This is a genomic window from Paenibacillus sp. HGF5, from assembly GCF_000204455.1.
In the GTDB taxonomy this organism is placed as follows: Bacteria; Bacillota; Bacilli; order Paenibacillales; family Paenibacillaceae; genus Paenibacillus_AQ; species Paenibacillus_AQ lautus_A.
In genome coordinates, this window is the sequence record NZ_AEXS01000110.1 from 1 (window position 1) to 81786 (window position 81786).

Consider the following 81786-nt stretch of genomic DNA (forward strand, 5'->3'; position numbering starts at 1 on the left):
TCGTTCTGCACCAGGATTTCTCTTAATATCAGCTGCAGCGGGAATTTCTCCCGGTCCGTCAAATAAATCATAGCGTCAAAATACGAGTTCCAGTGACCCACTCCATAGAACAGGATCATCACGGCGATGATCGGCATGGACAATGGCAGCACGATTCGAAACAACATATGGAAGTCGTTGCAGCCGTCGACGTAGGCGCTCTCTTCCAGCTCCACCGGAATCCGGGTCTGAAAATAGGTTCTCATAATAATCATATTGTAGGCGCTGATCGCACCGGGCAGCACCAATGCCCACATCGTATTCAGTAATCCAAGCTCCTTGTTCACCAAGTACAGCGGGATCAGCCCGCCGCTGAAAAACATCGTAAAAGCAAACAGCAGCGTGAATAGTCCCTTGCCATAAAAGCGCTTTCTGGATAGCGGGTACGCACCGAATACCGTCATCATGATATTGATCGCGGTACCCACGAGAGCGTAAAGCAGCGTATTGGCATACCCGCTCCATATTTCGCTGTTCTCGAATACTTTGGCATAGCTGTCCAGGTTGAAGCCTGCCGGAAAGAGCAGCAGCGGCTTGTCCCATATTTGGCGCGGATCGGAGAATGACGCAAACAAAACAAAAATGAGCGGGTACAAAATGACGATGGTCACGAGAATCGACAGCACTAGTATTATGATATCGGCCAGTTTTTCTCCCGGCGTTCGTTTAATGTTCAGCAGCACTTCTTAGGTTCCCTCCCTATTCCTGCATCGACGGCCTTTACCACAAGCTGGTCTCCCCCGCCTTGCGCGCAACCGCGTTAACGATGATCAGGATGATAAAATTGATCACATTGTTGAACAGGCCGACTGCCGCCGAAAAGCTGTACTGGGTGTTAAGCAGTCCGCTCTTGTACATGTAAGTGGAGATCACCTCGGAGGTTTCCAGGTTCATCGCGTTTTGCATCAACAGGATTTTCTCGAAGCCGACACTCATGATGCCGCCGGCACTCAAGATAGACAGGATTACGATCGTCGGGACAATACCGGGAATCGTAATATGCCATATTCGGCGAAATTTGCTGGCCCCGTCCATATATGCAGCCTCGTACAGGTCCGGCGAGATGCCCGAGATGGCTGCGCTGTAGATGAGCGAAGACCAGCCGACTCCCTGCCAGACGCCCGACCAGACATAGAGATGCCAGAATTTAGACGGCTCTGCCAAATAATCGACCGGTTCCTTCCCCAAGGAAACAAGGATGGAGTTAAAGACGCCATTCGTAGGCGAGATGAAAAAAACAGGATACCGACTGCAACGACGACCGAAATAAAGTGAGGTGCATAGGATATGCTTTGAGCGAATGAGCGGAATTTGCGATTCCGAATCTCGTTGAACAAAAGCGCCAGCAGGATCGGTGCGGGAATGCCGACCAGCAGTCCGTATAAACTGATCCCGATCGTATTTTTCAGAATCGTCCAAAAATAATAGGCGTCAAACAGCCTCTCGAAATGTTCGAACCCGACCCAAGGACTGTTCCAGATGCCGAGTCCGGGCATGAAATCCTTGAAAGCGATTTGTACGCCGTACATCGGCCAATAATGCCAGATCAAAAAGTAAAGCACTGCCGGGGAAATGATGATATACAGCCCGATATTTCGCTTTAGCTGCCTCTTAACATGCGTCCACCGGGTGGGTTTGGGAGCGGGCTGTGGGGATGCCGAGTTTAATCGGGCGTCCATGCTTAATCATGACCTCCTTTATCTAATCGAATAGCGTGTAGCAGAAGTCTGAGCTGTGCGAGATCATCAGCAAGATCTGCTTGGTACAGTAATATGACACCTCCCTTCTATACACTTGTACTAACATTTGTTATGTAATTCATAATTTGTTATAACACATTTTAGTAAGGTTTTATTTTCCAGTCAATATGACATCGAATAATTGCTACTTTAGTTGTATAAACGCGGATTTGTTATGACAAATTTCGACGGTTATAGACTTATTAACATCGTCCTGCGTGCCGTAGGTTGTCGAACGATCCTCACAAGGGAGCGCCGGTATCATTCCGAGCAAAAGAAACAGCCGCGTGGTTTACGCGGCTGTTTCTTTTAAATATACGAGCGTTTAGAAACGCATGGTCGATGTTCATTACCTTGCTCTAAGACTGCTTATAGATATGCTGCCAGCTTTGCCAGCACATTCGCCTGTTCAGCCGTCAATTTATTGCCGGATTGCGCCCTGACCTGATTGTTAAAAGCGTTCAGCTTGCCTTGCTTAGCGGAGTCGTTGCCTCGATCCTCCGCCTCTTTGGCGCCTTGCAGCTTGCTTGTCAACGATTGAGCCAGGCCCGGATCGGCAGCGGCAAACCGCGCTGCAAGCTCGGACAAGCTGTCATAGGTCACGGCTACCTCAAAACGAAAGACGGATTCCGTTTTATTTCCGGCCAGATCGACTGCCGTTACGGATATTTCATGGGAGCCTGGTTCGAAGGAATAGGCAGGACGTTCGAGCAGCGGAAGAGAACAAGGATTGTCAGCTAACCCTGACAGACTGTCGACGGCACTGCACGAAACGTATACGGAGTCGGTTACCGTGTACGTACGCTCACCGGTGAATTCAACGACGGGAGCCGTCTTGTCGATCTGCACGTTCAGCGTTCCAGGTGCCTCAGATACGCCTGAGAAGTTGGTGGCGGAATAGGTCACCGTCGTGACGCCTTCCTCAGTGATTTGAAGCTGAGCCGTACTCCCTTTTACCGTGGTCTTCTCTATCGGCTGCGCCCCTTCCGCAGCATATGCAATAGAGTACGCGCGGTCGGAAGAGATGGACAAGGACACATCGGCATTCACCCAGCCGTTCTCGTTGGGAGAAGGCGATAGGCTAACCGTCGAGACGGGCGGAACGCTGTCTTTTACGGTTACGAAGAAATCGTCATAATAGGCCGTTGCCACATTGTATCTGGAAGTTACCGCAATCAGTTTCGCATAAGCTGCATTAGCCGGAGCCTTCCCTCTGAGCGTCACTTTCTGCCATTGGGCCAATCGCGATTCATCCAAATGGGTTTCCAGTGTTGAAATCGTGGCGTTATTGCTGTCAAAGAATCGGAACATAAAGCCGGGCTGGCCCGATTCAATATAGAGATTCATGCCTGCCGTATATTCCTCTCCCGGGATGACGGGAATCGCATCACTTTGTACGGCAACGGATGCCGTTCTCAGCGTGTCCGTAATCTTCAGACTGTGCGTTCCCGTGAAACTGCGTTCCGTGCTGAGATCATAACGATAACCGTTGCCTGGAGCGAATAATTGACTCCATCCCTTCATTTCCTCTTCAAAACCAGGATTGGTGACGGGAACAGCCGTATGCGGCGGTTCTTCCACGACCTCTCCGTCAACTTCCATCCGATACAGAATCGTATTGGTCTGCATGTCTGTGAAATAGAGATTTCCGTCCACATGTAAATCGAATCTGGAGGTGTCGGCCAATGTCCGATGCTCCAGCGTTTCAGGGTCAATGACCGTCAGTTTGTTGTTGAACAGCACGTAAAGCAGACCATCCTCCGACCAGCGGAGCGGGTGATGCGCCCATTGGCTGAAATTCAAGCTTGGATACACTTTTTTGCTCTTCACGACTTCATACGTATCGGGGTCGATCGCAAAAATATACTCATAAGATGCTCCCCAGATCAAACCGTCCGGGCCGGCCGAAAGATCTCCGATGAATATCGGTTTATCCAGTCCCGGAACGCGGAGCGGAAACTCGGTGATTTTTTGCTGCGTCTCTTCATCCCAAACAAAAATCTTCGCTTCCGCTTCCGTCGGCTCGGAGCCCAGTCCGCCCCGAATCGTGGTGGAACCGAACACCTTGCCGTCATGAACCGTCGTGCTGAGCACGCTCTGATTCTGGACGACGTTGCGATGAACGTTGATTTCTCCGGTGGCGGTATCATAAACTGTCAACGAGCCGCCCAAAGTGCCGTAACCGGAAATCGTCGAAATGTAGAGCTTGCCTTTGGAACTGGAGATATCAACCAGCCTCTCCTGATCGTTGCCTAAGACGGCCAGTCTCTTCGGATTGTTCATTCCAGGCTCCGTCGATAAATCGAACTCGTACAGTCCGCCTTCAGGGTACACGCCCATATAGACTTTATTGCCTACGGCATGAACGCTATCCGCTTGGCCGATGCTGAACGGCGTTGCGGTGTTATTGGTCAGATCGACGAGCGAGGAACGGGCCTGCGAGCCGGTGGTGATCAAATGAGTGTCCGATACGCTTTTCAACCGGTTGACAACGCCGGGCAGACCCGGGATGACCGGCGGCATCAGGTGCACCTGCTTGGTTTCGATGTTCATGATCGTAACCCCGCCGTCATATCGGACGGTCACCAGATTTTTGCCCGGGTATTCCGGATTATTGGGAAATTCCACCCAATCTACTCCCCGAAATCCGCTGTTGTACTCCATGCCGGTCAACTCGACCTCATGCGTGTCAAGATTAAACGTTTTCAACTTCTTGTCGGACATATAATACAGTTTTCCGTTAAGCGAGTCCGTCGCGTGCAGCCCCGTTACGTTCTCCAGCACAACATCCAGCCAGCTTTCCGTCTGTGTATCGTAGATAAACGCCTCTCCAGGAATGCCGCTTCCGTCCGTATATCGGGCAAACAAATAACGGTTATCTATCGTGCTCAGGTCATACACGGTGTCTTCTTTAACCGGCAGGGAAGCCGCGATATTTGTTTTCTCACCGGTCGCTAAATTCACGCGCACGATCTGCTTATGCGCGGTGCCGGCATAAATATTGCCGCCCTGGTAAGCAATGGAGCGCACATATTCCTGGTCAAGCACGCCGATGACGCGGCCGTAATCTTTGGTTTGCTTCGTAGCCGGGTCGTATTGATACACTTTGCCGCCTGGATAGGTTCCGACATAAACGCGGCCTTGTTCATCCGTGGTAATGCTGTTCGGCACCGACTGCCCGTCGAATTGGGCAACCTGCTCTGGCACGTGAGTTACGGGAGAGTAGCTCCACAGCCTGGCTCCGCCGCCGTCGGCCGCAAGGAACAAGGTCCCGTCCGGTGCCGTGGTATGTGCCCAGGAGCTTTCAGAGGGGCCGATCGGAATGCTGCGAAGCAGTTTATAATCCTCCAGATCGATCACGTTCAGATGCCCCGGCTTTCCTTTACTGGTCGCATAAAGAACGTTGCGGCCTTCTTCCTTCCCTGCCGTACCGTTGAATACGGCAACCGTATAGTTGTTGGGAACGAGAATTTCCTCCGGTGTTCCGTATGTTTTCTGAGCAAGCCTGCTCTCCCCGGAAGCAGCGGCGAGACCGCCGCCCGAACAAACCAATAACAGACACAATGCCAGCATAAAGACCTGGTACTTGCCGCTTTTTGCGAATCTCATAAATGACCTCCTTAGAATTCGGTGTTGACTATCCCGATAGACCGCTCCTATAGCTGTGAACGAATCCGGCAGGCATTCAGCCTCTTTTTTTTAGTAATCTGAACCTCCTTTGGTCAAGATTAGACGCAACCGCTCTGGTGGAATATGGAAGACTAGCGGAACCGTCTGGCCGTATATTAGGCAAATACCGGGATGGTGTCAATCCATAACGATCATGCTATATTCCTCTTGTCCCTTTATTCGACAATGTGGATATTTCAAAAGAAGCAGAAGCATCACAGCATTAAAGTTGTTATTTCTAGCGGTTAACCAAGCTCGATTCTGTCACAAAGTTAAGGTTAAACGACAAAAAAGCCGCATTATAAGCGGCCCCGCTTAAACAGCAAGGTACCGTCAAACGGATGGTATCTTGCTCAATTTTATCAAGCTCTTTATGAAATTCTACAATTGGGATCATAGCGAAATGGCTGAGAAACCGATGATATCTCAGATGCGGGAATAGAAAAATAAAAGACTGCCCTTCAGCAGTCCTTCCTGTTCTTTCGTATGTTACTCTGATATGTCTGCACCGTCTTCATTCAGGCATCGAATGTAAACCCGGCACATTCATGGATGCCTGCATGCCTGGCGGTACTGCCTCGGCGAAACCCCGAACTGCTTGCGAAACTGATCGGCAAAATGATTGTAACTGTTAAACCCTACGTCATGAGCAGCTTCATTCGCCGTACGGCCCGAATGGCTCATCAATAAAGCGGCATGGCGAACCCTCATCTGGTTCAGATGCTCCAAAATGGTGGATCCCGTTTGCTGTTTGAACAAGTGCGCCAGCCTGGATCCCGAAATTCCGATCTCTCGGGATAAGGCATCAATTTTGACGTCTTCTTTTAACGAACGGGATAACAACCCAAGCGTTTGCTCGACTCTGGGATCTAGCCTCTTGTTCGTCCGCTGTGCAAGCAGAAGCAAAATCTCACGCAGGGCGTTCTCGCACAGAGCTTCCCACAGTTCTAACCGGTCCAGCGAATCTTGCAGCACATTACGAAAGGCCAGCTCGACACGGCCTCGGACACGTTCATCGGGCAAGGTTTCGACCAGAAACTCCTCGTTCGGCAGCATCCCGTTCTCCGGAAGCCCGGGATAATGGATCCAAAGAAAGTTCCAATGCGTCCCCTGCACGGTCCCGTATTCATGGGCGATGTTGGCGCGCAGCAGGCCGAGCTGCCCGGATCCGCAGCATTTCTCCCCGGCAGGCGTGCGGAAATAGCCCTCACCCTGCAGCGTGTAAACAAGCAGCCAGTCTTGCATTCCGTTAGGACGACGCAGGCGATAAGAATCGTCTTGCTCGAAATGATCGCCGAATATGGTTCCGGTGCTTTCTAACGATATGGCATGCCTATCAGCCGGCGTTCTCAAGCGACCTCTCCTCCTCTGTACCCCGAATAGCAGAATTCCGGTAATATTAAGCAGAAATCATACTTCCTCTCAAGTTAAGCAGACCTTATTCTATTGTCAACAGGAAAACCATTAATTTGCGGGAGGAACTGCTATGAGAGAGAAGTTACACGTATTGACGGAAGAACAGCTGCACAATTTCGAAACGGAGGGATTTTTAATTGTAAAAGGTCTCTTCCGCGAGGAGGAGCTGTCGGAGATCGAAGCAACGTTTGAGGAGATCAGCCACACGACCGTGCCCGGCCACTTTGAACCTGTGCTGGACGATGAATCCGTTGAACCGCTCAAACGTTATCCCCGCGTTATGCATCCGCACCGCTTCCATGCAACCGCGAAGAAATACATGCTGCATAAACCGGTCATGCAGGTATTGGCCGATTTGTACGGGGAACCGGCGCTCGCCGCCCAAAGCATGTTCTATTACAAACCTCCAGGCTCCCGCGGCCAAGCGCTGCATCAGGACAACTTCTACCTGCAGGTGGAGCCGGGCAATTGCATTGCCGCATGGACCGCAATCGACGCGGCCGATGAAGAGAACGGCGGTTTGCTCGTCGTTCCGAAAACAAGTGATTATGACCTGGTATGCCCGGAGGAAGCCGATTCGAACGAGTCGTTTACCACTCATTTCGTGAAGCCGCCCAAGGATAGAAAGGTCCTCCCCGCGATCATGGACAAAGGGGACGTCCTGTTCTTTAACGGCAACCTGATCCACGGCTCCTACCGCAACAAATCCAACCGGTTCCGCCGCGCCTTCATCTGCCATTACGCCAACGCGTCGGCCACCAAAATCGGTGCATTTTATCGGCCATTGTTCCGGGAAGACGGCACGGAGATCAACCTTGACGTCAATCCGAATGGCGGTCCGTGCGGCATCGAATTCGATACGGCTTATCCCCATTGAATGAGTGCCGGCCAGCCCGGCACAATCGAAAAAATAAATAAAAGTGATTTTATCTGTTGGCAATCAACAGAAGACAGCCAGCCCTAACGGGCTGGCTGTCTTCTGTTTCAGTATTTTTTTGGAACCCGATGCATGGATCTCCTCCCCTCACGGTAGGTCTATTTGTTTCCTTTCGGAACCCTGAATTTCAATTGATCCACAATCATCCAATTTCCGGACCGTTTCACTCCTTTGATCGTATGTTCGCTATTTTGAAGACCGTTCAGGCGGTAGACGCTCTGGAGGGTCTGCCGGCTGTCATGATAAGCATTGATCGTTTTCATGAATTTGCCGTCCACATACAGATCGATTTTTCCTTGGCCGGGTCCTTTCGGCGTCAGCAGCTCAACGCCAGTACCCTGGAAGGTATATTCAAAATAATCGCCGTTCGACGGCGTAGCATGCACGTCATTCAGGTAGTCTCCGCGGAACTGGAACTCGAACACATTCGTTCCGACCGGTGCTTTGGCCAGATACGATTTCTTGATTTTCACCTTATCCCTGGATACGCTATAATCCTTGCCTTCCTTTAGAAGGCCGGCGCCGTGCTTGATTGCCGTCAGCGTAGTTTCGTCAACTCGAAGTTCGACCTCGACATCCTTCGGATTCCGGCCGTTTTTGTTAAACGCAGCAGCACCCGGCTCGATCAGATCGGTTACCCGATATTTCAAATGATCTAGCAGCATGTAATAGCCCGACTTTTTCACGACTTTCACCGTATGCTCTTCATCTGTCAATCCATCCACATGATATACGCTTTGCTGAACCTGTTTCTCTGGTGCATAGGTGCTTATCGTCTGCAGGAAATCACCGTCTACATAGATATCCATATCGCCTTGGGCATTATCCTTCTCCGTAATCAACTCAATGCCAGTTCCCTTAAAACGGAATTCATAATAATCACCGTTCTTTTCCGTAAAATGCACGTCGTCCTTGTAATCGCCCAGTCCCCGGTTCCTGCTGTGCTGCCATGCTCCTATATACCTCAGGGACGCATCATCGTCGTTGACGGTCACATAACGCCCTCTGGACGTGTCGATGATCACCACGGCAAGGTCCTGCGGCCTGCCCGAGCTGAACGCAAGTTCAAGCTTCGCCGTACCCAGCGGCAATTGCTTGAGAAAGGTCGACAGAATGGTAATCTGATTACCGGAAACGATGTAATCCGTGCCTTCCTGGAGAACCGAATCCCCATAGCGAATACCGGTCAATTGATTGCCATTGAGCTCCATCGTGGCCGTAACGGCTTTCTGTACCTCGGCATTTTTATCAAAGCCTGCCACACTCGGTACAATGGTGCTATTCGGCGGTGTTGTATCCCCTACATCGACAGCCAGGATTTGCGGAGCACCTCCGCTGAAAGAAAAATGCAGAAGTGCCCGGCCAACCGGCAGGGTTGCCAGATAGCTTTTGCTCAGCACGATTCGATTGCCGTTCACCGAATAATCCGTGCCCGGTTTCAGATCGCTGCCGCGATGAGATATTCCCGCAAGCGAGTTTCCATTCCAGGCCACACCTACCGTAATATCCTGCTGCACAGCCTCGTTCTTATCAAACGACTCTTTAGTCGTCTCGAGCAGACTATGTTCGGCTGCGCTATCCTCCACGGTCAACACAAGCGTCTGCGATGCTCCTCCGCTGAATGAGAACAAAAGCTGTGTCAAGCCGTTCGGTTGAGCAGCCAGATAAGACTTCTTCAGCATCACTTGCTGATCCGCCAGCGCATAGTCCTGCTCTTTTACAAGCTCGATTTCGCCATTCTTAATGCTGTCCAGCGTATATCCGTACGTTGCACCCGTGACGGTTACCTCGGTCTCGGCCGAATCCGCTTTATCGTAACGAACGGCAGACGGCGTAATCAGATCGGGCATAAGAACCCGGATTTGGTCCAGCAGCATGAAAATGCCGGATTTTTTCACGGCTTTCACCGTATGCGAGCCATACTCCAAGCCGGACATATGGAATACCGTTTGCTGGGCTAACCTGCCCGCATTCGAAGTATCCACCGTTTGGACGTAAACGTCGTCCACATAGATATCCATTTCTCCTTGCGAAGGATCGAGTTCCGTTACAAGCTCAATACCTGTCCCTGTGAATGTGTACTCGAAATACTCCCCATCCTTCTCGGCAAAGTGGACGTCGTCGCCGAAATCACCCAACCCCCGGTTATAGCTTCGGTTCCAGGCTCCGGTATAATGAATGTCGGGGTGGTCATCGTTCAGCGAAATAACGCCGCCGGCGGCTGTATCTATGACAACGACGACTGCACGTTGCGGCTGTCCGTTGGTAAAGGTAAATATAAGCTCGGTCATGCCCACCGGCAGTGAACTCAGAAATTCCCTCTTCAGCTGCATCTGAGCAGCTGAAACCGTATAGTCGATTCCGGCTGCGAGAGTTGTGCTGCCGGTTGCGACGGCAGTGAGCGCGTTCCCGTTCAATGCAAGCGTCAGATTAACATCGGACGGATCCGAAGCCAGCCGTTCATTGCGATCATAACTGATCACCGGCGGATATACCCTGCTATCCTGCACGGTCGTATCCTGTATCGTCAGCACAAGCTGTTGGTGCAAACCTGCCGGGAACGTAAACGTTAACTGTGCCGTGCCGTTTGGTAGATCAGCCAGATATGATTTGTGGATGCGGATGATATTCCCGTTCACGGTATAATCCGTAAGCGGCACCAAATCATGCCCTCCGTTGGATATGCGGCTGACCTCCTTGTTATCGTTCCACTGAACGGTTAACTCGATATCCTGCTGCTTGGAAGCCTCCTTATCGAAATTCGCCGCTGACGGACTAACCGTACTTCCGTTTACCGTCTCGTCGATGACGTCAATCACGAGATTCTGGGTATCGGACGGCAGCTCCATTCCGCCGTTACGCTTCCAGCTTCCTTCATACCTCATGCCGGTATCATCATCATTTACGGCAACCCAGCCGTCTTGCGCCGTTACTCGCAACAAGCGGGAGCCATGCGCAGGCAATTCAGCGCGATAACCATCCTTGTATATCCCAAGATCGCTCCGGCTCCATAAATCGCGGACGGCTGCGGGAGCCTCCAAGCCTATGCTCTGCCAGTCAACGACCATTTCGGCACTCTTCTCCCCAAGATTGAAGAGTCCCACCGTATAACTGCCGTCGCCGTTATTTGCATACCATACCTGCTGTTCGGTATCCGTGGATACCGGATGCGCCGGACGGCCCGCTTGATTGACCGCGATCACTTCTTCGTTGGTCAACAGCTCGATCCCATAATCGTCCAGCTTGGTCATGTCATCTCCAATGTAGAGCGGAACGGCGGATATCGCCCAAAAGGTCATCGCCGATTGGCGCTCATCCTTCGTCAGCCCATCCATTTCGCCATTGCCTACATTCAAGGAATCGAAATCGTTCCAACCCTCCGGCCCGGCATGCCGCCACCATTGCTCCGCTTTGGGGAACAATCGGGCGATGCTCGGCCAAGTCGTAAGCGCCTCCGAACCGCAATAGCATTCGATATCCCAATCGATGCGCCAGCCGTCGGCATGCTCTTTCCAGTAATCCACGTAACGGATATCCAGCGCCCAGGATAATTCGAGCCAAATATCGTGCCGCTTGAGCGCTTGGGACCAGGCCTTCACGTCATCTCGGGCATCCATCGACAGGTCGGATATGCCCGAGCCCGGCGTGACACTATCGAACTTAATGAAGTCGACTCCCCATTCGCCAAGTTGATCCGCGATCGAATCGATGTATTTTTGCGCGCAGGGATTCGAGAAATCGATCTTGTATCCGAGCCCCCAATAATCCGATTTTTGCAGCGGCTGAGCCGCAATCTCCTGCATCCTGCAGCTGGTGCCGTAAATCTGCAGATTGTCTTCATAGGCTTGCGGGGATAATCCCGGAATCAGGTACAGCCCGAATTTTTGGCCGTTGGCGTGCACGTGATCAATCACGTCCTGAAGCCCGTCCGGGTACAGCGTCGTACTGGGAACGGGTCTACCGTACTCGTCCATACTGCCGTTCCAGCCCGCGTCTACATTGATGTATTCATATCCGTATGGCTGCAGCTTCTCATGCATCGCGTCCGATTGCGCTTTAATATGATCCGCCGTGATCCAGCTGCCGGTATGGTACACCTGGAGGCTGTAGCTGCTCCAGCCCATATACGGCTTGCTTGCAAAATCCTCCTCGGCCGCTGCTTGCGCTTCGGTCGGAACCGCAGGGAACATGAAAGCGATCTGTGCCGCGGCTAACAACATGGCCAGCAATAACCGAGCCGAGCTCTTTTTCTTCTTCATTACATCTTCTCCTCTTCGATATTAGGCTTATATTTGCCGAATGCAGTAACGGCTTCCACCAAGCGTTCGGACGAGTGGTTGCGCATGAATGCGGGACTTCACCTCCTGATTTCTTTTGCAGTCAATACATGATAGCGCTTTCTATTTTTGATCATAGAAGATGGAAGGATTTTCAGATAGGGTCAATTCATGCGATACCATCCCGTTTTCCTTCCTGTGGACGGTACATTATTCCGCTGTACCGTACTTTTTTCCGTTCGAATCCGTTACCGGCACGCTTACGAGCCTGCGCCCAAAGGAATGCAACATCCGTAACTTATATAAAATGTTGTCCGAACAAACAAAAGGGTGACATCCACGAAGTTTATTAAGACCTCCGGAGTCACCCTTTGCTACACCGGCCGAACGATTATTTCATCATGCGTTTCAGCTCTTTATACAGCTTACGGTCCAAGTATCGAATCAGTTTGGTCAGCCCATACAATATGGCGATAATCAAGATGGTGATGACGCTCATGAAAATAATCCAACGAATGGATAACGTTCCTCTGGACCATCCAATCATCAGGAGTAAGAGATACGTCACAATGACAATCCAAATGCTGATTGTGAACAAACGTTTCATTACCATCACTCCCCTTCATGTTATCGTATGGACCGCGGGACGATGGGACTGAGTTATCAATGTGAGACGGTTCCCCCATCCGATCATGTGTCCCTAAATTATACCAGATCAAGCAGATCATAAGAGGCTCGGCGAATGATAAAAAAAGAAGATAACCCTGCAAATTCAGGATTATCTTCTCAGCTTCATAATGCCTTGCTATGGTTATGGTGAGAAATTCTTGTTCTCCATCACGATAACGGACTCCGAGCCGGACCTCGATGCCGCCGTTTGTTTTGTATATAAGACCAGCTCGCGGATCGTGCTGCAGCACTGCTTGGCCCCTGTCACCAATAACGGACCGCCGATGAAACTCAGTTTAAGCCTCTTGGACAAAAATCCACCGATCGTCATGATGATGGGCACGGTAGGCGATGTGTTGGAGAATACGATCGGTTCGTCATTCTGGTATTTGTCTTGAAGAATCAAGCACACATTTTCCAACGCGGGGACAACGACTTTGGATGAACCCCGTCCAATCGTGTACACGGGGTTCCCGTTCTCGTCCAGACCGTGAAAGATAAGTTTACCCATATCGGACGTATTCAGTTTATCGAAATAGTCTACCGCCAGAATCTCCTCTTTCGTAAGCTGGCGATTGGTCGGCAATTTATTCAAATGATAAGCTGCAGCCAGAGATGTTGTATGCGTTCCGCCATAATCATTATAAATAAATATCATGTCCATGACCCTGCCTTCCGATTTAATGAGCTTATTATTACCCATTATGCAAATCTCATTCGCCCGCGATTCATGGATTGCTAGACTTGATACTTTCGCAACTAAAAGAAGCCCTGATGATCAGGGCTTCCTCGGGATGAATCCGATTTAAGATGGGCTTAGTCCAGATAAACGGCCTTGCCGATTTTTGCGGATTCGTATAGAGCTTCCAAGATTCGAGATACAACATAAGCTTGTTCTGGGGTTACCACAGGATCTTTATCCTGGTCGATAGCCTCGATCCATCTTCTCATCTCAACATCCGGAGCTTGCTCCTTCTTGCCGTCATAGAACGCAACCCCGCCGGAGTTCAATTCGATTTCGTTTGTATACAGGCGGCTGAATTTCTCGCCGTTGATGCGAAGACCGTTCTTCATATCGGCTCCGCCTTCCGAACCGCTCAGCGAGCATTTGGCTTCATCGACTTCAAGCGTATTGAGCGCCCAGCTGGATTCCAGCATAATGGTTGCGCCGTTCTCCATCACAATCATGCCGAAGGCGGAATCTTCCACCGTGAATTTTTCGGGATCCCAAGGTCCCCAAGCATTGGCCGCATTCTCCTTGCGGGACAGTTCATGGTATGTGGTACCGAGTACAATCTTCGGCTTGTAATTATCCATCATCCAGAGCGTCAGATCGAGCGCGTGCGTGCCGATGTCGATAAGCGGCCCGCCGCCTTGTTTTTCCTCATCCAAAAAGACGCCCCAAGTCGGAACCGCTCTTCTTCGTACGGCATGCGCTTTGGCAAAATAAATATTTCCGAGTTCACCGGCTTCGCATACCTGTTTCAGATAAAGGCTATCTTCGCGGAAACGGTTATTGTATCCGATCGTCAATTTCTTGCCTGTACGTTTCGCTGTTTCCATCATAAGCTTGGCATCGGCGGCCGTTTTGGCCATCGGCTTCTCGCACATAACATGTTTTCCCGCTTCAAGCGAAGCAATGGAAATCTCGGCATGAGAATCATTAGGGGTCAAGACATGTATAATATCGATGCTTTGATCCTGCAGCAGCTCTTTATAATCGCTGTACACTTTAGCTTCCTGGATGCCGTATTTGTCGGCTGCTTCTTCTGCCCGCTCAAGGACAATATCACAGAATGCCACGAGCTCCACGTTTTTTAAACGGCTTAAGCTGGGAAGATGCTTCCCGTTTGCGATTCCGCCGCAGCCGATAATTCCAATACGATAAACTTTAGACATGGATCATCACCATCACTTTTCGTCATTTTTTAAAATTTCATAATTTCTGCTTATTCGAAACTCCTTATAAAACAAGCAGATCGTTGTATGTAATTCTGTCACAACACCTCAACGAATCTCTGAAAGGCACATCACGCTCAACAAAGAGCGGCCGCCAGTCGGCATGTGGAAAACCTTCATCCATCCGAAGGGTTGGTGTACACGCCACGTTTAGGGAAGTGGCCCTATGACTGCTCTATCCCTATGGCGTCTTAGAAAAAAAGTAACAATGAGGGAAATCACTCCTTCCGGCAGCCCGTCATTTATTTTCCGAACATCCACATATAAGGTATCACATCTTACACATTTTTTTAGTCCAACTATGCGACAAAACATATATAAAATTACGACATCATCGCCATGTCTTCAAACAAGGGGCTGCCCGTTCCGAAGCACCATGGTTTACATAATATCCGTTATGAAAATATTATAAATTTTACCAGGAAGCAAGAACCTCCATGCTCCAATGCATGTCCTCATCATTTAAATGCTGACCCCTCACAAAGACGGAGCCGAACCGCCGTCGATATTGATGGCAGTACCCGTTATGTAGGAGGCGGCATCGGACGCCAAAAATACGATGACTTTTGCCGCTTCCTCCGTATCGCCGATACGCCCGAGCGGGATGTTATGGCGCGGATCCCTGGCGTACTGGTCCCAGGTGAGTTCAGGTGATTCACGTTTCCAACGCGCCTCAAGCTGTGCACTCCGTATCGTTCCGATACATACGGTGTTTACCCGGATATGGTCTTTCGCCAAATCGTGACTCATCGCTTTGGTCATGGCTTGTCCTGCCGCTCGGCTGACGCTGCTTGGCATGGATGAAGCCGGCGGCGTTTTGGCCCAGGATGTCGTGATATTAATAATCGCACCGCCGCCGGAATTCCGCAGATGAGGGACGGCCGCACGCGAAAAACGAATCGCGCCGAACAGCTTGAGATCCAGATCGGATGCCCATGACTCGTCGTCGATCTGCTCAAACGGCTTAGCTGCGGCGGTTCCGGCATTGTTCACTAGGATATCGAGCCGTCCGTAGCTTCTTAGCGTTTCGGTTACGGCTCGCATGCAATCCTCAGGTTTCGTAACATCCGCTGCGATGGTTAACGCTTCGGATTTCGATAGATGCCTGATATGATCCGCGGCAGCCCTTAACTGCTCCTCATCTCTTGCACATATGGCAACTTTAGCCCCTTCCATTGCAAACGTAACGGCGGTTTCAAGGCCAATCCCCCTGCTCCCCCCGGTAATCAACGCAACCTTTCCATGGAGTCCCAAATCCATGATCCATCAGCTCCTTTATCTGGATTGCTTGAATCTTTGCCACTAAATACAGCTTCAACATCAACCAGGCGTTTTCCTCTTTGTTCCATCTATTACGCTGCTGATCTGTATGGCCTTTGCGAATGAGCGACATGGGAGTCCAATAAAAAAACCGCGATAAAATCGCGGCTAACTTCACTTCTATTTGTCTCCAAAATCATGATTGGATTCCCTTCTTGCAAAATCCACAAACTGAAATTTATCCAATCGATGTCTGGATTCCGTGTACTGGAAAAGCGTGGTATCTTCCAAGTGGACGTAACCTCGGACCACGACGACATGGGTATCGCTTCCAAGATCCATATAGGACTGGTCCATCGTCGTAGCTCGTTCCACGGAAATGATTTTTTTCGAGTAACTGATCTTTAAATGGAGCTCCTGCTCCAAGTATTGATAGATGGAATCGCCCGTAATTTCTCTCGTTAAACCCGTCACGATGTCGGCAAGCAAATAATCCACATCGAGGATGATGCGCTCCCCTTCGATTTCCCTGGATCGGATCACCTTCCACACGAGCCGGTCCGGGCGGGTTTGCAGCTCTTTCGCGATGGCGTCCCCGGCCGGAACGCATTCCGTTTCATACACAATCGTACGGCTCTTCCGGCCAATCCGTTCCGCCATTTCCTTATAACTGACAAGCCCCGTAACCGGGAAATTCATTCGCCCGGTGTCGAGCACAAACGAACCTTTGCCCTTAACCTTATGAATATAACCGTTCTGGGCGAGTAAATTCAGTCCCTTGCGGACCGTTTCCCTTGTAATTTGATAGGTTGCCGCAAGCTCGTTCTCCGAGGGCAGCTTGCTGCCGGGCTGCAAAGCGCCGGTTTCGATTTGGTCGGCATAGTCTTTATACAGCGTCCAATAAATGTTGTTCGTCATCCTTTATCACCATCAGCTATTGTACCATTTTCGGAGCAGTGATTACATGTTGCAAAGGAACCCGTCAGTGTCCATTACCGAGAGTCACCTGAAGCACTCGCGTTTCGCCAGGAAGCGCCTCGCCTTCAAACTCCGTCACGTTCTGAATGTGATCTTGCCCATCCGGAATAATGACGGGCGTAATGACCGGCAATCCGGCTTGCTGAATGCGATCGATATCGAATTCAAGCAGCAGCTGCCCTTTCCTTATCTCCGCACCCGTTTCCACATGTGCCGTGAATCCTTCGCCTTTTAACGAAACGGTGTTGATACCGACGTGAATCAGGATCTGGATTCCGTTCGCATCCGTCAAAATAATCGCATGTTTGCTCTTCTTGATGAGATGGGCGACTTGGCCGTCAAACGGAGCATACACTTTGCCTTCGGACGGGATGAACGCGATGCCTTGGCCCATTTGTTTATCGGCGAAGGCAGGATCCGGTACCTCTGATAGGGGAACCACTTTCCCTTTGATCGGAGCCATGATATCTAATGCGGCTTGTTTCGCCGCTTCCATCGTTGGACGATTCGTTATTTCCGACGACGCGAACGATCCGGATGGAAGACTGTCGTTCGTTTCCGTATTAACAGCTTGTGCTTTTCCATCTATTCCAGCAGCATTCCCTTCCGTTGCCTGTCGAGACTGCCTGGACAACTGGTAACGCCCGAACAGTAAAGTCCCCGTGAACGGAATGATCATTACAATCGCCATGCCAATGAAGAAGACGCCCCACTGGTTAGGGAAGATGGACAGGAAGCCCGGAATCCCGCCCACGCCAATCGATGATGCCAGGACGTTGTTCACGGCCAGCAGCACGCCCGCAATCCCCGATCCGATCATACCGAAAATAAACGGATATTTATGACGAACGTTGACCCCGAAGATGGCGGGCTCCGTTACCCCCAAGAAAGCCGAGATGGAAGATGTAACGGCGAGTCCTTTCGCCTTCTGTTCCTTCATAATAAACATCATGGCAAGCGCCGCGGCACCTTGAGCAATATTGGACAGCGCCAGCATCGGCCACAAGAACGTTCCGCCTTCGCTGCCGATGAGCTGTATGTCCACCGCAAGGAAGGTATGATGCATCCCCGTAATAACAAGGAGTGCATACAGTCCGCCATAAATCAGGCCGCCCAGAGCGGCAAAGGAGTCAAAAAATGCTGACGAGGCCTGAAGTAAGGACGTTGCCGATGGCAAACGTGATCGGCCCTACCAGAACGAACGCGAGGAACCCGGTCACCAACAGGGCAACGGGAGCCACGACAAGCAGCTTGATGGAATCGTGGACGCGTTTGTTCAGGAACTTCTCGATTTTGGCCAAAATATAAGCCGAGACAAGGACCGGCAGCACCTGGCCTTGATAACCGATTTTCTCCACTTCAAAGCCAAACAGGTTCCAAACCGGAACCGTGCCTTCAAGTTTGGCATCCGCATACTGGTAGGCACTGAGCAGATCCGGGTTTACCAGGATCAGGCCCAGCACGATTCCAAGCAGCGGATTGCCTCCGAACTGACGTACCGCCGACCAGCCGATCAGGACAGGCAGGAAGGTAAAGGCGGTGCTTGCAATTAGATTGATGATCGAGGCTACATCCGCCCATTCGGGATGGACCTGAATCAACGACTGTCCTTCATAGAATATGCCCGGTCCCGTAAGCAGATTGTTAATCCCTAACAATAAACCTGCCATGACGATCGCCGGCAGAATCGGTATGAAAATATCCGCAAGCGTTTTAATGGCACGCTGAAGCGGATTTTGCTTCTTGCTCGCAATGTTCTTCACTTCATCCTTCGATACTCTCGCACCGCCGGTGATATCCATCATTTCGTTGTAAACCTGGTCTACAAGACCCGGTCCGATCACGACCTGAAATTGTCCCTGGGAAGAGAACTGCCCCTTCACCAAATCGTTCGCTTCAAGGGCTTGGGAATCCACCTTGCTGTCGTCCACAAGGGCGAATCTTAATCGGGTTACGCAATGCGTAGCGGCTTCGATATTGTCTTTTCCGCCGACTGCTTCGACAATGCGTTCCACGTTTTTGCGATCAATGGCCATAGCTCTACGCTCCTGACATTATGAATTTAGTTGTTGTGAATAAGCCACATATAGGAAGCATACGGTCGTAGTGCAACTGTTGGCGTAAGCTTGGGTTCTTCCGTTGTGTTGCCGATTAACAGTTGAACCGATCGACTTTCGGTTAGATGATCATGCATCTCCTCGGGAAGCTCGAACGATACGCCGCGGTCGCTGAAATTGGAAATGACAACAAGCGTCTGCTCCTTGTTCGTTCTCGCATATGCATAAATTTCGGGATGGCCTTCATCCAGGCGAACATATTCACCGTCCGTCATCACCGGAAGGTTCTTTCGCATTTCAATCAGTTTCCGGTAATGATGATAGATCGATTGCGGATCTTCCACTTCGGCTTGCGCATTGATCAGCGGATACCGTTCATCGATCTTGATCCAAGGCGTCCCTGTCGTAAATCCCGCCTGATCGCCGTCATTCCAGAGCATGGGTAATCTGGAGTTGTCTCGCGAGCGCACCCTGACGATATGGGCAGCCTCCTCCGGCGTTTTTCCTTGCTCTTGGAGGATGGTATACATGTTTAGAGATTCAACATCCCTAAACTCGGATATGTCATTCCATTTCGGATCGGGCATGCCGATCTCTTCGCCCTGATACACATATGGCGTGCCCTGCAATCCGTGAAGCGTCGTGGCCAGCATTTTTGCGCTTTCCGAGCGGTATTCGCCGTCATTGGTGAACCGGGTCAGCGCACGCGGCTGATCATGGTTATTCCAGAAGAGGGCATTCCAGCCCCCGCCCTTCTGCATGCCGATTTGCCAATCGGAAAGCACCCGCTTCAATTCTTCGAAATCGTAAGGCTTGAGCTCCCACTTTTGCCCGTTCGGGTAGTCCACCTTCAAGTGGTGGAAGTTGAACGTCATGGAGAATTCGTTCTCCTTCGGGTTCGAGTAACGAATGCAATGCTCCAAGGTTGTGGAGGACATTTCTCCTACCGTGACGAGATTGTAAGGCTTGAACACTTTTTCGTTCAATTCCTTAATGTATTCATGCACGCGGGGGCCGTCCGTATAAAACCTGCGTCCGTCGCCCGGCGCCACGGAACCGTCATCGTCTGGATAAGCGGGATCCTTCGATATGAGATTGATGACATCCATCCGGAATCCGCTGACGCCCTTGTCCGCCCAGAACGTGAGAATGTCCACGACCTCCGCCCGGACCTTCTCGTTCTCCCAATTCAGATCGGCCTGCGTCTTGTCAAACAATGTCAAGTAATATTGCCTTGTCCCCTCGTCATACTGCCACGCCGGACCTCCAAACTTGGATTGCCAGTTATTCGGCGGGCCGCCGTCTTCCGCGGGATCCCGCCAGATATAATAGTCGCGATACGGGTTATCGCGTGAGGAAATGGCTTCTTTAAACCATCGATGCCCGGTCGAAGAATGATTCACGACGATGTCGATCATCAAATGCATGTCTCTCTTTTTCAATTCGGCAACAAGTTCATCGAAATCGTCCATCGTCCCGTATGCAGGATCGATGCTGCAATAATCGGCGACGTCGTAACCGTTATCATTTTGCGGAGACACATACACCGGCTGGAGCCACACAATGTCGATGCCAAGTCCCTTTATATAATCAAGCTTTTCCATAAGCCCGCGTATATCGCCGGTTCCCCGGCCGGTTGTATCGTTGAAGCTCTTCGGGTATACCTGATAAACCGTCGAAGTTCTCCACCAATCTTGAGATTGGGTTCTTGGGTTCTGCATGTAACTGGGTCCTCCTCGTCATCTTGTATATACAGGTTGCATATAGGAAAATCATATACATGTATATACAGGTTGTCAACCGTTTAACAATTAATACCCACTTCCAGGACGTTTCGACTACAAAAATAACAATTTAATTGGAATTTTCTTCTGATTTCACGTAAAAAAGACTCCTTGAAGGAGTCTTTTTTTAACATAGTATTGTAGGATACCATCGTAAAGGTACTCTTTATGTCGTTCAAGCCCGGGGGGCCCCTGCCGGATCCGTGACCAGTCGATAGGTTAAGCCCTGTTCTGTTTCAAATGAAAATACGCCTTTGGCGGAGACCTGTACGGGAATGCTGGTATCGCCTTGGTAAACCGCAATCCCATTTCCATGTCCATTGCCTATGCTTACGCTGCATACATTCCCCAAACGAGACATGATCTGTGCCTCCGTCAGTCTTCCATTCTTCCAGCGAATACCGACTTCAAAGCCGCCTCGTGCCCGCAATCCACGCACCTCGCCTTCCGGCCATGCATCCGGCAGAGCTGGCAGCAGCATGAGTAAGGGGCGATGCGACTGCAGCAGCATTTCCGCAATTCCCGCTGCAGCTGCGAAGTTGCCGTCGATCTGAAAAGGAGGATGCGCTCCTAATAAACTCGCATACACACCTCCGTGGTCGTAACGCTCCGAGTCCCCGTCCCGCACCAATCTCAGCATATTGGTTAACAGCCGGAGCGCGCGGTTGCCGTCACCGAACCGGCCCCAAAGCGCCACCCTCCAGCCCAGGCTCCAGCCCGTGCTTTCCTCCCCGCGACGCTCCAAAGAAGTTTGGGCAGCTGCAAACAGATCGGGATTTTCTTCCGCAGATAGCTGCCGTCCAGGATAAACCCCGACCAGGTGGGACGTGTGCCGATGATATACGTCCTCATCCTCGGAGTCATGGGACCATTCCTGCAGCTGGCCGTATCGGCCGACCTGCAGAGGCAGCAAACGTTCCCGTTTGCTGCTCCATTCCTCCCGGAATTCCTCATCCACGCCGAGAATGACGGCGGCTTCCATGCAATTGGTGAACAGCTCCCATATGAGTGAAATATCCATGGTCGCCCCTTCGCTGACGGCCGCCAGCCCTTCAGACGTGCGGAATTTATGCTCAGGCGAGGTCGACGGCGAGGTCAAGAGATGGCCTGCGTCGTTTTCTATTAGCCAGTCCATAGCAAATAAAGAAGCTTCCTTCATAAGGGGATAAGCGAACGATCGTAAATAAGCTTCATCGCCGCTGTATGCGTAATGCTCCCATAAGTGCTGCGTTAACCAGATTCCACCCATTTGCCAAAGCGCCCAGGAAGGATCGCCGTCCCCGTAATTGCCGACCGGTGCGGTATGGGCCCAGATATCCGTATTGTGATGAACGGTCCAGCCCCGGGTGCCGTAATGGACGGCGGCGGTTTCCGCACCGTTTACCGACAGGCTTCTGATCAGCTCCAGCAGAGGCTGATGGCATTCCGCCAAATTACATACCTCCGCGGGCCAATAATTCATTTGCGCATTGATGTTTAAAGTCCAATTGCTGCTCCACGGCGGCCGGGTTGAGGCATTCCATATCCCCTGAAGATTGGCGGCTTGCGTTCCGGGCCTGGAGCTTGAAATCAGGAGGTAGCGGCCATAGTGGAACAGCAGCTCGACCAGGCCTGGATCCCGGGCACCGAATCGTTCGATTCTCTCCTCCGTGTCCATATCTCCGACTGCCAGCGTCTCGCCTAATCGAAGGCTGACGCGGTCAAACAGGCTGCGATAATCGTTGACGTGCCGATCGCGCAGCTCTGTCCAAGACTGGCTGCATGCGGCTTTCATGGTACCCGCAGCTATAGCCGCGGCGGCAGCCGCCGGATGGTCTCCGCCATCGCGGTGACCGGGAATTTGGTCAAATCCGTTGAAGCTGGTGGCCGCAGTGAAGTAAATGACCGCTTCGCTCGCTTCCAGTACATGAATGCCAGCTGCGTCCATGGTCACGCGGCCATCCGTTTCGGCCACCGCCAGCCGACCGTCGAAAGCCATGGCAGCGGTATGTTCAGGATCGCCGTAACGGATAGGACGATCAGAGGAAACATAGCTGGGCTCGACGCGTTCCGGTGCAAATCCCGACATGGCGTACATATCTTCTTCGGTCTTTACGGTATAACGCAGCGGGCTTTCCAGATAGGCATGAAAGTTCAGGGAGCAAGCAGCACTCGAGGTTAACCGCAAGGCAATCATCTGGTCCGGGCTGGATGCGAAGCATTCCCTCGTGTAGGTCACCTCGCCGATGCGGTATTCCGTTCGTTGAACGGCATTGGCGATATCCAGCGTTCTTCGGTAAGAATGAAACACGCCTCCATGATCAAACCTGAGGCATAAGTCTCCTAACGGCAGGTAAGATTGCGTATAGGGCCCCATCATCTTGCGCCCTAGCTGATCGGCCTCCATATAACGTCCCTGGCTTGCCAGCTCCCGGATCTCCGGCAGCGCTTCCCGTGCAGACGGGTTGTTCCAATCCCTGGGATAACCGGACCAGAGCGTATCCTCGTTCAAGCTGATCGTTTCACGCTCCACGCCGCCGTAGACCATGCCTCCAAGACGTCCGTTGCCGATCGGCAGCGCCTCCGTCCAGACCGTGGCTGGTTTCACGTACTGCAATTTCATGTTTGCTCCCACTCGCCTTGCCTCCTTTATTTCAATTCGTCATACTCCACGTCATTGCACGAAATATCCGTTCCCATGCAGGCTTCCAAATGGACGCGTTCGTCCGTACGGATATTCCCTTCAAGACCGTGCTTTTCCTGCATCCGAATCACGTTATTTTGGAATATCAGTCCCTCCGTGCTTCTTGCCGTTAACCAATCTTCTCCGGTTGTTTCAAAGCAGTTGCACGCGATCCGAATGTTACGGTGAACCGCTGCAAGATGATGTTTATTCTCAGGCGCAATCCGTATCACGGCATGTCCGGGACCGCCGCAATTCACAAACCGGTTATCCGCAATGCTCATATCCGTTACGGCGCCGGATTCGTACCAGGATGATGCATCCGCTGCGACCAGTATCGCGCTCATTTGCATGTTCACAAAAGTGTTATCCCGAATCACGATCCGCCGCGGCGTCGTGGCCAGAATTCCGCGCGTGGGAATCCGGGCGAATGTATTGCCGACAATTTCGACCTCCGGCGTCCACGTCATATTTTCAAGCACGTCCCGTTCTCCGATGTCCGCGGGAAGCGCGTTTTCCAATGTGATCAGCATTTCGCGGGGCGATTTCATGCCGACAGCGGCGATTCTTCCGAAAGCGTAGGGGTTCAGCGTATCCGCATTCACGAACGCGATCTCATCTTCCGGCAGAAAAGCCAAAAATCCGTAAGTCTGCGGATGCATAAACCTGACAAGCAATTGATCGGAGGCTGGTCTACCAACGATCCGGAGATAAGTGCCGTGGACATTGATCGCATCATCATGGGCCCCTGCAAACCGACTCTTCCGAATCGAGACCTTCCCCCTGCAGCCTGACAGGTGAATGAAATCCGCAAACCCCGCCACCGTGCGGCCGGTCTCCGGACGCGGCGTCAGATCCAAGCGTTCAAAGGTCAGATTGGCACTGAACTGTCCAACCACGCCCAGTCCATGCATGGAATGCAGGCCCACGTCGCTGAACGTCACCCCGGAGCTTCGGGTGATCAACATGCCAACCTGGTCCCGAATGCCGTCGCGCATTTGCACGATTGTACCGGGTGCCATGTGCGGAGGGCCTTGGTTTCCAAAATGAAACCGAAGCCGTCGCGGCGACAGCTCCTCGGTAAACACCACCCGCTCCAGCCAATTATCTACGCGCCATACAGCACCGAAATCCGCACTGCATAACTGCATCGGTCCTTCGCGAAAACGCCAGCCTTCGCCCACCCATTCGAAATTGCCGTCAGCGCAATCATAGCGTGAATCCGGATGAACGGTTGCCTCAAGGTAAGCTTCGCCGCACCGATCCACCGTCATTTCGGTCACGGTCGGGGCGGCGTAATCCCAGTGCAGATTACGAATTTCAATATCCGTGCAGCCATCGAGCACAAGCATCGTCTGCTTTCCGTGGAAAACAAACAAAGCGCCGTTCCCCTCAAGCGTCACATGGTGCAGATCCTTAAGCCAAATCCCGATCGTTTTGGTCACATCCGGATTCTCTTCCTCGCTGGTTGTATTCGAGATATAATAGGCTTCCCGATCGGCCGATTGAGGATAAAAATGATAGCAGCCCGGCGGTATGTCCAGAATGACCGAGCCTTCCATTGACCTGGCGGCTTCTATCGCGCGTTTCATGGCAGGTTGCGCATCCGGGTTATTCGGTTCCTCGTAATCCCGCAAGGAAAGGGTGATCGGAGCTGTAGTATTTTGATTTCCAGGCATATGCAGTGGCAACACCTCCCATTACTAGTAACAGCCCTTTGCAGGCTTGGTGTAACCCATCGCGGAAATCCGCGATTTTCGCCTAATTCGCTAGCAGCTTCAGTACGCGCATGCCCGTACCCTGGCTTCGCTTATCCTTGAGTCCTGTATTGCGAACCATGATCGAAATCGGCCCGCGCGCTTGAAGTCTAGGAAAGTGTACGCTGACTGGCCGATAAGCGTTCAAGCACCACTCGTCGAAGGGATTGACCCGTACGATGGACCCGCCGTTGATTGAGTATTCAAAGGTTCCGGTGTCGGGTCCGCATAACAGCAGCAGTCCGCCGCTTTGTCCTTCCACGGTGAACGTAAACGAAGCGTTCGGATGATCAGAGTACCTGTGATCTGTTGCATAACGCCAATTCATGAGTTTTGAACCTGACGGCAGCTCCCGGATTTGAAAATCCCCGGTATAATCGGCTAGCTCATATGGGAGCATTTCGGCATATTCGTAGTTCCCCGCCAGCAGCGGTTCTGTGGGCAAATGTCCGCAAAGATTGAGCATCAAGGAGTCACCCTCTGTCGACAGCAGCTCCTTCAAATATCCCTGCAAAAAACCGGCGTATATCTCATGCCCCTCATCATTCGGATGGTATCCATCAGGTGCAAGCGATGACCAAGCGACCTCACCGTTAGTCAGCATGCCATAAATGCCGGCGGCAAAATCGACGGAAGGAATGCCGTAATGCTCGGCCACTTCTTCGTGAACGGCAATGGGATACGGCCGGATACGGGCCAGGTTTCGCTCCGACCCGGTATAAATGAAACATAGATCCGTTCCGGGTGACAGACGACGGCATTGGCGTACAATTCCCTCCATTCCTCTGATGGATTCTTCCCGATCGCTCCCGTCATTCACGCTGAATTCCACGAATAGCAAATCGATGTTCCCGACGCTCAGCACGTGCTCTCGAAGACGGTGAGCTCCCAGCGAAGAATCCGTCCCCCCGACACCTGCGTTAATGGAGCGAATCCTCGAACTTCCGAAACGTTCTCTTAAATAATGAGCCGTTAAAGCACGCCAGCTGGTCTTCTCGGGCGCTGAGGCGCCGGCTCCCTCCGTGATGGATCCGCCCAGAAAGGCAACCGTCACCTGTTCTTCCCCTGCAAGTTTGGCTTTAACATGAGGCAGCCCTCCGCGATTTACGATGAATGCGGTACGGTCCCTGCCTTTGTTATAATCCGACACATGATCACCCTCCCTCGTTCTCCATAGATCCCCGTGAAACAGAGAAAATGCGGAGTGGCCGATCGGCTAGACCGGCATCCGCATATGGATGTTGGAATGATTTCCTGACAGCCGCAGCTGCTTAGCTGTCCTTCGATTATTTGGCGGATTGATCGTAAGCCGTCTGCAAAATTTCGAGATAACGATCCAGTTTCAGATCCTTCAATCCTTTGACGTAAGCGTCCCAATCCTTGTTCAGATCCTTGTTGCCCGTAATGAACTGCAGCTGGTTCTGCTCAATATAGTTTTTAAGGTTGGTTTGAAGCATGCTGGCTTCATCGATGACGCTCGGATCGATCCAGATCGACCAGATCGGAAAGATCTCCTTCGGCTCATGTCCTTGGTACAGCAGCGAAGCATTATACAATCTGCGCTCATAGCCGTCGGATGCATAAATATCGGTTCCCTGCACCCACGTATCGCGATACTCCTTCGGCATATAGAAATGGCCCATTCCGCTCCAACCCGCATTATGCGGCGCTTCGCCTTCCTTCGTCGGAATGGTCTTGACCATCGGCGTCACGCCCTCGCCGAGCGCTTGATCGCCGGGCTCGGGGTCTGTCCAATCGATCCCTTTCATGCCGGTTGCCGCATTGGTTTGGCCTTCCGGCGTAAACATGTAGTCCACCATCTTGATCAATGCTACCCGGGCTTCTTCACTGGCTTTGTTCGTGATCACGAATTTTGCGCCCGGTGATACGCCGCCCGCATCATGGGTTGCGTATGAAATTCCGTTCGGTCCGCTTAGCGGCGGAAGCGGATTGTAATGCGCCGAACGGGTGTTGCCCGGATCGATGTTCACGAAGATGGCCGGGTGCATGCCGGCACCGGCGCCGAGAATTTCAGCGTCCGCATTCTCGCCGATTTTCTTGAACGCCTCCGCATTTTGGGTGAATGCGCCCGGATCGATCAATCCCTCGTCATACAACGATTTGATATAGGTGAGCCCTTCCTTCCATTCCGGCGTGATCGCCGCGGACTCAACCTTGCCGCCATTCATCGTCAAGTAGTTCCGGTCGTCGTCGTAAACGAAGCTGTTCATCAAATAAGGGATAATCCGGACGCCGAAATCCTCCGTTGAACCGCTAAGGGGCACTTCATCCGCTTTCCCGTTGCCGTTCGGATCCTGCGTTTTGAATGCCTGCAGCATGCTTCTGAATTCCTCGGTCGTTGTCGGTTCCTCGAGATTCAGCTTCTTCAGCCATTCGGTATTGATCCACATTTTATTGGGATAGGAGCAGTGGAAGCATTCCGTGTATGCGCCTAGTCCGTAGATATTCCCATCCGGGGCCGTAACAAGCGCCTTCATTTCCGGCGTGGCCTCCATGGCCGCTTTAATGTTCGGCCCGTGCTGTTCAATCAGATCGTTCAGGGGAACGAGCACTCCCTGTTGACCGTATTTGAGCACATCCGCTTGAGAGAATTCATCGATATAGTGCGTCAGCAGATAGGCATCCGGATAATCGCCGCTGGCCAGGGAAATTTGGCGTTTCTCCTTGGCGCCGTCGGAGGGATTGATCTGCCAATTAAATTTAATGTTAAACTGTTCCTCGATATGCTTGGTGAATTTGTTCACCGGAATATCGATGCCTGATTCCTGTACGGCAAAAACGCTGATTTCCACGGGTTTTGAGCTGTCCGAACTGCCGGACGCGCTTCCGCCCTGAGGGCTGCTCGAGCTTTCTGTATTTTTGCCTGAGCACCCTGCCATCACGATGCTGCTCACCAATAACAGCATGAGCAAACTGAATAGGCCTTTTTTCAAATGGAATCGCTCCCTTTTTCATTAGAGTCAACACGCAAACGACTAGCTTTACACTTAACGGAGCATCACCTCCCTTCCAACATAAGCAAGCTCAGGTTCCCTTGGCCTGGTCTGATTCGGCCCTCCCAGCTTAAATAGCGATCAGCCTTTCACGGAACCTACGAGCATCCCCTGCACAAAATAGCGCTGCACAAACGGATAAATGACCAGCACAGGCAGCGTGGCAACCACAATCAGCGCATATTTCAGGAGCTCGGCAAGCTGCTGCCTCTCAACCATGGCTAAAGCATCCATCGTTCCCGAACTGTTATTCTGAATGATAATGCTTCGAAGAATCAGCTGCAGCGGAAACAGGTCAGCGCTTTTCAAGTAAATCAACGCATCGAAATACGCATTCCACTGGCCGACCGCATACATGAGCACGAGCACGGCCATAATCGGCTTCGACAACGGGAGGACGATGCTCCAGATAAAACGGATGTCGCTGCAGCCGTCCATCTCGCTGGCCTCCTGCAATTCGTCCGGAATGGAAGACTGAAAAAAAGATCGGGCGATAATCACCTGCCACACCCAAATGGCATTGGGAATGAGCAGCGCCCAGCGGGTATCGATCAGATGAAGCTCCCGTACGACCATATAAGTCGGAATCAGCCCTCCGCTGAATATCATCGTAAACGTAATGATCATCATCAACGCGTTGCGTCCAAAAAACGATCTGCGCGAAAGCGGGTAGGCAATCATGATGGTCAACACGACACTGATGATCGTACCGGCCGTCGTGTAGAAAATGGAATTTGCGTATCCGGTCATAATCTCGGGCGTTTTAAAGAGGACCCGAAAGCCCTCGAACGAAATATCGACCGGCCACAACCATACCCTGCCCGAAGTAACGGCAGCCGGGCTGCTGATGGAGCTGCTGATGATATAAATCAGCGGATACAAAACCGCAATAACGACCAGAAAGAGAACGATGTATACCGTTGTCAGGAAGATGCGGTCGCCAGCGGACTCCTTGATTTTTCTTGTGCCTGCTTGTTGAACTGCCATGCCATAGCTCCTTCCTTACCAAATGCTGTTATGGGTCATTCGTTTAGCCAATCCGTTCACGGTCAGCAGCAGAATGAGGTTGATCACGGAATTGAAGAGTCCGACTGCGGTTGCAAAGCTGTAGTTGGCATTCAGCAGCCCAATCCGATAGACATACGTTGCAATGATTTCAGAGTTCACCTGATTCAGCGGATTTTGGAGCAGATAGACCTTCTCGAATCCAAGCGCCATCACATTGCCGACATTCAGTATCAAAATGATGACGATGGTCGGCACAATGCCCGGCAGATCCACATGACGGATCTTTTGGAAGCGCGAGGCGCCGTCCACCTTCGCCGCTTCATACAGGGTCGGGTCAATGCCGGCCAATGCCGCCAAATAGATCACTGCGCTATAACCTGCCGTCTGCCAAATATCGGACCATACGTAGATGGAACGAAACATCCCGGGATCGCCGAGAAAGTTCACGGACTCCAGACCAAAAAAATTCAAAGCCACGTTGGCAAAGCCCAGCCGCGGGGCCAGAAACAGCATGATGATCGACACCATGACCACCGTGGAAATAAAATACGGCGCAAAGGAAACCAGCTGGACGAACTTTTTGAATCGACCGCCCCGGATCTCGTTAATCATTAACGCCAGCACGATCGGAATCGGAAACCCGGCTAAGATGAGATAACCGCTGAGAATGATCGTGTTTTTGACGAGCGTCCAGAATAACGGATTCTCGAAGAACAGCTCGAAGTGCTTGAAGCCTACCCAGGGACTGCCCCATATTCCCTTGATGACGTTGTAGTCCTTGAAGGCAAGAACGGCATTCAGCATCGGATAGTACTTAAATATCAGGAAAAACAGCAGCGGCGGAATCACGAGCAGGTACATCTGCCAATGCTTCCTCAAACTCTTTCGTGCAACATGCCAATAGCCGGTGCTGGTGTTGGTATGGATAATAGGCTCCGACTCGATTGCCAATGGCTTCTCCAGAATAATCCCCCCTAGTGTAATGACAGATGATGTGTCGGCATTGATATGATAGCGTTTTCTTTATGTGTCGATCATAGGCGAGAAATCCGGTCCTTGAACAGGTACACTTCGGTCGTTTGGCGTACAAATAACCGCTTTTCCGCAGGGCATCCTGTCTCGTCAGGGGCCAAATCCCGCGTATTGGCGTTTCTTTAGCCCAAACAGCCGCATCGTCCTAAGCGACAATGCGGCTTGCGAGGATCAACCCTTTATCCGACCTCATGAGACTGACGGTAAGCGCTCGGGGAAATGCCGATGAGGCGCTTGAATGCCCTGCGAAACGAATGGGAGCTGTTGTAGCCCACCTGAGCCGCTATTTCATCGACCGTGAGGTTCGTCTCGGCAAGCAGAATGGCCGCCCGATCCATCCGCAACTTGATCAGATGATCGGAATAATTGACCCCGGTTACTTCCTTGAACAATTGGGAGATGTATTTCTCCGGCCGCTCCACATGCTCGGCCACGCGGTATAAGGTGAGATCCGGATGTGCGTACATCGCTTCGGTATATTCATAAATCTGCCTGATCAGTTTGGCATGGGAGTCCTTCTTTTTATTGGCAATATATCTGCACAGCTCTCCCATGATCGCGCGGATTTCGTTATGAATCGACTCCAGCGGCTCGGTAAAGCCGATATCGATGATGCGCCTTTTTATGTTTTCAAACCATTCCGATTCCGCAAAAATTTTCTGATCCATTAACTTAAGGAACGTTCCTTTGATTTCGCCTACCAGCTGATGCTTCATCTCGACCGATAACTCCCGCTGATGGAGATTTTGATCCATGATCAGATTGACGATCTTCTCGGCTTCTTCCAGCTCCCCTGCCCGTATCGTGCTGATCAAGCGCTGCTCGGTGTCCAGCGGGTAGTAATACGTTGTGTTGACGATTCGGGCTTCGCGGTACCACACCGTCTCTTTTTGATTCATGTAAACGGCGTATTCAAGAGCCTGCTTGGCCTGGTCAAATGACTGCCCCGCCTCTGAGACCGAATCGAACGGATCGCCGAAACCGGCTTGGAGGAACATTTTATATTCATGCAGCACCTGCTTCGTCAGCGTATCGATCAACCCCGTAATTCGAAGCTCTTCATCCAGCCCGGGCTCTATATCTTCGTCGGTAAAGAACAAAACCACCATTTTGTCCGAGCCCAGATCCGTCATGGGCAGCGTCCCGGCGATTTCGGAAAAGGCCTGCTTCATGAGAAGCCGGGCGGCGTTAAGCTCGTTAAGGATCTCCACGCTGTCCATGCCGGCATATCCTTTGATCTGCAGGATACCGACATAGCCCTTTCCGTTATGCAAGGCAATATCAGCCTGCTGGGCAGCGGAAGCAATTTCGTCCCTCGATTCAAACTCGCCGGCAATCAGACGTCTCAGGAAAGCATCCCGGACAAACGGCAGCTGACGCGTCAGCTCGTTTTCCAGCTGTTTGTTTTTGCTGATCATATTGGCAATATTCCCGCTCAAAAAGTCGAATTCATTGCGCTCCGTCAGCTCATCCCTGCCGAACTGCTCTTTCATGATGCTAATCATTCGATGGATCGGCACGCTGTTCCGATGAGCCAAATACAACCCGAACAGCAGCCCGACGATCATGGCGCCCCCGGTAATGAACCAGGACGCTTGTTTAATTTGATCGGCATTCTCCATTAAGGCGCTGCGGGGGATGCCGGCCTGATAGACCCAACCGCTCTTATCGGAGCGCGTTGTGATCACAAGGTCATTCTTGTAGAACTGGCTCGTTTTGTTCTGATCGAATGCTGGATCGTTCATGATTCGGCTCACATCGGATTCCATGTTTCCTTGAAGGGCAAGCGTATTCCCTTTCCCGTCGTGGATGTGGACCCACCCGTCGTAGTTGTCGGTTAACCCCGAGAATAATCCGGCAATCGTCCGTGCATCAATCACGACCACGACGTTGGCCGGGGACGAATCGTTGAAGCTGTCCAGCGGGAGCGACTGCATGTACGTGATGACGGAAGTTTCGTTGTCCCTTTCGGAAAAGGAAGAGAGCGGTTTGATTTCACTGCGATGGGCTTTCTCCAGGATCTGTTGTTTCCACTCCTCAAAACTGAGGTCGCCATAATGAAAAAACTCGTAGTAATGCTCCGGCCGATAAGAGGAGCCCGACGTTACAATCAAGTCGTAATTCGCCAAATAGATGTAGTAATGCTGAAGAAAATCGTTGGTTTGACCGAAAGTCAACACATTGCGCATCGTTCTCCATATGCCGTAAACATCCCTTTGGGCAAGATGATCGTTGAGCAGCACGTTAAGGTCTTGATTGATCGCCAGCTGCCGCGTCATCCCTTCCACTTCCGCCATCCTGTGCTCCAGCAGCTCCTGGCTTTTCTCGAGCTGAACGATGCTGTTCTCAATCGAAATGGATTGCGTTACGGAGATGGAGGTTAAGTAGGATATGTATCCTCCGATGGTGGGAATGAGCAGAATGGCAATATAGGAGATGAGAAAGCTGCGAAATACCTTCGAATGCTTAAGAATAAATATCCCCCCTTATTTGACAGCGTTTTCAAAAAATAACGACTCAAGTTCTCCCGCCAACTAATAAATTTGATCATAATGGATGTTTGCGGCGCATGGGTAGGTACTTCTGCGTATGGAAGGGTACATTTTTCCATATCGGGCCTGCACGCGGCTAAATGACGGAAAGTAACTCCATATTAGGGGAATCGGCAAGCTTGGTAAATATCCGATTGTTAAGGTTCATGATGCTTTATGACAATAACGGAAAATCACCATGCCTTTGGATATTTTGACCATTGTCCACATAAAAAAAGCCGCGTTTTCACGCGGCAGCTGACGTTTAATCCCACCAAAAATACCAGATATCGTGCTTCATTAGATAGTCCGCATAATGTCCAAGCGTCGGAAACCCGTCCATGACATATTGGCAGAAAATAAAATGCTCCTTGGCGAGCCGTAATGCTTCATCAAACGTTTGGGGTCGTTTTCCGGCCTGAAGAATCCAAGTATCTTCCGAGACGGCCACAATTTTAATCTGATGCTTCTGCTGAAAATGCTTAAAAAACACCGACTGATGCTCGGGCAACGGACATTCGTTATAACCTCCCATCGGAACCCACAGCGGCGCTTCATATCCGGCTTCGGCCGGCAGCGTCAGCAGGATCACCTGCTCGTCCTCTTCCACCTTTCCCTGTACCCATGACGTATTCCAGTCAAAGGGCTCGGCATCCGATTCGCCAAACTCTTCGTTAAGCATTTCGCTGCCTTCCCATAATAATGAATAAGAACGATATAATTCCTCAAAGCTCTTGCCTTCTAATTCTTCCGGTTCCAGCGCAATATCCGTATAGGATAATCGCGAAGCCACGATTTTTCCCAATACATCTTTCATGCTTAACCGCTGAACCTGCTCCAGCTCCTTGTTCACGTATTCAGAAAGGGTTTCTTCTTCGCAGATTTCCTCCATCATTTCCACCAGATTGCAGCCGGGAGCGATGAGAATCTTGTGCTCCCCTTCCTTTGGGACAGGGAGCGTTAAGCCATCCAAATCCAAAACTTCAATATCACATTCGCTTAAATAATGAGCAAGCTCTTCGACCATATGTACACCTCGAATATAGCAGATTTTGAAACCAGCATAAGTGCTTACCCTTAATTTTACAAATGATAGAACCATTTGGATAGTCACTTATAAACAAGTTCAAGAGGACGAGCTTTACGCTCGTCCTCTTAGGTATGGACAGACAGCCATGTCCATGCTGTAATGGATTAATTGACGGTCAGGGACGCATCGGTTTCTCCTGCCCACTCGCCTACCGGTTTGATGGTATACGTCGATCCCGGCGTCAATTTACTTTCCTGCGTCAGATCGAATATGCCTACGGCTCCTTTTCGGCTTGAATATTTATAGGTCGCAATGCGTTGATCGCCGTCAGCGTCGGTCAATTCCACGCTCCGGCCGGAGAACAGCTCATCCCCCGGATCCTTGGACAAGGTGATGGCAATGGAACTGTCGCTGACTGCCTCGGCTCCGATGATTTCCAGCGGAGCAACCGATCCTGCAACGAATGACGGGTTGGCGATCTGTGCCCAGTCCGAAGTAACGGTGTAGGTAACGCCCGGCGTCAACGTCTGGCCTTCCGGCAATCGGAATTTCGGCTCTTGCTTGCCGTCGGTGGATTGGGTGAAGGGTACGTATTTGGCCACGATAGGTTGTCCGCCTGCAGGCGTAATCGTAACATCCCTGGCTTGACCAGAAGATATGATCTGATAGACCTTGCCATCGGCGCTGTTGTTCTCATCCAATACGAAGGCATTGGTTCCGCGGCCTCCGCTATAAGCGGAAATAACATAACCGTAGTCAACGACGCCATTCTCCTTGAGCGCCTCCAATTCAAATGTATCCTGGGTGACCTGTCTAGCCTCGGTCATGTCCAGCTTCGTGCTGTTTCCTGTAAATGTACCTGCTGTTTTCCCTTTATAGGTCAGCGTATACGATGTATCCGGTTTTTGAACAGAGGTTGGGACGATATAGGTGGAAATAGAACCCGTCTTCAGACGCGGCATATTCGTTAGCGCAAGACCGTCGTTAAATTGAAAATCTTCTTTGGCTTTGGCAAACGCCTCATCGTCCGATGTCAATGGAGCATCAAAGGTGACAATCAAGGTGATGGCATTCAGTGCGCGGACGCTCGTGATTTTTGCTTTTTCCGATGGAATTGCGTCATGTGCAATGCTTATCAAATAGGCAGCTTGACCTCGAGTGGTATGGCCCTCCTCGGAATAAAAACGCTCCGCCCAGTAATCCACGGACTTCGCATCTCGTTTCAGAGCCTTAGACACCATCTGTACCAGTTCGGCATGGGTAACGCTTCCCCTTGGATCAAAACGTCCGTCCGGTGCCTGCATAATATCTAGTGCTACCAGCTCAGTTGCGTACCGCTCATACCACGCGTTTGATTTCACATCCGTGAAGCTTGGCTCTGTCTCCCCTTTGCCTTCAAGTCCAAACGCAAGCACCAGCATTTTCGCCAGCTCTGCCCGTGTGATCGGGCTTGTTATCCCCATCGTGCCGTCTTGGTAACCCTGCATCACGCGCAGCTGGGACAGCCCCTGAACGGCTTGCTCTATATCTTGGGCAGCGAGCGGCGCTTGTGCAGCGTCGGCCTGCAGAACATGAAACGGAAGCGTCGCCGTTCCCAGTGCGGCGGCCAGCATCATGGCCGCCAGTTTATTCGAATACTTCTTCATTCGTAAGTCCTCCCTATCTTCGATGAATATGAACGATAATCGTCATATCTCCATGATAGATGAGAGTCCTAAACTCCCAAGAAATCCGGGATTAAACGTTTCGAAAATATTTATTAACAATTTCTAAACTCATTCAGACCGAAAAACGATAGCCCGCTCCCCATACCGTTTCAATGTACTGCGGATTGGATGGATCCAGCTCCATCTTTTCGCGCAGCTTTCGGACGTGAACGGTGACGGTAGCGATATCCCCGCTGGAATCCATGCCCCAAATCCGTTCGAACAATTCATGTTTGTTGAACACCCGGTTCGGATGGCTCGCAAGAAATTCAAGCAAATTAAATTCCCGGGTCGTAAACGCGACTTCCTGATTGCGTACGAACACCCTTCGCGCCGTTTTGTCGATGACCAGACCCCGGATATGAATTTCCGAGCTTGGACTCGGACTTTGCTTGCCCAGAAGCCTGACATATCTCATCAAATGGGCTTTGGCTCTTGCGACTAATTCGCTCGGGCTAAAAGGCTTGGTAATGTAATCGTCGGCACCGAGATTAAATGCACGGATTTTATCGATCTCCTCATTCTTGGCGGATACGATCAGAATCGGGACCTCCTTGTTCTTCCTGATATGGCTGCACAACTCGTAGCCATTCATGCCGGGAAGCTGAAGGTCCACAATGATGAGACTGTAGTCCTCGTTAAGGGCAAGCTTCAAGCCCTCGTCACCCGTATGGCATAAATCGACGGCAAAACCGTTCAGCTCAAAATAATCCCGCTCCAACTGGGCGATGGTCGTTTCGTCTTCAATGATGAGAATGCGTGTGGCCATGGGTTACCGCGCCTCCTTCCTGTTCGCTCGTTTCAGGGTAAAGTACAGGCTTGTTCCGACGCCAAGCTCGCTTTCAGCCCAGATTTGACCCCCGTGTCCTTCAATGATCTGGCTCGCAATCGCAAGACCCAGACCGCTGCCGCCCGTTGAAGAGTTGCGGGATGGCTCGGCCCGATAAAACCTTTCGAATATATAAGGGATCGCTTCTGGCGCGATGCCTGTGCCGTTATCCCGGATTTCAACCGTTACCCATTCCGGAGACAGCCGGATCGAGACGCCGATGTTTTTTTGCCCCTTGTCCATGAAATTCTGGGCATTTCCAATGATGTTGAGCACGGTTCGCTTTAATTTCTCAAGGTCGGCAATGACTTCGACAGGATCACCGGGGCGTTCCTTCCACTCCAGCAGAATGTCCTTCTCCTCCAGAACATAGCGCTGCTCATCGATGCAGTCGTCAATGAAACCGATGATATCAACATGCTCGAACATAAACGGCACCTGCTTCAAATCCAGCTTGGAATACAGAAACAGCTCATCCACGAGTTTATCCAGATCGATGGTTTTGGTGTAAATGATATTCACGTATTTATCCATCTTCTCAGGCGTATCCGCGACGCCGTCTCGAATGCCCTCGACATAACCCTTTATATTCGTTATCGGTGTGCGCAGATCATGTGAGATATTGGAGATCAGCTCTTTTCGGTTCTCTTCGTCCCGGAGCCGGAGCTGAATCGATTCGTGCAGCCGCTTTCGCATATTCTCAAACGTTTCGTTTAGCAGGCCGATTTCGTCCTTCGAATGCATATCCAGGGAAAACTGAAGATTCCCCTCCTTGATGTGTTCGGCCGAATTTCGGAGCAAGTCAAGCGGTTTGACCACGCTGCGCGTAATCCAGCGGTATAACATCACGTTCGCAACCACAATGATGCCAACGAGACTCAATACAAGGATGGGCAACAGCTTGCGTGTTACCTCGCCGAAAGGACTTCGCTCTCGGATCACGTATACGCTTCCCTTCGTCTCGTCCGAGAACCGGAAGTCGAATTTGGCATAAGCATAAAAGCGTTCCCCGATGCTCAGCGTATTGCGGATTTGATTGTTGTTCAGGTCGAATGGAGGGAGATTCGCTTCCAGCTCAGGCTGGTTTATCGTATTGGACTCGTAAACCTGAAGGCTTTCCTTACGGACGTACAGGCCTGCCCGCACGGTTCTCAGCTTAAAATCATATTCCTTCAGCAGCTCTTGATCCAGCAGACCGTCCGGTTCGTTCTTGGCAAGATATTTTAATTCAAGGAATATAGACTCCTCTTGCTCGGTCAGCGGGTTAACCTGGTAGTGAACTTTATAAAAATCCCGAACCCCGCGAATGTCGCCGGTAGCCGCGACGGTAAACAAACTGGCAGTCAAGACGAAAACCAACAAGCTGATGACCAGCATGCCGGTAAAGGACAGCAGCAACTTGATCCTGATCGACATGCGTCGCCTAAAGCGAACCGGAAACGATGCTGCCCTTAAACATCGTCGCCACGCGCTTCGATCTTCTGGCAATGGCTTCGGCGGAACAAGAAGCTTCGACAAACACGATGCTGGCGGCGTCCCCGGCCTGCGGCCATATCTGCTCGCCATCCGGACCAAGCGGCGTCATGCCGCCGGTGATATATTGAAGCGTCCGTGCCAAAGAGCGTTCATCCACCCATCGGGACACCTCAGCCAGCCGGCCCGCTCGTTCCAGCACGTCCCCGTTTCCGAAAGGCGACCACACGTCAAAAATGTTATCGCAACCGACGGCTACCTCTACGCCGCACTCGTGCAGCAAACCGACCGGCGGCATGCTGCGACCGATCGGCACGCTCGAAATAATGGCAACCCCTGCATCAGCCAGCATTTCCCCCATTTCGATGGCTTGCGGCGTCGGGATATCGCCGAGTCCGAATGCATGGCTGATCGCCACCTTGCCCTGCAGGCCCGCCTCGATGGTCAGCTGTGCCAACCGCTTCATGGTGAAGGTTCCCAGATGATGGGCATCGTGCAAATGCAGGTCAATTCCCGCATTCGCCTCCACGGCGAGCTCCACCATTTCCTGCAGGGAGGCTTCGATATCACCATCCACCGTCGCCGGGTCAACCCCTCCTACCAAGCCTGCTCCGCTGCGAAGTGCTTGTCTCACCCATTCCTTTGACTTCGAGCGCAGCAAACCATGCTGTGGAAAAGCTACGATCTCGTAGGATAACTTTCCTTCAAATGCGTGCAATGCTTGTTGAACCGCTTCGAAGTTAGCCAAACCCACTTCCGGATAAATATCGACATGCGTTCGTACGTGCGTCACCCCGGACTCCAGGTACATGTGAAGCAGGCGTTCCGCACGGTCCTGCGTCCGGGTATCCAGGGCCGGAAGCGTTGCTTTCTCGATATCCAAACGCTCGAAAATGCTGGAGACCGGCGTTACGGATCGCCACCGGTCACCGAGCAGCGTTTTATCCAGATGGCAGTGCTTTTCGGTAAAGGACGGCAAAAGCAGCAATCCCTTCACGTCGTGTCGCGGCCATGAATCCGTGATGGTCTTGTCGGATGGCACGATCTTCGCGATGTTCCCGTCCTCTATGAATACGTGGCAAATCTCCGTTTTTGTTCCCGTAATAACGCCTTCTTGAACTTCATAGCCGCTCTCTATACGAGCATTCGTTAACCAAAATGCGGTACTCATATCCATCGTTCCTTCCCTTGCCAGATATACGATTATGCTATCATAGGAACATCTATATGGATAATATTTAAAATATAGGATTCACTTAAGTTTTACATATACATAAAAAAGAAAAGCCACCCGTTAGGATGACTCTTCTGGTGAAGAATTGGAAGTAGGTATGAGGTTAAAGCTTTATGGCTCTTGTCGCAATAAAACTGTTTGCATAACGGTCCAACAATTTCTCGCCTCCGAAGGAATCCTCGTATAACCCGGCAATCATAAATCCGGATTGAATCTGACCTCCCATTTGCTGTTCCAGCGTATGTCCGAATTCCAATGCTGCCCCGCTTCGCACGATTTCTTCTTCCGTCGCATAATCCAGTTCCGAATAGGGAAGGGTGTGCTTCACCCGAAGCGTGCCCTGTTCTTCCAGTTCCCAGTCGAATAAATAAAAGACCGGGTTCATAAAGCCGCTAATCAACATGCCGCCAGGCTTTAACACGCGATATGCCTCCTGCCAGACCGGCTGAATATCAGGCACATAAAGGTTAGATACCGGATGAACCAACAAATCAAAGCTCTCCGATTCAAACATTCTTAAATCCGTCATCGAACCGAGAACCGTCCGAATAGACAATCCGTCCCGTTCAGCAACAAAGCGATCCTGGTCCAATTGAGATTCGGAGAAATCCAGCACGGTTACATTCGCTCCCGCAGCGGCCAGAACGGGTCCCTGCTGCCCTCCTCCAGAAGCTAGGCAGAGCACATTCTTTCCGTTTAGTTCCGGAAACCATTCTTTGGGCACAGGCTTGGTTGAAGTGACGATAATAGACCAATCGCCCGTTCTGGCTTTCTGGATTTCTTCGCTGCTTACAGGAACCGTCCACTGATTATTCTGTTTGACTTTAAGCTCCCAATGGTCTTGGTTATGCTTGATAATCTCCATATGCAGATCTCCTATTCTTGAATCATGGGCTTTCATCTTTATTCACGGACCTTTGGCCCAGCCAGGCTTGAAACTGTTCCGGCGTGTTTATGTTTTCTTTGAGAACCGCTGTATAAATATCGAAGCTTCGCACACTTTTGCCATATTCAGCTCGGCTTGCCCAACGATTTTTTGATTCTCAAAATAGCTTCCCGGCGTTCCTGAGTCAGCCGTTCAGGCATCGTTATGATATGTTTCAAGTCAGGTTGTTTCTCCGGTTCATCCACGAACCAAATGTCCAGGGCCCACTCCTTCCCACGCTCAGATATATACTTAAGGCCGATGTACAATCCATCGGGATAAAGGGGATCCGTATTATAAACTCCGGTATCGTTGATGAACTTCAGCTCCCGTACACCTGCGTGCAGCATGAGCTCCGATGCGATTTGTGCAGTTAATGGTTGATTCAGCCGAGAACATTTTACCGTCATGTCCAGGTCTCTCCATACCATCAATCCGAGGGCTGAACTGCCGACACGCACCGGTTCGCCTGCTTGACTTAATAACTCGTAAAGTCGAAGTTCATCTGCTACCTCAGAAGCTTCCTCCTGGAGAGCCTCTTGTTGCAGCAGAAGTTCGCTTTTCGCCATACGGTGTTCACCTCTAATCATATCGTTGATATCTCATATGGTATCACCCGATCAGCCTGCTGACCAAGGGATTGAATGCTTATAATTAACTTTCACGGACATCGTGTGATTCGACATCGAACTATACGGAATAAAATATGCGTGCACCCGACAAATAAGGCGTGCAGAAATCGGCGCACAGCTTCGGCATTCGTTCACGCATCCATGCATATACGGATTCATTCTCCATCTGAAAGACATAGTAGCCGATAATGGCCAGCAGCATGAAGCCTTCTAATAAAACAAGCTTATGTTGTCCCGTATGATCATTGCCATAATACCCTTTCAGGTATGTATCCCGAAGCTGTGAAGGAACCATCATGGCACCCATGGCAACATCCGTATAATGGTACCCTGGTCCGAAAAAACCAAAATCGATAAAACTCAGTTCTCCATCTGAGGTCATGATGATATTCCCCAAGCTTAAATCACCGTGGATAAGCCCCCAGGCCTCAACGTTACCACTGTCCACAAGGCGCGCGTTAACCAACGATATCGTTTCTTCAATTATGGAAACGTCGGAGGAAGTAAACAAATCTTTCGCCAATCCTTGCTTTATAACTTCAATCATATATAGATTGTAGGCTAACCCCTGACTCGGACGCTTGTCCAAGCCCTCCTGCTCGTATGAGCCATAAAATTTGTGCAGCTCAGCAATGCAAGCCCCCAGCTTCTCGACCAATACCGGGTCGCTTACGTCATCCTTCTGCAAGTCTCTTCCTTCCAGCCAGGTAAGCACGGAGCTGTTCCAACGCTTCCCCTCGTGTTCGATGATCGTGATCATTTCACCTTTCCGATTACGCATAGGCCTTTGGACAAGCAGATGATCCCATCCTGACAAGTGCTCCAGCATTTGCAGTTCGCCCAGCAAACCGTCGTAGGTATGCTGCTGACCAGCCATGCCTTCTTTTAGCGGTTGATGAATGCGCATCAGATATGCGCTTCCGTCATGGCCTACTACCTTATACGTTCGATTTTCATTATGCCGAATAAAGGTAATTTCCGGTTCCCGGATGTCGTATTCATTCATAATTTCCTGCAGCTGTTCATTTCGCATTTGATACTTCTCCTTATATTTCTGAAATGGATCCCGTCAGCCCTCCAGGAACGTATCGTCAAAATACGCTTTGAAATCCGGGTACAAAAATACTAGCGACTCTTTAAGCTCGTCCCGATCCGTTCGATCTTCATCCAGGTCAAACAAAATTTCATGTTCGATCTCATAGATGGCCTCGATCCCCTCACCGGCGTCTCCACATACATCGATACACCAGATCTTCCCGTATTCGGAATCCCAAGTGAAAGGGAGATATCCCAGCCGGCACAACAAGGGATTGTACATATTCCTGACGTTCTCCAGCGGCTCGTCTACTGCCTGTTCAGGTATGACGTCAAAGTAATGATGGTACGTGGAGATGAATGCTTTATACCACTCGGGAAAATTCAATCCATACTCTGCTTCCATGGCCCTAATCTGCTCTTCGCTCACAATGGAAGGGACCAATTTCCATATGGACCATTCCTCGTCTGTATCAACGGTCTTCATCTCTGCGGGAACGTCCGGCCGCATCCACCTGCAGAACCCATCCTCCGAAATTTCGCTGTATTTTGCGTAATAGGCCTCAAACCCTCGTTTGATATAATCGCGTATTTCCATGTATAAAGTCTCCTTATGTAGAAAATCGTCCCTTTTTCATATATTACTATAATCTATTTTTGGGTTATGATTAGATTCAATCTATTCTATTTTGTTTACAATTCAGAAACAATCCGGAGATTCTATCGATATAACTCTCTTATATACTCAATAGACAGCTAACGAGGAGGGACTACACATGCGCAATACATTTATCAAAACAATCCTGCCATCCGTCATCATCGGTTCAGTCGTAACAAGTTTGGCTTTATCCGGGTTCCCGAATGGTTCCGGCTTGGATAAGGCGGAAGCTGCCGCAGCATCTTCAGCCAGCCTATCATTTTCGAAGTTTTTGGATAACAACGCCCCTAAACGGACGCTGAGGTCGGTAAACGGGATAAATACGGTCACCAATCTGTCCAGCACGGTTGTGCTCGTCAACAAACAAAGAAATCTACCATCGAATTATGTACCGCAAGATTTGGTCGTACCCCAAATTCCGTTCAGCTTCTCGGGACCAAGCCCCAAAAAGCAGATGAAAAAAATAGCGGCGTCTGCGCTCGAAAAGCTGTTCGCTGCTGCCAAACGGGACGGGATCGACCTCAAAGCCGTATCGGGTTATCGTTCCTATGCAACCCAAAAAGCCATATTCGAGCGTAACGCCAGTATCAAGGGCGAGGCTGTCGCTAACAAAACAAGCGCACGCCCGGGGCAAAGTGAGCATCAGACCGGGCTTAGCATGGATATATCCAGTGCTTCCGTAGGCTATGCCCTGGAGCAGAGCTTCGGGAATACGAAGGAAGGCAAATGGCTGAAGGCCAATGCACCGAAGTACGGATTTATCATTCGTTATGGAAAAGGTCAGGAGAAATTAACCGGATACTCTTACGAGCCTTGGCATGTACGCTATGTGGGCGTCTACATTGCCGGAGAAATTACGAGACAACAGCTGACGCTGGAGCAGTATCTGGGTCAAGCCCGGTAATCGCAAATCTTATAAAAACGGGCCCATACGGGCCCGTTTTTTTCGTATGAAGTCTTCTTCTGGTCGCACCTTCTGAGGTACATCCGCATATTTTGCAGCGTTTCCTGCGGACAATGTACTCCGCTTGGACTAAGCACGTACATTAACAGCAGTAGACAGGTTGGTTAGAGCTTACGATTTTCGCAAACGGGGTGAACAATGTGCCTATCAAATCAGGGAAGCAGTACATCGAACGGATCGATCGGCAAAACATCAACCTTCGGTATAAAGGGGAGCTTATCCAGGGACCTTTATCCAAGCACCCTGCATTCCAGGGTATCATTCAGACCCAAGCGGAGCTTTACGATATGCAAGGCAAAGCGTGTCATATCGAGCAGATGACGTACCCATCGCCCGATACAGGAGAACGAGTGGGCCTGTCTTTTCTCCCGCCGAGGAATGCCGAGGATTTGCAGAAACGCAGATTGATGATGGAACTTTGGGCCAAGAGGCACAACGGTTTTTTAGGCCGCTCTCCCGATTATATGAACACGGCGATCATGTCGCTGTACACGGCTGCCGATATACTGGAGGAACACAATCCGAAGTATGCTGAAAACCTCAGGGCCTATTACCGGTACTGTCGAGATCATGATATTACGTTATCCCATGCCTTCATTCAGCCCTATGCTTGTAAAATGTCCGGACAGCAAGATGCTGCAGATGACACGATTGCCGCCAAGGTGGTTGAGATCAACGATCAAGGCATGATCATTACCGGAGCTTTCATGATGGCAACGCAGGGAGCCACGTGCGAGGAAATGCTGGTATTCCCGTCGCCTTCGCCCACGTTGTTCCATGATGTCAATCCAACCGCATTCGCCTTTGCGGTACCGAACGATTTGCCTGGAATGACGTTTATATGCCGTGAGAGCTATGGTGCCACTTCTTCCTATGATTATCCCTTGAGCGCCAGATACGAAGAGATGGACGTTCTCGTCATCTTTGACCACGTATTGGTCCCGCATGACCGGATCTTTTACTATGGGGACGAGGCCTATGCCGGACGTTTATTCGGCGAGAGTCGCTTTCACACCCATATTGCCCATCAAATGGCCACCCGTTATATCGCCAAAACCGAATTTATGCTTGGTTTGCTGGAGAGCTTGGCAGACGAGCAGAACGTTGGGCTCGAGCGCCATATGATCGCGAACGTTTCAAAAATCATTGCATATCTGGAGACCTTCAAAGCCCTGAGGCTGGCTTCCGAACTGGGCGCCAGCCGGGATAAATTCGGTTATTTCGTTCCTTCGGCGGGCCCGCTTACCGCATCCAGCATGTTATTCCCCCAATTTTATCCCGAGATGGTGGAGATGATACAGCTGCTGGGTTCCAGCGGCCTGATTATGATCCCTTCCGAAATGGACTTCCAGTCGGATTCAGGTCCTTACCTGAACCAATATTTAAAAGGCTCCACCACGGAGGCGTGGGATCGAATCGCCTTGTTCCGCCTTGCCTGGGAGCTTGGCGCAGGCTCTTTCGGGGGCCGTCAAACCCAGTTTGAACGCTTCTTCTTCGGAAATGCGCAGACGGTAGCCTATCGCATGTATAACCATTTTGAACAGCATGATCAGCTGCGGAACAGGATTCAGGATTTTATCGCCAAGAACAATACTTCATCATAATTTGACGGTTTGGATGATTAGGCATGAAAAAAAGATGCGAGCCCATAACTCACATCTTTCCGTTTCATTACAAACACAATGAGCTTACGAATGGGAATGCAGGCTCAAGCGGAACCGATACCTCATGTCGTCTTCGAACCACATCATAAAGTTTGTCCCCCATACGTTGTTGTGCAGATTGAAATGAAATCCGCCGGTCAACGGAGCATAGGAGTTGTCGAATTGCAGCAGCCTTGGTTCCCCCGGGCACACAAGCGGCGCGTCCAAGGATTCAATGACCGCCGTTCCGTCCGCCCCCTCATAATATAAGCCCGAATTGACGCCATGCATGTTCCGGTTGCCGTCCTTGACGACGGATAACGGAGATATCCGCATTCCCAGCTTATCCATCGACCAGGCGTTAGGATTATCCACAAGCGGCACAAACGATAACCAGCTTGCTTCCGGAAGACGGCATGCCGGTTTGCCCATCCAGCTTATGCATACCTCAATGACGGGCTCATTCGCATGGAACGAATAGAGTACGTTGATTTGTCGTGGAGCCCCGTACTGATTACTGAGAACCTCCGGCAGCTTCATTTCTGCGGTCACGATATCATAATCGGCATGCCTCTCCAGGTGCAGTGTTCGCAAGGACGCGGTATACCGCCGATGCTCCGGCCTCGGTTTGACATACTCGATTCCCGGCTTGCCGAAATCGTTATCCGCCCAGCCATGATGTATATCCAGATTCGTCATGTATTCTTTGAAAAAACGGTTGTAGTTTTCTTGGCCGAAGGTTTCATACATATAAGTGCCAAGTCTCTGATGCTCTCCCGCCCATGCCTTTCCGGATCGATCCATCAATCGGTTAATCGAACCGTCGGCAGCGAAGCTCACCTGAAACTGGCCTAATTCGTAAAGCTCGTTCGTTTCGATCGGCTGTTTATGCTGCACCGGCTCCGAGTTAAGGACGGTATGCTGCGGATTCATCCGATCCAGCTCGGTTCTCGCTTCAGCCGCTAGCGTCGTGGGCAGCGATTGAAGGGCTTCTTCAAGATAATCCCGCTGCTCCTGCCAGGAACTCTCGTAATGGCTGTACGATCTGGTGCCGTTTGCCTGCTGGCATAGGTAATCGAATTTCTTCCGTGTATTGTTTTCAACAATATCCCGTGCTCTTGCTGCGGCTAGGTCAGCCGAGGAATAATTCACGAAATCGACGAGATACACGGAATTGTTCAGCCCCCAAGTATGCTCGGGAATCAACATCAGACGGTTGCAAAATCGAGCGTACGCCTCACTGTCCCTATCCAATCGACCAGCCTCGATCCAGCGATCCCGAAGCCTTAACAATTCGCGGTAGCGGGCGATTTTCCAAGGATCCGAGGCAATCCCGTGTATCCACGAGTCCCCGATCTCTTCGCTGACGACAGGCAATCGGTCTTTCACGGCTTGAAGCCGCGCGGCAAAAGCATCCAATGTCGAGGCCATGATGTCCGCCCCTGGATATTCCCGTCGCAGCTGTTCGAATAATGCCCGGATCTCTTCCATCGTGGATGGACCATGATTATCGTGGGTATGGGCAAAATACAAGGCATCCTCCAGCCCTTCCATCCGATAGGGCTTACCATAACTATCTGCATAATGTACGATAATCTCCGAACCGTCGGAAGCACGCCATACAAACATCTCCGGCACCTTGGGATTTTTGGAGACCATGTTAACGCCCAAATGTAAATATTGTATGCCGTGTTTTGCCAGCAGGGGCACCATGGCAAGGGTATGGCCCGGAACGTCCGTCATTTTTGCGGCAATCGTGGTTTTTCCGTACTTTCGGTCCAAATCGTCCGAAATGGACAACCCGAATTCGAATAAACTGGCATCCATGATCTCGGTATGCGTTGTAAACGGCAGCCCGTGCCAAACCATGCGTCCATCCCCAATGGCTTTTTCCATGCGCGCCCGCATGTCAGGAGAAGCCGTTTGCAGAAATTCATGGATTAACCATGAGCCGGTCGTCCATACGAATTTTACGTCCCCCTCTTCATTCGCCAGCTGTTCGGACAGCTCCAAGGCCTGGGGTATGAAATGTTCCATATATCGCTCGATTACGTTCTTTCCCAAATCGGTAAACCCGATGTCCAGATGGGTCTTGAATACGACATGAACTCTTTTGATTGATGCTGACATACATGACCGCCTCCTTCAACAATAATCGGCTAATGCCGAACTTTGAGCCCCATTTTACTAGAGCGCTTCGAGCAAGTCTTTGCATGAAAGGGTCATGCTTTTGCAAAAAAAGGACACCTGCCGCGAATCATGCCAGAACTCGGGCATGCCGAAAAAGCCCTCTCATTTCGACTTGGAATGAGAAGGGCTTGAAACGAAAATACGGATATCAGAACGTGCTTGCCTTCGTTGTGTCCGGACACCATCTGGCCGGTCGGTAATATCGGATCAGGACATCCATCGCCTCGGGTGTCCGCAGATGGGTAAGCGTTTCGAAGGCATACGCCCTTACGTAACGATCCTTGCTGAGAAGCGCTTGCTCAAGCGAATGGATGACGATGGGAACATCCTCTGGCGAGGCCGTTCGAAGCAATGACAAGGCTGCGGTATATCCGAGCTTGTTCAGGATATAACTTTGCTGCGTGATGTCGTTATACCGGGTTTCCGCTGTTCCGCCCCCCTCTTGCAATATCGACTCTTCCAATATGCTGGCCAAGGCCTGGCACACTTCGCCCGCCTCACTCCCCATCATGCCCAGCGCTTCGATTGCGTTTCGACGAACCCAATCGCTCGGGTCCTGTAAGCATGCGATCAATGCAGACGCAACCTCACGCGTCGAAGGCACAATCGCCCCTAACGCGAAAGCAGCAAGCGCTCTGCGCTTCTCGTCCGTATGTTCGAGAAGTGTCAGCAGTCCTGGAACGGCTCCAGCGCCGGCACTCTGAAGTCCGTAAGCCGCTCTTTCCGCGATTTGCCTTGTACCTTCGGACATAAGGCGCAGCAATTCATCGGTTCCTGCGGATCCCAGCCGACCAAGCGCATAACCGGCATTCAAAGCTACCGGCTCCTTGTCATTCAACATTCGGCCCAGTTCTGGAGCTAAGGAAGCGGCCTTCTCTCCTAACATTCCAACTTGATCCGCCGCCCTGGCGCGAATGACCTCGTCCTCGGATTTTAATTCTTCGGCCAATGGCCCGATTGGGACTTCGTCTTCCGTTGCCGAGAGGTTCTCCTGACCCGGTTCGCCGCGCATCCAGTTCCATACATCCCTCCAAAGATTCCAGTGCACGTAAGGGGTTCCCCCCGTTAGGTTCATTTCGGTCCCTAGATGATTCCAGCTCGGCGATTCCGGCGCACGCAATCGAACGAATTGAAACTTTAGCATGTATCGATCCATGCCTGACACATTAAGCGAAGCTTTGTGCCACAAATCAAAATGCACCAAAACCATCGTTCCCGCTTTGCCGGTCGGGAGTATCGTCTCGCCTTGATCGCCTACGAACTTATCGTAGTATGCGGTACCGGGCATGATGGTGGTAGGTCCCATTTCCTCGGTGATATCCTGCATGTAATAAAAAATCATCGCCCACCAAGGTCGGTGGCTGCGCATGCTGGACCAGTAACCGTCTTTATGCCACTGTCCGCCCCCGGGCAGCGGATCGCCCGGCTGATTGTAATGGCAATGCCGATGCGGATGCATGTAGTAGTCCGGTCCGAGCACGCTCGTCAAAGCCCCTTGCACGACCGGCGTTTCGAAGAACTGCTGAATCTCGGGTACACGGGGCAGGATGTTATTGCCGGGATTTCCTTCCTCGTGCAGTACGGCGTTGATTTTGTCCCTGACTTCAGCATGCAGCTGATCCGGCAATTCGTTATGAAGCACCACATACCCCTTCATGATAAACTGGCAGATTTGTTCATCCGTCAACAGCCATTGACTGTCCAGCATCTCAATTCCCTCCTCAAGCATGAAATGAATTAGTGTTAGTATAGCAATGGCCGCCATCCCTGTATTTACATAAACGTCAGGCTTTTGTACAATCGTCATGCGAATATTGATAGAATCTTTTCTTGAAGGATGTGGAAATGAATACGTGGATTTTGCCGTCTTCCATCCCTATGTGCTGTATGCCACCAGATACCCCTTTTCCAAAGGTCAAAGCAATAACAACCGCCACTGTTATTCGTCATCCCTTTATCTCATTACCGAGGGACGGGGCATTGTTCGTACCTGTGGGCGAACGCACATCACCGACCCAGGTTCCCTTGTGTACATACCGGCAGGTCAGCCGCATGATTGGATAGCGGACAGACGGGATCCCATGGTCCATGTGTGCTGTTATTTCGACTGGGCCCATGTGGACCGCAGGAATTTGGCCGATCACCCCAGCGTAATCTGTTATGACATGACCCAACTGAATCCTTCCTATGTAGGTCCAGCTTTTCCTTACGCCATACCCGAGTTCATGAGAGTAGAGAAAGTCAGCCTATGGAGCGATTGGTTTGAAAAATTCTATACCGGAAACCAGTATGAGAATGAGCATACCTATATGCGCAGCATGAAGACGCAGAGCCAATTCCTGCAATTCATCGAATACTTCCTTGCCTTCGCCCTGCAGGACGAGACGATACCCGATCACAGAATGAACAAGCTGCTGCAGCGATTGGATCAGGATATCCTTCACGGCAATCTGCGGCCGTTGGAAGCATATTATGAGGAGCTCCGGATCAGCAGAGGTTATTTCTTCGAATTGTTCAAGCGATCGACGGGGCTGCCGCCGACGCAATATATTAACCAGTTTCGCATCCATCGGGCTAAGGAGGATCTGCGCAATACAGACATCAGCATCACCGAGATCGCCGAGAAGTTCGGCTTCTCATCCATCCATTATTTTTCGAAGCTGTTCCGTCAGCTTAACGGACTGTCGCCGCTGGAGTATCGGAAACATCAGATGGAAGCCGACTGACTAAGGGAACTTCGCTCCGATCCGATATATACCTCGATGCGTATCATCGCTTATAATGTACGATAATCAGGAATAGCACACGCTCAGAATTAGGCGAAGGACCCAAAAAGGAGAGGCTGGAATCGAATGCGCTTTTTATCAAACCTTGGCTCCTTTATCAACGCATGGCGGGATTACCCGGCTGAAGAGAATACAGTGCTGGGGAGTCGCTACACCGTCCAAGAAATGATTGGCGAAGGAAGTTACGGCATCATCTATCAATGTCGGGATCAACAGAGCGGACATGTAGTCGCCGTCAAACAGTCACGGCCGAGCAAAGGCGATTACGCCAAAGAATTGCTGAATCGGGAAGCCGCGATATTAAGCTCCCTTCAGCATCCGCAAATTCCGGCATATCGGGATTTTTTCACGGACAGCCGCCATTCGTATCTGGTCATGTCTTATATGGATGGGGATACGCTAGAGGATTTAATATTCGAACATGGCATGAAATACGGGGAAGCCGAATGTCTCCATATCGTCCTGCAGCTTCTAGAGCTGGTCCGTTACCTGCACGAACAAGGCTATGTTCATCTCGACCTGCGGATTCCCAATGTGCTGTTTAAGGATGGCCGTATCCATCTCATCGATTTTGGGCTGGCACGAAGGATTGGTGAACCCCCTCCTCTCCGACAGCCTGCCCGAAAGAAGTTCCGGCGCGGCGGCACGAGCTCCTCTGTTCAATATAAAGAGTCAAAAGAAATCGAGGATCTCCGCGACATCGGTCACTTTATGTTGTTCATGCTCTATTCTGCCTATGATCCGGACGACGACCCGAGCGCAATCGGGGAACGAAGCTGGCAGGAAGAACTGCAGCTCTCGGATGAACTCCAGGATATGATCAAACGCTTGCTGCAGTTGAGCAGACCTTACTCCGGTTCCTTGCAATTCATGAACGAGCTCCAGACGCTCGCGAATGCAAAAAAACCGCCCCTCTGATAAGATGGGCAGCGTTTTATTTGATTCCGGGGTTTCATTTATGTTACGATCCGATTAAATGATATGGAATGATTCCGAACAAGAAAGGAGGAAATTCCACATGTTAAGAAAAATCATGAACAAATTTCTCCACTCGACGTCCCACAGTCACGGCCGCAAGCGTTACAGCAGTTCCGCGAAGAATTACGGAAGAAAATACAGCAGCAGCCACGGTTATTCTCGCCGCAAAGGATCGTCATCCGATTACAAACGCAGGCACGGCAACCAAGGTCATGGCTATTATAAAAACAGAAGAGGCAGCTCAAGCTAATCATTCAACATCATATAGCACACTACCTCCTTCAACGTGTTGCCTGTTGAGGGATTTTTTTTATCCTTTCACCGAATCGTGAAGTTGACGCCGTAATAGGACAATGCCAATTTACCGGCCACTCTCTGGGAAGAAGCATTATCCCATGAGGTACTGTACAACGGTAAAACTCCCATCTTTCGCACCTCGATTGCCCAACCGGCAGCAACGGCGGCCGCACAACCTCTCCCTCGAAATTCGGCTAACGTCTCCACCCCGGCTTCGTGCGCTTCCATAGAAACGCGAACACTCCGGCAGACCGACACCACCCTATGATCTTGAATGATCGCGACACAAGGCTGGGCGTAATCGATTTCCGCGTTCAGCCATTCCAAACCGGCAAGCGAATACTCGGTTATATTGTCTCCGGTGATCGATACCGCCTGCATGGTCGGCGATGACGTTGTGATGTCAGGAATCCGATAACAAGGTCCGCTCGTATATTGATCAGCAGCCAGCAGATTCATGTAGTCATCGAAGTGCTTGGGTCTCGTTTGAAAATCTTCGTTAAGAGACGGTTCATTTTCAACCAGCGCCGTCAGTTGCTCAGCAAGTTTGTCCGGAATATCATAACGAAGCCTGCATACGGCTGAACCGTCGATCGTTCGACCCAAGAATAAACGGGGAGCCGGCTCCTCTCCCGGCCAAGGCTCGTTGATGGTTCGTATCCGACTATTCAGGTCATGCGTAAACATAACCTGTGCGTGCATCTCCATCAAATCCTTAGCGGTTGGCTCATTTCCTATCCACTGGTTCATGCTTTCACCCCCATAACAATTTCAACCATAGTTACGCCTCATCATTCTCCATCGTAGCAGATTTTTCGAGCAACGGGTTGGGCACAAATGAATATAAACGATAAATAAAATGACCCTGTCTCCCTTTAAATCAGGGAAACAAGGCCAACATGGGATCGTGCCTATCTAGGGTCATATTTTCCTGCCAAGCGAGTTCCGCTGCAATCGCGGTATCCAAGCGTATGCAAACGTAAAGAGCGGGCTTAGCCACAAGAAAGTTGCATAAGGTGCGTATTCGATGACCGGTACTCCAAGGGTTGATGCAAAGAAAGCACCGCTAACCCCCCATGGGATTAAAGGGTTAACCAGCGTTCCACAATCCTCCAATGTGCGTGACAGCGTCTTGGCCGGTATGTTTCGGCGAGTATATTCCTCCTTGAACATTTGACCGGGCAAAAGGATCGATAAATACTGCTCGCCCGTCATGCCGTTAACCGCGATGGAAGATGCACCCGTCATCACAACCACGCTGCTGTTGCGCTTCAGCGGCTGCATGACTTTACGGAAGAAGGCTTCGATGACGCCGCAATGCTGAAGCAGCCCTCCCAAGGATAATGCAATCAAGATCAGCGATACGGACCACATCATGGATTGCAATCCGCCGCGGTTGACAATGGAAGCAACGGTTTCGTTGGCAACCGTGCTCTTGTAGCCGCTCTGCATTACGCTGAACCAAACATCGACGGCTGTCTGCTGCTGAACGAAGGCCGTCACGATCAGTCCGGTTACAATGCCTACGATGAGTGTCGGCAGGATCGGCATACGTTTGACGGAACAGGCGATAACGACAAGCGGCGACATCAATGTCAGCCAATGAATATGGAATCCGTCATGAAGCGCCGCCTTGATTAGATTTATCGAGGACAAATCCAGCGCGTTGCTTGTGGGCGCAAGCAGGAAAAAGACCGTTGTCACCACAAGGGCCGGCACTGTCGTGTAGATCATATTGCCGATATGGGTGAATAAGGATATGCCGGCGACCGCGGGAGCAAAGTTCGTGGTGTCGGAGAGCGGCGACATTTTATCACCGAAGCAAGCGCCGCAAATCACCGCTCCGGCTGCCAGCGTCGGAGAAATTCCTGTCGTTACCGCAATTCCCATAAAGGCAACGCCAACCGTACTGACTGTCGTGAAGGAGCTTCCGGTGAACATCGAGACCACGATGGTCACATATAATGCGCTCACGGCAAAATAATGCGGTTCGATATAATCCATGCCATAGTATAAAATGGTCGGTACCGTGCCGCTCATCATCCATACCGCAATCAAAATGCCGATGAGCGAAAGAATGAGAATCGGCATAATCGCCGTTTGAATTCCTTGAATGATGGCCGATTCGAGCTGCTTCCAGGAAAACCCGACAAACGCAGCAAGGCCGCCGTACCAACGGTGGTTGCCAAGAGCGGAAGATGCGGCTCTGCTTTCAGCAAAAAGATGGAGACAAACAGCAGGGCCAGAATAAACGCAATAAGAATGATGCTTTTTGAGAAACTGAGATGTCGTTCCATGATGCTAAGACTCCTTATCCATTGTCGTGGCGGGAGAAACGTCCCGTCCATTGATGATGAATGTTTAACTTTTTCACTTTTATGCTTTTCGGCTTTTTCGCTTCTTTGCATTGAAGCACAGAGTAACACTATAAACGATAAGGACGGACGCCGTCAATGTAGGAATCATGAACAATCACCAAAAAAAGACGACTGCTTGCTGCAGTCGTCTTTATCATATATAGGATGTATCGTTATTTAGCTTGAATGTAACCTTCCGCTTTCAACAGTTCCGCAATCAGAACGGCTCCGCCGGCTGCACCGCGCAGCGTATTATGCGAGAGGCCCACGAATTTATAATCGTAGAGGGAATCCTCGCGCAATCTGCCAACCGAAACGCCCATTCCGCGCTCAATGTCGCGATCCAGCTTGGTCTGCGGCCGGTTCTCTTCTTCGAAATACGTAATGAATTGCTTAGGCGCACTAGGGAGTTCCAGCTCTTGCGGTCTGCCTTTAAACTGCTGCCAGCGTTCCAGGATTTCCTCCTTCGACGGCTTGTTCTCGAACGACGCAAATACGGTAGCTAAATGGCCATCGGTTACGGGAACGCGAATGCATTGCGTCGTAATCAATGGGGATTCAGCTTTCACGATCTCCCCGTTCACAACGCTTCCCCAGATGCGAAGCGGCTCCTGCTCGCTCTTCTCTTCCTCGCCGCCGATATACGGAATCACGTTGTCCAGCATATCCGGCCAATCGGTGAAGTTCTTGCCGGCCCCGGAAATCGCCTGATAAGTGGAAGCAACGACATTCGTAGGTTTGAAATCAAGCAAAGCGTGCAGCGCCGGCACGTAACTTTGAATGGAGCAATTCGGCTTCACCGCAATGAACCCGGTTGCTGTTCCCAGACGTTTGCGCTGTGCGGCAATCACGTCGATATGACCCGGATTGATTTCCGGAATGACCATCGGAACGTCAGGCGTCCAGCGATGGGCGGAGTTGTTGGAGATGACGGGCGTGCCCGTTTTGGCATAGGCCTCTTCCAATGCCTGAATCTCGTTCTTCTTCATGTCGACCGCGCAGAATACGAAGTCAACCTCTGCGGCAACCTGTTCCACCTGCGATGCATCCTGCACGACAATGCCTTTCACCTGCTCAGGGATCGGCGTAGCCAGCTTCCAGCGGCCCTGCACGGATTCTTCATACGTTTTGCCGGCCGAATTGCGGCTGGCTGCAATGGTGGTCACTTCGAACCATGGATGCCCATCCAGCAATTGCATAAAACGTTGACCCACCATTCCTGTTCCACCGACAATACCCACTCTAAGTTTTTGTGACATTCGCTACTCATTCCTTTCAATAATGTCGTCATGTTTCCCATACATCGATGTACCGTACGGACAAAAGCATGCAATAAATAAGCTTCTACTAGATAATTATTCAAACCGGCAAGATCCGTGTAGGTTTCCCGCCTTAACCTTCGTATTTCTTTAGATATAAGAAAAAGTTTGCTTTCTCAGAAGACGGACTGCTTATATCAGAACGTTACTTGCGATATACGAACGGCAAGCCACTGATGTCTAACCTTTTGGATCATGTAACAAAAAAATCCCACCCCCAAGACCGTAAGTCTCAGGGACGAGATTGTTATACTCGCGGTACCACCCCAAATTTGCCAATATGTCACCATATTCGCCTCATCGAGTACGGCATTACACGGGAATGCAGATACTCTAGCTCTGTAACAGGAGCTCCTGGCACACCATCCCCCTCCGTTGAGAGTTCCTTGTGCTGCTCAGAGTCTTTTTTCGATAAAGAACGCTTCGCCCCTTTTCAGCTGCCGGAGCTCTCTGTACAAGAATTCGTTTATTTACTCGTCTCGTCATCGCATTTGTTATGATTATTATATATAAAACCATTTCGTCGGTAAACCATATTTATAAAATTTTCACGAGAATGATCAAGCTGGTCATGATCATTACTATCGTGACACCTACTCGGCATAACCGATTTCCCCGTTAATCACCGTCATTCTGACCTTCGTCTCCAGCAGCTCGTCCGGATCTATCCCATTATGCAAGCAGCGATCCACCACCGTAAAATCGGCATATTTGCCCAATTCCAGTGTTCCCCGTTGATCCGCTTCTCCCGCTGCCCCCGCACTGCCGAGCGTAAACAGCCCGATCGCTTCAGTCAGGCTGAGCTTCTCCTCCGGCAAATACCCTGCGTGCTCCTCCCCCGGCTTGCGTCTGGTGATGGCAGCATGAATCCCGAGCAGCGGATTCAGCGGCTCTATGGGAGCGTCGCTGCCGCCGGAACAAGGCAGCCCCGTGCGCAGCCACTTCTTCCATGCATACAAGCAGCTTGTCCGATCGGGACCTACTCGCTCCAGCACCCATGGAAAATCGCTGGCCACAAACCGGGGCTGCAGGTCCACGGCCAGCATCAGCTTGCTCATTCGCTTAACCGTATCGGGATGTACAATTTGGGCATGGATGAAGCGGTCGGGAAGCTTCGCGGCTCTGCTTAGCGGATGGATTTCAAGCACATCCGTCATCATCTCTGCCGCGCCGTCACCGATCGCATGAAAAGCAACGGGATAACCCAGCCTGCGCGCCCTGCCAACAATCTCCCTTAGCTCCTCCGGCGTATGCATGGCCAGTCCGCGGGTATGCGGCGCATCATGGTAAGGCTCCTTGAGCAGCGCCGTTCTTCCTCCAACCGCCCCGTCCGCGAACAATTTAACCGCTCCGATGCGATTCCATTCGTTCCCGCTGCCTGCCTTGACGCCGAGCTCCTCCATTTCATCAAGAAAGCCATGGAACATCAGCTGATGGGTACGGAAGCGCAGTCCCTCCTCGTGCAGTTCCCGGTGGATCCGCTGCATCGCTTCCACACTCCCCAGCAGGCGGAGGTCCTCCGTATGCGCTGCCGTCAGGCCGAGCCGAAGGGCATCACGGCATGCCTGAAGCATCGCAGCTTTCAGCCTGGACGGGTCAGGCTCCGGCTGGACCATGGTAAAAGGCATCGAAGCATTCTCGTAGATGCAGCCGTTCAACCGGCCAGCGGCATCCCGGCCGAAAGCGCCGGACTCCGGATCGGGCGTGTCCGCAGTGATTCCCGCTCTTCGAAACGCTTCCGAATTACCGAGGAAAGCATGGAAACAGGTTCTCGTCAGATATACAGGATGCTCCGTTGTGATGTCGTCAAGCTCCATCATATTCGGGATCACCGGGTCCGGAAAATGGTTCTCGTTCCAGTTCAGCCCCATAATCCACTCCCCAGGCGGCGTTACCGCAGCCCGAGCTCGCAGCATAGCCAGCATCTCGTCTTTCGAAGCCGCCTCGGTGAAATCCAGCATGCCCAGCTTGAGTCCGTGCATGCCGAGATGCATATGGGCATCCACCAGGCCTGGCAGCACGAAAGCACCCTCCCAATCCACCGTTTGATAATCCCGTCCCGATAACTGCAAGCGCAGCTCGGCCGCACTTCCCATGGCACGAATGATGCCATCTTCTACATATATCGAATCCGCAGTCGTTGCAGCGTGCGGTGAATAAAGAACGCCGTTTGTAAAAAGGACAGGTTGCATGTGTCTGATTCCTCCGGATTTTTCCCATCATTATACCAAACATGCCTTCAGTTCGTCAGCCGGCGCCGCCCCAAGGCAACCCTCCCCAAAATTAAACAGGCGGCCCCACTCGGGACTGCCTGTCCAAGATTAATTGATTTTGGTGAAAGCCCACTTCTGCGCATCCGTGCCATTGTCCGTCCATTGCTGGACAGCAGCCCCGTCCGCGGTGGAGGCGCTGGCTACATCGACTACAAGCCCGCTCGCTTTGGACACAAGTTTATAATAACCGCCGCCAACATCAATGATCCTCCATCGCTGTGCATCCGTACCATTATCATTCCATTGCTGCAGCTGAACGCCAGTCGAAGTGGATGAATTCGGCACGTCGAGTACTTTGCCGCTGTGCACGGCCGTGAGTTTGTAGAATCCGTCTCCCGTGCTTTCCACCCGGAACCTTTGGTTATTGGCGACGTAGTTGGTCCACTGCTGGATTTTGGCGCCGCTGGCCGTGGACACATCCACGACATCCATCACTTTGCCGCTCGCCTTGGAAGCGATGGTGTAAATCCCGTCGCTGATGACATTCGATGCACCCGTGTCCTGATACACGCGCACGTAATCCACCAGCATCTGCGAAGGGAACGGCGTGGAATTGTTTGGACTGCCCGGCCAATTTCCGCCAACCGCCAAGTTCAGCAATAAGAAGAACGGACGCTGGAATTCCTCGGTATTGCCCGTTCCGTTCTCAATATAAAATTCATTGAACTGCTGACCGTCCACAAACCAGCGGATGTATTTAGAATCCCACTCAATGCTGTAGACATGGAACTGGGAAAAATCCAGATTGCCGGATACACGACCGAATTCGGCGTGACCTCCTGCATCCCAGTGAACGGTACCATTTACGTATGGATTCAGGTTTACCCGTTCCATAATGTCGATCTCTCCGCTCTTCGGCCAGCCGACCGTGCTGATGTTGCTTCCGAGCATCCAAAACGCCGGCCACAAGCCTTGGCCCGACGGCAGCTTGATTCGTGCCTCCACTTTTCCGTAAGTAAAGCTCTTCAAATCCTGGGTTTTGATCCGGGCAGAGGTGTAATTCATCCCGCCATAGGATTCCTTCTGAGCCGTAATGACAAGATTACCGCCGGTGACCTGCACGTTCTGCGCGCGATCGGTATAATACTGCAGCTCATTGTTTCCCCATCCCCCGCTGCCGGTACCGATTTCCGGCGTCCAATTGGATCTGTTGAGCGAGGTCCCGTTAAATTCGTCACTCCATACCAAATTCCAGCTCGGCGCCGCATTGGTTTTGTTCACAGGCAAAAGAACGACCAGAAGACTAAACAGCAGAACTACACATATTCCTTTTCTTAGCATCATGTTCCCTCCTATTTTCATCGGATTCAGGTTTCATGGATACCTAGTGTGTCAGCATCGTGCGGACCGTCTACTGAAGCTTCGTATCACCTCTCTTTCTCGTTCTCTCGTCTTGCCTTAAACCAATCTATGATGGAAGATTCACTTGTTGTTCTCCTCTAAAACACATTAGGATAATACGCTTACATTTCCATTATATTCCTGTTGTATTCCACTATCAACCTAAATTTATATTATTTTACATTCATAGTTTGATTTCTTTCATTAAAGTCCTTACGCTTCTCTCCAAATCAAAAAGCCGGCTGCTAGAGCCGGCTTCTGTTACGTTCTCTATCTTCTCATATTCTGACTTATTCACGACAAATCATGAGTTTGTTCCCATCGGGATCCTTCACGACGAACCAATGATTGTGCTCGATTTCCGTCACGAGTTCCACGCCGAGCTTTTTCATATATTCCAAAGAACCTTCCAGGTCCTCTGTCATTAGCATAAAGGCGGGAGTATCGATAGACGGCGCTCCCTCGGGCTGGTCTCCTCCCCACTTCGGCATCGTATCCAGAATCACGCCCGTTCCCTCCATGGGCAATGGGCATAAATGGCCATTCATAATCTGGCAATCGGGCTCTGGTATGCCCAGAACGCGGCAGTACCAGCTGCGCGACGCTTCGATATTCCGGACCGGAATGAAGATGCTGCCCACCTTGTTCTTAATCGGGCTTGCCTGTGTATGGTTGTCCGTATTCTGTATGGATTCGTTCATGGTTTTGCCTCCTTGGATCATCTTAAGTACGCGTGGTGCCTTAAACGGTCGATACCCTTCCGGCAGCTCTTTTCCGACAGGCCATCTGCTCATGAGCTCCCTCCATTCTTATGTCTGCTGCTTGATTTTTACCGGAACATAACACTTCGCTTGGATCATTCCATCATCTGACGCTCCCTCCAGGTCGTAACTGGCATACCACCGGCGTTCTGGATCCGGCGTAAACTCGCTTGAAGCATCGAGCCATCGGTAAATTCGATGAAGTACGCCTGTCATCGTGCCATAGGCACCTGATTCCAGGCAGGCATAGGGACCGCCTTCCAACTCAACCTGCACGTCCTTATCTTCAAGGGATGGGAGGAACTCCTCCGGCGGAACTATATAAATCTCGTAGGCGGAGCTTTGCTTCAGCAGAGCGTCGTCACAGCGCATGAATACGCGAATACGCGAGTCACCCCTAAACCCCTTACGAGATAACCAGGCAATCGAAGCTTCATCCGCTTGTTCCACGCAGTCCGGCCCCTTTCTGCGAAAGGCTATCGCCTTAAGCGTGGATAACTCCACAATTTCGATCTTTCCCATCATTTTGCTTCGTTCCACGGGAAGGAAAAGCTTCATCCGAACGATTTGATTCTTGTTCAGTACATATTCTTCCATGAAACCATGCTTTCCTTGCTCAAACACACTGCGGGGCAGCCATTCGGAGAACAAACGATCCCATGTGTTCTGAATGCAGTCTTCCGCCACCGATGGCGTTCGGACCACGGCATACAGCCCGCCATCAAGAACGATGGCTTTCAATTCTGGATGCTTCATCATCCAGGCCCGCTCCTTCACGTCAACAGCGAACAATTGATATCCGAACGGCTTGCTTTCATCCTCCAGATCCACGTTCCAACCGAAGAGCCTCAGCTCATTGATATCGATATGGTGAGAAGACATAAGCGTCCGGAAATGATCGATCGCAGCGGCTTCTATCCCTTTCTCATGCTCGGCAGCAAACAGACAACCAATCCCTTTGCCGGGAAGCAAACGGGTAACCCTTACTTCAGGAAAGCGTTCAGAAGCATCCCGCTCTCCCACGAATGTTGTCCGTTCATTCAAGTTCATCCGTTCAAAACTGTAGATCAGCCGAGATTTCCGGTATGCTCCTGGAGTTAGTCCTGTGCACCTTTTAAAGGATTTCATGAATGCCGGGTAGGACTCAAATCCACAGCGGTACCCGATATCGAGGGTCGGCAGATCGGTATTGCGCAAACAGCTGGCGGCTTCGCTGATCCTGCGTTTTCGTATGTACTCCTTGACGGGGTGTCCCGTTATACTGTGAAACAATCGGTAGAGATTCGGCAATGACATGGCTGCCACGCCGGCAATTTCCTCGAGTGCCAGCGGTTCCGTGAGATGATCTTCGACAAAATCAATGGCGCGTTGAACGATTTCACCGGTCTGCATTTCTTGTCCTTTCTCTCACTTATGATTGTAGCTTCCTTTGATGACATCATACCAAATTTCAGCGAAGGCGAACTGTACTTTTTTATCAAAAAATCAATCTCGTTACGGCAAAATCAAAAAAGCAGCCTCTTCATCTGACAGCAAGAGAACTGCTTTCCATTCAATTAGTAAACTTGGCAGGCTTGCATGGAAATGCTGCATCCCTAGATCGCCATAAGTGCGCCTGCGCCTTCCAATGAATGCTTAGCCCAAGAGAAGAAAGTAAAGATTGCTTTTTTAAACTCGAGCACTAGCCCATCCTTCATCCATCAACCAGTGACTCTCGGCTTCGTCGGATCGCAGTTCGGGCTCTGTATTTCGCCCAGAGCAGCCAGCTTGGACAGATAATAGCATTCTTCCCGATACATATGATCCGGCATCAGCGGATTGATCCGGTCCAGCACTTCCCCGCGCAGCTCAAGCTCCTCGAGTTCCGACAGAAAGTGCATGAACACTCTCATTTCCAGGTTTATATCGGCATGAAATTTGCGGAGGGCGGGAAAATCCTTCAAGCGGGTCCGCAGATACCCTGTCATTTCAACAGCCTTTAGATAAAACCCTTCAAAATCCTTTTGGAACGCCATGCTTTTGGCAATCAACGGCTTTTCGGCAAAATCCAGATCGGCGGCCAGACTTGCCGCATGACCAAATGCATCCTGCAGCCAGACCATATCATAATGCAAAGGATGGAACAGCGGCACTCCCTTCCCCTCTTGCAAGGCCTGCAAAATTCGCAGGTATTCCTCCAATTCATTTACCATGTGGTTGATAAAGGACGGGGTCAGGAGAAAATCTATGGTGCCTGCAAGCTGCCGTTCTAATAAACTCAGCTTGAATTCGCGCAATTCTTGCGAAGCACGAAGGGCTTCTTCGTTCAGTTTAGCGATGAATGCGGATGCATCCGGTCGCCGAGATTCACTGAGAAGCCTATCAAATCTAGTCATTAAGGATTCAGCGGTAGCGATGTCCGCTTTTTCCTTAGGCGACAGCGCAGTAAAAATAAACCGGCAGTGGTCCCCAAGAATCTGCAGCCAAAACCGGTGCTCATACAATGGATCACTCATTGGCCTTGCCTCCTCTGGCAGCTTTATTCTCAGAAAATATATGCAGCTGCCGTGGGAGTAGAACGATTGACAACTCCAGCCGGAGCAATCGCTTGCCTTCGATTAGACTACCGACAATCTACGCGAGACGGGACCATCTTAACGTTCACGATTTACCATATAGTTCAATAGATGCTTGAGAAACGCCGTATTGCGTGGCATTTCCTGCAGCGCCTCCATCGCCTGGCAATAATGATCCCACATTTCCCGGCTGGCCCCTTCCTGCCCCAGAATGCTCACGAAGGTCGATGTGTTGTTCTCCGCATCCTGTCCCCCGGGTTTGCCAAGCTGCTCCACGTTCCCCTGCACATCCAGCAAATCATCCTGAATCTGAAAAGCAATGCCTGCGTGGTAAGCAAATTTCTTCAGGATTGCGATTTCCGTCTCCTTCACCTGAGCCAGAATGGCGGGCATAACCAGCGATGCCTCGAACGCGATCCCCGTCTTGTAGTAACAAACCGTATTCAACTGCTCCAATGACAAGGCCTTTCCTTTTGAATTCAAATCCATCGCCTGGCCGGAACACATATCTCCCGCTCGCTGGGACGAATACCGTATCAGCTTCAACACCGTTTTCGGGTCAAACCCTTCCAGGGAGGATTGCTCTTCGATCGCCTTCTGTATTAGGAACAAACCGGTAATTTCCGCCGTGGCGCTATCGTGAACCTGATGCAAGGTCGGCCGCCCTCTACGAGTAGAGGCGTTATCCTGGGAAGGCAAATCATCGAATATCAAGGAAGCGGTGTGCATGTATTCAAGCGATCTCAGCAGCGGCACGATGGCTGATGCCTGCAGTCCATATTCCTTCACGGCCATTACCCAAGTCAGTATGGGTCTCAGGCGCTTGCCGTCCCCTTCGAGCGAATAATTGGCCGCATCGATCAGCGACTCTTTCATCGGCGGTATGCCGGGAGTCTTGTCGATTTGCAAATGTTGGTTAATCTCATCTCGAACGGATTTAAACGTATCGATAAAATAATCCTTCTCTTTCCGCTCGTTTCTAAGTACGGTTACCATCTGATCACGCAGCAATTTATCAAGGAAATCCACCTGATCGGCTTTGGAGACCATGTGCTGGATAAGACGATTGAATTCCGGGTTCCCGGAAGCGAAAATATCCATGATTTCATTGTATTTCTCGGTGCCGACGCGTTCTTTGCAGCGCTTCAGGCCATTGATGGCCCGGTCGAGCATCACCTCTCGCGTCTTGGCGTCCGAATGGTACACGTTATGAATCAGGTGGGAAATCACTGCCCAGTATAATTCAAAAGGATTGATGAGGTCCTGGCGTTGTCCGCGATATTTTAAATAGTAAGTGTAAGGTGTTACCGCCCCGTCCTTCAAGTCTTGAAACATATCGGCAAAATCATCGGCCAACTGGTTGTAGATCCCATAATAGAACGTTCGGTCCTCGAAGCCTCCATCCGCCGCAGCGCTTATTACGGAACGGACAATCAATCGCGAGGAAGAGGATTTCAGGATGATCGGCAGATATAATTCTTCATTGGTGTAATCGGGATTCGCAAGGTCCTTGATACGGTCAATATGCTGCGAATGAAAAAACACGTTGGACTGCTCGAAAAAAGTTTGCTGCGTTTCCGGGCGCTGCCGTCCTTGAATATACTCGAATGCATCCCGGAGCTCCTGATGCACGAAATGAACGAGCTCCATGTTTTTACCGCTCCACTGGCCAAGTTCTGGTACTTTCCCGGTAAGCAGGGCCTGCCGTATCATGTGGGAGTACTGTTCCTTCTCCTGGGCGTTCAAAACCCCTGAATCGAGCAGGTCGTCTATGAAAGGATAGGTTAACCCGTAGGAATACCCCAGCCGGATCGCATCGTCAAGACGCGATGAGCGTTCCGCTGGCGATGTTTCTCCATTCAAATCTTCCATAACATGCATGACAACCCCAACGATAATTTTGATTAATTTGCGCTGGGCTTGCTCTGCATCCATCTTGTCCGGGATATGGGAGGCTACATGCTTCAGTTTGTTGATGACCCAAATCACGGCTGTTTCAATGCCTTCCTTCTGCGCCCAACGGTACAATCCCGCCAGACTCATAAAATCCGGCGTGTCTCCCTCTTTTGCTCCGTTTGAGCGAACCAGAAGTTTTCGGGTATTCGCAACAACGCGTCGTATTCTCTCTTTCGTATCAGTGGAATCCAGCGCCATGCCCAGATCCCTCATATAAATATAGGAGATGCTTCGATCCAAATAATCATCCAATTCGCCTGTATAGTTGAGCCATCCGATGTATCTATGATAATCCCGGTTATCCGGCTTTTTCTTCGACGGCAATATAGAGGACAGCCATGATTGACGTTGAACATGCTTTCTTTTCCATATGAGAATGTCTTCAGTCAGCATAGGCACATAACTCTTATCCTTAACCTGTACATGGAGCGATGCAAAATACTGAGCAGCCTTCTGCTCAGCCTGCCGATATCCCGTATCGGCGTAATCTGTATATGCCACATTCATTTGATGGAATCCCTCAACTTCTTTAAATGTTAAACATGCACCCATGTTTATAACCTTTATACGCAGAAGTTTCAATCGGGTTACATTTCAGTTACAGTTACAGGGATTCATCCATAGACTGAAGCCAATGTCCCATGGCCTCCGACACTTCGTCCAACTGCTCGGCATCGGTGATGGCGGGTTCATGGTCTCCTTTTTGCATACCGTAAGCTCCGAATTGCCCGTGATTTCCGCCCTCAATTTCTACATAGGTGGTAGCGTCCGGCAGATTCTTTTTTGCAGCCTCCCATTTCGTTCGATCAAGAACGCCGTCCTGCGTACCGGTAATCTGAAGCGCGGACAGGTTTAATCCGTTCAGATTGCCCCCATCGTCAGCGTATGAGGCCATGAAATAGACCCCTTCAATGACATCCGCATGTTCCTTGGCATATCTCGCGGCAAAAACGCCGCCTAAGGAATGTCCGCCGATGACATATCGGTTGTCTGGATGCTCCGCTATGAAGGAATCCGCCTTGTTCTGTCCGAATATGGCGAGATTCAGTGGCATGGAGGCAACATAAACGCGATGCCCTTTCTCGGCCATTCTCGTGGCAAAAGGCGCGTAACTTTCGGGCTCCACCAATCCGCCCGGATAAAAAATAATGTCGGGCTGAATCATCTGCCCTTCTACAGGCTCGAAGCGATAGCCGTCTTGAATGCGTTCAACCGCCACCCTCGTGTCGCTTTGAAATACCGCTTTCGCTTCATCCAGCGGCTCGTAAGTAAGTGAGTCCAGTATGGCAAGACCTGCGATGATTATGATGGCCAAGATGGACAATATCCAAATGAATGGCCTGATCCATCTTTTGTTCCTCGGTTTATGGGTTTGCTTCATGTCTATCACGGTCCCTTCAATCCAAATATGATGTCATTTCAAATTATACCGCAGGGTTAATTAAATTCCTACGCGCCTGTTCGGAGATCCCTTACATCCTACATAACGAAACCAAGCTGCCGAGTCGGTCGGCAGCTTGGTTTATCTCGCAAATTAGGAATCTGTTCGCACAAATCGGAACCAGCCAAAATCAAACTGGCTTCCCGGCAGGAAGATGAACGTCACCTTCTGTTTGCCGGCCACTGGCTCCAGATCGAATACTTGCTCTTCATATTCGTCGGCTTGCCTAAATTCGACCAGCCGGTTGCTTTCGCCATCCAGATGCGCAAACCGAATATGAATCGTATTTTTATCCAAGGCGGATCTGCCGTACACCACCAGTTTCGATGCACCGTCGGCTGAAAAATCCATCTCGTCAAACTCGAGGGAGACGTTATTTCCTATCCCTTGAACAAACCTGTTGTCCACTATCGTAAAGGTATCCCCGTAAATCCGGTCGCAATCCGCGGCAAAGTTGGGCTCAAAGGCTCGATTCCCCGGTTGAAAATAAAACCCTTTAATGTGCACCTTCTGGCGAAGGACAAAGCAAATCGACGTAATGCCGCGCAGCTTCTTGGACAATCGGTAGGTTTCTTCCTGATACACGTTCCATTTGGACTCCTTCTGATAAATGCAATCGGCCAGCAGGGAGCTGCCCTCTTCGCCAGGCATGCCCTCCCAGATTTGCAAAGCGTACGCTTCGCTTGAAAGAGCAAATATCGGAATCGTGATCGTATCGGAGCCACGGGGGCCAAAATCGATGTCCCGGAACCCGACCTGAGTCTCGCCGTCTCTGCTCGTGGCTACGCCTCTTTCGTTTCCGTTCCCAACTTCACCTTGACTGTAATCATATAATCCTGCAGATATGAAGGAGTATGGATCCTTGTATGCTGCACCCAAACCGTCGACCTTAAATTCAAGCTGGGAGATGAGCCGGGTTTTACCTGTCCCGTTCCGGCTGGTGCATCTTAATCGAAATTCTCCATCGCCAAGGGCTGTTACGATGGCAGCATGGCCATTGGCCTCGACGCTCGCAATATTGGATTCGATGCCGGCATCGTTTACGACGGCCCATTCGACTTCCTGATAAGAAGCTGTCAGTGGATGCAACATGGCCCGAACTGTCATTTGTCGATTCGCCGGATCAAAGACCTGACCCTTTTCGCTGATCAGCTCAATCTTGCGAAGCGGAATCTCGTCCCTGTTTCCTGTCAGGCATGGGCCCTCCTCATTCCTCATGCTTGCGGATATTCCTTGCGTCACATCATCCTGTACGGGTATGGAAGTCAAATGAAGGGATTGACGCTCCATACCTGTGGAGGACACCTCGATCCCGATTCCGCCGGGCTCCAATGTCGCTCCGATGATCGCCATCAGCTTGCCGCTGAACAGTCTTCTGCTTAGGCCTTTGTACGGATCGTAATCCGTGCTGTCCCCATTATCGAGACCCAGCAGCCGCCCCGCACCCGTGACATGGACCTCCACCCGGTTATTGGCATTCTCGACGGAATGCCCATCCTCATCTTCCATCGTGATCTCAACGAAGATGAGATCTGTTCCATCGGCCCTTAGCTCTTCTTTATCCGGTCGCAAAACGATCCGCCTGGCATCGCCAAACGATTGTCTTGCATCCGTGGCTACGATACGGCCTGTTTCGTCATAAGCGATCGCTTTCAATTCGCCTTTGACGTAAGGAATCTTCCACCACCCAACCAGTTCTCTTCCTCGTGCATAGTCAATGTCATGCGTACCCACGGTTTCCCCATTGAGCCGTAATTCTACTTTTGGCGCATTGGAGCAGATGCGAACATCTATCATCTGACCGTCATTGAAATCCCAATAGGGCAGCAGATGTACCATGGGCTTCGTTTTGTAATCCGTCCAAGCAGCTTGATAGATATAATAGGAGTCCTTCTTAAAGGTTGCCGTATCAATCTGTCCGAAATAGGAGTTTTTAGTATGGTACGGCGTAGGCTCTCCAATATAATCGAAACCGGTCCATATGAATTGACCTAGCGAGAAGGGCATATCCCGTTCAGCCAGAATGCATGCCTCCGCCGATTTCGCTCCCCAGCTCGTCGAGCTGTTGCCGAGGGAGGAGCACTGCTCGTCATCATCGGCCAGGATGGATTTATCGAACGGGAAATGGTAGATGCCTCTGCTTTGTACAATTGACGCGGTCTCACTACCATATATGATCCAATCCGGATGTTCCCGGTGATGGTTCTCGTAATATTTCTCGGCATAGTTATATCCTGCTACCTTGACGATATCGGCACATTGCTGTGCGTTCTCCCAAGGCATATAATTCGATCCGATGGTAACCCTTGCATTTTGCTTAGGATCGTATGCATAAACCTCATCCATCAGCATTCTTGTGATGTCCTGCCCCTTCTCATCGGCATGGGTATCATATATCTCATTCCCGATGCTCCACATGATAAGGCTCGGATGGTTGCGGTCCCGTTTAACCCAGCTCTTCACGTCACGCTGAACCCATTCCCGAAAGAACCTGGCATAATCATAAGGCGTCTTCGGCCGCTCCCACATATCGAAGGCTTCCGATACAATCAGCAGCCCCATTTCATCCGCAAGCTCCATCAGCTCCTTAGCCGGCATATTATGGGCGGTGCGAATCGCGTTAACCCCCATTTCCTTCAGAATCTTAAACCTTCTCGCCAAGGCGGTTTTGTTAAAGGCTGCTCCCAAAGCGCCGAGATCATGATGCTCGCATACGCCGTTCAATTTGAATTTGCTGCCGTTCAGCAGGAGCCCTTGATGAGGATCCAGCCGAATGTGTCGGAATCCCACATTATGAGTGACGGCTTCCAAGATAGTATGCTGCGAAACTGTGGAACACTTGGTTCCGCTCAGCTTCATTTCGGTCACCAATTGATACAAGTTAGGTTCTTCCGGACTCCAGAGCAGCGGATCCTTGACAGCTAATGTTTGCGTATTGATGATGCTGCCTGCACTGCTGCCCGTGTGATTGGCGTCGACCCGGTCTGAAGTCTCGGCGATGATCTGCCCATCCTTCAAAATCACATGCTTGATCAGCACATCATCCACGATCTTCATTTCCGTCTCGACTTCAACCAGCCATCCATCTTCCTGATGCTTAGTCGCTATATAAACGCCGTCCGTGATGATGTGGTTGGATTCCCTTGTCTTTAACCATACATTCCGATAAATGCCTGCCCCGGAGTACCATCGGCTGTTCGGGCTTTGATGCACAACCTTTACGACGATGACATTCTCACCGTCCCGGAGCGCATCCGTGATCTCGTGTTCAAAGGAAGAATAGCCATACTTCCATTCACCCATAGGACGACCATTGACATAGACGGAAGAATCCATGTACACACCGTCAAAACAGAGGAAGACCTGACCGCCGTCATTATTCCACAACCATTTCTTCCGGTACCAGCCAATGCTGTTCTCGTATAAATCCTCCGTGTTATGAATGAGCCAATCATGAGGAAGATCAACGGGCTGAAATTGTAGATTCTCCGAATCTTCAACGTCCAAACTGCTTTTTGCAAACGTCCATCCATCATTAAATAAAGCTCTTTTATTCATGGGTGATATCACCTTCTTCGTTTATTTATTCATCAATGCGGGGCCGCATATTCAGTCAATCCTACTATATCAGGATGCTTTATCATTTGAGCCTTCTTCAAAAAAGTTCTAAGGTTTTCAAAGGATGATCTTTAATTCCTGTATATCCTTGCACTGGACAAAAAAGAGCCCTTCGCATGCAGCATGCATCAGAGCCCCTTGCTTCATTATATTGCAGATGTTCCAAAAGAGACCCAGCGTCCGAATCTCTTTGGATATCTTAATGTTAATGCAAATACCCCGTCTCCACCTCGTCCAAGACTTTTCTGGCTTGTTCAACCCACATATCGTCCACCGAGGCGTCAGGGTCGATCGGCGACTGGAATTGATCGAAGAGAGCTCCCAATAAACGTGGTCTCGCATGCTTATCGGTCCCCTTATTATATATATGCCTGAAGACAAATGGTCGGCCAAGCTTGATCGTTGCATGGCATCCGCCGCATTCGCCATCCAAGCTGCCCTTGGTTACGTGAAAGGGAATGCGAAGCCACACCATCCGCTCCTGATCCAATCGCCTATCCAAATAGCCATGCTTGTAATCCCAATTGCTGGCTAACGTAAAATCGTGTTTGCATAGATAAGTATCGATGTTTACGAAACGGTCCTCCATATTCTCCAGTCGAGATTCCAAATTAATCATGTTAACGCCCACCTTCACATTTTAGTTCTAGGATGGACGTGATTTCCTGCCTTTATACGGTTCGCAGCTGCTTGCTGCATCCTGATCTCCGATTAAGTTCGTAATGCTTATATCGCTCACGCGTACCCACTGCCTTAAATTACTAGTCGTGAAGGCACAGCACTTCCATTCTGGATCGCAGCTATTATATATAATGCTGATCTTTCCCAAAACAGTGACACTGGACCAACCAAGCGCCAAAAACGCAACTATCTTCCTAAGCTTATAGCCTTATTCTTGTTCATGTTCATATTATTTATGTCATTTAGTTATTTTATTCCATTTATCATATAGTTCCTTTTATACCGATCACCCGTTCGATTCATTCGGGTCTATAATGTCCTGTAAGAACTTGGGCTCATCTTTTTTTGAACTATCAATGCTATAATAACCCCGTTTACTAAACAGAGAATACGTGGAGTTCTCGCAGAGAAACGGAGGGAAAACATGAAAGTGAAAGGTTACCAGAAGCTTGCTAGCCTCTTGGTTGTCATGCTTCTGGTGGGGCTGCATACCCCGGCTTACGGCGAAAATAATTCAAAAAAAGCGACTTGGATATGGCAGACGGACCTGATACGGGATGGCGGCGCAGAGCTGCTTGATTTTTCCCGCGAAGAGGGCATTAATCTGATCTACTTGCAGATCGATCGCCAGCTGTCGTCGGACATTTACGAGGCGTTTATAGAGCGAGCGCATGAGGACCAAATCGCAGTCCATGCCTTGGGCGGAGACCCCAGATGGGCGCTCACCGAGCATCTCGATGATATGCTCGGTCTCGCTGATTGGGTAATCGACTATAACGGGAAGGTTGCTGCAGGTGCCCGATTCGACGGGATTCATCTGGATGTAGAACCGTATGTGCTTGCCAATTGGGAAACTGAACAGGGCCAAATCATCACCACCTGGGTACAAAATCTTAAAGCGTTCCTGAGCCTAGCTTCCGGAAAGGGGCTGGAGCTCGGAATCGATATTCCTTTCTGGTTTGACCAATACGCCTTGGCGGATGGAACCGGTCTTAATGAATGGCTGATCGGTGCGTTTGACCATGTTACCGTCATGGCATACCGGAATGAAGTGGAATCCGAGCACGGGATTCTGGACTTGACGCGGTCTGAGCTTGAGCTTGCTGACAGGCTTGGGAAACAAATTCTGATCGGAGTTAATACCAAGGAGATGCCAGGCGAGTCTTACACCACCTTTTATGGACACGGGAAGGACAAGTTGAATCAGAAATTGGATCATCTCTCCAGTGCGCTCGGTTCTTATCCATCCTTTGCCGGTGTCGCAATCCACGATATTCGCAACTGGCAAAGCATGTCTTCTGATGAGATCGTTCCCCCTGGAAGCACGGATCCCATTTCCCCATCACCGGTCCCGGAGCCAAATCCAGTTCCAGAACCCGGTGAAGGCGACCGCGTGCCGGATGCGGATCCAGTGACGCGGGATCCTATGGTAAGAGGCACTTATATATGGGAAGCCCATGAAGTCGTTCAAAACAGTCAGGAAATTCTTGATTTTGCCAAAGAGAAGAAATTGAACTGGCTGTATGTACGCCTTGATCTGGAGCAGCCGTACAGCTCGTACTCGTCGTTTGTTAAACAAGCGGCTGCGGCAGGAATCGAGGTTCATGCCATGGGCGGACATCCGATATGGGCCCTTGAGGAGAACCGGCCGAGAATGATGCGGCTCGTCAATTATGTGAAGAACTACAATCGCGCCGTTGAAGGCGATGAGCGTTTCCATGGCATTCACCTGGACATTGAGCCCTACGTGCTGCCGGCATGGAAAGAGGATTCGCAGCAGGTTATTTCAGAATGGACCGCGAATCTGGATGCATTCGTTACGGAATTGAAAAAGGATTCTTCATTGGAAGCCAGCATGGATATGGCCGTGTGGCTGGATAAATACAAGGTCACTGGAGAAGACATGTCGCTCAGCAAGTGGATGATCAATCGTATGGACCATGTTTCCCTCATGGCCTTCCGGGATGTAGCGGAGGGATCCAACGGCATCGTCGGGGTTTCCAAGGAAGAGATTGCATTTGCCGATGAGCTGGGCAAGCCCATCAAGATATCGGTAGAAATCAAAGCCAGTCATGAAGGCGATCATATCACCTTCCACGAAGAAGGTGCCGCCTACATGGAAGAAGAGCTTGCCAAGCTGCCTGCTTTATTAAAGGATTCACCTTCCTTTACCGGCAGCGTCGTGCATGCTTATGCGTATTGGAAAAGCGCGAAGCCATAAAATGTATGAGAAAGAACATAACCCCATTGCTCATAATGGAGCGATGGGGTTATTTCATTGACGTTTCAGCCGATGTGAATTACTCTCTTCACTGCAACGTATATTTTGCTTGTACGGATGGTAGTATCGTGGCCATCTGGATCATCAAACCAAGCATGGCATAAACCAGGTGTATGAAGGAAACGGAATCCAGGATATACACCTGAACCATAATCCAGATGATTAACTCAAAGCCCGAATATAAAGAAAAGGTCCAGGACCAATGCTTATCTTTGAATATATTGAATCTTTGGGCTGCGTTCCACTCCCACCTTAGAATCAGTCCGGAAGCCGTGATCACAGGCAGGATGCCAAACACGCAGAATAAAAGAATGCCTGGAATTAAATAATCAGGAAAGAAAGAGTCCTGCAATAATGAGCTGGGCATCCCAATGAGTTCACCACTAGGATCCGTTATAAGCATGGTTCCCCCTGCCAACGCGCCGATCGCCAAGAATGCTTGAAGGCCAATCAATGCATTGGATCGCTTCCCTTTGATATTGACCATCTCCTAACATACCTCAATTCTCTTAATATTCGAAGGTCACCTACATCGAATCTATTCCCTCTTCTCTAATTAAGAAATAATATTTGTCACAATGCCATGGCAGCTGGACCAAGACTCAGAGAATAAAAAAAGCCTGATTACTCAGGCTAAAGTGATATTGCTTATAGGATCGCAAGGCCGTATTCATTATGCGATGCGCAGTTACGAGGCTCGCTGTTTTTTGTTAAGAAGATGCTCGCCCCTGATCCAGCTATGAAAGAAATACTCAAAGGCCCCCGCAAGTACCGCCAGCAGCAGAATCTCCGAGAAATCGATGGTCCAGTTGGCAGCGGCGCCGATGATCCACAGCATGACAAATACCAAGCCGGCATCCGCTATCGTGGCGATCATATTGCGGGTGCGAGGCAGAATATATAAATCCCCTACCAAGTAAGCAACGATGGCGATCCCCACTGCCGTCAATAGGGCCCCGATGAACGAAGCATCGGTTAGGGAAACCAACAGAGCCGTTATCATAACCCCATGCACCAATAACTTAACAAGCAGTTTCATAAGTGATACACTCCTTTTTACGGTAGTGTATCCAGCTTGCGCTATGATTACTCCGTGATCATGGCAGAAATAACCTCTTGTCTCTATGCTGGGCGGAGCTTGATTTCCGCTATCGTGCCTTGGCCAACCTCGCTGCGAACCTCGATCTCTCCGCCATGGGCGATGACGATATCATGCGTAATAGCCATGCCAAGCCCCGATCCCCTATGGAGTTCTCCCGTATTCGTCCCTCGGAAATAACGGTCGAATATTCTCCCAAGTTCTTCCTGTTTAATGCCTTTTCCATTGTCCTCCACCCGAATAAGAATATGATCTTCGTTCTTCTCGACCTGAACCTTGATTGCAACATCCTCGCGGTTATGAACGATTGCATTGTAAATCAGGTTGCTGATCGCCCTGCGGATCAGGATATCGTCAACCTCGACTTTAATGACTTCATGACTGCTGCCAAAGTCAATGTGCCGATCGGAATAACTTGGATTGTTCAAGGTATCGATCACGGCATTGCGGACCAGGCTAACGATGTTTATATGTTTCTTATTCAGCATCAGCTCTTTGTTCCTCAAGCGAGTCGACAGATTCAAATCCTCAATCACGTCTCGCAAATAGATGGATTTACGTTCAATGATCCCGGCGTAATCCCTTATTTCGTCTTGAGAGAACTGGTACTCCGGATCCTTTATCATTTCGGCATAGCCTTGAATCGAAGCCAGGGGCGTTTTGATGTCATGCGAGATATTGCCGATCCACTCTTCCCTCATCGCGTCCAATTTTTTTCTTTCTTTCTCGCTTGCTTTCAGCTCTTGGGATAAAAGATTGATGTTGGCAAACACCTCCTTGTACACCCCTTTAGGCTGGTGATAGACGTGATAATTACGGTTCGCCAGCCGCTTTATGCTGTCGATCAGCATAAACATGGGTTGGGTCAGCCGCTTGCTGAAGATATAAGCGATACATAAGGCGATGAAGCCGTCAACGATGATGACGGTCAAGCTAAAGACCTTGAACGCTTGTACAAAATTTCGAGTGTCGGTCGTGAGCACATGCCGCTCCAAGTACGGAGAAGTGAAGCCAACCAAGTAACTGAAACGATGATCGGAGTATGTTTTCTCGCCAACAAAGACGGTTGATAGCACGTCCTTCTCAAAGTACTTATAAATTTGCACGATATCCATGGGAGTGTATTTCGTTTTCGCTCCTTCGGGAGCCCGATAACGGTATATTTCCCTGCCATCCTCATCCAAAACCTGAAGCCAGGCCTCATTCTTCTTCAGAATGTCCTTACCCTTCTCGCTCACGGAAGCACCGGATTCGGAAATCACGATAAACTCCTCGAAGGATCTGGAAATCGTCTCTGCGGAGGTTTGACTGCCGTTGGTCAAGAAATCCTCATTCATCGATTGCACAACAAACAAACCGATGACAACGATGATATTCATGATAATCACGATGACAACAATCAGCACAACGGAGAACAGGTACCTGCCGGTAAGCTTCCACCTCATGCCCTATTCTTCCTCTACCGCAAGCTTATACCCAAGGCCTTTTACCGTCAGCAGATAACGCGGATTGGAGGGATCCTCCTCGATTTTCTCCCGCAGTCTTCGGATATGCACCATCACGGTATTATCGAAGCCGAAAAATTCCTCGCCCCACACCTGATCATATAAACTTTCCTTGCTCATGATCTGGCCCGGGTGCTTGAGCATCAGTGTCAGCAGTCCAAGCTCCTTCGGTTTCAGCGGAATAACCTTGCCGTTCTTCTTCAGTTCGATCTTTTCTTCATCTAATTCAAATGGTCCTACCTGAATTAGACGATTCGGCTTGTCCTCTTGCTGAGGCATATCCGGTCTGCGAAATCGGGCTTTAATCCGGTAAGCCACTTCTTTTGGGCTGAATGGCTTCGTAATGTAATCGTCCCCGCCCATGGCAAAACCCAGGATTTTATCGATCTCCTCCGTCTTGGCGGACAGGAAAATATCGGAACATTAGAGACGCTGCGGATTTTCTTGCACACCTCGTAGCCTTCTCCGTCGGGAAGCATGATATCCAGGATAACGATATCGGGCTGGCGCTGCTGAAATTCAATCCATGCTTCCTCTGCCGTAGCTGCGGTGTACACCTGATCGATGCCCTCCTTGACCAGCACGGTTTGAAGCAGCCTGACAATATCAGCTTCATCATCAACCACTAGTACCCTTTGATCAAACGCCATTTGGTTTCCCCCCTTGCTATAACAACCATCTTTCCCACTTGGCAAGCTGCTATTCACCTACGCCTGGCTGCTTGCACTCGTTATGATCTCGGTGCTTACTCCACCGCAAAAAACTTCGACAGCGGATTCTCCACATGTTTATCTAACAACACCTTCCCCGTCTTGTCCAACACATAGTACTGATAATAGGCGCTGGTGAATCCGATGGATTCCTGCATTTTTGCCATATACGTCTCCATGGCCTCATCTGTTACCTGTTCACCGTTCCAGAAATAATGGAGCATCAAACGATTCTGATTGAATGGATGCTTGATCACATAAGCCCCGGCTGTAGTCGGTTGATTCATGGAATTCTTCCAGGCAAAGCCCATTTTGTTCGCCCGCTCGATAATGCCGGATTTGAGCGCCTGTATCACCCCGTTCGATTTACCGTTTCCAATCAGGATCAGATTGCTTGTCCCCAGTTCATTCTTTAACTTCTCTTTCAAAATCTTACGATCCCGAATAATGTCATACTTCACGCCGCTTAAATCAAGAAACGCCGCAAGCTGGCTCACCATGGTTTCTTGCTGTTTGCGTGTTCGTCTGCTTACTTGATCGCTCAGAACGATCGATAGCGGCTCTCCCTGAAGGGCCTTATCCATGATACGGCTCATCGTTTCGTAAGGCAAATCTGGAATTTGGGTTAAGGCCGATTGATACAGCAATTGAAACTGGTCATGCATATAGGCGGTTTTCTCTTCCTCTGTCAGCTGATATTCTGGCTTTAGCATAAAACCCGGTTGATATAGTGCGGCTGACATTTCGTTTCGCGCCTCTTTTCCGAGCACGTCGTCTATCGTTTGGAGCAGTCCCTCAATCGTAGCATTTTTGTAGACATAACGTTTGAAATATTCCCTCATCAAGCGGTCAAACTTCTCTTCGCCAACGGAACGGTACAATTGGTAAATCGCTTGCCGGCCTTTATCGTAATAAACCGGACTGGCCATATCCCCCACCTCGTCGTTGGTCGACGCAATGGGAAGCTTCAGCGAAGTATCGTCAAATCGAATGGATGTAAAACCATTCAGTTTATCCCCCTGCTTCTCGGCAAAATACACTCTGGAAAAATCGGCAAATCCTTCGTCGAGGAACGATGCCGTCTCCGAATCGTTCCCGATTAACGAGTGGAACCACTGATGGGCGATTTCATGGACGAATACCGTATCCTGAGCAGGATCAGCCTGGCCCTGAACCTGTCCCATTTGAATGATCCGCGAATATTCGATAGCTACGCCCTCCACGTACGTCTCAACGATTCGGAAATCGGGATAAGGATAAGCGCCATATTTATCACCGAAAAATTGAATGGCCTTAAATGCTTGATCAATATACCGGTCAATGATCTGCTTTTTATCCGGCTGGTTGTCCAAATAAAAATATTCAATTGTCAGGCCGTCACGGGTAACGCTGTCTACTTTGAAATTCGGGCTGGCAAAGAAAACGAACTCCCTCGTATTCTCCGCCGCGGCGGATACGACTTTGCGTCCGTTCCCCACCTCCCTTGACGTTATCGTGCCTGGCATAGCTACCTCATAGGAGTCGGGAACATTGAACAGGACGTCATAGTCGGCGGAAGTATAATAATCCGTTTCAAACGTTGTGCTGTAAGGAGCCGCGTTCCATTGATGCTTGTGCTCGTCATAGACCGACATCACGGGATACCAGTGCGCCCCGTTAATCATATCTTGATAATACGATAAGCGCTGCGAGCCATACGGAATCTTCAGAGAAAAATCCAATTGTACCGTGATCGATCCGCCAGGTCGCAAGGGCTGCTTCAATTGAACAGTCAAAGCCTGTTCTTTATTGCTGAAATCAAGAGCTTGACCGCTGGCGTTCACACTCTCGATATCAATGCCGCCAAGAAAATCCTCCGGTTTCTTATCCGGATGGTTCTTACTGATTTCTTCGTTCGATCGTTTAAACATGGACGTCTGGGTTGAAGCCGAACGGTTAGCATCGGCATATGTATGGAACACCAGCTCACTCAGCGTATCTTGGCTGGTGTTTCGATAGGTGATCCTGCTGCTCCCCTGCATGGTCATGTCCTTCTCGTTCAGCCTGGCCTGAATATCGTAATGAATCGGTGCTTGCGCTTCCATATCCACGATTGGTGAAATCATTGAAGCTGGCGCAGCTGTGGCCGCCGTACTTCTCGGTCCGATGACCGGGCCCGCCGCCAAAGTCAATGCGAGCGAGCCGATAATCGTTTTTTTGGTCAAATTCGCTGTTCTACTTTTCCATGAATTCATCATGTTATCCCCCTTAGATATGATCCTTATTTCCCTAATGTTTCAAGCTTCAGCTTGGCTGGTCCCGGCAGCTCACTGGCCTGTACCTCTTGATAGGAGCTGACGCCTGTTTTTTTGACATAGACACGCAAGTAAGCTTCCTTACGCAGCTCTTTCTGCGCCGTAAAGGTCAATGTTTTTGCCGCTCCCTCTTTATCAAAGCCCTCCAGGTTGTATTCATAGTAGACGTATTTTTCTCCGTTATCCGATTTATCCTCTACCCGTGTACCTTCTTGAACCTGCACAAAATATTGATCCGTACCGAGGCGGTTTAAGTTCACGTTCTGAATGAAGATGATAAATCCGATTAGGAGGACGGCTAAAACGCCGCCGAAGATCATTGTTTTTTTCACGGTTACTCTCCCCTTGTTAATAAATCTATTTGTTATTCGTTACGATTCTGTAGTAGGCATTCACGGTTACCACATAGTAGATGAGATAGATGCAAGTATACACGCCCATACAGATCACGACCGGTATCACCAGATTCATGTATAGAAGCCTGGACAAGGCTATCAATGCTACCGAGCAGTGAGCGATGCCGGCGATGAGCGGCAGCGCGAAGATAAACAAAACCTGCTGGGCGATGGTCTTTCTGACCTCGCGTTTGTTTACGCCGATTTTACTTAATATCCGGTACCTTGCCTTGTCCGAGTTGGCTTCGGTTAATTGCTTGAAATATATGATGCTGCCCGTCGCCGTAAGGAACACGAGCCCCAGGAATCCTCCCATAAATATCAACAGGCCCGACGATTCCATTCCTCTTGCATAATCCTGATAATAGCTGGCGAATGCCGCGCTTTCCGGCAGGACGCCCTCAATTTGCTCCGTTAACTGCTTTGCTTGGTCCTGATTCGATATGCCGTATGCTTCCAGGCTGTATGACTTTGTCTCCTTCTCCAACTTCTCAAATAACTCATCGCTTAAGACGATGGTGGAGTACACCGTCCCCATGTTCAGCACACTGAATTTCTTCAATTCCTTAAACGTTATATCATGCTCCTGTTCGTTCTGCGTAAGCTTCACCTTCGAGCCCACATATGCCGGCGATATGCCTTCGTAATAAGCCGGGTCCAGCACAGCAGCCTCATCACCCTTCAATTCCATGGCTTCCTTGCGGCCCTGCAACTTCGCCAGCTCGTTAAAATCCTGATTGGATATGGCGCTGTAGGTCTGCATGTCATGCGAGAATGCCGGATCAAGTCCGCTGACATCGGCATCCACTTCAAGGACAGGCACGTTTGCATGGTACAACAGCTCGTGGTCCGATGAGGAAGCGATCAGCTTGTCGATTCGCTTGGTTGTCCCGCCATCGCCGTTAATAAACGTCATGCTGTTCGGGTTTGCTAGCGAGGCATTGCTTGCATTGCTGTAATAAAAGCTGTAAGCCGTTCCGACGGCGGTTAGCGTCGTTGCGCTGAGCACCGCGATGATGGTTAACGTACGCGCATTGCCTTTGATGCGATATAGGAGCTGGGAGATGCTGATGATGTTCATCCCGTTCCAAAATCTGTTCTTGTTATTTCTGGATAATTTCAACAAGGTTACGGTCAGGGTACTGAATAGCAGATACGTACCGATAATCACCGTCATGAGAATGACGAGCGGCGTTAGCATGAATCCCATCGCTGCCCAGACCTTGGATTGCAGCAAATTCTGCAGGGCCAGCCAGTAACCGGTGCCAACGAATACCAGCGACAATAAGGCGGTAATCCATGAAGCCTTCGGTTCCTGCTCTCCCTCCTGATCCGCATGAAACAATTCGATCAATTTGAACCGGTAGATCAATCGGTACCCCTGCAACGATGTAATTAGCGTTATGATCATGAACACGATGGTTGTGTTGATGATGGCCTCGGGGGATATCGAAAAGCTTGCTATCGCGTCGTAACCCATCACCTTCATTAACAGGGAAACGAAAAATCTGGCGAGCACGGAACCGAGGGCAATCCCGGCCAACAAAGCCAGCACGCCCATCAGAAAGTTTTCATAAAATAACATCAGCCCGATCTGTTTCTTCCTCACGCCGAGCAGCGAATATAGTCCGACTTCTTTCTTGCGTTTGCGGGTAAAGAACGAGTTGGAATACCAGATGAAAACAGCCACGAATATGATCAGCACGACGGCGGCGGCGCTAAAGGCCGAACTGATTTTGGTCGACCCCTCCGCAGCGGACTGTATCGCCGTATCATATTTCAATGAAACAAAAGTGAAGTAAATGACGATACTAAATATCATCGAGGCGAAATACAAAAAGTAATTCGCGAGATTTTTGCGGATGTTTTTTCTGGCAATGCTAAACAGTGTCATCATGCTCACCCCCAAGCGCGGCCAGCACTTCGAGTATTTGATCAAAAAACACCTTGCGCAATTGGTCTTCTCGATGAAGCTCCTGATACAGCCGACCGTCTTTTATGAAAATGACGCGTTTGCAGAAGCTTGCCGCATAGGCATCGTGAGTGACCATCAGGATGGTGGAATGATGATACTCATTGAGTTTCTTTAAGCTTTGCAGCAGGCTGGCCGCCGACTTGGAATCCAGCGCCCCTGTCGGCTCGTCCGCCAGGATCAGGCTAGGATGGGCAACGATGGCGCGCGAGGCAGCGGTACGCTGCTTCTGGCCGCCCGAGATGTGATAAGGATATTTGCCTAAGATGTCGCGAATGCCGAACGTGTCGGCGATTTCGTTAACCCGCTTCTCAATCTCCGCGGCAGGCACCTTGGACAATGCCAGCGGCAGCACTATATTTTCTTTGACGGTCAGGGTATCCAGCAGGTTGTAGTCCTGAAATATGAATCCAAGCTGATTCCGGCGAAAATCGGATAACTGTTCCTCATTCATCGACAGGATATGTTGCCCGGCAATGGTAATATCGCCTGCCGTCGGTGTATCGATCGTCGAGAAGATATTCAGCAGCGTCGATTTGCCCGCCCCGGAGGGTCCCATAATGCCGACAAACTCGCCTTCCTGAATCTCAAGATTGATATCTTGCAATGCCGTATATGAATTTCCTTGGATGCCGAATGTTTTTTCTACATGTTTTGCCTGTAATATGGTTGTCATATGGCTTCTCCTTCAAGTCGTCGTTTGTTAAACACAGATGTAATTATAGAAGGCGAACCTTACACGATTTTTATACGAACCTTACATAAAGCTTAACAAAACAGCACTAACGACTCGGACTCATCAACGAGCATCCATGGAGGGGTATAAACGATGACATCTCCCGACCTCGAAACCATCCGGCAGCGACTGCCGGGCTGGCTGAAAGCAAGCTCGCCATGCTCAGACAGAGGCAAAGTCGCCTCTTACATTCCCGAACTGTCCAAAGCTCCACATGATGCCTTGGGCATTACCCTTCTAAGCGCTCAGGGAGAATCCGTCACAGCCGGGGATTGCGGGCTTCGCTTTACGATGCAAAGCATCTCCAAGGTATTCACGCTGCTCCTGGCACTGATGGACAACGGAGAGGAAACCGTTTTTGGCAAGGTTGGCATGGAGCCGACCGGAGACAACTTCAATTCCATGCTGAAGCTGGAGCTGGTTCGGCCCGGCATTCCCTTCAATCCGATGATTAATGCAGGCGCGATTACCGTTTCTTCCTTGATTAACGGAAACAGCCCGTACGAGAAGTCAAGCAGAATTCTTCAGTTTCTTAAAGAGCTATCCGGGAACGCCGACTTGGATTATGATATGGGCGTTTACCGCTCGGAATCGGATACCGGGAATTTAAATCGTTCCATAGCGTTCTTTTTGAAAGAAAACGGGGTTCTCAGCGGAGATGTTGAAGAGGTGTTGGAGGTATACTTCAGGCACTGCTCCATTGTTGTGGATTGTGCCGATTTAGCCCGAATGGGGTTAGTCCTGGCCTGCAGCGGTTTGGATCCGCTAACCGGCAAAACGCTCATTCCTCGCAGGTATGTTCAAATCGCCAAGACGTTTATGACGACATGCGGGATGTACAACGCGTCGGGCGAATTTGCCATTCAGGTAGGATTGCCGGCCAAAAGCGGCGTTTCAGGGGGCATATTAACATTAGTACCGGGACGCTACGGGATCGGCGTGGTAGGCCCGGCACTGAATGATAAAGGGAACAGTTATGCCGGCGTGCATCTCCTGCAAACCTTGTCCCGGGAGATGGACTGGAGTATGTTCTAAGTAAAAATCCCCCTAAAGCAGGAGCATATGCTTAAGGGGGATTATAAGGAAGATTCCGACTCTCTTCGGTCAAGCCCTCCTGCCATCTTCGTATGGATTCAACTGCTATTTTCTGAAAAATAATCTGCCAATCCGATCCGCGAACTCCTGCATATTCACGCTGGACGGATCAAGACGGTAATATCCGTTCTTCACGGCTTCCAATACCCAGAGCGGCAGCTTCTTGCCCTCAAGCAGCGGATATACATTGTCATAAGCCCACACGAGATGCTCCCATCGCTTGTCGTTG

At 50.4% G+C, this 81786-nt stretch carries 54 protein-coding genes and 5 pseudogenes; 8 read left to right on the forward strand and 51 right to left on the reverse strand.

Features of this window, described 5'->3' with window-relative positions; genetic code table 11:
• The 4 genes and pseudogenes from HMPREF9412_RS17220 to HMPREF9412_RS17235 form a co-directional block, all read right to left on the reverse strand.
• Positions 1-722, reverse strand: a 722-nt coding sequence (locus HMPREF9412_RS17220; RefSeq protein ID WP_009592979.1) for a carbohydrate ABC transporter permease, incomplete at its 3' end; no start/stop codon positions are given.
• A gap of 37 nt (positions 723-759) precedes the next feature.
• Positions 760-1718, reverse strand: a pseudogene (locus tag HMPREF9412_RS17225) (ABC transporter permease).
• A 429-nt stretch (positions 1719-2147) separates the two neighbouring features.
• The gene (locus HMPREF9412_RS17230) at positions 2148-5387 is read right to left on the reverse strand and encodes a PQQ-binding-like beta-propeller repeat protein (protein ID WP_009592980.1); all 3240 of its coding nucleotides are present in this window, start codon (positions 5385-5387) and stop codon (positions 2148-2150) included.
• A 606-nt stretch (positions 5388-5993) separates the two neighbouring features.
• Positions 5994-6800, reverse strand: a complete 807-nt coding sequence (locus HMPREF9412_RS17235; RefSeq protein ID WP_009592957.1) for a helix-turn-helix domain-containing protein — start codon at positions 6798-6800, stop codon at positions 5994-5996.
• 133 nt (positions 6801-6933) lie between these two features.
• Between HMPREF9412_RS17235 and HMPREF9412_RS17240 the strand changes: the two genes are divergently transcribed.
• A complete protein-coding gene (locus tag HMPREF9412_RS17240) occupies positions 6934-7740 on the forward strand; it encodes a phytanoyl-CoA dioxygenase family protein (protein ID WP_009592959.1) in 807 nt (268 codons plus the stop codon).
• A gap of 158 nt (positions 7741-7898) precedes the next feature.
• Here HMPREF9412_RS17240 and HMPREF9412_RS31755 read toward each other — a convergent pair whose 3' ends face one another.
• The 24 genes and pseudogenes from HMPREF9412_RS31755 to HMPREF9412_RS17360 form a co-directional block, all read right to left on the reverse strand.
• On the reverse strand, positions 7899-12059 hold the full coding sequence (locus tag HMPREF9412_RS31755) for a X2-like carbohydrate binding domain-containing protein (protein WP_009592978.1): 4161 nt from the start codon (positions 12057-12059) through the stop codon (positions 7899-7901).
• 409 nt (positions 12060-12468) lie between these two features.
• On the reverse strand, positions 12469-12684 hold the full coding sequence (locus tag HMPREF9412_RS17250; protein WP_009592933.1) for a hypothetical protein: 216 nt from the start codon (positions 12682-12684) through the stop codon (positions 12469-12471).
• A 204-nt stretch (positions 12685-12888) separates the two neighbouring features.
• Positions 12889-13404 (reverse strand): DUF3189 family protein, encoded by a 516-nt coding sequence (locus HMPREF9412_RS17255; protein ID WP_036672605.1) that lies wholly within the window; start codon positions 13402-13404, stop codon positions 12889-12891.
• 158 nt (positions 13405-13562) lie between these two features.
• Entirely contained in the window at positions 13563-14645 is a 1083-nt protein-coding gene (locus HMPREF9412_RS17260; protein ID WP_009592937.1) for a Gfo/Idh/MocA family protein, read from the reverse strand.
• Positions 14646-15182: 537 nt separating this feature from the next.
• Positions 15183-15965 (reverse strand): SDR family NAD(P)-dependent oxidoreductase, encoded by a 783-nt coding sequence (locus tag HMPREF9412_RS17265; protein WP_009592945.1) that lies wholly within the window; start codon positions 15963-15965, stop codon positions 15183-15185.
• Between the two features lie 180 nt (positions 15966-16145).
• A complete protein-coding gene (treR, locus tag HMPREF9412_RS17270) occupies positions 16146-16883 on the reverse strand; it encodes a trehalose operon repressor (RefSeq protein WP_009592969.1) in 738 nt (245 codons plus the stop codon).
• A gap of 64 nt (positions 16884-16947) precedes the next feature.
• Positions 16948-18979: pseudogene (treP, locus tag HMPREF9412_RS17275) on the reverse strand (PTS system trehalose-specific EIIBC component).
• A gap of 26 nt (positions 18980-19005) precedes the next feature.
• Positions 19006-20721 carry an alpha,alpha-phosphotrehalase gene (gene treC / locus HMPREF9412_RS17280; RefSeq protein WP_009592951.1) on the reverse strand — a complete coding sequence of 572 codons (1716 nt, stop codon included), beginning with the start codon at positions 20719-20721 and terminating at the stop codon, positions 19006-19008.
• A 238-nt stretch (positions 20722-20959) separates the two neighbouring features.
• On the reverse strand, positions 20960-23386 hold the full coding sequence (locus HMPREF9412_RS17285; protein WP_036672607.1) for a glycoside hydrolase family 95 protein: 2427 nt from the start codon (positions 23384-23386) through the stop codon (positions 20960-20962).
• A gap of 26 nt (positions 23387-23412) precedes the next feature.
• Positions 23413-25125 carry a right-handed parallel beta-helix repeat-containing protein gene (locus HMPREF9412_RS17290; protein WP_009592956.1) on the reverse strand — a complete coding sequence of 571 codons (1713 nt, stop codon included), beginning with the start codon at positions 25123-25125 and terminating at the stop codon, positions 23413-23415.
• Positions 25126-25207: 82 nt separating this feature from the next.
• On the reverse strand, positions 25208-26353 hold the full coding sequence (locus HMPREF9412_RS17295) for an SGNH/GDSL hydrolase family protein (RefSeq protein ID WP_009592950.1): 1146 nt from the start codon (positions 26351-26353) through the stop codon (positions 25208-25210).
• A 136-nt stretch (positions 26354-26489) separates the two neighbouring features.
• Complete coding sequence (locus HMPREF9412_RS17300) at positions 26490-28157, reverse strand: extracellular solute-binding protein (RefSeq protein ID WP_009592928.1); 1668 nt, start codon at positions 28155-28157, stop codon at positions 26490-26492.
• 141 nt (positions 28158-28298) lie between these two features.
• Entirely contained in the window at positions 28299-29204 is a 906-nt protein-coding gene (locus tag HMPREF9412_RS17305; protein ID WP_009592960.1) for a carbohydrate ABC transporter permease, read from the reverse strand.
• Positions 29205-29219: 15 nt separating this feature from the next.
• Complete coding sequence (locus tag HMPREF9412_RS17310) at positions 29220-30176, reverse strand: ABC transporter permease (RefSeq protein WP_009592949.1); 957 nt, start codon at positions 30174-30176, stop codon at positions 29220-29222.
• Positions 30177-30436: 260 nt separating this feature from the next.
• Positions 30437-32554 (reverse strand): helix-turn-helix domain-containing protein, encoded by a 2118-nt coding sequence (locus HMPREF9412_RS17315; protein ID WP_009592934.1) that lies wholly within the window; start codon positions 32552-32554, stop codon positions 30437-30439.
• A gap of 499 nt (positions 32555-33053) precedes the next feature.
• Entirely contained in the window at positions 33054-33815 is a 762-nt protein-coding gene (locus HMPREF9412_RS17320; RefSeq protein ID WP_009592939.1) for a DUF4253 domain-containing protein, read from the reverse strand.
• 167 nt (positions 33816-33982) lie between these two features.
• Positions 33983-35464 (reverse strand): S-layer homology domain-containing protein, encoded by a 1482-nt coding sequence (locus HMPREF9412_RS17325; protein WP_009592931.1) that lies wholly within the window; start codon positions 35462-35464, stop codon positions 33983-33985.
• A 133-nt stretch (positions 35465-35597) separates the two neighbouring features.
• A complete protein-coding gene (locus HMPREF9412_RS17330) occupies positions 35598-36293 on the reverse strand; it encodes a response regulator transcription factor (RefSeq protein WP_009592947.1) in 696 nt (231 codons plus the stop codon).
• Positions 36294-36296: 3 nt separating this feature from the next.
• The gene (locus tag HMPREF9412_RS17335) at positions 36297-37769 is read right to left on the reverse strand and encodes a sensor histidine kinase (protein WP_009592963.1); all 1473 of its coding nucleotides are present in this window, start codon (positions 37767-37769) and stop codon (positions 36297-36299) included.
• Between the two features lie 7 nt (positions 37770-37776).
• The gene (locus HMPREF9412_RS17340) at positions 37777-38997 is read right to left on the reverse strand and encodes an amidohydrolase (protein WP_036672612.1); all 1221 of its coding nucleotides are present in this window, start codon (positions 38995-38997) and stop codon (positions 37777-37779) included.
• 166 nt (positions 38998-39163) lie between these two features.
• A complete protein-coding gene (locus HMPREF9412_RS17345) occupies positions 39164-39925 on the reverse strand; it encodes a class I SAM-dependent methyltransferase (protein ID WP_009592975.1) in 762 nt (253 codons plus the stop codon).
• A 146-nt stretch (positions 39926-40071) separates the two neighbouring features.
• Entirely contained in the window at positions 40072-40554 is a 483-nt protein-coding gene (locus HMPREF9412_RS17350; protein ID WP_009592935.1) for a hypothetical protein, read from the reverse strand.
• Between the two features lie 121 nt (positions 40555-40675).
• The gene (locus HMPREF9412_RS17355; RefSeq protein WP_009592981.1) at positions 40676-41650 is read right to left on the reverse strand and encodes a phosphotransferase enzyme family protein; all 975 of its coding nucleotides are present in this window, start codon (positions 41648-41650) and stop codon (positions 40676-40678) included.
• 36 nt (positions 41651-41686) lie between these two features.
• Entirely contained in the window at positions 41687-42250 is a 564-nt protein-coding gene (locus HMPREF9412_RS17360; protein ID WP_009592974.1) for an SMI1/KNR4 family protein, read from the reverse strand.
• 178 nt (positions 42251-42428) lie between these two features.
• Between HMPREF9412_RS17360 and HMPREF9412_RS17365 the strand changes: the two genes are divergently transcribed.
• Positions 42429-43214: a M15 family metallopeptidase gene (locus tag HMPREF9412_RS17365; RefSeq protein ID WP_009592946.1), complete on the forward strand. Its 786-nt coding sequence runs from the start codon at positions 42429-42431 to the stop codon at positions 43212-43214.
• 200 nt (positions 43215-43414) lie between these two features.
• On the forward strand, positions 43415-44878 hold the full coding sequence (locus tag HMPREF9412_RS17370) for a 4-hydroxyphenylacetate 3-hydroxylase family protein (protein ID WP_009592976.1): 1464 nt from the start codon (positions 43415-43417) through the stop codon (positions 44876-44878).
• An 84-nt stretch (positions 44879-44962) separates the two neighbouring features.
• Here the strand turns inward: HMPREF9412_RS17370 and HMPREF9412_RS17375 are convergent, their stop codons facing one another.
• Both HMPREF9412_RS17375 and HMPREF9412_RS17380 read right to left on the reverse strand, forming a co-directional pair.
• Positions 44963-47047, reverse strand: coding sequence for a DUF5054 domain-containing protein (locus HMPREF9412_RS17375; protein WP_009592930.1), 2085 nt, complete (start codon positions 47045-47047; stop codon positions 44963-44965).
• A 208-nt stretch (positions 47048-47255) separates the two neighbouring features.
• Positions 47256-48815, reverse strand: coding sequence for a HEAT repeat domain-containing protein (locus tag HMPREF9412_RS17380; protein WP_009592938.1), 1560 nt, complete (start codon positions 48813-48815; stop codon positions 47256-47258).
• A gap of 145 nt (positions 48816-48960) precedes the next feature.
• On the opposite strand from HMPREF9412_RS17380, the gene HMPREF9412_RS17385 reads away from it, so the two are divergent.
• The 3 genes from HMPREF9412_RS17385 (at position 48961) to HMPREF9412_RS17395 (ending at position 51121) form a co-directional block, all read left to right on the forward strand.
• Complete coding sequence (locus tag HMPREF9412_RS17385; protein WP_036672586.1) at positions 48961-49833, forward strand: AraC family transcriptional regulator; 873 nt, start codon at positions 48961-48963, stop codon at positions 49831-49833.
• 126 nt (positions 49834-49959) lie between these two features.
• The gene (locus tag HMPREF9412_RS17390; protein WP_009592961.1) at positions 49960-50811 is read left to right on the forward strand and encodes a serine/threonine-protein kinase; all 852 of its coding nucleotides are present in this window, start codon (positions 49960-49962) and stop codon (positions 50809-50811) included.
• A 100-nt stretch (positions 50812-50911) separates the two neighbouring features.
• Entirely contained in the window at positions 50912-51121 is a 210-nt protein-coding gene (locus HMPREF9412_RS17395; protein WP_009592958.1) for a hypothetical protein, read from the forward strand.
• Between the two features lie 68 nt (positions 51122-51189).
• Here HMPREF9412_RS17395 and aac(2')-IIb read toward each other — a convergent pair whose 3' ends face one another.
• The 12 genes and pseudogenes from aac(2')-IIb to HMPREF9412_RS17455 form a co-directional block, all read right to left on the reverse strand.
• Complete coding sequence (gene aac(2')-IIb, locus HMPREF9412_RS17400; protein WP_009592972.1) at positions 51190-51918, reverse strand: kasugamycin N-acetyltransferase AAC(2')-IIb; 729 nt, start codon at positions 51916-51918, stop codon at positions 51190-51192.
• 171 nt (positions 51919-52089) lie between these two features.
• A pseudogene (nhaC, locus tag HMPREF9412_RS17405) lies at positions 52090-53465 on the reverse strand (Na+/H+ antiporter NhaC).
• Positions 53466-53698: 233 nt separating this feature from the next.
• Entirely contained in the window at positions 53699-54784 is a 1086-nt protein-coding gene (gene asd / locus HMPREF9412_RS17410) for an aspartate-semialdehyde dehydrogenase (RefSeq protein ID WP_009592932.1), read from the reverse strand.
• A 653-nt stretch (positions 54785-55437) separates the two neighbouring features.
• Entirely contained in the window at positions 55438-57036 is a 1599-nt protein-coding gene (locus HMPREF9412_RS17415; RefSeq protein ID WP_009592941.1) for an amidohydrolase, read from the reverse strand.
• A 129-nt stretch (positions 57037-57165) separates the two neighbouring features.
• The gene (locus HMPREF9412_RS17420) at positions 57166-58398 is read right to left on the reverse strand and encodes an RICIN domain-containing protein (protein WP_036672589.1); all 1233 of its coding nucleotides are present in this window, start codon (positions 58396-58398) and stop codon (positions 57166-57168) included.
• 350 nt (positions 58399-58748) lie between these two features.
• Complete coding sequence (locus tag HMPREF9412_RS17425) at positions 58749-59252, reverse strand: VOC family protein (protein ID WP_009592966.1); 504 nt, start codon at positions 59250-59252, stop codon at positions 58749-58751.
• A 15-nt stretch (positions 59253-59267) separates the two neighbouring features.
• On the reverse strand, positions 59268-60611 hold the full coding sequence (locus HMPREF9412_RS17430; RefSeq protein WP_009592924.1) for an AraC family transcriptional regulator: 1344 nt from the start codon (positions 60609-60611) through the stop codon (positions 59268-59270).
• Between the two features lie 308 nt (positions 60612-60919).
• Positions 60920-61714 carry a DUF2935 domain-containing protein gene (locus HMPREF9412_RS17435; protein ID WP_009592962.1) on the reverse strand — a complete coding sequence of 265 codons (795 nt, stop codon included), beginning with the start codon at positions 61712-61714 and terminating at the stop codon, positions 60920-60922.
• Positions 61715-61852: 138 nt separating this feature from the next.
• The gene (locus tag HMPREF9412_RS17440) at positions 61853-64237 is read right to left on the reverse strand and encodes a polyprenyl synthetase family protein (RefSeq protein ID WP_036672594.1); all 2385 of its coding nucleotides are present in this window, start codon (positions 64235-64237) and stop codon (positions 61853-61855) included.
• Between the two features lie 97 nt (positions 64238-64334).
• Positions 64335-65111 carry an alpha/beta hydrolase gene (locus HMPREF9412_RS17445; RefSeq protein WP_050802828.1) on the reverse strand — a complete coding sequence of 259 codons (777 nt, stop codon included), beginning with the start codon at positions 65109-65111 and terminating at the stop codon, positions 64335-64337.
• A gap of 153 nt (positions 65112-65264) precedes the next feature.
• On the reverse strand, positions 65265-68729 hold the full coding sequence (locus tag HMPREF9412_RS17450; protein ID WP_009592973.1) for a glycoside hydrolase family 2 TIM barrel-domain containing protein: 3465 nt from the start codon (positions 68727-68729) through the stop codon (positions 65265-65267).
• A gap of 265 nt (positions 68730-68994) precedes the next feature.
• Positions 68995-69408: a YugN-like family protein gene (locus HMPREF9412_RS17455; protein ID WP_009592953.1), complete on the reverse strand. Its 414-nt coding sequence runs from the start codon at positions 69406-69408 to the stop codon at positions 68995-68997.
• 486 nt (positions 69409-69894) lie between these two features.
• Here HMPREF9412_RS17455 and HMPREF9412_RS17460 point away from each other — a divergent pair, with 486 nt between their 5' ends.
• Positions 69895-71691, forward strand: coding sequence for a hypothetical protein (locus HMPREF9412_RS17460; protein WP_009592929.1), 1797 nt, complete (start codon positions 69895-69897; stop codon positions 71689-71691).
• A gap of 88 nt (positions 71692-71779) precedes the next feature.
• On the opposite strand, the gene HMPREF9412_RS17465 is transcribed toward HMPREF9412_RS17460, so the two are convergent.
• The 8 genes and pseudogenes from HMPREF9412_RS17465 to HMPREF9412_RS17500 form a co-directional block, all read right to left on the reverse strand.
• Complete coding sequence (locus tag HMPREF9412_RS17465) at positions 71780-72238, reverse strand: hypothetical protein (protein ID WP_009592927.1); 459 nt, start codon at positions 72236-72238, stop codon at positions 71780-71782.
• A 201-nt stretch (positions 72239-72439) separates the two neighbouring features.
• Positions 72440-72790 (reverse strand): DUF2512 family protein, encoded by a 351-nt coding sequence (locus HMPREF9412_RS17470; RefSeq protein ID WP_009592926.1) that lies wholly within the window; start codon positions 72788-72790, stop codon positions 72440-72442.
• 83 nt (positions 72791-72873) lie between these two features.
• A complete protein-coding gene (locus HMPREF9412_RS17475; protein ID WP_009592968.1) occupies positions 72874-74295 on the reverse strand; it encodes a sensor histidine kinase in 1422 nt (473 codons plus the stop codon).
• Positions 74296-74298: 3 nt separating this feature from the next.
• Positions 74299-75005: pseudogene (locus tag HMPREF9412_RS17480) on the reverse strand (response regulator transcription factor).
• A 95-nt stretch (positions 75006-75100) separates the two neighbouring features.
• Positions 75101-77302, reverse strand: coding sequence for a M1 family metallopeptidase (locus tag HMPREF9412_RS17485; RefSeq protein ID WP_009592940.1), 2202 nt, complete (start codon positions 77300-77302; stop codon positions 75101-75103).
• A 23-nt stretch (positions 77303-77325) separates the two neighbouring features.
• On the reverse strand, positions 77326-77691 hold the full coding sequence (locus HMPREF9412_RS17490) for a YxeA family protein (RefSeq protein ID WP_009592970.1): 366 nt from the start codon (positions 77689-77691) through the stop codon (positions 77326-77328).
• Positions 77692-77716: 25 nt separating this feature from the next.
• Positions 77717-79648, reverse strand: a complete 1932-nt coding sequence (locus tag HMPREF9412_RS17495) for an ABC transporter permease (RefSeq protein ID WP_036672598.1) — start codon at positions 79646-79648, stop codon at positions 77717-77719.
• Positions 79635-80402, reverse strand: a complete 768-nt coding sequence (locus HMPREF9412_RS17500; RefSeq protein WP_009592925.1) for an ABC transporter ATP-binding protein — start codon at positions 80400-80402, stop codon at positions 79635-79637. Before HMPREF9412_RS17500 ends, HMPREF9412_RS17495 begins: the two co-directional genes overlap by 14 nt.
• 153 nt (positions 80403-80555) lie before the next feature.
• Here HMPREF9412_RS17500 and glsA point away from each other — a divergent pair, with 153 nt between their 5' ends.
• Positions 80556-81497 (forward strand): glutaminase A, encoded by a 942-nt coding sequence (gene glsA, locus HMPREF9412_RS17505; RefSeq protein WP_009592964.1) that lies wholly within the window; start codon positions 80556-80558, stop codon positions 81495-81497.
• Between the two features lie 105 nt (positions 81498-81602).
• Here glsA and HMPREF9412_RS17510 read toward each other — a convergent pair.
• Positions 81603-81786: pseudogene (locus HMPREF9412_RS17510) on the reverse strand (serine/threonine protein kinase); the annotation flags it as partial.

Coding starts and splice junctions, on each gene's coding strand:
- HMPREF9412_RS17330 (WP_009592947.1), bottom strand. CDS start 36,293: ATGGCCACACGCATTCTCATCATTGAAGACGAAACGACCATCGCCCAG.
- HMPREF9412_RS17460 (WP_009592929.1), top strand. CDS start 69,895: ATGAAAGTGAAAGGTTACCAGAAGCTTGCTAGCCTCTTGGTTGTCATG.
- HMPREF9412_RS17335 (WP_009592963.1), bottom strand. CDS start 37,769: ATGTCGATCAGGATCAAGTTGCTGCTGTCCTTTACCGGCATGCTGGTC.
- HMPREF9412_RS17425 (WP_009592966.1), bottom strand. CDS start 59,252: ATGAGCAGATGGCCTGTCGGAAAAGAGCTGCCGGAAGGGTATCGACCG.
- HMPREF9412_RS17465 (WP_009592927.1), bottom strand. CDS start 72,238: ATGGTCAATATCAAAGGGAAGCGATCCAATGCATTGATTGGCCTTCAA.
- HMPREF9412_RS17375 (WP_009592930.1), bottom strand. CDS start 47,047: ATGTCAGCATCAATCAAAAGAGTTCATGTCGTATTCAAGACCCATCTG.
- HMPREF9412_RS17255 (WP_036672605.1), bottom strand. CDS start 13,404: ATGATATTTATTTATAATGATTATGGCGGAACGCATACAACATCTCTG.
- HMPREF9412_RS17455 (WP_009592953.1), bottom strand. CDS start 69,408: ATGATTAATTTGGAATCTCGACTGGAGAATATGGAGGACCGTTTCGTA.
- HMPREF9412_RS17485 (WP_009592940.1), bottom strand. CDS start 77,302: ATGATGAATTCATGGAAAAGTAGAACAGCGAATTTGACCAAAAAAACG.
- HMPREF9412_RS17315 (WP_009592934.1), bottom strand. CDS start 32,554: ATGGCGGAAGTGGAAGGGATGACGCGGCAGCTGGCGATCAATCAAGAC.
- HMPREF9412_RS17340 (WP_036672612.1), bottom strand. CDS start 38,997: ATGAGTACCGCATTTTGGTTAACGAATGCTCGTATAGAGAGCGGCTAT.
- HMPREF9412_RS17360 (WP_009592974.1), bottom strand. CDS start 42,250: ATGGAAATACGCGATTATATCAAACGAGGGTTTGAGGCCTATTACGCA.
- HMPREF9412_RS17435 (WP_009592962.1), bottom strand. CDS start 61,714: ATGAGTGATCCATTGTATGAGCACCGGTTTTGGCTGCAGATTCTTGGG.
- HMPREF9412_RS17305 (WP_009592960.1), bottom strand. CDS start 29,204: ATGGCAGTTCAACAAGCAGGCACAAGAAAAATCAAGGAGTCCGCTGGC.
- HMPREF9412_RS17265 (WP_009592945.1), bottom strand. CDS start 15,965: ATGGATTTGGGACTCCATGGAAAGGTTGCGTTGATTACCGGGGGGAGC.
- treC (WP_009592951.1), bottom strand. CDS start 20,721: ATGCAGAACCCAAGAACCCAATCTCAAGATTGGTGGAGAACTTCGACG.
- HMPREF9412_RS17420 (WP_036672589.1), bottom strand. CDS start 58,398: ATGCTAAGAAAAGGAATATGTGTAGTTCTGCTGTTTAGTCTTCTGGTC.
- HMPREF9412_RS17475 (WP_009592968.1), bottom strand. CDS start 74,295: ATGAGGTGGAAGCTTACCGGCAGGTACCTGTTCTCCGTTGTGCTGATT.
- HMPREF9412_RS17250 (WP_009592933.1), bottom strand. CDS start 12,684: ATGAAACGTTTGTTCACAATCAGCATTTGGATTGTCATTGTGACGTAT.
- HMPREF9412_RS17260 (WP_009592937.1), bottom strand. CDS start 14,645: ATGTCTAAAGTTTATCGTATTGGAATTATCGGCTGCGGCGGAATCGCA.
- asd (WP_009592932.1), bottom strand. CDS start 54,784: ATGTCACAAAAACTTAGAGTGGGTATTGTCGGTGGAACAGGAATGGTG.
- HMPREF9412_RS17445 (WP_050802828.1), bottom strand. CDS start 65,111: ATGAAGCAAACCCATAAACCGAGGAACAAAAGATGGATCAGGCCATTC.
- HMPREF9412_RS17390 (WP_009592961.1), top strand. CDS start 49,960: ATGCGCTTTTTATCAAACCTTGGCTCCTTTATCAACGCATGGCGGGAT.
- treR (WP_009592969.1), bottom strand. CDS start 16,883: ATGACGAACAACATTTATTGGACGCTGTATAAAGACTATGCCGACCAA.
- HMPREF9412_RS17345 (WP_009592975.1), bottom strand. CDS start 39,925: ATGGAGATTATCAAGCATAACCAAGACCATTGGGAGCTTAAAGTCAAA.
- HMPREF9412_RS17285 (WP_036672607.1), bottom strand. CDS start 23,386: ATGAAATTGCAGTACGTGAAACCAGCCACGGTCTGGACGGAGGCGCTG.
- HMPREF9412_RS17495 (WP_036672598.1), bottom strand. CDS start 79,648: ATGACACTGTTTAGCATTGCCAGAAAAAACATCCGCAAAAATCTCGCG.
- HMPREF9412_RS31755 (WP_009592978.1), bottom strand. CDS start 12,059: ATGAAGAAGAAAAAGAGCTCGGCTCGGTTATTGCTGGCCATGTTGTTA.
- HMPREF9412_RS17450 (WP_009592973.1), bottom strand. CDS start 68,729: ATGAATAAAAGAGCTTTATTTAATGATGGATGGACGTTTGCAAAAAGC.
- HMPREF9412_RS17500 (WP_009592925.1), bottom strand. CDS start 80,402: ATGACAACCATATTACAGGCAAAACATGTAGAAAAAACATTCGGCATC.
- HMPREF9412_RS17380 (WP_009592938.1), bottom strand. CDS start 48,815: ATGCTGGACAGTCAATGGCTGTTGACGGATGAACAAATCTGCCAGTTT.
- HMPREF9412_RS17320 (WP_009592939.1), bottom strand. CDS start 33,815: ATGGTCGAAGAGCTTGCTCATTATTTAAGCGAATGTGATATTGAAGTT.
- HMPREF9412_RS17355 (WP_009592981.1), bottom strand. CDS start 41,650: ATGCGAAATGAACAGCTGCAGGAAATTATGAATGAATACGACATCCGG.
- HMPREF9412_RS17290 (WP_009592956.1), bottom strand. CDS start 25,125: ATGCCTGGAAATCAAAATACTACAGCTCCGATCACCCTTTCCTTGCGG.
- HMPREF9412_RS17470 (WP_009592926.1), bottom strand. CDS start 72,790: ATGAAACTGCTTGTTAAGTTATTGGTGCATGGGGTTATGATAACGGCT.
- HMPREF9412_RS17430 (WP_009592924.1), bottom strand. CDS start 60,611: ATGCAGACCGGTGAAATCGTTCAACGCGCCATTGATTTTGTCGAAGAT.
- glsA (WP_009592964.1), top strand. CDS start 80,556: ATGACATCTCCCGACCTCGAAACCATCCGGCAGCGACTGCCGGGCTGG.
- HMPREF9412_RS17440 (WP_036672594.1), bottom strand. CDS start 64,237: ATGAATGTGGCATATACAGATTACGCCGATACGGGATATCGGCAGGCT.
- HMPREF9412_RS17395 (WP_009592958.1), top strand. CDS start 50,912: ATGTTAAGAAAAATCATGAACAAATTTCTCCACTCGACGTCCCACAGT.
- HMPREF9412_RS17325 (WP_009592931.1), bottom strand. CDS start 35,464: ATGAAGAAGTATTCGAATAAACTGGCGGCCATGATGCTGGCCGCCGCA.
- HMPREF9412_RS17230 (WP_009592980.1), bottom strand. CDS start 5,387: ATGAGATTCGCAAAAAGCGGCAAGTACCAGGTCTTTATGCTGGCATTG.
- HMPREF9412_RS17365 (WP_009592946.1), top strand. CDS start 42,429: ATGCGCAATACATTTATCAAAACAATCCTGCCATCCGTCATCATCGGT.
- HMPREF9412_RS17240 (WP_009592959.1), top strand. CDS start 6,934: ATGAGAGAGAAGTTACACGTATTGACGGAAGAACAGCTGCACAATTTC.
- HMPREF9412_RS17415 (WP_009592941.1), bottom strand. CDS start 57,036: ATGCAACCTGTCCTTTTTACAAACGGCGTTCTTTATTCACCGCACGCT.
- HMPREF9412_RS17350 (WP_009592935.1), bottom strand. CDS start 40,554: ATGGCGAAAAGCGAACTTCTGCTGCAACAAGAGGCTCTCCAGGAGGAA.